Source organism: Bacillus testis (assembly GCF_001243895.1).
Lineage (GTDB): Bacteria > Bacillota > Bacilli > Bacillales > DSM-1321 > Bacillus_AD > Bacillus_AD testis.
In genome coordinates this window covers 1,811,852-1,927,194 of record NZ_LN851186.1, presented here as the reverse complement: position 1 = coordinate 1,927,194, position 115,343 = coordinate 1,811,852, and the positions used below count along the sequence as shown (strand labels likewise).

The window sequence follows — 115,343 nt, the reverse complement described above, 5'->3', positions numbered from 1 at the left end:
CGATATTTGGAATCTTATTATTTTTCATCATTCCTGCTTGACTAGTTAATGCAATTAATGCACCAGCTGTATCAAAGAAGGCAACAATTAAAAACGTGAAGATAACTGTCAGTATTTCCAGTGTGAAAATCTCATCTAAATGGGAAAATACAACGCCAAATGTCGGTTTAATGCTCGGTATATGTCCCACAATCGATGAAGGAACGTCTATTAATCCGAAAATCATTCCAACAATGGTTGTAATGATCATTCCGTAGAAAATCCCGCCGTTTATGCCACGTACTAACATAATAATTGTAATAACAAGGCCAATAATCGCCAACAGGGTCATAGGTGACGTTAAATCACCAATGGAAACAAATGTATCCGGATTGCCAACAATAATTCCACCATTTTTCAACCCAATAAATGTGATGAAAAATCCAATCCCAGCAGCGATTGCATGCTTTAAATCAACCGGAATGATATTAATGATCTTCTCCCGGATTTTCATTAAACTTAATAACATAAAAATGATTCCTGCAACGAAAACACCGGTTAAAGCGACTTGCCATTCGATTCCCATCCCAATACATACAGAAAAAGTGAAGAATGAATTCAGTCCCATACTAGGTGCAATTGCAATTGGGTAGTTAGCAAGTAAACCCATAAGTAGCGATCCGATAATCGCAGTAAGTGCAGTCGCAGTGAATACAGCCCCATTATCCATCCCGGATTGGCTTAGAATAAGCGGATTAACGACTAATATATATGCGATAGATAAAAAAGTCGTTATCCCTGCCAATGTTTCTTGCTTATAGGAAGTGTTCCGTTCTGCAAATTTAAAAAAGTCCTTCATGTTGTAGTCTCCTATTTGCCATATTAAAGATCGATAGGGAATGATTCTGAGATTAGTTTTACAACTAATTCCTTTTATTTTCTCATTAGATAATAAAAAAACTTTGACCATTATTTGGCCAAAGTTTTTCTACAAAATGGAATAAAAATATCATTTATTTCCCATTCCTTGTAGACAAGCTATTTATTGGTAGCTGGTAGAAACTTTCAAGCCGTATTCTTGAATTTATACAAGGTATATCTATTCTTTTTTTAAAACATTAGGAAGATTGTACCAAGCTCAATCTGAAATGTCAATGATATAAATTGGAAGAAGTGTTTGTTTATAAAAATATTTTAAAAAATGATAGTAAAACAACTCGGCGCAAAAGTCATAAAAATATATACGGTCCATCCTACCTTTTTTATTGCCACTTTCATTTTTCCCGTACCATAAACTTGACGGTTTGAATGAACAATCTCGACTATTTTAGATGAAAGTTCAGCTTCAAATGGTTTTATTTTCACCTGAGTGGCTAGGTCATGCACGTGTCGGCATCACGCTGGACATTTATTCGCATACCATTGAGGAAAAGAAAACGGCTGAACGTTTTGATGATCACTATAATGGACAAATTAGAAAATAAGATAACCGCAAACACTACGTCACCAAGTAGCTTGGCTACAAATTGATAAAAGCCTAATTCTGCACTTCGTTCTTCGTAACCGCCTTCAGTTGGACTATTTGCTATTTATATGTTTATAATCTGAGCGCCCCTTTGTTGGCTATATTTTTGTAATGGCACAACATGAAGCAAATAAAAAAGGAGCCAAAATCAGTGTTCCTCTGTTCGATGCGGATGATGTATTTGGTCGCTTAGATAATCGAAATGATATAATTCCAGAGAATTATGAAACGCGTATAAAAATACTTCCCACCTTATAGCTTTTAGACATACTCACACATCTTTTTAACAGAGGATGGCATAGATGTTAAAGAAATCCAAAAAATGTGCCATGCAGACATAAATACAACCATGAATATCCCGCATACATGACAAAAAAAAGAAAAGACCTCCCGCAAGTTCAATGAACTAACGAAAAATCTCCTTTAATTCCTAATTTCTAGGTCTTATTAAAATGAAAGTTAGAATTTCACCTTTCCCTTTCGAATCCTTATAAATCAAGGGTTCGTGGCGTTATTACATCTTAAAATGAGCCTCTTAAAAAATATAGAGGCTCATTTTTTCCACTGATAAAATTGTTTCAAATCGTTGAAATAGCTATATTTAATACGTTGCTCTTTTTGTAATCTACCTACAACAATCCCTGGAGCGATATTTATTTCCTCTGCGAATTTCATAACACTTGTTTTAGTAATCTGAGGTGAGGAAATGAATTTTTGATATCTTCTTTGGGGAATCATGATATTAGCGGAAAATGTATTAGCTTCATTTTCCTTTTCTATATAATTCTCTAAGGTTTCAATTCCTTCTATAAAAGTTTTGCGCTTTCCATGTAAAAGGATATGCCCCGCTTCATGAAAAAATGTAAACCATAGATGATCATTTGATTTATATCTTAGACTTAAAGCAATCATTGCTTTATTTGAATTTAACCATTTGGTCGCACCAGAAATTTTACATCCAGGAAGCTCTTGTAAAAAAACGACCACAACTCCTGCAGATGCACATAGTTCAATTAATTTAGGTACAAAAACATCTGGATTTTTTTCGTTTGTTAACTTCCTACATTCTTCAATTTTCTTTTTAAATTCACTTTCGTCGTATGGGTTACACTCAATATTCTGTGCTTCTATCTCAGCTTTTCGAATCCAAGCGGCTATTGCTCCTGGATTACTTTTGTCAGATTTTCTGAATGCTACATCGGGTTTAATTATGCCTTCCCAAACTTTTTCCCATGCATCTATAGTAGCTACACCAAAAAATTTCAACAACTCTCTAAGTTGTTCTACATCATCTTTGGCCTCTTGAATCCAGCCTCTCTTTTTTAATTCATTAATTGGAAAACCTTTAATCCAATTTTCATTTCCCTTAAGTTTCTCTCTTTCTTTTTCCCTGGCTAATGCTTCTCTATAATTACTTTCAAGATTATTCCAAAAACGTGCAGGTACACCTAATACTTTTTCAAACTGTAACGCAGTTTCAGGTGTAATCGCTATTGTCCCTTTTATAATACCATTTATTGTTTTCATAGGCCTACCAGTTCTTTGGGATAATTCCGCTTGAGTTATCCCTTTTGCCTCGATTGTTTCCAATAGAGTTTCACCCGGGGGGATAATATACTCATATTCAAAATCAAAATTTTGTTCAGTCATGATAATCAACCACCTCTATAATTAAAATGGTTTTAATGTGTTCCCAATCGTATCCTCCATCTTTTTTCAATGCAGGAGGATCATCAGAAGGTTCAAATATTAACCGGTAGGGCTCTTTTAAAGTCACGGCAAACTGGTTATCTCTATTTTGTCCTAATTGATGACATGCCGGTCCAGGCAAAGTTGCAATTTCAGCTAGATTTTCTGCTCCTTTAAATTCATTCATTCTTGTCTGCAGCTTCCTTGCTATTTGGGGACCCCATTTTTTGACCATTTCTCTTGGTTCAAATTGTTTTCTTAATTTATTGGTTTTAAATTTAATATCCATTAGTATTCTCCTGTTTCCAGGAAATCATTCACCCCAACGGTTAATAAAAATCTCTAATGCCTTTATTTTACAGTTAGATATAAGTTTTGTAAACAAATATGAATAACATATGTAAAAAAGTTCAAGGTGAATATTCCCATGTAATTGCTAAATTTAACCACCTATATTTTAACACAGTTCTGTATTATTTTAGCTAAAGAAGAATTTTCTTGCAATTTTAGCAAATATACAGGTTCCGTTCACACTCAGCTTTTATAATCTAAATTCCTTCAATATCTAAAGAATAAAAAAGTACTTGTAATATACTGCCCCCCAAAAGTTAGAGGTGAAAATCTAACTTTTGGCATCAAGTGCTGAACCAAGCATTTAAGCAGGCTGTTAAATGGAAGACGCTTTCCTTTAACCCAGTCGCAGAAGCAGATCCACCTTCTGTTAAAAAGGTGGAAATGATGATTTGAGCCCCAGAGGAAATTCATTCTTTTCTAGAAGCATGCAAAAAGGAACGTCATTATATCACCTTCCTTTAAGTTATCTACACTGGTATTCGGAAAGGAGAACTATTCGGATTGAAGTGGAATGATATAGATTTTAACAGAGAAGTCATTCATATAAAAAGAACACTGACACATATTAAGTAGCCGATATCTTCCATGTGACCATGGAGAAGAATAGCGTGAGCAAATGCCGATTCAATAGTGAAAGCATGAGGTAAATATATAAACAAAAAAAGCCTCAATACCTTGTCTACCAAAGGATTGAGGCTTATCATTTCGTATGCTGTGTAAGGGATTCAAACCTCCGACCCCATCCCCGTCAAAGAAAGAACAACCAAAAAGACAGGCCTAAGAAAATCAAACTCCCCCTCATGCCTGCACCTCATTTAACCTCCTAATCACTCATACTCTTTCTCAAATTCAATCGTGCTTCTAACCGTATCAATCGGTCTTACCAGCTTTTCGATTTGCTCGCGGTTCGGTTCCAGGAATGGCGGCAATGATAGTTTCTCTCCGACTGTTTCATACGATTCGTCGCCCATAAAGCCGGGGCCGTCTGTTGCGAATTCAAACAGGATTTGCGGAGCGACACGGGCATATAAGGATTCGAAGAAATGGCGGTTCACATAGCCGGAAGTATGGAAGCCGAAGCTCTCCATTCTTTCTGTCCATTCATCGAGCACTGCTCGGTCCGCTACACGGAATGCGGCATGATGAACCGTGCCGTAGCCTTGGCGTGCCGCAGGAAACACATCATTATGCTCGACGATGACCTGTGCTCCGTTGCCGCCCTCTCCCACTTCGAACAAATGGAACGAACCTTCGTTAGCTATTTCTTTAAGCAGCATGACTTGTTCAAGCATTTGCTTGAAGTACGGAAAATCGGCGATTCGGACAAAAATGGGACCGAGGCCTGTGATGGCGTATTCTAATGGAATCGGACCTTTTTGCCAAGGCGTACCGGATTTTACTCCTTGATTATGTTCATCCGAAATCAACTGATACTGCTGATCGTCAAAATCGACAAAGGAAAGGGTTTTCTTGCCGAATTGTTCTTTTATGCCTGTATGTGCCACTTCCAGGCGGTTAAAACGTTTCACCCAATAGTCTAGCGCTGCATCTGAAGGCACCCGGAACGATGTTTTGGCGATTTCATTCGTTCCGTGGACTCCTTTCGGGATATTTGGGAAATCAAAAAATGTCATATCTGTTCCAGCGCTGCCTTTATCATCGGCGAAGAACAGGTGGTACGTTTGGATATCATCCTGGTTCACTGTTTTCTTCACTAAGCGCATGCCTAATACGTAGGTAAAAAACGCATAGTTTTTTTCCGCTGAACTTGTAATCGCCGTCACATGGTGTATTCCTCTTAAATGATTCATATTCTTATTCCTCCCGCCAATTTTTTAAGAAGCATTTTATTCTTGGGTTATAAAACGATTTCTATTATCTCTAATTCGAGATATACAATTAAAAAAACATAAAATGAATTATTATTTCTATTTAAATTATCTTTACTTCGAAATAAATTTACCATACCATTCTTATCCATGTCAAAGAATTAACTTATGAGCTTTGCTTGTTTACTCCAAAATCATCCCCCCTAATGCACTTTCTGCCGATACCGATCCCTCTTGAATGATTGATTGGATTCTTAGTCCAGCCATACTATTGGAATCAATGAAAGAATAAGGTCATTTATTTGCTATTTAATAGAAAGGAATGATACGCTTTGCACTGCAATTCATACACAGAGGAGGAGTTTCGATGTCATTAAATATGCAAAAAGAAATTCATTTGGCCAATCGGCCGGAAGGAATGCCAACAAACAACGATTTTAGATTTGTGGAAAGTGAAGTGCCTTCGCCAAACGACAAGCAAGTTTTAGTGCGGACACTCTATTTATCTGTCGATCCATATATGCGCGGCAGAATGCAGGACGTTAAATCATATATCGCACCGTTCGAATTGGATAAAGTGATTGTCGGCGGCGTTGTTGCTGAGGTGGTGGAATCGAAATCAGAATCATTCAAACAGGGAGACGTCGTAGTCGGCACCTTAAATTGGGCTGAATATTCCGTTGCAGATGAAAACACCATCAGAAAAATCGATCCTAAGGTAGCGCCTGTTACCACCCATTTAGGCATTCTGGGGATGCCAGGTTTGACGGCCTATTTTGGACTCCTTGATATCGGCAAACCGCAAGAAGGAGAAACAGTTGTTGTTTCCGGTGCGGCAGGAGCAGTCGGCTCCGTTGTCGGCCAAATTGCCAAACTAAAAGGAGCAAGAGTCGTAGGGATTGCCGGTTCAGACAAGAAAATCGACTATTTAAAGAACGAACTGGGTTTTGACGCTGCTGTCAATTATAAGAAAGAAAGTTTCGCAGATGATTTAGCGGAGGCTCTGCCGAATGGTGTGGATGTTTATTATGACAACGTCGGCGGCGAAGTGACAGATGCTGTGTTCACTCACCTTAACAGAAACGCCCGAATTCCATTATGCGGTGCCATTTCTTCCTATAACGCAGCCGGAAAAGACGTCGGCCCTCGCATTCAATCAGCAATGATCAAAACCAGCGCTTTAATGAAAGGCTTTACCATCGGCGATTATTCATCGCGTTTCCCTGAAGCAGCAGTTGATTTGGGAAAATGGCTGCAGCAAGGAAAATTAAAGTATGAAGAAACAATTGTGGAAGGATTTGAACGCATACCTGAAGCTTTCCTAGGACTGTTCAAAGGAAAAAACCTTGGAAAACAATTGGTCAAAGTGGCAGATCCTAAGTACGCTGACATTAATCGATAAACAGCAAATAAGCCGCCGGAGTTCGTTCCGGCGGCTTATTTTTGTTTATCATTCGGTTGCGTCTATACGCACAATAATCTTGCCTATATTTTTATTGGCTTCCATATATTCATGGGCTTTTTGAATATCTTCCAATGAAAAGACCGTATCCACAATCGGTTTCACTTTACCTTGCAGGAATAATGGCATAGCTCTTTGCACAAATTCATCGGTTAAGTCCCTTTTATATTCATCGCTTCTAGGTGTTAGAAGAGTCCCTTTCAATTGCAGCCTTTTCAGCATGATTTGCATAATATCCACTTTTTCAACCACTGTGCCGCCAAGAACGCCAATCAACACCCATCGGCCGTCGATGTTGATGCTCTTCAGGTTTTTCTCCCAGTAGGAAGCGCCGATGAAGTCCAAAATGACATCCGCGCCTTTATTGCCGGTGGCACCCAACACTTCTTCTTCAAATGACTGCTCTTTATAATTGATGCAGACATCCGCTCCAAGTGATTGGCAAAAATCCAGTTTTCTTTGCGAACCGGCAGTTGTGATGATCTTCGCTTTGGTCAATTGCTTGGCTAGTTGGATGGCTGCGGTGCCTACTCCGCTCCCGCCCGCATGAATCAAAACAGTATTATCATCTGTCAATCCACCCAGCCAAAAGAGCGTTTGATAAGCTGTCAAAAATACTTCAGGGATTGCCGCTGCCTCTTCGTAAGACAGATTGTCCGGAATGATCATCGCCCGATCTGCCGGCATGACGGCATATTCAGCATATCCTCCTCCATTGACAAGGCCCATAACACGCGTTCCGATTTTAATATTTGTATCTTTAGCGGCTTCCACCACTTCTCCGGAAATTTCAATGCCAAGTACCGGATTCTTCATATAGCCGGTCTTCCCTTCCCTCGACATAAGATCCGTTCTATTAATGGCACAAGCTTTTACTTTTATTAACAATTCGCCGTCGCGAATTACAGGTTTTTCTATGTTTACAACCTGAAGCTGTTCTGCACCGCCTGGTAGTTTTACAGTGACTGCTTTCATTATCTCTTTTCATCCCCCTTACTATTAGTAACCAACTTACATGATCATACTATCCCTTCATATGCAGAGCAAATTATCCATCTTAAATCCTTACCCGCTCTGTCTTTAAATAATCATCATTTTATTAAGTGCACCGAATCCAAAAAGCCTGCAGAGGAAGTTCCCTGCAGACTAAACGTAAAATCTATTAAACAAAAGATACAGCGGGAACAGGCATTCCCTAATCATTCGCAGCTTCACTGCGCAGATGGCCAAAGTCCGAGTAACCGTAATCATGTAAACCGTAACCTGTACACCGTCATCCGTTTGCTAAATTGAATAGACAGAAGTCTCATTTAACTTGCTTGAACAAGTAATCCGATACGCCCGGATCAATGCGTCCGCCTACTTCGCCGCTGTACCCAATGAACCGGCTTTTACACCGGCTATCAAAATAGAAGAATTCTATTCTCATAGCCAGGTAAAAACCAAAATAGATTGTCGATCAAGAGATGCAGCATCCCATTTCTTGTTCGTATCTTAGCACCATTCCATGTTTAGAAATCCGTAATTAAGGTTACATTTTTAGAAGAACCACAGTTTTATAGGAGGGATTTTAGGATGAATATATACGAACAACAAAAGGATGGACAACCAGAGCAAACACAGCAACAACAGCCTGGGATTGAATCGGAGATGAAGCCACTTCCTATTCAGCCTAAAGACTATTCCGGCAGCGGCAAGCTTAAAGACCGGGTTGCCTTAATCACAGGCGGCGACAGCGGAATCGGACGCGCTGTTGCGATTGCTTATGCAAAAGAAGGAGCTCACGTCGCCGTGAACTATCTGAATGAAGACAGCGATGCGGAAGAAACCAAACAATTGATTGAAAAAGAAGGGGTCAAATGCCTTCTGCTTCCCGGCGATGTATCACAGGAAGCGGTATGCAAGGATTTAATCAAGAAAACAGTGGATGAATTCGGCAAGTTGGATATCCTCGTCAATAACGCAGCCGTACAATTTCCTACAGAGAACATTGAAGACATAACAGCTGAACAATGGGATCAAACATTCCGAACCAATATGTATTCCGTTTTTTATATGAGCAAGCATGCAGTGCCACATATGAAACAAGGCCATTCAATCATTAATACAACATCGGTTAATCCGTATGTAGGCAACCCAACCTTAATAGACTATACAGCGACAAAAGGCGCGATTGTCGGTTTTACGCGCAGCCTTGCCCAGAACCTTGCAAAAAAAGGAATCCGGGTGAATATGGTTGCTCCGGGCCCCATTTGGACTCCCCTCATTCCGGCTACTTTTGACGGACAAAGCGTCTCAAAATTCGGTACCGATACACCGCTTGGCCGCCCAGGACAACCGGCAGACCTTGCAGGCGCCTATGTCCTTCTCGCATCAGATGAAGGAGCTTATATTACTGGACAGTGCATCCATGTAAATGGTGGCATGGCAATGTCTTCATGATGCGGCTATTGCAAAGCAAGCCTTCTGCATGTGAATGCGGAAGGCTTTTTTCATGCTTTTCCTACTCCTCATACAATCAAAACTTCCTCGTACAGGCACCTCATTATTCAATGTCCTAGTAGAAATGCCAGGTTTTTATTTAGGCAAACAGCCTTATTTCCTCTTTAGAGATGAGGCGGTTGCGATTCCTTGCCATATCAATGGTGCAGGGTCCCCTTCAGCCATGGCCGCTGACCGACAGTGCCAATGGGGATTTGGATTAAGCTGGTCAGTCCTTGGCGGTCCATTTGATAGATGGAATCGCATACTTTGACATCGAACCCGAGAAGAGGATGTCCCTGCAAACCAATAGCCGACGCTGCCAACAGTACCCGCTGGACAAGCATTCCCGCTTCCATTTGCTGTATGCGGTAGCCTCTGTACCCGAGGGGCGACCCGAAAGAATCTTTGGCCCCTGCCACATGCAGACAAAGCGGCACCTGCAGCATATTCACATTATCGAGCGATAGGCTGTACTGCAGCTGAAGCCGATGGTCCCCCGGCCTGATCAGCTTAAGAGCATGGGCCACCCCGTCATATCGGTAGGCCCCAGATGGAATGCCTTCAACGCCATGTAAACAAATATAGATGGATACACGCGGCAAACCATTGCTATCGGAGTCATCCAAATCGTTCCTGTACAAAAAAGATGCAGAAGCTTCCTGCAATAATACTGCCAGTTGCTCCTGGCTGATCGTTTGCATCCTAAAATCCATCTCCGGGGAAAAACGCTGATGGCAAGCCTCTGCCAAATCATACGGCAGAGGCTCCACAAAAGGCAGCTTTATGTCAGCGCCTTCGCTATCCATTTGTTCGACTGTGCCTGCTTTCCGGGCGCATGGCAGCATTTCGATCATGGAAGCTTCATTCAGTTCAATCAGTTTAGGAAACTCTTTCACTCTTTGCGATCGGACATAATGGGCAAATTGTGTTTCAGAAAGTTCTCTGCACAGGCTTTCTGCCGAAATAGAACCTTCTATTCCCCTACCCGCAAAAGACCAGTTGAGCGGCTCAACCGTTAAGGGAATGACCGCATATACGCTCTCTTCCTTTTCATCTATACCAAGCAAATGGTTGATGGCCCTGTCAAGGAACTGGAAATACACCCCTGATGCAAAGCCGAACCGTTTTGACACCTCCATTAATTGCCCCATTAGCACACCGGCATCCAATCCTTGCAGACGATAGGCGAAATTATTGTATTTGAAAAAGTTCTTCCAAAACATCGTCGAGACAAAAACCGTCCCATAACAACTGGAAATATCGCAATTTTTCCCGATAGCCCGGGTTATATAATCATCGAAATTACCTTCCCTCAATAACACTAATCGATGATGGGCGACATCATAATGGTAGACTCCGGAAGGCAAATCAGCCAGCTTAAGATAAATATATAATTCATTTGGATACAGAGCACCCCCAGAAGCAGGAAAACGGCGGAAGGACTGAATGATTTCCGGCTCGCCGTCTTCAGTAGGAATCACCGATTGGCTTACTTGCGCCAAGCCATACACATACCAAAGAAAATGGCCGATCCTTTCAAGGTCAGGTTCCCTCGGCTCTGATTCTTCCAATTTCAGCGGGATATCCGCTGAAAGAGGTATGACTGGAAGATTACGGTAGAGTTTATAAGAGAGCGGTGCATCCTCCCAATCGATTTCCCAGCCGAGCGGCGTAATCTTTTCAGGGTCTGTATGAAGATGGTGCAGAAATTCCTCAAGTTGCATCCCCCAACCTCCTGTCACTATTTATGGAAATGGATGCGGATACGGATTAAGCTGGCCGTACGTCAATGCTGCTTCCTTATATCCGAGCATCTTAGGCACCTCAAGCACCCTTTCAAGCCCTTGTACACGGGTCAGGTGGTGGCCGAAAGTCATCGGAAGCATGCCAGGAATCAATACTTTTACGCAATGAAGCCCGTTTCGTTTGATCTCCGGTACTGTCTGGTCCACCACGATGACATCCAATTTCCTTTCATGCAGTTTTTGAAGGACGTCCACAAGATCATCTTTTAAGTCAGCACGAACCGGTCTGTCTGCAAACTCTTCACTAAAACTCCGCAATGGTCGATTATGATCCAGTAAAAACCCTAATCGGCCCTCGGTCTCAGGTAAGCCGAACAGCATTCCATGATCCTCCATTTGTTGGACAAGCATTGGATTGTGCAGCATCTTTTCGTAATTCGGCCGATTATTTACAAATTTTTCATCCAACGTCAGCATCATACCGCCCAGCTCATGCATGGCGCTTTTGGCCGCCCTCACAGGATCCAGGTGGGCGCCAGCGGCACAGATGATATTCAATCCTTCTTGCTTCCTGTTTTTCGCCATCGCCCAAACACTTGGAATGCCATGCTCCATCATAGCGTTATATAAAAAGGTATCATAGCCCGCGACTGCTTTCGCCCGCTCAATCATCAGCTGCAATTCCCGGTCATCTGCCGTGCGGGGATCCAGGCGAGGAAGTGGAAGCTGTCCGTACCAAGTCAGTAAAAACGAATCGCGTTCAACGACTTCCATGATGCCGTAAAAAATCGCTTCCTCCAAACTTCCGCCTAATGCGCAGCCATTCGATGTTTCAAAGACAAACCCTTCACCGCAACCCAGGCTGTAATACGCAAGCAATTCCGGAACGAGCAATGGACGATCTTCTAAAAAGGAATAGCCCCACACCCAATTCATCGGTGTGTCTGGATCAAATGGCCGGAAAGGGAAATCAGCCTGTTCGTAATGGTCCTTGGAATGCACGCCTACCTCAAGAGGATTCAGCGCCTCATCCTTCAGATTGCTGTAGCTGTCATAGATAACTGTCCTTTTGCCTTTAGGGTCCATGCCGCAATACCGTTCCAAGCCTTCCAAAATGGCCGTCAACTCGCTTGTGGCATATGAATTGGTTCGTCCCGCGGCACCTTCGTCTCCTATGAATAAAGGCAGGTTGACGCTCGCATCCGCAAATGGAGGAACAAGATCCAGCATTTTTTGATTTAAAAAACCTGTCTTGTGATCCAAGTAATCCTTGGCAAGGACTTTCCCAAGCTCAGCCATTGGACGAGTGCGGTAACTGTCCGGATTTGATTTGCGGCTGGGCTGCAGGGAAATGCGGGCGGAGGCTTTTGAATCATCCGGCAATCGGCCGCACTGCACACACAACGAATCAGGAAGGAAAGAATGCCAGGAAAGCCCAAGTGTTTTAAGATCAATGAAGGCTAAACGCCCTTCCGTTAAAGCTTGTTTCCCCTCCAATATCGTTTGTACCTCAGCTCCGATCAGGCTGGCCATCTGCATAAATCCCGGCCTTGAAGCAGCGGCATCCCGAGGTACTCCTCCCTGTTCCTGCAGCTTCCTTCTCAACGCCCACATCTCTTTGCGGTCGCGGCCTGCCATCAGTTGCCTTTGGTCGGCACACTGCGAACAACCGGGTTTTCCCGGAAGTACCAAGGGCCCGACTACGCCCTCCCCAAATGACACGAAACTTCTGAGCCAAGGGATTCCGGCTTCCTTGAATCGTTCTTCCGCTTCCAAATGGACTGAGGGATGCCAGGCATCATCCAATACAAGAGCCATTTCCGTTGCTGCCGGGATATCTGCGGGAAAGTCGGAATGGATAATCTGAATCTGCCTTCTGTTGCCCAATTCTTCTAGCACGCAATCTGCAAGGAGTCCGCTTCCGCTGACCCATACGGCTTTCTTCACGTTAATTCCCCCTTGCTAAGCAGCACTCCAATCACTTCGATCGGTTCTGCTTTCGTAAAAGGTTCTATCTCGACTTCGACAGCCATGAGCTGGAAGCCATTTTCAGCCATTACGGATCTAGCAGCCTGCACCATTTCTAGATGGCTTTCCGGTTTACTTGTTGGAATGTCCAACTTCTGTACTACCGTTGCTTTCTCCTGCATAAAAGGAGCCCTATTGGATGCCTTTTCTCCGGAAGATTGTTGAATTTCCATAATCGCCTCCACCACAGCATTTCGAAGGGCCGAAGTGGCATTCAGCCCGACTGCCCCGTACCAGCTGCCTTCTACGCCGACCCAAACAACAGGGAAACCATGCACTTCTTTTCCCAAGCCGATGACAGACTCTCCTCGCAGTGTCGTTAAGGACTGCAAATAAAAGCGGCAGCGTTCATCCTCTATTTCTCCTAATTCAACCGGTACAATGATGTCTTGTGCCTTCTGTTTCCGGAACTCGTCGTCCAAACACCTCTGTAAACCGCGGCAAACACATTCGGCAAACGTCTCTCCCGCCCCGATTCCAATAAATTGGTGTTCATCTGTGCCGGTTATGTCTTCCATAGACATGAATAGTGACCTGATCGGTTGATGGCAGGCTGCAGTAACATAGGCTTCCACTCCCATCAGCCCTGCTTCCTTTCTTGCCTCTTCATGCGTCAAACCTGCAGCTACACTTGCAGGCAATAGCTCTGCCGGCCCCTCGGATACGGGATCTGCAGCCTGTATGCGGCACAGTGACAATGGCAATTGATTAAGATTTCCTTCTTCCCAACAATGAAAAATCCCGGATTGTGGAGAAGTTAACTGACTAAAATAAAGAAACCATTTACCTTCTTTAACTGAACGGCGCCCTTGTTCAAGCCTTTGGTCGATATCGGTCACCTTGCAAGCCGATGCCCGGCCGGTTACCGCAGGATGAGGTGCAAAGGAATGCCACTGGCCTTCCAAGGTTTCTGCATTAAGAAAATAAAACTTTGGCCCTTGAAGATCCCTTTTTACATCAGTTATGTGTTTGAACAACTCAAAGGTGATCACATTGGCCAGCATAGCCCCGGTTGTCGATGAATACGCGGATTGCTCTCCTTTCTCTTCAAGCGCCGTTCGATGCAGCCGGCGCCAAGCGGATTCCCAACATCCCTCGGAATCCGGTTGAACAAGAGGACCGGCCAGCCCGCTCCCATTCAAGAAAATAGCGGGGATGAACACGATCTTTTCCTGTCTGCATACACGATGGATCGCCTGCAATTCCGCTATATTTCCTTCCTGTGATACATACAGGACAGCATCAAATGATTGCCTTTTTTCATGCCGTGATTTTATCATTTCAACTGGCGGGCATCCCACTGTTTCGCTAACCTTCACCTCGTGATCACTCGTTCGGGCCTCATCTACGATCTCCTTAATCCGTTCCCTGCTGGTCGGCACTTCCTCAGTAAGCGAAATCTGGAATGCTGGCAAACCTGTTTTAAGCAACGCTGAAACCAAAGAAATAAAAAAAGGGCCAGAACCGACCGCCAATACGTTCGATTGGCGATACTGCTGAAAACGATATGCACCAGAGCCTCCGAAATGGTCCAAAAATTCAATTTGAGAACCATGCTTCTTTAAGATATAATCCGGCAGGGTGCTGGGGAGGTCCTTGCTGACGTCCCGAACAAAACCATTGGCAAAAAGCGTTTCAGCAATTTCCATTACTCTGTTCCGGTAAGAACCCGGCAACCCATCCGTAAGCTCTTTTAACGTATACTCGCCGTTCAGCATGGGCAACAGCTTATCAAGCCACTGAACAATTGTCTCGCCTTCCATTCGAAAAGAACTAGCATTATTGCGAAAATACATCCCTTTGTCTGTATCCGGAATAAAAAACGTGTCCCTATTGACTTTCAAACGCATAGACGGAATTACATTTGTCATCCCGCTCCTCCCTTCCAAACACTAGCTGTTCTAAAACCTATAACAACCTTTTCATTCTCATCTTATGTAAGACATTTTGTCTCATATGCAAAAACTCTGCATGGAAAAGCCCCCGCAAATACTCTTGCAGGGACATTTTTTCGGTCGTTCCATATATATAGCAGGATCAGCGGCCGCATCGGCCACAACGGCCGCAGCCTCCACAACCTCCACATCTTCCACATCCTCCGCAGCCTCCGCATCTTCCGAAGCCTCCGCAGCCGAAACAAAAGAAACAGCCAAAACAGCCGAAGCCAAAACCGATCAGCCGTGAATCGTCGGTTGAATAGGCGGTCTGGTTCCAGGGAACTAGCTCACTTGTGTAATAATCGCCAAGATTCAATGTCTGAAGTTGACTTTGAAATTCATTCATCTTGTTACCTCCACATATTTTTTTATAATCTTTGAGCAGAGGAAAGAAAACGAAACGTTTGCCATCCTTCAAGTACTCTCCCCACAAAATATGTGTGAATGTCGGGGGTTGCTACTTTTATAGAAGCCTATTTATCAAATACAGTCCAAATCAGGCAAATACATACTAGGATAAGATACGGTGCTTAAGTCCTCTATAACATATCTTTTTAGTGCATATTGCTTGAATTATGTCAAAATAAAGAACATTATAGAAAGCGGAAACATACTTGGTGGTTATCATTTATGTATGCGATTACATATATCGCCACTAGGTTTCTAAATGGACAAATAAGGGAGAGATGCAACTATGATTTATGCAAATCCAAACACTAAAGGGGCAGTTGTTAACTTTAAAGAAAAATACGATAACTTTATCGGAGGAGAATGGGTTGCGCCGGTTAAAGGCCAATATTTCGACAACAAATCTCCGGTAACTGGCGAAGTATTCACTAAAATCGCCCGTTCTTCTGCAGAAGATATAGAATTGGCTTTGGATGCTGCCCATGCAGCTAAGGATGCTTGGGGAAAAACATCCGCAGCAGAACGAGCACTTATTTTACATAAAATTGCCGATCGCATAGAAGAAAACTTAGAAATGATTGCTGTTGCAGAAACTTGGGACAACGGGAAAGCAGTCCGTGAAACATTAAATGCGGATATTCCTTTGGCCATCGACCACTTCCGTTATTTCGCAAGCACGATCCGGGCACAGGAAGGCCGCACTACTCAATTGGATAACGACACAGTCGCTTACCACTTCCATGAGCCACTAGGGGTTGTGGGCCAAATTATTCCTTGGAACTTCCCAATCCTAATGGCCGTATGGAAAATCGCTCCTGCGCTTGCAGCTGGTAACTGTATTGTCATGAAACCAGCTGAACAAACTCCGGCATCCATCATGGTGCTTATAGAGTTGATCCAGGACTTGCTTCCAAAAGGCGTCCTTAATATTGTGAATGGGTTCGGAGTTGAAGTAGGCAAACCGCTTGCGACAAACAAACGCATTGCTAAAATCGCTTTCACCGGCTCTACTGCAGTCGGCCGTCAAATCATGCAATACGCTACAGAGAACATCATCCCTGTAACTCTTGAACTAGGCGGTAAATCACCGAACGTATTCTTCGAAGACGTCATGGATAAAGATGATGAATACCTGAACAAAGCAATTGAAGGTTTTGTCATGTTCGCATTGAATTCAGGCGAAATCTGCACATGTCCGTCACGTGCACTTATCCAGGAATCCATTTATGATCAATTTATGGAACGTGCTTTGGAAAGAGTAAAAGCAATCAAAATCGGCAACCCGCTTGATACAGAAGTAATGATGGGCGCCCAAGCTTCAAACGAACAAAAGGAAAAAATCCTTTCTTACATCAAGCTTGGTAAAGAAGAAGGTGCCGAACTCCTAATCGGCGGCGAAGAAAACCATCTTGAAGGCGGACTGGAAAACGGCAACTATATTAAACCGACCGTATTCAAGGGCAATAATAAAATGCGCATCTTCCAAGAAGAAATCTTCGGACCAGTTCTTGCGGTTACTACCTTCAAAGACTTCGACGAAGCGATGGAAATCGCAAACGATACATTATATGGACTTGGAGCTGGCGTATGGTCACGCAGCGGCGATACTGCCTACCGTGCAGGACGCGGCATCCAAGCTGGACGTGTTTGGACAAACACATATCACCAATATCCGGCAGGAGCAGCGTTCGGAGGATATAAAATGTCAGGTATCGGCCGTGAAAACCACGCCATGATGCTTGAACACTATCAACAAACAAAATGTTTATTAGTAAGCTATGATAAAAACGCCCAAGGATTCTTCTAAACCGAAAGGATGATGAATCGATGGTAGAACGTGTTGTGGCTACAGATGAAGCCTTGCAATTGATCGAATCTCTCCAAAACATGCATGGATCCATCATGTTTTATCAATCAGGGGGCTGTTGCGATGGATCCGCCCCGATGTGCTATAAAGAGGGAGATTTCCGGCTCGGCGATTCCGATAAACTGCTCGGCACCATTGGTGGAGTGCCTTTCTATATGCATAAAAGCCAATACGATTATTGGAAGCATACACAGCTGGTCATCGATGCGATTGAAGGCCGCGGTGCCTCCTTCTCGCTCGACAGCGTTGAAGACAAGCACTTCATCACCCAATCGCGCGTTTTCACGGATGAAGAATATAAAGAAGTGAAACAGATGCTGTAAGCAGAAAAGAGGTTCTTCCTCTTTTCTGTTTTTTTATTTAAATGCCTATTAGATTCCGGCAAAAATATTGCCATTTTTATATCTTCCACAGTCCATTTTCCATAATTTGAATCTTTTCTTGATTGAATACCCCATACACATTCATCGTACTGCTGCCAATCATGAGATCTTGGTGAATAGATGAAAAATTCATTCCAAGTTGGTTTAATTTTTCATCAGCCATCGAATTGCCTTGGAAAAGGTTATCAGAATAGGCTTGTCCTAATGCAATATGTGATGATGCGTTTTCATCAAGTAAAGTACTTTTGAATACGATCCCTGTTTTTTCAATACTGGAATGAACGGAGACAAGTGCCACCTCCCCTAACATAGAAGCGCCTTCATCCCTTAAAAGGTAGTTTTGAAGAAATGGATGATGAGGTTCTATTTTAACTACTTTGCCATTTTGAAAAAATAGTTTTACCTTATCAATCATTTCTCCTTCTAGAACAATTGGTTTCGTAATCGAAATGTATCCATTAACTCCATATTTATTTGGCATTGTCCATACTTCTTCTACTGGAATATTCGACATGAATCTTTCCCCAGCTTGAGTAGTCTCTGAACCGCCAAGCCAAATATGGTTTTTCACCAATGGAATCGTTACATCCGTTTCTTCACTTATAAAATGCAAAGCAGAAAACTGGTAGTCATTCAATTTTTTTGCGATTTTCTTCAATGTCTCATCTTGCTTCTTCCATGCCAATAAGGGATCACTTTCATTTGATTTCGTTGCCCTATAAATATAAGTCCATAAAAGTTCTACTGCTTTTTCAGGAGGAAGATCAGGAAACACGTTCGTCGCCCAATTTGTTGTAGGGGCATTCACAACAACCCATTTATTATGGTTCGCCATTCCAAATTTACGGACAGGGTACATCGCTAATGATTTAGCTTTATTTATTGCTGAAGTTTTGCTTGTTTCTATTTCATTTTTTGCTGAAAAATGAGGAGCTTGAATCGTGATTGTTGAGAAACCGGATACCGCATAATTATATTCATTTTCCACTATGCACTTGGGATACTCATTTACAAACTCTTCTGCTAAAAATTCAGAGCGGTTATTCTCCATTTCCGGATCTCTCATATCAAGTGAAACAAATTTGGCTCCGTTCTTATAGGCTTCTTTCACTATTTCCCGGACTAATGGCAAATGTTCCGGATGAAAATTGATTTTAACAAGATCCCCTTTTTTGACTGATATACCAATGCCGATAATTATTTTAGCGTAGTTGTTTATATACACAGTTTTCTCCTTCATCCTACATATTTAAATGCTAAAGCGACTAGATAAAGAGGAAGACCAACAATAACCATTCCCGCAATGAAGTAACAAAGACTTCTGATCATGCTTTTTAAAAAGCTGTACAATCCATCAGCTAAATCGTCAATCAACCTGAATATTATCATCACCCCCATTCTTCTTCATCTCTGCAAATGACAAAATTACCCTTTTATAATTGTAACATCATATAAACTCGGAGTGAGATTTTTTCATAAATCTTCCATGTTAGTTGAATTGAAAGAAAAAGTCTCATAGTGTTAATGGCTTTTTATGAATAGCGGCATCAAAATCACTTAATTTCCATGACAGGCATGACCTTTTACCTATTCCATATTCAAACAAATAACCCTTATAATGGTTATTAATTATATCCTATGTTTGGAAAGCTGACTATCAGGTCGCCCCCCATTATCTTTATGGTAGTGGAACTAGGGAAGAGACATCCAGGATGTATGAAATGAATGCGATTGGAGATGACAACCATGAATTATGCATATGCGATCTTTCTTTATGTATTGCTGCTCGTTTCCTTTTTTTGCGCCTATGCGGCGGTTAAAAAAGGACATAAAGCTTGGCGTTATGTAATCTTTTTGATCTATCTTGCTACTGGAATCCTATTTACACTTATGCTGATTGGCGAAATCAGAACCCCATCTGAAGATGCCAACATTGGATTGGGCTTTTCCATTATGCTGACGGAAATCGTGGGCATTGCGGGAATCATAGTGGCCGGTATAACCTATCTGCTGAGAAGAAAAAAATAAAAAATCCCCTTTTGAACCGCCCCATAAAAGTAAGATATCTACTTTTATGGGGCATCCTTTAAAAAACATATACATTTCGACTTTATGTAGATTTCAAGAAACAATAGACTAGTCAATGAATAGATTGACAATTTATATATTTAGCTTCCCATTCAAACTCAGATTGGCTTGATAGTGGTGTATACTCTGATATCTTACAATCATGATAGAGATCCTCAGCTATTTCAATAATGATGTCCTTTAATTCAAGTCTTTCTAAAAACTTATTTGGTATAGCCGTATATCCAAGAAAACTACCTATTATATTTCCAGTAATCGCACCAGTTGAATCACTGTCCCCGTCATGATTAACCGCTGCCACCACAGCAGCCGCAAAGTCATTTGAATGTTTTAAGCAACAATAAACGGCAATTGCTAATGCTTCTTCAGCGACCCAACCTTCACCCAACTGTTTGATCGCTTGATCCTCCTTTATATCCTGCTCAGATAAAGATACTGCCAATTCCATAATCCGTTCGAAATCTTCCACTTTAGAATATTGTTTAAAAACGCTAACTATAAACTTAGTACTTTCCCTAACTATTTCTTTTAAGTCAGCGCTTTCTCCGTAGACAATCTGGGAAATGATATCTGACAGGGCAGCCGCAGGAATGAATCCAAGTGGATGTCCATGGGTAATAGCAGCAACTTTTGCGCCTATCAACACTGTTTCTGTACGATCCCATCTACGCGGGCAATATAATCCCACCGGAGCTACCCGCATTACACCTCCGCAACCCTTACTATGATTAATTGGTTTCTCCAACGTTCCCATATCGCCGCTCTGCAGTGCACTTAAACACGTATTCCCTGGAGCACGTGTACTATGCAATTCTCGAACATGATACAACCAACTATAATTAAAATCTACATTTGTGCCATATTGAGTTGCTAACCAATCTTTGTAACATCCATATACATAATCTTCGATATCCCCCATTATCCCTCTCGTCATACCACGCGTGATACCAAGCAACAACCCATTTGCTGTAAAGAGCGTCATTTGCGTATCATCTGATATAAGCGCTTTGCCCTGACTAAGATTGTAGCGAGTGATTCCATTTTCACCATATGTGGATCGTATAGCATCTAATGACATAAATTCCACTGCATATCCAAGGGCGTCCCCAACAGCACCACCGACTAAGGAACCACGAAAAGCATTTAATAAATCCTTGTCAGCATCCTCTGCAAGTTCCTTAGATGATGTCTCGCATGCTTTTGTATTCATGCTATAGATTTCACTGTATGCGGGACAATAATGGATAAAATGCTTATAGGCGTCACCTATCAAACCTTCTGATACATACTTTAATCCTTCATGTTTTAAATGGTCAGGTATTCCGTAATACGCTTCCGCTATTCCCCCTGCAATAGCAGCGATCGTATCACTGTCCCCACCGATAGAAATTGCATTCCGGATTGCATCTTCAAAGTTAAGAGATTCTAAAAATGCTACGATCGCTTGCGGAACCGACCCTTGACAAGATACATCAAACTTGTAATGGGGGCGAATTTCATCAAGGGAAAAATCTAATTTATAGTAGTTACTCTCAATATAGGATTTAATTTTTTGCTTATTCTTCCCTTTGCGGGCTAAAAAAATGCATGAAACAACCGCTTGGGCTCCTTTAATTCCTTCAGGATGATTATGTGTCACTTCTGCAGATGCTTTTGCCAACTCTTCAGCTTCCTGTAAACAATCAGCCACATATGCAACCGGCGAAACACGCATAGCTGATCCGTTTCCATAACTCCCATACGGTTTTGGATGATTCTCTTGAAGCCACTTCTTAAATGCGCGTCCGTAGCCGGCATGTGGATAAGCATTCCCGAACTTGCGCATACTGTTCACCAATTCGACTTTAAATAGATTGATCTTTTTTGTCTGTTTATAAGAATATAGTGCTTCGGCTACCGCACATGACATTACCGTGTCATCCGTCACATGTGAATTGGATGAAAACAATAAAAAATCTTTCGTCTTAATATGATGGTGCCTCGGCTCATAAATGGAACCGACGACATCTCCGATAATGGTTCCTAGCATGTCTCAGTTGCCTTCCCTTCTTTAAAATGTCTAATGTTGCAATAAACGATTAAATCCTCACCTTACGTGATCGAAATGTCCCTCTCTTAATGGAGTGCATAGGCAATTTTATTTACCCAATTTACTAAATCACTAAGCACTTAAATTTTGGATAAATGTATGGGTTTATTTATTACACGATTGGTATATAACACGAATGGGCGATATTCATGATCGATAAAAAATCTCCTGTTTTTGAATGATCGAGATTCAACATCGATTGAATCAAGTTAAGAAACGAAGCAAAGGAAATACAGACGATTAAACGTACCTGAATTGAAATACTATTTAATGAAAGAAGGGATCACTATGGGAAGTTCTTTTATTTATAGTTGCTCCAATTGTGGTTATAGTTTTGATTTTATGCTAGGCATCGGTTTTGCCTATAGCCCAGATTCTTTTTATAGATTTAATTGGGATGAAGAAGAGAATATGTGGTGCTATGATAAGCAAAACATGTGGCTTTCCGTCATTAAAAGTAAAAAGATGCTACAAGAAATAAAAGATATAATGATGAGTAAAAATGGGCGTCTTATTGAAAATTATGGTTATGGATTATATTACTCTAAGTCTTGTAAAAAGATTTACAATAGGTTTTATTTTGAACTTTACTATAATGAGGATGGACAAATGAAAGTATTCATTCCAAAATACTTCGATGAGCACAAAAAAGAACTCATCAGAATTAATGCCGGAGATGTAAGTAAAGTGGCTATTGAATGTCCAAAATGTAAAGGCACTGAATTTATGGAAGGAATAGGTCCATGTTGGGATTAATCCGGGTATTTAGCATCTTTAGCGTCATACCTATCATAATGATAGGTATGTACGCATATATAAGCCAGCGAAAAAGGTTCGTTAAAACCCAACACCATCTGTTTTCATCCTATATAATTGTGTATTCATGAGTGCGCAATCGCAGCCTACATCGTTTCCTACCGTATTGAGCATGCTGGCAACCGTTCCTTAGTTAGGAAATTGCGTTTTTTCAACATTCAGATTTCCAGCAATAAAAAGGGATTAAAAAACATACTGGCTCTTGATTCCGTCAGCTAAATTTCCTCAATTTCCGAACCAAAAGAGTATAAGCAGGTTAGAAGACCCTAACATAAAAGCGTTATATGATGAACGCTTTTCAACCAAATATGTACATGAAAAGTTCGCTCTAGTTCGCACCTATATTACAGTGTGCCTAACCCTCACGCCACTCCAAATCGTTCCATCCATAAGCCGTCTCTTCCGCAGCCAAGCCATCGATATACTGAACGGCCACTTTCTCGCCTCCTAATGCCTCATAGAAAAAACGCGTCTTATTTTCAGATAGCACCCATACTAAAGCAGATGAGTAGCCCTCTTCCTTGATCTCCCGCATGGTCTGCAGGAAAAGCGCTTTGCCCCATCCTTTCCCATGGTAGGCAGCAAGCAAATACAGTGTATACAATTCACCTTCATACGGTAAATGCAAATGCCTGTTTCTCCCTCCTGATGCAAACCCGACAATGCCATTTTGCTCTTCACATAGAACATTCACTATTCCTTGTCTATCTATTGCTTGTTTCCATCCCTTTTCTCTTTCTTGGGCATCCATATGATCAAGAATCGAATCCTTGACGATTCCCCTGTATGTTTCTTTCCATGATTGGACTTGCACATACGCAATCCCTGCTTCATCTCCTGCTTTTGCTCTTCTTATGAACACTGTCATTCTTCCTTTCCAGCCGCCATTCATGCTCCAGAATAGAAAAACTGTAGGCATCATGGTTCCGTTCATTTTGGTATAAATAGGATCTCAAGATACCCTCTCTCTGAAATCCGGCTTTCAGCAATAATTGGTTGGAAGCCTGGTTTTGTACGAAGGTTACTGCCCCCAGTCTGACCAAACCCAGCCTTTCAAAGGCATAACGCATGATTTCCTGCAGGGCTTCCATGGTAAGGCCCTTTCGCCAATAATAGGGATGTATTTCATAGCCGACATTGGCTTTTTTACTTGATACCTGCAATGCATTCAACCCGATTGTTCCAATCAAATTGCCCGACTCTTTAAGGACCAGCCCCCAGCGGATCGCTCCTCTTTTTTTGAAAAGATCCGAAAAGGTTTGAAACATCATTTCCGCATCTTCCAATGTCTTCAAAGGATCCATGCCATAATAACGAGTCACTTCTTCGTTCGACATAATTTCATAATAGGACTGGATATAGGAATCTTTCAATTCAACCAACCGAAGCCGTTCCGTTTCAAGTTGTGGAAACACACTCATCGCCCTCCCTTGATTTTTACGTACTTATTCTGCAAAAAAGTGGAAAATCCTTTTCTGTTCATATTTAATATCCTTTTTGGTTATCGGAAGCTATATGTATGATAAGAGCAGCGTTTAATCATTATTTTTTTACAACCGTATTGCAATTCGTTTCTTTCCTTCCAGAATGCCGCATACTATAGAAAATGGGAGAAAAAATGTGCTCCACTCCACTCTAAAGCCTGACTTATGAAATGAAAAAAGATAAGATAGATGTATAAATAATATGAAAGGAATGAGGACATGAAGCATTATAACAGCCGCGAGGAAGTGGCTTTAAAGGAAAAATGGAATCTTGAAGATATCTACCCCTCAAAAGAGCAATGGGAAGAAGGGGTCAAGAAAGTAAGTGAACTGACCAACCAACTGAAGGCATATAACGGACAAATACATAATGCATCTGATCTTTATCAATACCTGTGCATAGACGAAGAAGTATCCAAAACCTTCACACTAGTATCCGCCTATGCACGTTTGGGAAATGACCTGGACACCAGGGATCCACAGTCCCAGGAATTGCTGAATAAAGCCGAAAGCCTCAGTTTTGCTTTGAGTGAAGCCGTATCTTTCTTCTTCCCTTACTTATTGAGCCTGCCGGAAGAAACACTCAAGAATTATTTGAAGGAAGAACCGAAACTAGCTTATTTTGAAAAAGATCTGATGGAAATGTACCGGTATAAAAAGCATGTACTTTCCAGCGAACAAGAGGAAATCATGTCGCAGATGGGACAAGCGATGTCGGCACCAAATCAGATTTTCCGCATGATCAACAATGCCGACATCAAATTTGGAACCATCACAAAAGAAGATGGAACCAAAGTGGAGCTGACACGGGGCATGTACACGCAAATTATGCGCAACGGCGAACGCGAACAGCGGAAAGAAGCCTACATCGCCCACTATGAGCCATACATCCAGCTGAAAAATTCGATAGCAGCTACCCTTTCATCAGCCATTAAAAATAATGTCACGGTCTCTAAAATCCGCCACTATCCTTCCGCCCTCGATAAAGCCTTGTTTGGCGATGACGTGCCTAGAAGTGTTTATGAGCAATTGATCAGCACGACTAAAAAGCATGTGGGCGGATTACATGAATATGCATATGTCAGAAAAGAAATCTTAGGAGTGGATGAGCTGCATATGTATGATGCGAGCGTGAAACTGGTCGAAGATGTTGAACAAGAGCGTTCCTTCGATGATGCATACGCAACCATGCTAAAAGCTTTGGCGCCGCTTGGCAAAGACTATATCGAGACACTCTCCTCCTTTAAGGACCAACGGTATATCGATGTCCGCGAAACTCCGGGCAAGATGTCCGGGGCATACAATATGGGTGTCTATGGCGTTCACCCGTTTGTGCTTTTGAACCATCAGGATGATATCAATAGCCTGTTCACACTTGCACACGAAATGGGCCATGCCATGCACAGCCATTTTTCATCGAACCATCAGCCGTTCCCGACAGCCAGATATAGCATATTCGTCGCAGAGGTTGCCTCAACCGTGAACGAAGTGCTGTTGATCCATCACCTGCTGAATGAAGCGGAAGATGTGAAAATGCGCAAATATCTACTAAACCATTTCATCGAACAATTCCGCGGAACGTTCTTTACACAAGTCATGTTTGCTGAATTTGAAAAAATCACCCATGAACGGGCTGAAAACAATGAACCGCTGAATGCTGACAATTTCAATGAAATCTACCAGCAACTCTTCAAAGAATACAACGGCGATGCATACACATTGGATGAGCAAGTGAAGTATAATTGGGCGCGCATCCCTCATTTTTACCGTCCGTTTTACGTTTATAAATATGCAACCGGCTTTGCTTCCGCCATCCATATCGCCACTGCTTTATTAACCGGCGACAAGCAAATTCAAAAGAATTACTTGGAGTTCCTAAAGAGCGGCAGCTCTGACTACCCGCTTGAACTGCTCAAGAAAACAGGCGTCGACCTTGCATCCGGCGAACCGATTGAAAATGCCTTGAATTACTTTGGCAATCTTGTAACCGAATTTAAGCAATTGGAATATTGACACAAACACCCTGAGCATGATCGCTCAGGGTGTTTTGGCTTTTCGGTTTAAAAGAAATCTTCTTCACTAAAAATCCTGCCACAATTGAAAAAAGCATCTTCCTATTCTTTGACTGCCCCGGCTGTAGAACCTTCTATCAACCTTTTTTGAAAAATCAGGTAGAATATCACCACTGGCAGGAATGAAAGAACAATTCCAGCATATAGAGCTCCCCAATCAGTCCTGTATTGTTGAACCATCATGATATTGGCCATTTTCACAGGCAAGGTCTTCAATACATCATCACTAATTAGAATTAAGGCTAGTACATATTCATTCCAAATACCAACAAAATTAAAGATTGCAGCAGAAATTAGGCCCGGTTTCGCTAAGGGAAGCATTACTTTCCAGAAAACACGGAATGGTCCGCAACCATCAATGACAGCGGCATCCTCTAATGTAGAAGGGATTTGATTAAAAAATGCAATTAACATAAAAATAGTGAAAGGTAAAGAATAGGCAACATAAACCAGAATTAAACCAAAAATTGAATTCACCAATTCCAATCCATTCATTAATAAGAAGAGCGGTGCCATAGCGAGAAAAGTAGGAAGCATCAAGCCCATTAGAAACGTATTTTGAATCATGTTACGAAAACGGAATACCTTCCTGCTAAGAGGATATGCCGCCATGGCACTTACCAGCACGATTAAGGATACGGTTACAAATGTCACAAAGATGCTATTCAAAAATCCTATCCCAAGTCCTGCATCATTCCAAGCTCTTGCATAATTATCAAAAGATAATTTGGAAGGAAGAGAAAGAGGCTTTAACAATATATCAGTTGATGTTTTCATTGAATTAATAAAAACCCATACAACCGGGATCAATATTAAAACAGAAACAACAATCAAAGCTGTATGTGTATATAGATTTGTCAACTTATTTTTCATGAACGATTCCCCCTTGTAATTTTCAATGTGAGTATGGAGGCAGCTAATGTAAGGATAAGGAAGAAAACTCCAATTGCAGAAGCATATCCGAAATTGAAATTTTTAAATGCCTGTTCATACATATATAATGACAGAGGTTGAGTGGAACGGTTTGGCCCGCCGCCTGTCAATAACTGAGGCATCTCAAATACTTTCAACGTATTAATAAGGATAAAAATAATGACAACCTGTAAGACATCCCTTAACAAAGGAATCGTTATGTATACACTTTTTTGTAACCTGTTTGCGCCGTCAATTTCAGCCGCTTCCGATAACTCTTCCGGAATATTAAGAATACCTGCAAGAATAAGAATTGTATAAAATCCGACCATACTCCAAACGTTTACAAATACCACTGTACCAAATGCTGTTTCAGTCCTGCCTAACCACTCTGTGGCCAACGATTCCATTCCTATCCAACCTAGAAAATTGTTTAATAAACCTCCCACAGGATTAAAAATTGTCGACCAAAGCATAGCTATTGCGACAGATGGCAAAATATATGGAAAAAACACAAGCGAGCGATAGAAATTAAGCCATTTAGTCTTTAATAGATGTGAAATCAAGATTGCAAGTAATACAGATAAAATCAGAACAATTGGCAATTGAAACAAAATATATTTTCCAGTCACTTTCAAAGAATTTAGAAATGCTTCGTCACCCATTAGTTTTTTATAATTCTCAAATCCGATCCATGTCTTTTCACCAATTCCTCTCCAGTTATAAAAACTCATTATGAGAGCGTTTACAGAGGGATATAAGACAAATAAGAGATACAAAAAGGATGCAGGAAACAAGAAAATAAATATAGATAACTTTTCAGACCGTTGTTTCATAAAATCACTTCCTTATACTAAGAATACCAAGCTACCATTATAGTAACGTTATAAATTAAACAAGATATTTCATTTGCGACAAAAGGCCAACGATAACTGCACATGTGAACAAACTAAACAATTCATATACCATTTTTACAAGGCATACTTCCATTCTTAGACTTTTAAAGACAATAAAGCAACGTTGAATTGAGTAAAAAAAGCAGAACAACACAAACTGTTACCCTGCTTTTTCCTCAAACTAATTCACCATTTGAACTCTACTTTTTCAAGATTATTATCCTTATTTGCCTGATCTGCGAATTTCTGGGCCTGATTGACAAATTCCTCTGGTTTTATTTCACCCAACATGAGACTTTGATATACATTGATGATATTATTGATTAACTCTGGGTAGGCATCATTCAATGCAGTAGGAGCGTAGGAACCTTTCGCGTCCTGCAATACCTTCAAAGCGCTTTTTAAAGCCTCCGATTCAATGGCTTCTTCTGTTCCTTTTACTACACTTGCAGCCCCCTTTGATTTGATCATTGCAGAAACTTGTTCCTTGCTTGACAAGTACTTCAAAAAATCCACTGTCTCCTTCTTATTTTTAGATGATTCAGAGATATACCATCCACCACCCCAGCCTGTTGACACTGGGGCCAAACTTTCCCCTTTGCCACCCACTATGGAAGGTTGATTCATTGCCCGCAATTTAAAATCGGCTGGTATAATATCAGCCATTTCCCCTTCTAGCCAAGTACCGGCAGTCGCAAATAATGCTTTTCTTTGGAAAAATAATGTCTGAGCTTCGGTATGCGATAAACCGAATGTTCCCTCCATAAACATGCCTTTATCAACCATTTTTTTTGATTCTTTAGCTGCATTAAGAAACGAATCAGATTTCCACGCATTTTCTTTTAAATTAAAAGCATCCAAGAGCGCGTTTTTTCCCCCATACCGTTCTACCAAAGGAATAAAAATTCCATAGAAATAATACCCTGGATATTTTCCTGGAACAGCGAATAGAGAAATGCCCTTTTCTTTTGCTTGTTTTCCTAACTTATATAAATCCTCCATCGTTTCTGGTTTTCCCCAACCATTATCATTAAATAATTTTTCGTCATACCACCAAAGATAACCTGCTGAAAAGACGGTTGGAATTCCGTATGTCTTATTATCCTTCTTCAAATTGAATTGTCCTGATTCAAATGTATCCAACCATTTTTCTTTACTACCGTAAGCTTCCTCTTGAAGAACATCATCCAGTTGCATTAATTTCCCTTCATTGAGGACGCCCATAATATCGAAATTTGGCCCAGGACTGATCAAGTCAGGCACATCATCAGATAAAAATCGTGTCTGAAGTTGTTGATGGATATCAGGACTTGCGGTTAATTTAATAGTGATGTTTTTATGCTCCTTCATATAATTCTTAACGGATTCCTTCACCCATTCTGAACCCAATCCACCTTCGAACATCATAACCTCCACAGTCACTTTTTTACCGTTTTCGGTCTTGCTACCTTTTTCGGTTTCTTTTGCCCAAGGCAATGCACATCCTGAGAGCAGTAAAAGAAGCACAATAAAAATTGATAAGCGTTTCATATTTCCCCCTCATCCCTTCGTTTTTAACTGAAAATTCAGTTAAATATAATAACGAGGTTTCAAATACGCATGGCCAATTAGGTTAGCCACACAACTATTGAAAACCAATCAAGTATTTCTATTATTATATTTTGAACTTTTAAATAAAATAACGATAAAAATAAAAACCAAATCGCATAGTGATTTGACAAAAAATAGATACCTAGTTTTAAATAACCTCCTCACAATAATCCAAGAATAGAAAAAGCCCTATAACTTTCTGGTGTGTTCCCATTAGTCTAGCTCATCTATTCTCCTCAATAACTTATTAAGAAAGTTCTAAAAACAAAAGATCAAGCTCCAACTATCCCTTTGATACATCCTCAAAAAAGAAAAGATATAAAGTGAAACTAATAATCCGGTTCTTACTGGCACTTGATCTCCCACTTACACTTCTTTGTCTTCACTCCCGCGTTGAAGTGAATTTTAGCGCCAGTTAGAATGGGATAAATTATTCCCCTTTCGGTAAAACCATTTTGCACAACCAGACCCCTCGCAAATGCGAGGGGCCTATTGATTTATTGCCATCTATTGCCACCATACAAAAAACTGTTATAATCGCTATAATTATAAGCTTTAGGGAATAGACCGATAATGCCGATGGAAGATTTTCATCGAACCTCTATTCTGATAAAGAAGAACGTAATTGTCGGGCCAATCCCCAAGGCACAAAAAACAAATTACACTAGTTCATACAACTAAGCGGATCGCTTCCGTTTTTTTATTTCCAATCAAAGTGAATCGACTTTGATTTTAACAGATAGAACCAGACGATAGTTGTCAGAGCGATGAAGCTAAGCATTGTGATCGCCAGTCCAACTGTATAGCTGCTCCATTGCAATGAGCCAACGACCATTCCGATGCTTCCTATAACTGTGAAGCCGAAATTCATTACTGATGAGGCTGCTCCGACATCTGTCTTCGTAGCCGATAATAGTAAATCTGAAATGAACGGCCGGAAGTATGTCGATACAATTGAGTAAATAATATAGGACAGGAAGAATACAATTGGTCCCTTGCTGCCTATTGTTAAAATGAACGTTGCTGAAATAAGTGCCACAACGATACCAGTATTGATGATTCTCTTCACAGAACCTGCGCCGAATCGCATATACATTACCGGACCTAAAATGGCGGCACCGGAGTTAATCGCAAAATAAATGCTGAATGTTGTTTCTGAAACGCCGAAGCCATCAATATAGACATAGGATGCAATCGCCAAATAAGCCATATAAGGAGCGACAATAAGCGCGCCGACTAATAATAAAGTGGTGAAGCTGCTGCTTTTCACAACTCTTCCCAATCCTAAGATGGATTGCAATGTACTCCCTTGGTTACGTTCTGAAGCAGGCAATGTTTCCTGCAATAAGCAAGCTCCGATTAATGAAAGAGCAATTAAACCGGCTAAAACGATAAATGTCATTTCCCAGTTAGCTACTTGTAAAATAAGCGCCCCCAAAAGCGGAGCCATCATCGGAGCAATCAATCCGAACGCTTGCGTGACTGACAATACTTTAGACATTTCTTTTCCTTCAAAGCTATCTTTAATTAACGCCGTAGCTATCGCTACCATCCCGCCAGCACCAAACGCTGAAGCAGCACGAGCAGCAATCAAAAAACCAATATTAGGAGAAAAAGCACAAACAGCGCTGAATATTAAAGAAATAGCAACACTCACAATTAATATCGGCTTTCTTCCATATTGATCACTGAACGGTCCTAAAACTAAAATACCGACAGCCATAAAAATAAAGAAGATTGTCATTGTGAAGCTCATCAATGTGGTGCTTGTGTTAAAGAAAGCCGTCATTTCAGGCAATGCCGGCATATAAAGATCTGTCGATAAAGGTGGAATCATCGACAGCATCGTAATTAATGCTATTAAGCCGGTTTTCTTCAAATATTTTTGTTCCATATTCGTAATCCTTTCTATTCATAGCTAGCTATATAAGTGTGCAGAAATCAATGCATTATACATGACGTAATGCATTCTTCGCCATTCGTGTTATTAATGGCTGCAAAGTTTGGATTTCTTCTTCTGAAAAACCGTCCAAAAGTATTTGCTCTGTTTGCTGGATACTTTGATAAATATCCCCAATTATCTCCAACGCTTTATCCGTTAAAGAAATAATCCTCGCTCTCGAATCATCCGAATCAACTCGGCGAACAATAAATCCTTTCTGTTCTAACCGATTCAATAGGCCGGTTACAGTAGGATTTGAATAATTTAAGGCACGCTCAATATCGCGCTGACGAAACACACGATTCGATTCATGTTCCAGCAAAATAATGACATCCGCTTGACTTTTAGTCAAATCAATTTGCTTCAAATGCTCATCACCAAACCGTTTGGCCAAATGCTCGATCATCTTCAGATGTGTTAGCACAATAGGCTTACTAATATAATTTTCCATACCCAAACCTCACTTATATATTTAACCCCTCTTATTATATAGCTAGCTATTTATTATAACCAATGTAAAATGTGGATTATTAACAAAAAATTAGACAACTTTTTTAGGTATGTATGTTTAAACAGAACACGACCGAAATAGCTTAATGAACACCTCGGCCTCCTAGCTTCATTGTTTCTTCTATTCCGAAATCGCTTCCCTTCGATATTTTGAACTGTTCCCTCATTGGAAATACCATCTTTCGTAAAGATAACTGGTTTATCTCCAATAAGGATAGTTGTAACTGAAGTACGTTTATCCGAAAAGGCCACTTTTATTTATAAATTCTGCATTCAATGAATACCTATCGAGTCAGCGCTATAAATGTTACATATGAATAAAAATAGAAAGTGAATGATCAGAATTAGATTACAGAGTTCGTAACGCAAAAGCAGGATTTGTATATGTAATTTCCAACTTAGGTGCCTGCGGGGAAAATGTTTTTAAAATTGATATGACAAGAAGACTTGAACCGCTTGAACGTATTAGGGTTCTTCAGTTCCATTTTCGTATGATGTTCGGTAAAAGCGTTTTTTAAAAGTGGGCTTTAACATAAAAAAATAAGGATAAATCCTAATTAGAGATTTATCCCTGCAACTATATATTTTACAACACTATCTATTAATACAATAAATACTACCTATAGATATCAAGAATACTATACTTATACCAAGCGCTTTTTCCTCGTGCTCAACTTTTGTTTCTTCTCCCTCTGCTTCTAATCAATTCAAGTATTAAAAAGTTTATCCAGGTAATGATCGGAATCGAAAATACAAGGACCAAAAGATTCGTTTGACCGATGCCAAATATTCTGGCTTCATCGTCCCTTATATATAAAATCCACGTTGCTATCCCTAAAAATAAAGTATTTAAACATAATGCAATGAACAACGCCAACCATTTGTTATTTTTCTTTCGCATTGTTAAAACAGATATAGCCGAAGATACGAATAAGGAAAACAAAATGATTATAAAATTCAAATCCACCCCGCCTTACTCTCTATTTATCCAAACTGCCTACAAGTTCGACTATCTAAAAGTTCTCTTGGTTTGTTAGAAATTTCCGATCGACTTTTCCGCTTTTGCATTGTTAATCTCTACTAAACATTACGTTCTAGTCTCGTTCTTATCAAACAAAAATAAAAGACCAATCTTCGATTATTTCTCCGCCAACCTGAACTGTTAAAAAAGTGATCTTTAAATCAAAAGAATTCATCCATCATGATATAAAAAGACAGCTTCTCTTCATCAACTGACCATTGCCCATAACAATCCAGAAAATAATAGGCGGCTTCCTTGCTGGCCCTTTTCGAAATGTCACGGAATGCTATGGCTAAATCCTGATAGCGGTCACCCACTCCGCTTCTGCCGCAGTCGATCATGCCTGCAACCACCCCGTTATACCCAATCACATTTTTCAGCGTATAATCGCCATGTACCACAACAAGGTCTTCGTCATCAGGCGTTTTATGTTGCCATAGCTCGAACAAAGCCTGGGGTTCCATGCCTGCAAATTCCTGCTCAAAATCGTTGCTGTCCACTAAGGCTGCCGCAAGCCTTTTTTGGATATGGCCCTTCTTCACATCAAGCGTTTCCTTAAATGGGCAGGCACTTACCGGTAATTGGTGGATGGCCCTAAGAAGTGCGGCGAATTGGTCAATCACAATCGCTGTATCTAATCTCCCTTCAGCAAGATTGTTGGGACCCAATCCAGTTGTAAGCAGATACTCCTTCCCAGAAAATTCATCATAACAAACAACCTCAGGCACAGTGATCTTTCCACGGAACCATTCCAATTTTTCTTTTTCCACCCTCAATGATTCTTCTTGTACAGCGGGCTTCACCAGTTCTTTTAAATACCAAATGGAATCATCCTTCTGATTGATGCATTTATACACTTCAGCTGGAGAACGGCCGATCTTCACTGCTTCCAATTGATGGTTTTTTAATATGCACTGAAGTTTATCAGGAAGCGATTTCTTTTTCTGTTTCATATTCTGATCCCCTTTTTAACCGTTACCATATTCGGATTATGTTCCATCCCATTGACCGACAGCCTTTTGTGGAAAATATTATATGATAAGTTATAGTTTTCAAAATGAACCCCTTGCATTTAGATGGATAAAAAGGTAAAGTCCTTTTATAGTTTATACATCCAAGAAGGAGTTTTATTATGACAAGAGTTTATTTGGCATCACCGTTCTTTAATGACCATGAAATAGAAACTGTGGCAAAGGTGGAAGAAATTCTCCGCGGAAAAGGGTTGAATGTATGGTCTCCGCGTGAGCATCAGTTAGATCGCCATGAAGTTGGGTCACAAGCATGGTCATTGGATATTTTCCATAATGATATCAAATTCATCCGGGCTGCAGATATAATGGTAACTGTATATCACGGAAACTATAGTGACTCAGGTACAGCTTTCGAATGCGGAGTTGCCTATGCATGCAATGTTCCGAATATCGTTGTACATGTAGGCGAGGATTCCAACCTAATGATCCACGAAGGCGCTCATGCCAACGTAACCCTGGAAGAATTAAAGGATTATGATTTCGAAGAGCTTGCATCCAACCGCTATTCCGGAAAAATGTTCTAAGATACATGAGTAAAGAGACAGAGGAAGCCCTCTGTCTTTTTTATGGACATACGTTGATAAGCCCTCTTCCTATAATCCCGATTACGGACCATTTCTTATAGCTTCAACAAACTTAATCCTAGTTTTACACTGAACTGCCCACGCATTTGTTAATCTATAATCGGTAGTTCCTTTTCTTCAGCCCAATCTAAAATAAACGGTTTTTGCCTTGGGTTTAGTTTACCGGAAGATGATCTTTGCTAGAAAAACGGTGCTCCCTGCTCTCAGTGTCCTGTTGTTTTAATATCCCTTTATACTGTTCTGCCATAAAAATAATTTGCACACTGAACACTTTATCTTTATTAGGATATTCCGCAAAACACTTCTCCTCCGAATAAATGCCAAATAATCGCAGACGATCAACCTATAATCCAGTTTCCTCAAGCGTTTCCCATCTACATAAGTATATACAGCTATGCTTTCGTCCTACCATGCGTCTCCAAAAAGGCAAAATGACGTATTCTTTCCATTCAAACACAGTAAAACTAAGGCTGCCCAGTAGGCAGCCTTTTCCCTGCTTCCCCTATTGCTATCACTTTCCTGCCAGTTTACTGCAAAATCAGCGAATCAATCATTTTCCCGATTTCAGGATTGGGAGCCACAAGCGATATCTGTCGATCTATCTTAAAATCAGCGATTGGAAACACCTTAATGACAGAGCGGTCAATCGTGTGTGTAAAGATTTCCGGAAGAATGGAAATCCCCAGATTGGCCGAGATAAAGCCGATGATACTTTGGGCAAAGTCAATTTCTGCTGAAATGGTTAAATGCTCACCGTGCATTTTATAGGCTTGCTCAACCAGCATGCGTACATCGCAGGAAGGCGGAAGGACGACAAGCGGTTCATCCTTGAATTGGCGGAAATGAATATGTTTGCCATCTTGTTTGGCAAGCGGATGGCGTTTGTTGACGAATAAGTAAAACGGTTCCCGATACACCGGCTTCGACCAATACGAATGTTTCATCAGACTGTCATCCAGCATCGCTGCATCTATCTTCCCGGTGGCAAGTTGGTTGAACAAATCATCCATGTCGTAAGCTATTTTGATGTTCACATCCTGCTTAGCTTCCCTAGCTTCAGCTATTTTATAAGGAAGATAATAACTCGCTATGCTCGGCCACGTTCCTATCGTCAACTCACTGTTCTTTTGCATGTTCAATAGTTTTTTACGAATGGAGCGGACTTCCTGTAATACCGGCTGGATATCCTCGTACAAGGCTTCTCCTGCTTTTGTCAATTGCACTCCCGTCGCAGTACGAATCAGTAAAGTTACACCCAGATCTTCTTCCAATTTCCTCATCTGCTTGCTGAGTGCCGGCTGTGTCATATGCAATTGTTCGCTGGCTTTCGTTAAGCTTTTTGTTGCAGCTGTTACAAGAAATGATTCCAGCCATTCTGTTCTCATCATCATCCCCCATAACTTTTGGTTATACCCCTAGTATATAGAGGAAGTACTTTCCATGCAAAAAACATGCTACGCTATATGAAGAAACGAATAGAATACGAACTTTAGGGGTGGAACTACTTATGTTGCAAAATAAACTATATATAAACGGAGAATGGTTGGATTACAATAAAGAAACCATCCAGGTTATTAACCCGGCTACGAAGGAAGCCATTGGCACCATCCCGAATGCCGGCGAAAACGAAGCCAAAATGGCAGTCGAAGCTGCCCAGGCCGCTTTAAAAAGCTGGTCCAAGAAAACGGCGGAAGAACGCAGCAGACTGTTGATGGCCTGGCATCGTCTAATCGCCGAGCACCGCGATGAATTGGCTGAAATCATGACAACTGAACAAGGAAAACCCTTTGCAGAAGCAAAAGGCGAAATTGATTATGCCAATAGTTATATCTCTTGGTTCGCCGAAGAAGGAAAACGAATATACGGTGAAACAATCCCTGCTTCTTCACCATCCAAGCGCCTCATTGTCAAAAGACAGCCTGTGGGTGTTGTTGCAGCAATCACGCCATGGAATTTTCCGGCTGCCATGATTACTAGAAAAGTAGCCCCTGCCCTAGCAGCCGGCTGCACAATTGTTTTAAAACCTTCCGAAGAGACACCCTTTACTGCCCTAAAACTAGTGGAACTATCTGAACAAGCAGGCATTCCGAAAGGAGTTATCAACGTGGTGACAGGGGCCGCCGAACCGATCGCGAATGCATGGCAAAAGGATGGCCGTGTCCGCAAACTCACATTTACCGGTTCGACGCGCGTCGGAAAAATATTAATGCGTGGAGCTGCCGATACCGTCAAGAAACTTTCACTTGAACTGGGCGGCCATGCTCCGCTCATCGTTACAGCACAGGCAAATATTGAAAAAGCCGTTAATGGCGCCATTGCTTCTAAATTCAGAAACGCCGGCCAAACATGTGTATGTACGAACCGGATCTATGTTGATGAAACAATTGCTGACGAATTCACTGACAAATTCACCGAAAAAGCGGCCAGCTTAAAAGTTGGCAATGGATTTGAAGAGGGAGTTAAAATAGGGCCTCTAATCAACGATGGAGCTATCGGGAAAGTTGCCGCACATATTGAAGATGCTGTCAAAAAAGGAGCAAAAGTGCTGGCCGGAGGAAAGCAGATTGATTCAGAAAAAGGATTCTTCATGGAACCGACAATACTGGCAAATGCCACTGATGACATGCTCTGCATGCACGAAGAAACTTTTGGCCCGCTTGCTCCGATCACCACCTTTAAAACCGTCGAAGAAGCGATTGAACGCGCCAATAATACGCCGTATGGATTGGCAGCCTATGTGTTCACCGAAAATATAAACGAAGCAATCTTGATTTCCGATGAGCTGGATTACGGCATTATCGGCTTGAATGATGGTTCTCCATCTGCTGCCCAGGCACCATTTGGCGGTTTCAAGGAAAGCGGACTGGGCCGTGAAGGAAGCCACTATGGAATTGAGGATTATCTAGAGGTGAAATATATCTCCCTTGAATTAAACTAATCCTTTATAGGAATATCGTTTAATTGGAGTTTTACCTATGGACATCAAAGACAAAAAACAGCTAAGAAAAAAAGGAAAGCGTTTAGGCCTTACCTTACAAACATTCAAAATATCATTGGCAGCTGGAATTGCTTGGGGATTGGCGACTCTTTTCACGCCGAACCTTTATCCATATATCGCGCCATTGACCGCCGTTTTAATTGTCAATACCACTCTGGCAAAATCAGCAACAAAGGCTCTGAATCGACTGTTAGGCGTATTAGGGGGCGTAGGGGCCAGCCTTATTGTCATGCATTGGTTCCAGCCCTCAAGCTTGGCTATATTCCTAAGTATTTTACTTGGGATGTCCTTCACGACTGCTTGCAGGCTTCACCAGGATGCCGTCTCGCAAGTCGGCGTCACTACAGTCATGGTCCTGGCATTTGCCCATTCCGACAACTATGAATGGGGCCGCATTATTGAAACGATTATCGGGGCTGGCGTAGCGATCGCCATTACTGTCTTCCCTTTTTCAGGGCTAGTTGCATTGCTAAAAAAGATGTTTGGCCCAAAAAAAATGGAATATGACGATTGTAACAAGGCCACATAGAAAATTTACAACCATCCAACTAAAAGCCTGTTTTGTCCAATAATGGCCGAAACAGGCTTTTTTGCATTAGAAATATACCTTTCAACATACATGTCGGAAAAATCTTAACTTTGATGAGCAATGCTCCAGGTGCTTCCTTATATTCTATATTGATATAATTTATTCACGATGTTAAATTAATATAAAAAACGAAAGTAACTTTAAAAACGATGAGGAAAAATTATTTTTTAGTATGTTGCCTAGCCTGTATAATCTCAGGAATAATCATTGGCGCCTTATGTACATTTGAATCTCGCAAACAATTTAATACAGAGTTATCCGCTTTGGCAGAGAAACCAATCTTCAAAAAATATATACATGGCCATCGATTTGAATATAGTAAAGATACCATCAAGGTTTATTTATCTTTAGACGAAGCATTTAACGACCTTTCTAAAATGGATAGATATATACAACTCAGCATGTTTCACAAAGGTTTACGGTACAATTTAAAAAATACCTATACACTTACACCCGCTAACAATCATTTATTCAAAAAGGATATACAGCTATGCGCAAAAATTGGAACCGTTGAATACCTATTCAGAAATGTAAAACAACATAAGGAAGCAACTTATGTTACGACAGGATTGCTAAAGATCAACAATGAACGATTAACCGAAATGGAAGTTATTCGCTCACCAGAAATAAAAAAATACTATTCACCCTTTATTCAAGATAAAACATCGAATGGACATCTAGAAAAAGACGTATTTGCCTATATGGTCCGCTTTTTTAATAAAATGACGTTAAACTTTTCAGCTATTAACGCAAAAACGGATTATAATTCTTTGCTTGAAGCAATCACTAACAAATTTGGTATTTGTGAAGAAGAGATTAAGGAAATATATATAAAATGGATGTTGATTCCAACCTAAAAGCTCCTTTCAACGGGAGTTTTTTTAGTTTCAATATACTTGTATCCCTTACCTTTTCCATTTGTCCCGGCTATTAGCCAAGACGAAACAAATACATTCATAATTTGCGTATGTCACACCCCGAATCCATTTGTCATTTAGGGAAATACCCATTGCCTACACAAGCATTTGTTTATCCCCATTCCCTTTGTTACAATTTACATATCTAATAGAAGAGGTGAGCTTATGTGCGGCCGGTTTACTTTATTCGCTGATTATGAAACGATTATTAATCGCTTTCAGATTGAAGCAGCATTTGATGAAGCTGACTATCGTTTCAGCTACAATATAGCTCCTTCACAGAGCGTTGTTTCTGTCATAAACGATGGGACCAAGAATCGCCTCGGCTTTTTAAGATGGGGATTGATCCCTGCATGGGCTAAAGATGAAAAGATTGGCTATAAAATGATTAACGCGCGTGCTGAAACGTTAGCTGAAAAGCCTAGTTTCCGGAATTCATTTAAACATAAACGCTGCTTGATTGTTGCTGATTCATTCTATGAGTGGAAACGCAGTGAAAAGCGTAAAACCCCGATGCGCATTAAAATGAAAACTGATGAACCATTTGGGATGGCAGGGCTGTGGGAAACCTGGAGGAATCCTGAAGGCAAACCAATCTATACTTGTTCGATCGTGACAACAACGGCCAATCAGTTCATGTCAGCCATCCATGATCGAATGCCAGTGATCCTTAGGCTCGAAGACGAACAACAATGGTTGAATCCTAACAACCATAATACCGATGAGTTAAGCAAGTTACTCAAACCATTTGATGATCACTTGCTAGAAGCATTTGAAGTATCATCCGAAGTGAATTCACCTAAAAACAATTCACCAAACCTGATTAAACAAATTTGCTGATATGAAAATAAAAGGCTTTGGATTCACGTCCTAAGCCTATTTCTATTTTTCTCTCCTTTCTTTTCTCTTCCTTCTCTACTTAATAATCACATTTCTAGTATGAACTTTCCAAAACTCTATTCATTGATTATTCATGCCATTTTCTTTCTATCCTTATCATCCAAAACTCCCATCTATTAACCCTTCCTTCCGTTATCTTGTATTTGAGCAGAAAAAACTATAAAATAATTATAATTATAATTTTTTTAAAATAGAACTGATGAGTAGAATCAGAACGGGGTGATCATTCTTTTTTTACTATAATTACATACGGAGAAGGTGGAAAATGTGTCATCACAGTTGGGAGAAGAAAAGAATTTAGAAAGAGGTTTACAGAATAGGCATATCCAATTGATTGCGATCGGCGGCGCCATTGGGACAGGTTTATTCCTCGGCGCAGGGAAGTCCATCCATTTGGCAGGCCCTTCAATTATACTTGTCTATTTATTGATTGGTATTTTTCTGTTTTTTGTTATGAGAGCGATGGGTGAACTATTAATCTATAAATCATCAACCGGTTCATTCATTGACTTTGCGGAGGAATTTATCGGTCCCTGGGCCGGTTTTATAACCGGATGGACCTATTGGTTTTGTTGGATTGCTACCGGGATTGCCGAAATAACAGCGGTCGGCCTGTACGTGAAATTTTGGATTCCTGAGGTTCCTCAATGGATTCCTGCCCTTGCATGCGTGCTGATTTTACTCCTGATTAATATGGCAACCGTGAAAGCATTCGGGGAAATCGAATTCTGGTTTGCTTTAATCAAAATAATCGCCATCATTTCTTTAATAGCTATTGGTTTAGTTCTGGTATTTATGGGCTTCAAAAGCAAAGAAACTACAGCTACCTTTAGCAATCTTTGGAGCTATGGTGGATTCTTCCCGAATGGGGTTTCGGGATTTTTATTGGCCTTCCAAATGGCTGTATTTTCTTTTGTAGGTATTGAGCTTGTCGGTGTAACAGCCGGAGAGACAGTTGATCCTAAAAAAACGATACCTAAAGCCATCAACAGTATTCCAATCCGTATATTGATCTTCTACATCGGGGCATTATTGATTATTATGTCCATCTATCCTTGGAGCGGCGTTGACCCGGCAGCTAGCCCGTTTGTAAAGGTCTTCTCATTGATCGGTATTCCGGCAGCAGCAGGGATCATCAATTTTGTTGTCCTAACATCAGCTGCCTCTTCCTGCAATAGCGGCATATTCAGTACAGGCAGAATGTTGTATACGCTGGCTAACGAAGGGAAAGCGCCTAAGCGATTGGGTAAGCTAAGCAAGCAAAACGTGCCTGCACCAGCCCTCATGTTTTCAAGCGCCATATTGCTTGTCGGCGTATTGCTGAATTATTTATTGCCCGATGAAGTATTTACATTAGTCACCAGTATTGCAACCATCTGTTTCCTTTGGGTATGGGGCGTTATTATCGTTGCACATATGCGCTACCGCAAGACGATGCCGGAGAATGCCCGTAATAATCCGTTTAAAATGCCATTGGCCCCTTTTTCGAATTGGGTGGTACTAGCATTCTTTGTATTTGTCCTAATCCTTTTAGGCTTTGCGGCCGACACACGGGTTGCCTTATTCGTTACACCTGTCTGGTTCCTATTGCTAATAATAGGTTATCTTTTCATGAAGCCTAAGAGACAGTCTCATTAATTTCAAAAACACCATAAAAGCCTCGTGGAGTGCTTTTATGGTGTTTTACTTATTTAGTAATGTTGTTGCTGATACCCTCTTCACTACGGTCGTTCCATAACAGTGTGATTTAAATACATCAGTGGGCAAGAAATGTATGGATATGGTTAACACAATGTTGCTTCCTTAGATGAGTCATTAAAACACCTATTAAAAGACTTATATTTTCTTTTCCTTTACCTAACCTATTTCTTACACCAATTGGCAAAATACGTTATATACTAAATTGTTCGTTTTTTAAATCCGTTATGAACATATGGCCAGGAGCATGTGTGATCATCAATGGAGGCTTCACTTTCATAGCCACAGCTTGTGGCGTTACGCCGCAAGCCCAAAAGACCGGTACCTCACCAGACTTGATTGTCACCCGATCACCAAAATCCGGGCTATTAATGTCCCGTATACCGATAGCTTGTGGATTGCCTATATGTACAGGTGCTCCATGGACAGATGGAAATCTACTTGTTATTTGTACAGCTCGAATCGCATCCTTTTCACTCATGGGACGCATGCTAACTACCATCGGCCCTTCAAAGATACCCGCTTTGATTGATTCAATATTAGTTTGATACATAGGCACGTTACAATTTTCTTCAATGTGGCGAATGGAAATACTATTATTTTGCAAGGCTTCCTCAAATGTAAAGCTACAACCAATCAAAAATCCGACCATGTTATCATCCCATATATCCGTTACGTCAAATACCTCTTCCATCAGCGTACCATCTCGATAAATCCTATACTTAGGAATATCCGTTTTAATATTGCCACTCGGTGCGGAATTGAACGGAATTCCTGAACCCGGCTTCGTCACATCGATAATTGGGCATGATTTTGGATTTCGTTGAGCAAATAGCAAAAAGTCAAAAGCCTGCTCTTTTGGTAATGCAGCCAGATTTGCTTGAATATATCCTTTAGCCAGTCCAGCTGTCGGCTTTACCCATCCGTTTTGACGAATCATTTCCCTTAATTTTTTTGGTGTGTTGGATTCAATACTTAACAATGTCTTCCCCTCCATTTATTATTCCTTATGCAAACAGTTTAGGGATGCCAGTGAACAATGAATAAAGCCCCATCCCCGACATAGCGATAACGATGATGACACCGACGATTGTTAACCATAGTGGTTGTTTGTAGTCACCCACTATGGTTTTCTTATATGCGGCCAAAAGCATCACACCTAGAGCAATAGGTAAGATCAAGCCATTCAATGAACCCACTAAAACTAATAATTTGACTGGTTGACCCACCAAGACAAATACAACTGTTGACACTGCGATAAAACCGATAATGAACCAGTTTTGGTTTTTATCAACAAAAGTGCTGAAAGTCTTAATAAATGATACAGAAGTATATGCAGCCCCAATTACCGAGGTAACAGCGGCTGCCCACATGATTACACCGAATATTTTATAACCCACATTTCCAGCCGCATGTTGGAATACAGAAGCTGCAGGATTTCCGGCATCTAAAGACATCCCTTGCGCTACAACGCCAAACACAGCCAAAAATAAAAAGATTCGCATAATAGAGGCAATCCCAATTGCACTTGCAGCACTTTTCGTAACTTGTGATAAATTTTCTTTACCTACTAAACCTGCATCAATTAATCGGTGCCCTCCGGCAAATGTGATATAGCCACCTACTGTACCTCCTACCAATGTCACAATCGACAAAATATCGATCGTTTCCGGAACAAACGTATGTACAACAACTTCCCCTACTGGAGGCTGAGCGGAAAACATGACATAAACGGTCAATATGATCATAATAAATCCCATGATTTGCGCAAATTTGTCCATCGCTTTACTGGCTTCACGGACGAGGAAAATACCAATCGCCACAAGTCCACTCATTAAAGCTCCCCATTTTGCCTCAACTCCGAGTAAAACATTCAGACCTAAGCCGGCACCAGCCACATTTCCAATATTAAAAGCAAGTCCCCCCATCACTATTAAGGCTGCTAGAAAATATCCTAGACCTGGAAGAACCGCATTTGCAATATCTTGTGCTCGTTTTTCAGAAACAGCGATAACCCTCCATACGTTGACCTGTGCACCAATATCAATAATAATAGAAATTAAAATGACAAATCCCATGCTTGCCATCAACGATTCTGTAAAAACCGTCGTTTGTGTCAAAAATCCAGGTCCAATGGCGGATGTTGCCATCAGGAAAGCAGCACCCATTAAAATACTAAAGTGTGATTGTTTCTTCAAAAGCTAGTACCTCCTCAAATTTATAAAAAGTCACTGATTTTCGCGACCTTTATCCCATTATTTTGTAATGTCGAAGAGATTTGCTGAGCAAATTCTAATGCTGTTACCCCATCTCCATGAATACACACTGTATGTGCTTGAATCGGAATATCGATTCCTTGAACAGTAGATACTTTCCGTTCTCTTACCATTCTTACGACCTGTTTAATCGCAACCATAGAATCCTTAATAAGAGCATTCTCTTCATTACGCGAAGTCAAAGAGCCATCCATTTGATAAGTCCGATCCGAGAATACTTCACTTGCGGTCCTTAAACCAATTTGTTCAGCTGCTTTAATAGATTCACTTCCTGCTAGTCCAAATAGAATAATATCGGGATCGACTTTATAAACAGCTTCCGCAATGGCTTCTGCCAATGAATAATTCTTCGCTGCCATGTTAAAGAGCGCACCATGGGGTTTTACATGCTGCAATCTTCCTCCCTCTGCTTTCACAAACGCAGAAAGGGCACCCATTTGATAAATGACAATTTCATACGCTTCTCTTGGAGAAATGTGCATTTCTCTCCGGCCAAAACCAATCAAATCCTGCAAGCCTGGATGTGCACCAATCCCGACATTTTTTTTGAGTGCTGAGTTGACTGTTTTTCGCATCGTTGCTGGATCTCCCGCATGAAAACCGCACGCAATGTTGGCAGATGTCACATAATCGAGAATTTCTTCATCCCTGCCTAACAAATAGTTACCGAAACTTTCCCCCATATCACAATTGATATCAATGATTTTCAATTTTATCTCTCCTCTTATCGATATTTCGATTGGATTCCTTTTCGTGCATAATGGAGCATCTCTTCTTGATCCCAATAAAGCCTTTGAGCTTCTTCATGACTAATTTCCTCGAAATATACCTTCTCTCCGGGTCTTTTTTGGGCGATAACCGAAAAATCAACGGATGCTATTTGCGCGATTTTAGGGTAACCCCCAATCGTTTGTCGATCAGCCAACAAGATAATCGGATTGCCATCGGACGGAACCTGGATAGAACCATAGCTAACGCCTTCGGATATCAACTCTTTATTTTCTTTTAAAGAAAGAATGGATCCATTTAAGCGATAGCCCATTCGATCAGACTGATTGGAAATGTTGAATGAATCCGTAAAGAAAGCATGCTGGCTTTCCTTTTGGAATAAATCGTATTGTCTTCCCTTCATGACTCTGATTCTATTTGTTGACTGGGCCTTTAAATCCGAAGAAACAGACCAATCGTCCGCAAAATTATTTTTATATTCTGAATTATTAATGTAGGGATAGTTTATCTGGTCTCCAGACTTTAACTTCCTACCATGAAAACCGCCAATTCCAGCTCTTAAATAGGTAGATGTACTATCTAGAACAGCAGGCGTATTCAAACCACCTTGAATGGCAAGATACATGCGACATCCCGTTTTCGCTTTGCCAAAGTCCAATATGTCTCCTGATTTTATATGTAATGGTGCCCATATTTTCACCGGTTCAGCGTTGATACTAGGAGACAAATCCCCTCCACTTAGTGCTATGATTGTCTCTTTTTCAAAACGAATGCGAGGACCTACAAGTGTGATTTCTATCGTAGATGCGTTTTCTTCATTTTGGACCAACAGATTCGCGATTCGATGAGCAAGAGGATCCATGGCACCACTGACAATAATCCCGTATTTTTGATAACCATATCTACCTAAATCTTGTATCGTTGTCATCAAACCCGGTTTAAGAATGGTGAGCATGTTCGACACCTCCTAGATTTAGATACTCTTCACTGCTTATCGGTTGGAAACAAACTTTATCACCTGCTTGAAGTAAAGTTGGAGGATTTATTTTCACATTGAAAAGCTGTAATGGTGTACGCCCGATCAATTGCCATCCTCCAGGCGTCTCAATTGGATAAATACCCGTCTGCCCTCCTGCAATCCCTACACTCCCTACAGGAATCTTAACGCGAGGGGATCTCTTCCTAGGTGTTGCAATTTCACCTGACATTCCCCCGACATAAGGAAATCCCGGAGCAAAACCTAACATATAAACTAGATAATCACCACTTGAATGAATATGTATTACTTCCTCTTCTGTTAAACCATGATAATCAGCCACAAAAGCAAGATCCGGCCCACATTCGCCGCCATAACAAACCGGAATCATCACTGTTCTTTTTTCGTTCATTTCTTGTGCTGACACCTCTGAAAGTAACTGATTTATTTCCTGACAAAGAAATCTATACGGAGAAGCCTTACTACGTTTCCATAATAGAAGAGGGTCATAAATTAGTGTGAGTGTTGTATAAGCAGGGATATACTCTATTAACCAATCAGGCTTGAGTGTATCCAATAGGCTACTTACTTGCTGTACGCATGTATAGTTATCCATATGGATTTTATCACCAAATTCTATTAATAACGCTTGATCCCCTAGAGGATATAACTGATAATCCACTTTCTCTCACTCCTTTACTAAAACAGTAAATATCCGACTGACAATCCATTTTTTACAATAACGTCAATAATATTCATTCATTATACTATAATAATCTCATTATTCAAATAATTCATATTATCATACTTATCTAATCCGTTAAGAAATGAGTGATGAAAAAATCTTAAACGTATAAATAGTGATTTTTTATGAGCATAGCACTACAAAACATTACAACCCAAATAGGAATTTAGAAATAAAAAAATAAATGAAGAACCAATAAGAGTGAGAAAAATACTAATATACGAAGAAACTGACTATATCTCAAAAGAAATGTCGAAACGTTTGTCCTTTATATCTTTTTCGTCGCAGTAAGCATTTTTACTTTGCGACTTTGCGTGGCGGATAGTCCATACGTTTTAAAAGTAATCAAAAAGAACAATTTCCAAATGAAGTTTGACTCAAAAAATGTCCTGTTTCTCAGTTTAAACCGTACAATCAACGTTTTAATACACACATAGGCATAGACCAGAAAACGAGCTGAGCTAGAGACCATGTTTAAGTCAAACGAAGAAACAGAAAAAACCCTTTATGCAAAATCATTCGCATAAAGGGTTTGCGATTGTTTACAATTATTTTTTCCACCATTGATCGAACACTGTAATTGCGCCATTACGCTTATGTTCTGTTTTTAGATACCAGTTTTCGATTATTGTAGCCTGCTCTTCCCCAATTTCTTTTCCTTCTAAATAATTATCGATGTCCTCATAAGTAACCCCAAGCGCTACTTCATCCGGGATTTGCGGCTTATCATCTTCCAGATCGGCAGTCGGTTTCTTCAGATAAAGATGCTCAGGACAACCTAAATATTTTAGGATGCTTCTGCCTTGTCGTTTATTTAGGCGGTATAGCGGAGCAAGGTCGCAAGCGCCATCGCCGTGCTTTGTATAGAAGCCGGTAACTGCTTCCGCTGCATGGTCCGTTCCTAAAACAACACCTTGATATAAACCAGCCAAATCATATTGCACCTTCATACGTTCACGCGCTTTGGCATTCCCGCGCAGGAAAGCGCTCATTGTTTTCCCGCTGGCCGATTCAACAGATGCCACGCTGGCATCGACTGCATCCTTAATATTAACAGCGAACGTAACGGAAGGCTTCATCCATGCCAATGCATCCTGGCAATCTTGTTCGTCCATTTGAACGCCATAAGGAAGGCGTACGGCAATGAACGAATACTCATCGCTGCCCGCTTCTTCGTTCAGTTCGTTCACCGCACATTGCGCCATATAACCGCATAAAGTACTGTCCTGCCCTCCTGATATGCCTAATACCATACTTTTCATGAACGGATACTTCTTCAGGTATTCTTTCATGAAATCAACGCTTCTTCTGAATTCCTCTTTAGGATCAATTTCTGGTTTGACACCTAGTTCTTTGATAATTTCTGCTTGTAAAGGTCTCATTTTTTCAGCCTACTTTCTTTAAACTACAGGTACTGTTTAGTATAACAATTTTCTAGTTATTCATCATGTAAAACTATACCCTGCCAAAATAATAAATAAAACTTTTTTTGAACTGCCCCGCACATTTTATCACATTCTAACAGGCGCTAAGGATTAAAACTTCAACACAAAAACGAAAATGAATTTCCATCGCCAAAAACAGGAGGCTTTCTGATTAACTTTCATTTATAATACACATATACATATATGATTCCTACTAGATGAATGTTGAATAAATAGTGGAGAGTGGGAGGATGATCGGATGAAGCATAAGCGATTTGCCAAAATCGTAAAAGTGGTCTTTCCCCTTCTGCTTGTCGCAGGTATGGCATACGTCGCGATGCTGCATTGGCACATCCATTCGGCCGGCAAAGATAAAGTGCCTGAGCATCTTGATTATGTCATTATTCTTGGCACAAAGGTGAACGGCGAGACGCCATCGTTAGCTTTGAGAGAACGGATCCAAACGGCTGCACATTATCTTAGGGATAACCCATCCACCATAGCCATCGCTTCCGGCGGGCAAGGACCGAATGAAGGGATTTCCGAAGCACAAGCCATCAAAACGGCTTTGATCGAAGAAGGCATCGAGGAAAATCGGATAAGAATGGAAAGCAAGTCTACAACCACGAAAGAAAACATTGCTTATAGTAAAAAATTGATACCGGATATCGAGCAGAAATCAGGAGCAATTGTTACCAATCAATTTCACCTTTACAGGGCTCTTCTGATCGCTAATGATCATCACTTGGACTCGTACGGCATAGCGGCAAAAACGCCTGCCGCTGTAAAAGTAAAGCTTTATATCCGGGAATATTTAGCAACTACGAAATATTATTTACTGAAGTTAGCTAGTTGATATTGCCATCAAAAGTACACGCAAAAAACAGGGCATTCATAAAAGAATAGCCCTGTTTTTATTTGTTCGGTTAAACTGGATTGACACCGTGTTTACGCTCAGTAAAGACCATGTTTTTGCTTTCATAAGCTGCCAGTCGCTGTATCAGTTCATCCCGCAGTTGTTGCGGCTCGACGATGGCATCGACAATCATTTCCGATGCTAGATGATAAATATTGATATCCTGGCGATATTCTTCCCGTTTTTCTTCGATAAAGGCTTGGCGTTCATGCGCAGGCAATTCTTGGATTTTCTTGGCATAAACCGCATTGACGGCGGCTTCCGGCCCCATGACCGCGATAGAAGCAGACGGAAGGGCGATGCAGCAGTCAGGTTCAAAAGCAGGCCCTGCCATTGCATAGAGGCCGGCTCCGTATGCTTTCCGGGCAATGACAGATATCTTTGGCACAGTAGCTTCGCTCATGGCAGAAATCATTTTCGCTCCATGGCGGATGATGCCGGCCTGTTCGACCTTCGTGCCGATCATAAAGCCTGGAATATCGGCAAGGAATAGAAGCGGAATATGAAAGGCATCGCATAATTGAATGAATTTGGCCGCTTTATCGGCGCTGTCATGGAATAGCACGCCGCCTTTGACACGAGGCTGGTTGGCCAGAATTCCGACTGCTTTGCCATCGATCCGGCACAATCCAGTGATTAATTCAGCGGCAAACAATTTCTTGATTTCCAAAAAGCTCCCTTCGTCGACCAGGGCATGAATAAAATCATGCATATTGAAAGCAGCATTTTGGTTTGCCGGGATGATCGATTCAATCGGCTTTCCTTCACGGGGCGGCTTAGCCGCAGCAACAGCCGGTTTTTCTTTGAAATTTTGTGGAAAATACTGCAAATAGTCCCTTGCGAACTGTAAAGCCTCCTCTTCACTTTTCACCAATACATCACCGCAGCCGGAAACCGAACAGTGCATTCTTGCTCCGCCCATTTCCTCTTCAGTGACTTTTTCCCCGATCACCATTTCCGCCATGCGAGGGGAACCGAGATACATGGACGCATTGCCCTCGACCATCACAACGGCGTCACAAAAAGCGGGAATATACGCTCCGCCTGCTGCTGAAGGGCCAAACAAAAGGCATAACTGCGGGACCCTTCCGGACAATTGAACTTGATTGTAGAAGATTCTTCCCGCTCCCCGCCTGCCGGGAAACATCTCTACCTGGTCGGTAATCCGCGCTCCTGCAGAATCCACGAGATAAAGGATAGGAATATTCAATTTAAGGGCTGTTTCCTGGATCCGAATGATTTTTTCTACAGTGCGCGCTCCCCATGACCCAGCTTTAATGGTCGAGTCATTAGCCATGACGCAGACTTTTCGCCCATGAATGCTGCCGATGCCGGTAACGACGCCGTCAGCCGGAAAATCATCACGGTCACAATTGGCGAAAAAGCTATCCTCTATTTCGACGCCTTCATCAAATAATTGCGCCAATCGTTCCCGGACAAAAAGTTTACCCTTTTCCTTGTTTTTCTGATGGTATTTCTCCGCTCCACCCTGCCTGATATGTGCTGCGCGCTCTTGATAGGAAGCTCCTTGTTTTTTTACTGCAGGTTCCATGCCATTCACTCTCCTTTGTATACAGGCTTTCTTTTTTCTGCGAATGCTTGCAGACCCTCTAATCGGTCCCTTGTCGGTATCGTGGATGCATAGCAAAGCTCTTCTATTTTCAAACCTGCCGGCAGGTCACCCTGAAGCCCGGCTTCGATTGCTCTTTTTGCCTGGCGGACAGCAATCGGTCCATTGGAAGCAATTGCTTCTGCAAGTGCCTGCGCTTCTTTATATACTGCTTCTGCTGATGCTACTTGATTAAACAAACCATACTCAAAAGCTTCCTGTGCTTCCAAGCGCTTGGCGGTAAAAATCAGCTCTTTTGCCCGGGCGGCGCCAATCAACCGCGGCAGGCGTTGTGTCCCTCCGGCTCCCGGTATGATGGCAAGAGACGTTTCTGTGAGACCATATGTACCGGATCGGGAAGCCACGCGCAAATCACAGGCAAGCGCCAATTCAAGACCACCTCCGAACGCGGAACCATTCAATGCAGCAATCACAGGAAAAGGCAGCTGTTCTATTTTTTTGAAGGTATTTCCGATCAGCGAAACGGTTCTCCGCACTGTCGGTTCATCCATTCCTTTTCTCTCTTTCAAATCCGCTCCCGCTGAAAAGATCCTGTCGCCGGCAGCAGTGATGATCATGCAGCGGACTGAGCGGTCGAACATATAATCTTCAGCAGCCTCAGACAATTCCGTTAACAATTCTCTGCTGAGTGCATTTGCTTGGCTTGGACGATTTAATGTGAGCGTCACAATTCCTAGTTCATTCTGTTCTCTTAATAGACAGACAGCCATTTCATCTCTCCTTTCTATTACAATACCTTTTTTACTTCACCGAATTGGAAATGGCCATTTGGTGGCTCCGCAAAGGTTTGCGGATGCGATTCTGGATAAATACAGCAGCGGCATGCAATTTGGCTTCATCAATGCCGGTTTTATAGCCCATTTGATGGAGCATATGAACGACATCATCGGTGGCTACATTGCCGGACGCTCCCGGCGCATACGGGCAGCCGCCAAGGCCTCCCAGAGAAGAATCGAACACAGTAATTCCCATATCGATTGATTTCAGGATATTGGCTAGAGCCATACCATGCGTGTCATGGAAATGCATGGCAATCTTGCTGGAATCGAATTCTTTCTGCACCAGTTCCAAAACGTCTTCTACTTGGCGTGGATTGGCGACGCCGATTGTGTCACCCAAAGAAATTTCATCTACGCCGTACGAAAAAAGCTCATGGCATATCGTAAGCACCTTATGTATATCCACTTTCCCTTCATACGGACAGCCGAATACAGTGGAAACATATCCCCGCAATGTTTTTCCGGCAGCTGTAGCTTCTGAACAAACACTTTTAAGGGCTGGCAGTGTTTGACTGATCGTTTTATTTATATTCTTCTGGTTATGCGTTTCACTGGCGGACATGAATACATTCACTTCATCAATATCAGCTTCCAGCGCATGCTCCAAACCTTTCAAATTTGGAACCAAAGCAGCATACCTAACTCCTTTTTTCCGTTTGATGCCTTTGGCAACAGAAAGGCTGTCGCTTAATTGCGGAATCCAATTCCGTGCTACAAATGAAGTGATCTCAATATACGACAGGCCGCTGTCCGATAGCTGATTGATCCATTGGATCTTCTGTTCAGTGGAAATGATTTCTTTTTCATTCTGCAGTCCATCGCGCGGCCCGACTTCTCTGATTGTCATCTTCTGTTCCATAACCCCCGGCTCCTTTCTTGTCCTTGGACCATTATTCGATTATTGAATCATCCAAGGATCAACAAAACATCGCCTTCATTCACAAAATCGTTCTCGGCTACCTTGATTGTGTCAATCTTGCCATCTTGCTCAGCTGCAATCGGTATTTCCATTTTCATCGATTCCAGAATGACCAGATCCTGCCCCTCTTTGACCTCTTCTCCTTCTTTTACGACAATTTTCCAAACGCTTCCGGCCATGCTTGCTTTCACTTCATTCATTGGACTGTGCCCCTCTCTTTTTTACTTTGTAATAAGTCAATAAAGCCTGTTGTTGTATTTCCTTTCTTGAATTCTTCATTGGAAAGGATTTCATTTATCAACGGAATATTCGTTTTAATGCCTGTTACTTCATAGTGCTGCAGCGCTGCTGCCATGCGCGAAATGCACTCGGTTCTGTTGCTTCCTTTTACAATCAGCTTGGCGATCATGCCATCATAGAAAGGCGTGACCGTATAACCACTCTTGGCGCCAGCATCATTTCGTACACCCTCGCCCTTAGGTAGCTTAAAATGAGTAATTGTTCCAGGAGCAGGGAAGAATGTAGCTGGATCTTCGGCATATATTCTTGCTTCTATTGCATGGCCATGCAGCTGTATGGCCTCTTGGGAAAAGGCTAAACGCTCCCCTGCTGCAATCCGGATCTGCTGTTCAACCAGATCGAGCCCTGAGATTTCCTCGGTGACCGGATGCTCCACCTGCAACCTTGTATTCATCTCCAAGAAATAATAACGATGCTGTTCGTCCATCATAAATTCGAAAGTGCCTGCATTTACATATCCTATTTTCTTAGCGGCTTTTAATGCCGCTTCACCCATTTCCCTACGAAGCGCCTCACTTACAAAGGATGATGGTGCCTCCTCTATCACTTTCTGGTTGCGCCGCTGGATCGAACATTCCCGCTCGCCAACGTACACGCCGTTCCCGTGGCTGTCCAAGAGCACCTGAATTTCGATATGGCGCGGATTTTCAACCATTTTTTCCATAAACATATCCCCGTCGTTAAAAAACATTTTCGCTCTCTTTTGCTGGCCTTCGAATGACTTGCGGATGTCTTCTTCGGAAAAAGCCGCCCCCATCCCGATGCCGCCGCCTCCGGCAGAAGCTTTCAGCATGACAGGATAACCGATGCCCTCGGCCATCCTGACAGCATCCTCGACATCGGCCAAGGCGTGGGATACACCCGGGACTACCGGCAATCCGGCAGCTTCCATCGCCATTCTGGATTCGATTTTCTTTCCCATTAAACGCATAACATCCGCGCTTGGGCCAATGAAAATAATGCCCTCTTCCTCGCACGCCTGCGCAAAATCCCCATTTTCACTTAAGAACCCATATCCCGGATGTATGGCATCACAAGCGGATGCTTTGGCGATTGAAATTATTTTTGCGGCATTATTATAGCTATCCTGAGGGCGAGGACCTCCAAGCAAGTAAGCTTCATCGCTTTCTTGGACAAAAGAGGCCTGTTCATCTGCTTCAGAATAGACGGCAACGGTTTGGATTCCCATCTTCCTGCATGTACGGATAATCCGGGAAGCAATTTCCCCGCGGTTGGCGATCAGTATTTTTTTTAACATATTCATTCAACTCCTCTCTCAAGACTGGATTACATTCAGTGCTTGTTCCCTTAGCTTAAATTTTTGGATTTTGCCGGAAGCCGTCATTGGATACCGATCCGTAAACTCGATATATCTAGGGATCTTGTGGCGGGATATCTTCCCATTGCAATAGTTGCGGATTTCCTCTTCCGTGAGTGTGGCCCCTTGTTTCGGTATGATCCAGGCCATAACCTCTTCGCCGTATTTGCTGTCAGGCACACCAACCACCTGGACATCAAGGATATTCGGATGGGTATAAAGAAACTCCTCGATTTCTCTAGGATAAATATTTTCGCCGCCCCGGATAACCATGTCTTTCAGCCGCCCGGTGATTTTGAGATAGCCGTTGTCGTCCATGACGGCTAAATCACCCGTATGCAGCCAACCTTCTTGGTCAATTGCCTGCCTGGTAGCCTCTTCATCTTTATAATAGCCGGCCATCACATGATAGCCCCTGGTGCAAAGCTCTCCCTGTTCGCCGACGGAACAAATCCGTCCAGTCGCCGGTTCAACGATCTTCACCTCTACATTTGGAAGGGCGCGCCCCACGGATGATACCCTAAGCTCAAGCGGATCATCCGTCCTTGTCTGGGTGATGACCGGTGAACTTTCAGTCTGTCCGTAGGCGATTGTAATCTCGCGTGCCCCCATCCTGTCGACAACGGCTTTCATCACTTCTATCGGGCAGTTGCTACCGGCCATGATTCCGGTACGCAAGGTAGATAGATCATATGTCTTGAAATCAGGCAGATTCAGCTCATTAATGAACATGGTCGGCACTCCATGAAGTGCCGTGCATTTCTCGGCTTCAACCGTTTCCAGAACAACCTCGGGGTTAAATTCCTGGACAGGCACCATGGTGGCTCCGACAGTGACGCATGCCATCACTCCCAACACGCAGCCGAAGCAATGGAAAAACGGGACAGGGATGCATAGGCGGTCTTGATTGGACAGTTTCATGCATTCGGCTATATTGCGTCCGTTATTGACGATATTCGAATGTGTCAGCATAACGCCTTTTGGGAAACCCGTAGTGCCCGATGTATACTGCATATTGATGACATCCAACGGATCAAGGGAGGCCGCTGCCTCTTCGAGTTCCTTCTCCTCTACTTCATCCCCCATCCGGAGTACATCCTCCCAGGAATACGTTCCAGGATAACGCTTATCGGATAACATGATGACGTTCTTTAAACATGGCAGTTTTTCAGAAACCAGTTTTCCAGGCTCGCAATCTTTCAATTCAGGGACAATTTCATAGAGCGTATCGATATAAGAATGCGTTTTGAAGGAATCTATCAGAATCAACGTGGAACTATCGCTCTGTTTCAGCAAGTACTCCAGTTCGCGCGCTTGATAGTTGGTATTCACTGTAACAAGGACGGCACCCATCTTTCCTGTCGAAAACTGAACGACCAGCCATTCGGGAACATTGGTTGCCCATATGGCCATATGGTCGCCTTTTTGCACTCCCATCTTTAGAAAGCCTTTGGCCGCCCGCTTACATTCCTCATTAAATTCATGGTACGTATAACGAAGGCCGCGATCATGATAGACTACCGCTTCTACGTCAGGCTGCCTGTCTGCGACATCTTGAAGTAATTGACCGATTGTAACATTCATGATTTTTGACATGGTATGCCACCTAACCCTTCAATTATTGATAAAGTGAACTTTGGATCAGTGAGGGTTTTAATGATTCCCGCCGACCATTCGTGGAACCAAATAGATCCTTGCTGGCGCTTGATCTCCCCATTTACGCTTCTTTATCTTCTAACCTCCTATACTATCTGCTACTATCTGCAGCCCAATTGCCGGGAGATAACCAACCGCTGAATTTCGGATGTCCCTTCTCCGATTTCCAGTAACTTGGCATCGCGCAGGAATCGTTCTACTTCATACTCGCGCATATATCCGTAGCCTCCATGGATTTGGATCGCCTGATTACATGTGCGGAATGCCATCTCTGTCGCAAATAGCTTGGCGTAAGCACTTTCTTTCGTGAATGGCAGCCCTTGGTCTTTCAGCCAGGCAGCCTTATAGACCATATTCCGTGCAAGCTCGATTTCCATCGCCATATCCGCTAGCTTAAACTGGATTGCTTGGAAAGAAGAAATCGGGCTGCCAAACTGTTTGCGCTCCTTGCTGTATTGCAGCGCTTTTTCAAAGGCTCCCTGAGCGAGTCCGACAGCAAGGGCTGCAATGGAAATCCTACCGCCATCCAGGGTGTAAAGGAACTGTTTGAATCCCTTCTGGCTGTCGCCAAGTATGTTTTCCTTAGGCACGCGCACATCTTCAAGCACGATTTGGGTAGTTTCCGATGCGCGGACACCCATTTTGTCGTAAGGGGAGGTAATCGTCATCCCCGGAGTATCTTTTGGTACAATTAAGGCGGAAATTATATTTTTTCCCCTTTCATCTTTTCCCGTGACGGCTGTCACAGTGACCGTCAACGCATGAGTGCCATTCGTTATCCAACATTTTTCGCCATTGATTACGTACTCATCGCCCTGTAGGACAGCCGTGGTTTTAGTCCCCCCTGCATCCGAACCGGCATTTGGCTCAGTAAGGCCGAATGCGGCAATGCCTTCCCCGCTTGCAAGCGGAACCAGAAATTTTTGCTTCTGTTCTTCCGTCCCGAAATAATAAATCGGACTTGCACCAAGCGATACAGCAGCTGCGTAGCTCAGCCCCGTCCCCCCGCAAACTTTTCCGATTTCCTCTACCGCTATCGCGTATGAAACGGTATCGGCTCCTGAGCCGCCGTATTTTTCAGGGAACGGAATGCCCAACAGGCCTAGTTTGCCGATCTTTTCAAATAATTCTTGGGAAAATCGCGCTTCCCGGTCCAGCTCGATCGCTACTGGCTTAATCTCCTTCTGGGCAAAATCCCGGACCATTTCTTGAATCATCTTCTGTTCTTTACTTAATGAAAATTCCATATTTGTCCCCCTTCTATTGAACAGACCGACTAATCGGTCTGTTTTAGCCATGCGTCATTCGATATGCCTAATAGGCGGGATGTTCCCAGCCGGTATTGCTGGTAAACGGGATTCTGTTTGGCATTTTGCGTCCAAAGCGCCTGGAAGATGATGTCGCTGTATATGGCGGCAATCTCGTCGATTGAGTGGACACCGTCGCTTTTATACCATTTATATGTCCAATTGATCATGCCGAGAACTGCCATTCCCGTGATGCCTACAGGCAATTCATCCCTGAATTCGCCCGCTTCCATGCCCTCTTGGATAACGTTATCGATAATGGCACGGTAATCGTTTCTCTTTTTTTTGATTTGTTGTTCATAAGGTGGTTTTAAGTACATGCTTTCTTGATAGAATACTGAAATATGAGGTTTATAGAGGTCAAAAACTTTAACAAATGACTGAATAATCTGAAGTAATTTTTCGGTGGGTGTTATTCTCTTGCTGGTTGCTTCCCTTGCTTTTTGCAGCACATAAGAAATGAAATAATCATGTATGACATACAGCAATTCATCTTTTGAGTGGAAATGATGATAGAATCCGCCTTTGCTTGTTCCGCTCTCCTGAACAATTTGATGGACGGAAACACCATGGAAACCGTGCTGTTCGAATAGCTTCAGCGAAGTTTCGATAATTCGATCTTTGAGCTGAACTATAATGGCACCTCTTTTCTTTGCCATGATTTTACTGGCGGAAGGCACATATCAAACTGGTTTCCCAATACGGTATTGCCGATTGCCAGTAATGACTGCCGTGATTTACTAAATGGCGAAAACTATTTATGTAAGCACTTACATTTCCATATTTAAAATTGTAGCAAACTCGTTTTCTTCTTGTCAATCAGGAAAGCAAATAGCCGGGATATTTGCCCCAGCTGCTTGCTTTCCTGTTCTAGCTGGCATTAAGACTACATGAACAATTCCACTTTCTATAGCAGGCTGAACCTTTCAACTAACGCTCACCCTTTGATTCCTTCATCCGAAAAAAGGATATTTTTCACGGTCCAGCCATCCTTGCTGTAGACCCAATAAGTTGTCAGTTCCCCCAATACTTCTTCTCTGCGGAATCCACTGATTAACTGCTTGGATACCAACCCCTTGTCCGAATTTATGTATTGCGGTTTCAGGCTTTTAAACTCGCTCACAATTAATTCAATGGGTTCATTCAATTTTCCTTTGCTGTACATGCCCAATTTTTCGTACGTATCTTTTCTTGTTTTCAGATCTATTTCAAATTTTTTGCGCCCTGCATTCACTTCTGCAGAATAGTGGTCTTTAAAAAACGCCTCTATAGGAATGGCTTCCGGAAGCTTTAGCTGATGGCCTTTTCCATTTGTGAAGGTGATGACTGTCCCCGTCACACTTCCTCTTTCAGTCAGTGATTTCATGGTGACCAGGACATCCTTGATGCCATCATTGGTTACATCTTCAATCGTCAAAACAGGGTGCCTTCCTTCGCCAAGCGCCCATACTCTTTTTTTGCCGCCAAATTTCACCTGTAGGCTTATTTTTTTATAGGAATCATCCAACTTTTTAATCGGCGTGGCACGAAGTATGACTTGATCCTTGACGCCATTGCCGGTAACATCTCCGTACTTGCTGTATTCTTCTGCGCCAATGCTTGCGGCAAATGTTTGCTGTAACGGCCAAGTAAATAAAACGGATATCAATACAGCCGATTTCCATACTTTAAACATATCTGCAACATCCCTTCCGGACTTAATGGTCACACTCTTCATCGATTAGTAGGATGTCCAATTTGGGGATAAATTATGAAAATAACTAAAAAATAACCGTTCAAAAAAGCCTGTTCATTTGCAATGAACAGGCCTTCCGCTTTGATTATATAAGATGTAATTGATGTCTGACAGAATAAGCAAATCCATCTTCATCATTTGTTTTTGTAATCAAGTCCGCTTTTTCCTGGATGCTGATAGGTGCATTAGCCATGGCAACCGACTTTGTGGCCACTTCGAATTGGGCAAGATCATTTCCGCCATCGCCAAATGCATAGATTTCTTCGAATTGGAGATTCATCATATCCTGGTAACGCAGAATGGCTTTTCCCTTATGCGCTTCGCTTGAGGTAATTTCCACATTATTCGGGAATGAAGAGGCCATGGATATGGCAGTGTTTTCGGACAATGCCTTTTTCACCTCATCGATCAGTTCCACTTGTTCATTTCGGACAAGAGCAATCAATTTATAGATTGTAAGATTCTCTTGCTCCAGAATTTCATCATAATTATAGGCTTTGAAGAATCGATCCAGCTCCCCTTCATCCATATCATGGAGAGGCGGAAGCGTTGAAGGGAACCCGCCGTGGTTGGTGTAGACTAGTATTCTGACATCGAAACCTTTAAGAGTAGCAAATAATTTCTTATATTCATCGATCGACAAAGATGCTTCATACATAATTTCTCCTGCTGCATTATAAAGCACCGAACCATTGATACAAAAAATAGGAACGTTCAGCTGTTTGACAGCATCATATTTAATGACATCCTTATAGGCCCTGCCTGTATTGAGGATTAAATAATATCCTTTTTCTTTTAATTCCTTTATCGCTTCCAAATTCCCAGCAGACAATTCATGCTTGGAATTCAACAACGTACCGTCAAGATCAATTGAAAGACATTTCATGTTTATACGATTCCTTTCCCTTACAACATAGGAGTGGGGCAGTGCGCCATTCCCGCTGTATATTCTGCTGTATATACTTCTAGCTCGCTAAATCAGCTGCATATCTAAATTATATCAGAATAAGGCACCATTAAAACCATTCATGTCTTTTTATCTTATCATCCACTAAAGCATCCTTGACATGGTCTCTTCCCCTGTAAAAACGAAATATATACGTGAATTTCTCCTACAGATCTGGAAAGCGCCCCTTCTTTCGCATATAAAGTGGCATTGCGAACCACCCCGAGTTCTTACAGGCGCTAAGATTATCACTTCTTCCTCTTTATGCTCTTTGTGTAGTGAAAGTCTTAGTGCCAGTTAGAATGGGATATAAGCGCTTATCCTTCTGCATACCATTTATTTTCGCTGGCCATCCTATCCGTCTGGCGATTATTTCGAATGTATATAAAAGCTTATGCGATTCCAGATAAAAAAACAGCCTGCATATTTCATGCAAGCTGTTTTTTATCTATTTTAAGCACTTTTCTTCTCTCTTTTTTCTGTTTCTTCGTGCCAATAATCCACGCCGGATGGATCATCCAGAATATCGCGGTGAAAGACTGGATCTTTCCCCATTTTTCGTTGTTCGCGGTAATCCTGCAGAGCCTTAATAGCCACTTTATATAGCAGAGCAATTACTGCTAGGTTGATGAGAGCCATAACCCCCATAAATACATCCGCCAGCGTCCATACAATGTCCAAGCTGGCGATACTGCCCCATAATACCATACCAAGAACAGCCACACGATATACATTCAAGGCCAGCTTATGATCCTTGATGAATTCGATATTTGTTTCCCCATAATAATAGTTTCCAATAATAGAACTGAAACCGAAAAGGAAAATAGCAACAGCTATGAAAATGGATGCCCAAGGGCCGACATGCTCAGTCAATGCCATTTGCGTAAGATTTATGCCTTGTGCCCCGCTGGTATAAGCACCTGAAAGCAGGATAATGAATGCAGTGGCACTGCAGATCAAGATTGTATCCGTAAATACACCCAATGTTTGGATCAGCCCCTGCTTCACCGGGTGCGTAACGGATGCTGTAGCTGCGGCGTTTGGCGCACTCCCCATACCTGCTTCGTTTGAAAATAGGCCACGCTTCACTCCGTAAAGGATAGCAGCACCGAAACCGCCTCCGATTGCCTGTTCTAGGCCAAATGCATTTTCGAAAATCATTTTGAATACCGTTGGAATTTGTGTCACATTAGTTACTACCACAAAAACGGCAAGCACTAAATAAAGCAAGGCCATAACAGGAACAATGACCTGTACAACATGGGCAATCCGCTTGATGCCCCCGAACACTACCAGGCCAGTCAATACAGCAAGCCCGATGCCGACCATAGTTGGGCTGATTCCGAATGAACCGTTCACTGCCATGGAGATCGTATTACTTTGTACAGAGTTAAAGACCAAACCGAAACAAAAAGTAATAATGACTGCAAAGACAACACCAAGTTTGCGGTTTTTAAGCCCTTTTTCCATATAATAGGCCGGTCCGCCTCTGTAGCCGTCTCGGTCTTTCACCTTATAGATTTGTGCCAATGTACTTTCAATAAAACTGGATGCTCCTCCTAAAAAGGCAATAAGCCACATCCAAAAAACAGCGCCGGGACCACCTAACGTAATGGCCGTCGCTACTCCTGCGAGATTTCCTGTACCCACTCTGGAAGCAGTAGAAATACAGAATGCTTGGAAAGAAGAAATTCCCCGTTTGCCTTCAGCCGAAACGGTTGCTTTGTCAGTCATTAATCGAAACATTTCTCCAATAAAGCGAAATTGCACGAAGTTTGTCTTAAGCGTAAAAAACAAACCAAGCACCAATAACACTGCTATTAAAATATACGTCCATATGATGTCATTCAATTCTGTCAAAAATCCTAACAAATTGTGTCCTCCTTTTTAAAAACGAATGTCGATTACTATTTAAAGATAACAATATACCTACTATAATAATCTATCATTAAATGTACATATCTTTCAAGTTTAAATATTAAAACCATATCCAGCCTTTTTTTACTAATTTGGATATTCACTGTTTTTCTGATAATTTTTTCAATATAATATTAAGGCATAATAAAAAAAGCCATTCCATCCGATACCGGATGGAATGGCTTGCTGGTCCTATTTTTCTTCTACTTCCTCTTCATGCTTTTGCTTCCACAAGTGGTTAACTTCCCCGTTTTCGGCAGTATCAATAAGGAAAGAACCATTCGAATATCTGTCAGAAGCTTTCAACACTGCGATCTCCACCTCTTCCAGCAATCCTTTTTCGGTTTGAAGGAGGACTTTATCCTGATCAGTCGCTACCGCTGCGCCTGCCACCCGATGCGGATTATTCTTCAACTCACGGAGCATGACAACTCCCCGTTTGGCACGCGATGTTTTTTCAAATTCCTTTAGTTTCATTTTCTTTATGGCCCCTCGTTGTGTGGCCAGAACGATCAAATCACTGCTTGGATCCGTTATGACACCACCGTTGACAACGAAATCATCCTCTTTCAGGTTGATTCCCTTGACGCCGGCAGCACGTATACCGAGAACATTTACCTCTTCTTCATTAAACCACAGACCAAAGCCTAACCGGGTCGCGATAAACAAATCCTTAGAACCATCGGTCATTTCAACCATGGCCAGTTCATCGTCGCCTTTCAGGTTGATTGCCACCAGCGGTTTGGAATATCTCTGCGCTTGGAACATGGACAATTCAGTCCGCTTTACCATCCCGTTTTTCGTTAGGAAAAGGAGATAAGCCGGGATAGTGAAGTCTTTAACCGCCAGAACCTTGATGACACATTCGTCGCGGTCGGTCGGTACAATGCTCGCTATGTGCTGGCCAAGATCTTTCCAGCGGATATCAGGCAAAAGATGCACCGGACAATAAATATAGTTCCCTTTATTGGTAAAGAGAAGCAGATTGTCGGTTGTATTCACTTCCTCTTGGTAAAGCAGAAGGTCGCTCTCTTTCATGCCGAAATCCTGTCCTCCGGAAGCTGCAAACGAACGTGGTGACGTACGTTTAACATAGCCTTCTTTCGTGACAGTCACAATAACATCTTCGCTGGCGATCAGCACTTCCAAATTAATTTTGATTTCCTCTATCTTATCCTCGATTTTCGTCAAACGGACATCATTGTATTGTCTTTTGACAAGCTTCAATTCTTTTTTTATAACACTGATCAGCTTTTTCTCGCTATTCAGAATAGCTGTCAACTCTTCAATCTTGGCAGAAAGCTCTTCTGCTTCTGCTTGTAGGGCAGTAATATCGGTATTGGTCAACCGGTATAGCTGTAATGACACAATGGCTTCAGCTTGGGCTTCCGAGAATCCGAATTTAGCGGAGAGGTTTTGTTTGGCATCACGCTTATCCTGTGATGAACGGATAACTGCAATCACTTCATCGAGGATAGATAATGCTTTAATCAACCCTTCGACAATGTGTTCCCGTTCCCTCGCCTTTTTCAATTCGAATTCCGAACGCTTCGTAATCACTTCTTTCCGATGGTCCAGATAGGCATCAAGCATGCCTTGAATGCCCATCAGCATTGGTCTTTTGCGGGAAATTGCGACCATATTGAAATTATAAGGCACCTGTAGATCGGTGTTTTTATACAGATAGTGTAAAACGCCTTCTGCATCGCTTTCCTTTTTCAGTTCAACCACAATCCGTAACCCTGAACGGTCGCTTTCATCTCTCACTTCAGAAATGCCTTCGACTTTGCGGTCGATCCGCAGTTCGTCCATTTTCTTGACCAGATTTGCCTTGTTTACTTCATAAGGAATTTCAGTAATGACGATTTGCTGTTTGCCGCCGCGCACCGTTTCAATCTCTGCTTTCCCGCGGATAATAATTTTCCCTTTGCCTGTTTCATAAGCTTTTTTGATTCCTTCCACACCTTGAATGATGCCTCCGGTAGGAAAATCAGGCCCTTTTATGACCGTCATCAACTCATCGACCGTGCAAGAAGGATTTTCGAGCCTCATTAATGCTGCGTCGATGACTTCCCCAAATTGATGCGGCGGAATCTCAGTAGCATAACCAGCGGAAATCCCCGTCGAACCATTCACTAGAAGGGCAGGGAACGTCGCCGGAAGAACAACCGGTTCCTCCGCTGTGTCATCAAAGTTTGGAATGAAATCGACTGTTTTCTTATCGATATCACGTAGTAATTCACTGGCGATCGCAGAGAGGCGGGCCTCGGTATAACGCATGGCAGCAGGAGGGTCACCGTCCATACTGCCGTTATTGCCGTGCATTTCTATCAGTATTTTACGGAGCTTCCAATCCTGGCTCATCCGTACCATTGCTTCATATACAGAGGAGTCGCCATGGGGATGGTAATTACCGATTACATTCCCCACCGTTTTGGCGGATTTTCTGAAATTTTTGTCGTTCGTGTTGCCGTCCATATGCATAGCGTAAAGTATTCTGCGCTGTACTGGCTTCAAGCCGTCTCTTGCATCTGGAAGCGCACGGTCTTGGATAATGTATTTACTGTATCGTCCGAACCGGTCTCCTATCACTTCTTCTAAAGGCAGGTCGCGAAAAGATTCTACTGTAGACACACTTTACACCCCTTCCTCAGAAATGATCATGTTTTCATTATCTAGTATATTATCTTCATCTTCGAGCCCAAATGCTACATGGGTTTCAATCCACTTTCTCCGGGGTTCTACTTTATCGCCCATGAGTGTGGTTACCCTGCGTTCGGCTCTTGCTGCATCATCAATGCGCACGCGGATCAGTGTCCGTGTCTCTGGATTCATGGTCGTATCCCATAATTGGTCGGCGTTCATTTCTCCAAGTCCTTTATACCGTTGGAGGATGGAACCTTTTCCGACTTTTTTCTGGACAGCCGCCAGTTCATCGTCATTCCAGGCATATTCGACAACCGCTTTCTTGCCAAGGCCTTTGCTTACCTTATAAAGCGGAGGCAAGGCGATGAAGATCTTTCCATTTTCAATCAAAGGCTTCATATACCGATAAAAGAAGGTAAGCAGCAGCACCTGAATATGCGCTCCATCCGTATCCGCATCGGTCATAATAACGACTTTGTCATAATTTATATCATCAATATTGAATTCCGGGCCCACTCCGCCGCCGACTGCATGAATGATCGTATTGATTTCTTCGTTCTTAAAGATGTCGGCCAGTTTTGCTTTTTCCGTATTGATTACTTTACCGCGCAACGGAAGAATTGCCTGAAAACGGCGGTCTCTTCCTTGTTTCGCTGAACCACCGGCAGAATCACCTTCCACCAAGTACAGTTCATTTTTCTTCGGATTACGTGACTGTGCAGGCGTTAGTTTTCCGGAAAGTGTTGTTTCGCCCTTTTTACGTTTTTTGCCGGTACGAGCTTCTTCACGGGCTTTTCTGGCCGCTTCGCGCGCTTGGAACGCTTTGACTGCCTTTTTTATCAATAGGTTTGCTGTATCCGGATTTTCATGGAGAAAATAAGCCAGATGCTCGGATATGACTCCATCAACGGCAGAACGGGCTGCACTTGTACCCAGCTTGCTTTTTGTCTGTCCCTCGAATTGAAGCAATTCTTCAGGGATCCGGACCGAAATAATGGCTGCTAGCCCTTCGCGAATATCGCTTCCTTCCAGGTTCTTGTCCTTTTCTTTCAGCAGGCCGTTTTTGCGTGCATATTCATTAAACACCCTTGTCATGGCCGTTTTAGCTCCCACTTCATGCGTACCGCCATCTTTAGTGCGGACGTTATTGACGAAGCTGAGTATATTCTCTGAATACGCATCATTGAATTGAAAGGCAAACTCGATTTCAATGCCGTTCTGTTCTCCTTCAATGCTGACGACATCATGCATGGAATCCCGCTCTTCATTCAAATATTGGACAAATGCCTTCAGTCCGTCTTCATAGTGGAATAGTTCCTTATTATGATTGCGCTCATCAATTAATTCTATCTTCATGCCTTTCATAAGGAAGGCAGATTCTCTTAATCGTTCGGATAAGGTTTCAAAATTAAAGATTAGCGTGGAGAATATAGCAGGATCAGGCTTAAAGTGGATAGTTGTTCCAGTGCCATTCGTAGTGCCTTTTTTCTCAAGGGTTGTTTGGGGCTTGCCTCCATTGGCAAAACGTTGTTCATAGATCGAACCGTCTCTTTTAATGGTAACAGTCAGCCATTCAGACAGAGCATTAACGACCGACGCACCAACACCATGCAAGCCTCCGCTCGTTTTATAGCCTCCCTGTCCGAATTTTCCTCCAGCATGAAGGATGGTCAGGATGACCTCCGGCGTCGGTTTGCCCATCTTATGCATACCGGTTGGCATTCCCCGGCCTTTATCGCTTACACTCACAGAATTATCCTTATGCAATTTCACAATTATATGATCTCCATAGCCGGCCAAAGCCTCATCTACGGAATTATCCACGATTTCATATACGAGGTGATGAAGCCCTCTTGTATCCGTACTGCCGATATACATACCCGGTCTTTTACGGACAGCCTCTAGGCCTTCCAGCACCTGTATGGCATCATCGTTGTATTCGATTTTCTTCGTTTGATTTATTGCCACTCTTATTCTCCTTCCACAAGCAAACACTCCATGCACTCTATTCTATGCTCGCTTGAAAGTAAAACTAATATGTAATAAAACCTATTATACCATAAATAGAACAAGCGTTCGAGGTGTAGTTTGCCATCAGCGCTTTATCCCCTTCTAACTGGCGCAATGACGCAAGACGCCGGTTAGAATCCGATTGGTTAAAACAAATGACCGGGGGAGATCGATGCCCCCGCCAATCAAAGTTTCACTTTATCGTTTATTGTACAGGTAAAAAATAATTTCGCAAATATTGTTTTCTATTATTCACAGAGTATTACCTATTGCCAAAATAGAACTTCACAATTAAGGTTCTCTTTGACCATGCCTCTTTCCTGCCGTGACAGATAAGAAAAAGGAGCTTAAAGCGCTCCTTTTTCTACTACTTTGTCAAAGCATGTTCAACCTTGATACAACGATCCATTATGACAGTATAGCCCTTCTCCTTCAAAAATATATATGCTTCCTCGTCCACGACTTCCAATTGGGTCCAAAAAACATCAGCATCGATTTCATCAAATTCTTTAGCCAATTCAGGCAGTGCGGCCGGTCTTCTGAATACATTGACAATATCTACATGCCCTTCAATTGCGGACAGCGACGGCACCGCTTTGACTCCCAATGCTTCCTTGATCGTCGGATTGACAGGTATGATTTCATACCCGCAATTCATCATGGCCTTGGATACCATATTTGACGTTCGGTCCGGATTATCGGATAAACCTACCACTGCGATTCTCTTAGAATGTTTCAGAATCTCTCCGATTTCCTGTCTGCTTGGATTCTCAATCACCATTTCTCCTATCCCCTTTTCCCCTTATTTGCCTTTATATGTAAGCGTTCAGGCATTTTCAGCCGCCAAAGCCAACTCCGGCGTCTTGTCCGGGATCCCATTTGGCGATAGCGGCTCTTTACTTGTTACCCGCACTTCTGCTGAATGTTTTCAGCAATTGTTCCCCTGCAATACAAATCACGGTTCCAAGGATCAGCCCATTTGAAAGCAGCGATGTAAGCACGGGATGCAGTTCTTCAAATGCCGCCGTCGGAATGAACATAACCCCTGTTCCACCTAACAACGATACACCAATTACCGTCCGGGTTGCATCTGTAATATGTTGAAACTCACTGAGGGCGACACTCAACATGCCGGCAAAAATGACAAAGCTGACAGAATAACCGACTGCTGGAGGCATCGCTGCGAAAAAAGTCATAACCGGCGGAAAAAAGCTAATGGCAATCACTGCGATCGAAGCCAGTATGAATGGGCGCTTCGATGAAATGCCAGTTGCCTGAATAAACCCGCCTGCACCCGATAAGGGCACCGGTCCCATTGTACTGAAGGCCCCGCCGAGAATCTGAGCAATACCGCCCACGGCTCCTGACTTATTAATGCTGTAGGGATCCACTTTCACACCGATGTTTTTCAATATACTTTCAGTGATCCTTATACTAGCAATCATATTCGCAAGCAACAAAAATGTCACGAAAAGTGCAGTCATGACCATTCCCGAGTTGAAAGTCGGCTTGCCAAATACGAACAGCTCTGGCAGTGAAAATATCTGCCCTCCCTTAAAATCAAGTTTCGGGGCCAAGTTGGCCACAGCAAAAATAATCCAGCCCAAAGCCAGTGACAGCAGAATGGCATATTGCTTGATTACATGGATTTTATTGCGCGTAAACCAGAAAGTAATCGCTATGACGATCACACTCAAAAGCGCAGATTTCATATTGATCAGCGGATGATCCGTTGTAATGCCAAGCATTCCGTTTAAGAATGATTTGCTGAGTTGCAGAACAAGCAACAACAAATAAACACCGGTAACTGTAGGCGTGAATAAAGCACTTAATTTTTGGATAATGCCGAATGCACTCAAAACAATAAATAAGAGGCCGCTAGCGAGCAACGCTCCCTGAAGAGCCTGCAATGTTTCGTTGTGAGATGCAAAAATGGTAGTCGAAAGGCCTGCATATAAAGCAAAGACTCCCCACCATAATCCTGCCGGGCCCTCATTAATCGGCAGTTTGTGGCCAAACAGGATTTGCAGAAGGCCCGCTATTCCCATCACAAAAACAGCACGTTGAATAAATCCTGCCGTTTCCCCTGCATCAAGTTCAAACAGCCCTGCAACAGCGATTGGCGCGATAATCGAGCTAGAGAACATGAAGGCCAGCCATTGAATAGTCGAAAATACTTGTTTCATAAATGATTCCTCTCCTTTGGGCCAACTGAAAAAATCTGACAAAAGCCCATGATAATTATTAACATATATTTTTTTATCATTCAATTGTTGTTTAGAGAGAAATGCTATTTATTCATGGAAATTCTGAGCGGACATGGTAAAATAATAACATGATTTTGTAATCAAGAAAGGGTATTATACAATGACCATATTTTTCATTATTATTCTAGCTTATTTATTAGGGAGCATTCCTTCCGGGCTGTGGATCGGAAAACTATTCTACGGCAAAGACATCCGCCAGCATGGCAGCGGGAATCTAGGCGGGACAAATACATTTAGAACCTTAGGCAAAACAGCAGGTTTCACTGTGACGATTATGGATATCCTGAAAGGGACTTTGGCAGCTTTATTGCCTTATTTATTACATATCGACCTGCATCCCTTGATCCCAGGAATTGCGGCTGTTTTCGGGCATATGTATCCGATTTTCGCCGGCTTCCGCGGTGGCAAGGCAGTCGCCACATCCGCCGGTGTCGTTCTAGGATACGCACCCGTTATTTTTCTAATCTTATTCGTGACTTTTTTCCTTGCATTGTATCTATCAAAGTATGTATCTTTATCAAGCATGATCTCTGCTGTCGCAGGCTTAATCTGCTCACTGGTCGTGTGGGATATTCCTTTGATTATCATCATGGTCATCCTAACGGTCTTTATCATTTACAAACACCGTGCTAATATCCAGAGAATCAAGGATGGAACCGAACCTAAAATTACTTTTATGTAGCCATTTTCAGGGCTTTCCTGCTGCATTTGTAGGCCTTGAAACACCATATTTAAACAAAAGCCTGGCATCTATGTATGCCAGGCTCTTGTTGTTTATAGGGACGTTGCCGTACTATTCAATGTTTCCGCCTGTCCGGCAACCGTCATCATTGATTGCTCCACTTCATCTATGAGGGAAATAACATTTATGATTTGCTGTTGAATCGTATGGTTTCCTTCGAGGCTATCATCCATGGAAGCGATAATATTGTTAAAGGACATTTGGGTTTGGGCTGACTCTTTCTCTCCGGCTTGTATGACATCTTGCACCTTACTAATCGAAGAAATGACTTCATTCATATAATTTGTCGATGTCTGTACGATACTGTAAATTTCAGAAATCGATTTCTTCGTTTGGTCGGCAAGCTTCCGGACTTCATCGGCCACAACTGCGAAGCCTCTACCATGCTCGCCAGCCCGCGCAGCTTCGATCGCTGAATTAAGAGAAAGTAAATTGGTCTGGTCGGCGATATCCTGCACTGTGCCAACAAACCCTCCGATTTGTTCCAATGACATATTCAACGATTCAATGGCCTGTTCCACATCATTGGTATGCGCAGAAAGCGCCAGGATTTTTTCCGTCAATTCTTTTAACCTGCTTTGTCCTTCAGTGGCAAGATCTCTCGAATGATGTGATTGCTTAGTGGTCTTATTGACAAGGTCCATAAAACTTTTTGATTTTGTGGCCATCGTTTTCATCGCTTCATTCGTCCGATTGCTGTGCATAGCGAGCTCACTGGCAATCAAAATAATCTGCCCTTTCACTTCTTCCCTGATGAGTCTGAATGCCGCCTCACTGGATTTTGTCCTTTCATTTTCATAAGACTCCAAGACCAACTGCTGCTCAAAACTCAATATTTTACTGATTGCTGCAATCAAAGCCTGTTGGTCTTCCGGGTTAGCGGCATTCTTAAAAACAATCTTGCTCAATTCATTATGCATATTCTGGAAAGAGGAAATATACCATTTCGGTTTTAGCCCCACATTGATATGGATCCTTGCCACTTTATGCCTTACCTCCAGGAACTCCTGATTTATTGTGCCATTAAACATTTCTATAATATGCTTGCTGAAGGTAGCCCTGATTTTTTCAATCGTACTGTGTTTTTCGATAATTTCCCGAAGTTCGGGTACGGTAAGAATGGTTGAATAAAAACGGTCTACCACCGCTATGATATTTTCTCTTACCACCGGCTGAAAAGCGCTTAACAGTTTTAAGTCATCTTCTTCCAAGCCGATCATATTCAATTGCAAAGTTGCTTGGGAATCATCGATTGCCAACTCATAATGTGCTTCTTCCGCTTTAACAAGCCATTTTATGCTCTCTGTTTTCGTTTTTGTGAATAACCCCATGAATACAATTCTCCCTTTACCCCGATTATAGATAGTTAATTGTTGCCTAATCTGTACTTAGCATTACGAGAAGACAAATTAGCACAAGGATATAGATCATCATCTTTATCTTTACTATCGGAAAATCGGCCATAAAATGAATGCTGGCAGAAAAAAATAAAAAGTTTGTATGCAATCGAACGAAACAAGTCAGTAGTTATTCTGTATCACCTGTTTTCAGGCACTGTATCAAAAAATCCATGATAAGCAGTATGCAGCAAAAAGGATATAACTTTCCTTTTTATCGTATTTTCTACTATAATATAAGAACAACCATAGGATAATGAAAGGGGACAGTTTTCATGAATATTTATATAACAGATCAAGCGGCAACATGGTATCAGGATGAATTAGGCCTCAAAAATGGAGACAGTGTGAGATTCTTTGCCCGTTATGGAGGGGAAAGCACCATTCAAGCTGGTTTTTCACTGGGGATCCAATTGGAAAAGCCAATCAATGCCGCCGCAGAGGTTAAAAAAAATAATATTCTCTATTTTATTGATGAAAGCGACCTATGGTATTTTGACAACAAAGATTTATATGTCGATTATAACGCTAAAAAAGATGAGCCTGTATTTACTGTTAAGTAATCAAAAAAAAGAAGATTCCAAAAAGGAAGTCTTCTTTTTTTGATTACTATTGCTTCTTGTTCTCTTCATACACTTTGTGCCATTCTGGATATTCTCTTTTGAGGGAAATCGGCCGGAAGGTATCTTTTCTTACGCAGGCATGTGTACTTGTGGCTGTCACCACCAGGTCATTTTGTTCGTTATAGATTTCATAACCGTATACGGTCTTCACACCATTATACTTTTCAATCCATGTATGTACTGTCGCTGTCTCACCATATGTCATTGGTTTTTTATATGAAATTTGGACATCCATCACAGGCGAAACAATTCCGTCTTTCTCCATATCTGCGTAACGGAAGCCTAAATCCTCTACAATCTGGGTTCTGCCTAATTCCAACCATATAATATAGTTTGCATGATACACAACGCCCATTTGGTCTGTTTCCGCATAGCGGACTTGCACTTCTTTTTTAGAGATGAACATATCCTCTCTCCCTTCTGTACACTGTCTTAGCTATTTTATCATAGACCGCATCCCGGCGTTACATACTGAATCCTTTGATAAAGGAAAAGTTTGTTCTTCTTGCCGCAAATGAAGTGGAAGTCTTAGCGCCAATACAACGAACAAAGATAAAGCCATCCTTCCATGCTGAAAGATGGCTTTATCTCATCAAATACTTATTCTCCCTTAGTCTGGATCACTTGCGGCTGTCTCCCTGTAGGGTCCTGCATTTTTTTGCCCTTATTGCCGCCTGCCGCCCGGTTCTGTGTACCGATATGGTTAGGCACGAAATCTTGAGGATGCTTTTTGGGGTTTCCCATGTGACATCACCTTCCTTCCCTGTTTATTGTTCACGAAAGGAAGGGAAACATGCGAACCTTATTCTGCTTTTTGAAGATGCTTCTTCTCCAGCTTTGTCTCAATGCGTTCGATCGCCTGCCGATCCTTTAACAATTCTATTTTATTTTCTAATACCAAGTCCTCAAACGATATTTTTCTCTTACGTTTCATTCCTTCATCCCTCGTTTCCTGTGTTGTAGTATTTATTATTGTCAAAAGTCAAATTTTTATATAACTTATATATTTTTTTATTTTGATTTATTTTCACGGTTCAGTCATCAACCGTTTAAGCAAATGAAAAAACAAGCATATAGCAGGTATTCAGATGTGCCTGCTTAGCTAGACAAAAAAGGCTTCCATCACGGAAGCCTTAAGGGAATAAAGGTATTTCACTCTACATTTCTTTATAGCGTTTTACCAGCTCGGAATACGAAATCTGGCCGATATGCTTATATGTAATCAAACCTTTTTCATCGATAAAATAGGTGGAAGGGAACGCTGCTACCTGATATGTTTCCGTTACCTGTGTGCGGTCTTCCAAAACAATAGGAAAAGTAAGGCCATATTGTTTCGCAAAACCTGCTACATCGTTATACGGGTCATTATTGATTGCAATGATTTCTACATCTTCGTTAAATTTTTGATAAAACTTCTGCAGATCCGGCATCTCATCTTTACAAGGAGGACACCATGTTGCCCAAAAATTCAAGATGACTTTTTTCCCGCGGTAGGATTCAAGGGCTATCTCTTTTTTATTCAGGTTTTTCAGCGTGAACGCCGGTGCAACAACCCCTTTTGCCAATCCTGGCAAGCTTTCTTGCTGAGCTGCTTCTTTATGGTCCAGCGCCTGTATAATGGCCAAAGCAATCAAAAAGACCAGAATAGCCCCTCCTAGAATTTTCTTCGCCAACCCTATTCCCCCTTTCCCCTTACTACTCCATATTTTATCTCACACAGCCACAACGGACAAACATTTATTTCCATACTATGTGCCAGAATGGGGAATAGACATGATAAAGTGAATCTTTGATCGGAGGGGGGTTACCAATCTTAATTCTAATTAACGCTTGGCCTCCCACTTTTCCCGTTCAAGTAAGAGGCCATTGCGCCCCGTGAAACTGGATGAATTGAATGCCTGCCATGCGGCTTGCACTCTGTATACTGGTTTAAGGCTTAAGAACTAACGTTTCGCCCCGCTTTTCATTTAAGTAGGTGGTATGGTAGTTACCCTTCACCCAATCCTCCATCTGATCGTGATACCATTTGCTTTTTACATGTCCCGATTGGCCGGGCCCGACCAGTTGGTAGGACTTTGACAAATCATTCAAATCTGCCACAAAGCGCCATGAAGCGCCATGGTCCACAGTCCCTTCTGGTTCAAATCCGGCTGCCTGGACGGTCACACCGCTTCCATTGGCCGGGATCCCTCCTTGGGAATTGAATATAAAATTCAAAGGTGAAACAGCGGATAATGGATGGTTAAAGTAAATCTTATGGAAATCTCCCCAGCTCCAATCGCCCATCTTTTTTCCTTGTTCCTTTTGGATGTCATGCAAGGTGGCTTTGAGCGATTTTTCCAAAACAAGCTTAATACCTCCCTGCTCATTTATCCACGGTCCGGGGTTGCCTTCAAGCGCTCTTCTCAACAGCTGATCAACAGCTTGCTTTCGGCCGTTGAAGAGTTTGAATGTATCCTCCGGAATCTGTTTTTCAAATAATATCGCCTGGATTTGGTTAATCCATAGATTGAAGATGAGCGGTGCAGCCTGGTCTTTTTTGTCCTGATAATCCCATTTCCCCAAGATTTTCAGCGCATTGCTTACTTCTTTATCCTTTGATCCTTCGAGCGTTTTTAGGAATAAGGGAACAAATTCTTTAGCCTGGAGATTTTTCACATCGCTTTGTAATTCTTTCATATGTTTGGCTTCCAACGAAGGATTCTTCTTCAGGACTTCCTGTATTCTCATTTGCCGGTATGGCTGCGCCCAGTTATGGCTGATATGGTAAGGATAGTCATCGGAAATCACCTTATTATTAGCAGTGGAAATAAACCCTTCTGTTGGGTTTACAAGCCGTGGCAATTCGTCGAATGGGATAAAACCTTTCCATTCGTATTCATCATTCCATCCAGGTACCGGCAACATGGAATCGCCCTTTTTCCTGATTGGAATATTGCCATTCGCTTTGTAAGCGATCGTACCGTCTTTAGAAGCGAATACAAAATTCTGGGCAGGAGTGCGGAACTTTTCCAACGCTTTTTCAAAGGCGTTCCAGCTATCTGCCTTATTCATATTGATAATAGCTTCTAACTCAGCGGAAGGGTCCAAAGCCGTCCAGCGCAAAGCAAGCGCTTGGCCGCTGCCGCTTTTCCCCGCAAACTCCGAAATGACCGGCCCATGCCGGGTAACCGTAACATCGTAATCAATCGTTTTCGCTTTTTTAATTTTAATGGGTTCAGAGATGATTTCTGCTTTTTCCCATTTATGGTTGTAAAGAAATTCTGTCGGATTCGTATCGCTTCTTTTTTCAATATAGAGGTCCTGAACGTCCGGCCCGGTATTCGTTACACCCCAGGCAATTTGTTCATTATGCCCGAGAATAATGCCGGGTATGCCGGCGAAAATAACTCCACTGACATGAACAGATGGCGATTTCAGCTCCATCTGATACCAAATCGCCGGTGTTGCGAGAGCAAGATGAGGGTCATCAGCCAATAAGGGTTTGCCGCTTTTCGTTTTTTTCCCACTGACAACCCAGTTATTGCTGCCATTCAATTCAGGAGGAATGATTGCGCCGGCAAAGCTTTTTCCGATATCCAAATCACTTTTGCTGATGATATACGGAGCATCTTTCGGATAAGAAGGAAACAAATCATATGCTTTTTCTTTAGGGAAATTTTGAAGCAAGTATTGCCGGAACGCCTGGTCTTCCCAATTGCCCCCAAGATCAAAGGCCATATATTTCCCGATGGTAAGCGAATCGACTGGCGACCAGGGCTCAGGTTTATAGCCCAATATAGAAAACTCAACTGGAAGTTTCCCTTTACTTTCTGCTTCCTTCATATATAGATTGACGCCTTCAGCGAACCAACCCAATATGTCCTTGCCTTCCTGTGTGTATGCATCATATGAAGCGGCTGCAGCCCTTCTAAGACCGATTGTCCGAAAAAATTTATCCTTGTCGACCATCGCTTTTCCGATTACTTCACTCAGCCTGCCAGATGCCTGCCTTCTGCTGAGGTCCATTTGAAAAAGGCGGTCTTGGGCTTGGATATACCCTTGAGCCATATATAAATCATGGTCGCTCTTTGCATATACATGCGGTATGCCGGATGCATCCCTGGTTACGGATACTTGTGTTTGCAGGCCGCTTAACGTTAGGCTTCCTTCTGTTTTTGGCAGCCCTTTGGATAAGAATAGATTGCCGGCAATAACGGCCGCAACAATCAGTACAAGCAACGCAGCGGCACTCCAAATCATTATTTTCTTCCCTTTTCGTTTCGTCTTTTGCCTATTTAGCACTGTTTCCATCTCACTTCCCCTTTCTGCCTTTGCTAGAACGGCTACTCATATCAATTCGCCTTCTTGGAATAATATTCCTACCGGCTTTTCGGTTCCCATCGTTTTTCTGCAAAAAAGCTGTCTTTCCGTTAAGGTCTTTTCTTTGTGGAAGGATAAAAAGGGCGATATAATAGTGAATAGTGAAAACGTTAAAACGATTATGCAAAAAACTTTGATCGGTGGGCGCTTTTAGTCATCCCTCACCTGACACTATTGGCGCTTGATCTCCCACTTCCTCGTCGCTTGTTGTGCAAGTGGGAATCTTGGCACCCGTTATTAAAAGAATGCAAAGGGAGATTCACATGACAACCACAGTACTAGAACACGAGCAATTGCTTCATGACATTGCCTTATTGAAAGCGGATCTCGATCGTGTCCATAATCAAATCACCAAGCAATTGATCAATAATGAAATAGCACGGCTCGAAAAACGAATTCATGTAGCTTTGAATTGGAAATTCTTATATATTGATATTTACTTCACGAACGGAAAAAAAATTAAAAGAGCAAGCATTCGAAAACACAAAGGCGATAATAGAATTATGGATGGCACTGAGGCAAAATCACTCATAAGAGAAGCACAGGAAGTTTATATCATGGCCGACGCCACATCGAACACCCATTTTGCACAATACGTGAAGACGGATGCTATAGATCATTATATGGTCTATTACGGCTTGCCGGAAAAGAATGAAATATCATTATAACCCCTTTGAGAGCATATAATATGTTCTTTTTTTAAAGCTATTGATAATTTGGAACATCTTTAATTTTGAACTAATATTATGAACATCTACGTATCTTCTGCAAGATATCATAAAAAGTGAAACAATAAGCCACAGATTTTTCAACCATCTCCTATTTAGCGCCAGATAGAACGGCCTAAATGTATAAATTCCTGAAAAATTTCCTATCTTGTATGATTGAGCATACTTAAACACCCCCATTTTTTCAAAGGGGGTGTATATCTATGCCGTTTTTTGGCCTATTTTTTCCGCATATATGAAAAGCCTGCAGATTTTTTGCCTGCAGGCTTTTCTTCTATATTAAGCTTCTTGTTTATCGTGTGTTTGCAGTTTGTCGCGCAATACCATTGGAAGGATGCCTCCGTGGCGGTAATAGTCGATTTCAACTTCACTGTCAAAACGAACAAGCGCTTCGAATTCTGTTACTTTTCCTTCTTCTGAAGTTGCCGTAACTTTGACGTAATCGCGGGGTTTAACAGACTCGTCAACTGCCACTTCGAATGTTTCCTTGCCAGTCAAACCTAGTGTTTCTGCGCTGTCGCCTTGTTTAAATTGCAAAGGAAGCACACCCATCAACACTAAGTTTGAACGGTGGATCCGCTCAAAGCTTTCAGCGATTACTGTCTTGATGCCCAGTAGGTTCGTACCTTTCGCAGCCCAGTCACGAGATGATCCCATGCCATAGTCTTTGCCTGCGATTACCATCAAACCTGTACCGTCTTGCTTATATTTCATACAAGCATCATATATGCTCATCACATCGCCTGTTGGCCAGTAAGTTGTGTAGCCGCCTTCTGTTCCTGGAGCAATGCCATTACGGATGCGGATATTGGCAAATGTGCCTCTCATCATGACTTCATGGTTTCCGCGGCGGGATCCATATGAGTTAAAGTCCCGAGGCTCAACACCATTGTCGCGCAAGTAAATGCCTGCCGGAGTGTTTTTGCCGATGGCGCCAGCCGGAGAAATATGGTCAGTTGTGACTGAGTCACCAAACTTGCCGACAACGCGCAATGCATGCAACGGTTCTACAGTACCGGCATTTGGCTGCAAGCCTTCAAAGAATGGTGGATTTGCAATATAGGTAGATTGTTCGTCCCAGCCATACAAAGGTTCATTGCCTGTTTGGATTTCATTCCACCGTTCGTTGTCGCTGAATACTGTTTCATATTCTTTTTTGAACAATTCAGGTGTAACTGTTTTAGAAACCACTTCTTTAATCTCTTCAGCAGAAGGCCAAATGTCTTTCAGCATGACATCATTGCCGGCAGTATCTTTGCCAATCGGTTCATTATTAAAGTCTATATTCACAGTTCCTGCCAATGCATAAGCGACCACTAATGGAGGTGAAGCTAAATAGTTCGCCTTTACAAGCGGATGGATACGGCCTTCAAAGTTTCTGTTACCGGAAAGGACAGATGTAACCAGCAAATCAGATTCAGCTACAGCCTTTTCGATTTCAGGCGCTAATGGACCGGAGTTGCCGATACATGTTGTACAGCCGTAACCGACCGTATTGAATCCCAGTGTTTCCAAGTATGGAGTCAATCCTGAGTTATTCAGGTAGCCTGTTACTACTTTAGATCCCGGCGCAAGTGATGTTTTTACATAGGCAGGCACATGAAGTCCAGCTTCTACTGCTTTTTTAGCCAGTAAACCTGCACCTACAAGCACATACGGATTGGATGTATTTGTACAGCTTGTAATCGCAGCAATCGCCACAGCACCTGTTTTCATTTTCACTTCTTCTGTTTCAGAGAAAGGAACAGTGATTTCTTTATCGAGATCGGCTGCGTCCATTCCGAAACCGTGGTTGCCCATTGGAGTGCTCAACGCTTCCTCGAACGATTGTTTCATCATGCTCAAAGGAATCAAATCTTGAGGGCGTTTAGGGCCTGAAAGATTGGCTTCAATTGATGAAAGATCAATTTCCACAACATCTGTATACGTTGGATCAACGCTTTGGCTTGATAGGAATAAACCATTTGCTTTGCAATATTCCTCAACCACTTTAATATGCTCTTCGTCTCTTCCGGTTAGACGCATATAGTCAAGCGCTTCTTGGTCAACCGGGAAGAACCCGCAAGTTGCGCCGTATTCAGGCGCCATATTGGCGATTGTCGCCCGGTCCGCAAGCGGCAACGACATTACACCTGGCCCGAAGAATTCGACAAATTTATTAACTACCCCTTTTTGGCGAAGGACCTGAGTCACTTTCAAAGCCAAATCCGTAGCTGTGGCGCCGCTTGGAAGCTTGCCTACCAACTTCACACCGATGACTTCAGGAACAGGGAAATAAGATGGCTGGCCTAACATGCCTGCTTCTGCTTCGATGCCGCCTACTCCCCAGCCAAGAACGCCAATCCCGTTGATCATAGTCGTATGTGAATCTGTACCAACCAATGAATCAGGGAAGGTTTCAAATTCGCCTTCAGCGTTTTCCACCGCATGGACAACCGCCGCCAAATACTCAAGGTTAACCTGATGGACGATACCTGTAGCAGGCGGAACAGCACGATAATTATCAAATGATTTTTGGGCCCAGCTCAAAAATTGGTAACGCTCATTATTACGTTGGAATTCAAAATCCATATTTACTTTAAGTGAATCAGGAGTTCCCGCTTTATCAACTTGTACAGAGTGGTCAATGACCAGATCAACCGGAATTTCCGGATTGATTTTGTCCGGGTCTCCGCCTAGGTCAGCCATCGCTTTGCGCATGGAAGCCAAATCCACGACAGCCGGCACACCTGTAAAGTCTTGGAGAATAACACGTGATGGCTTGAATGGCACATCCACTTCTTTTTGCTCGTTTGTTCCCCATTTTGCCAAGTTTTCCACATGCTCTTTGGTGATGACTCTGCCGTCTACTTGTCTAAGAACAGATTCAAGCAGCACTTTCACTGAGTATGGCAGTTTTGATACTGCACCGACACCCGCTTCTTCCAAAGCGCTTAAGCGGTAATAATTATAGCGCTTTCCATTCACTTCAAAAGAAGAGCGCGCTTTAAATACATCATGTTTCCCCATACCTCGTTCCCCCTCTAATCTTCCGAATTATAATAAGTCATAAAAAAGACGCACAGCGACATATATCGCCAGGCTATAACCCAATTATAAAGGAAAAAAATCCAAAATGTCGAAAAGTTCGGTCATTTCTCCCATCCTACTTTTCTTCCAATTAAAGTGTACAAAAGTTTTGACTATAAGTAAATAACAAGAAAGTTATTGTGCTTGATAAGTTTTTCTTATCACAATTCGAATATACTTCCATAAAACGGGAACATAAAGGGTTTTATTGTCCTTTTTTCTGATATTTTTTACGTTTATTTCCTGGCGAAACTATTTTTAAAAAGCATTCAACTAAAATAACGGTCCTTGGCAGATCCATTTGTTATCATTAAAAAAGACAGAACCTTCCTTGGCTCTGTCTTTTCCATTCATCTATAATCGACAATATCCGATAAAGGCAATCGAGTCGTTTCGAATCCAGGCTGTTCCGCTTTGCCGATTGGCAACAACAGGATGGGTTCATAACGCGTTGCGTCCAAATCAAGCGCTTCAGTCACCTGTTCATGGTCAAAGCCCCCGATTGGCACTGTGTCCAATCCCCTTGCTTTAGCCCCGAGCATAATTTGCATGCTGACCAATCCGCAATCAAAAGTGGCGATATTGAGACGGGTTGCAAATGAAGTATGGGGCACCAATTGCTCGATTCCATCTATTTGACGCTGCATGGTTACTTCATCCATCAGTCCTTGATCAAACTTGCTTCTATAGATTTTCAATGCATTATGGTACATCTCACAGTCAGCGATGATGGCAATCACGGCGGATGCTGTTTCTAACGGCTCTTGGTTATAGGCGCAGGAGCGGATTTTTTTCTTTAATTCCTGATCTTGGATGACGATGAATCTCCATGGCTGCAAATTTCGGGACGATGGTGCCAGAGTAGCTTCTTCCAATATTTCGTCCAACAAAGCTCTGTCCAATTTATAGGATGAGTCATATTTTCGCACTGAACGCCTTTCATGCACAACGGTTGAATAATCTTTTGCTGTCATAGGCTGTGTTCCTCCACTGCTTTATTTTTTCATTACTCATCCAAATTACCCATATAAAAAGCAACTGTCAAGTCTCTCTTGGCTGACAGAAAAACGCTTATTGTTCATTTGCCATTTTCCAAACAAATTGGGTACAAATGCTTCACATGCAAGCCGGCAAAAAAGCAAAAGATAAACATAAAAGGAGGCATCATATGAGCAATCAAAATGAAAAAAACAACAATAAGAAACAGCATCAATCCGGCCAGCAGGAACCGATGAGCGGATCGCATAAAGTCAAAAACCGCAATCATAGCCGCCAAAAGCACCATTCCCATCACGATATGTAAAAACGCCAAGCAGGGTTTCAATCCCCTGCTTGATTGCTTTATTTGCATAAGAGCAAAGCTTCTGCGATGATTTGCAAATCTGAATCATCCAAGGTCCTTACATCGAAAATGAGTGTATTATGCTGGACGCGGGCCACAACAGGCGGAGTGTGCGTTCTTAATAGTTCCTCGGCTTCGCTTACCTGCATCGTTTTGAAAGAAACGGCTACTGCGGGGCTTTCCCTAACGACACCCGGCATGGTTCCGCCTCCAATCGCACTATCGACCTTGATGATGTCCGCCTCGGCTGTAGGAAGGCTTTGTCGAATCAATAGCTGCAAATCTTTAGCGCGAGGCAGCAGGTCGCTGTATTCAGCCCGGATGGATTGTACGGTTGGAATAGCGGTTTCGTCCCTAGATGATTTCAAGTAATCCAGCAGCGTTGCTTCTAGAGCGGCAAGTGTGATTTTATCTACACGGAGGACTCTTGCAAGCTGGCTTTTTTTCAGTTTGTCAATCCATGCTTTTTTTCCCGCAATAATTCCTGCCTGCGGCCCCCCCAACAGTTTATCGCCACTGAATGAAACCAGGTCGCACCCCTGCTCCAATACTTGTCGTACCACTGGCTCTTCACCGATGTTTTGATCACTAAAATCAGTAAGGACCCCGCTCCCCAAATCTTCATAGAACACCAAGCCGTTTTGGCGGCTGATGCGGGCAAGCTCCTCCCGGCCCACTTCTTCCGTAAATCCAATCATCTTAAAATTGGACGAATGGACCTTCATGATCATGCCGGTTTGGCCGGAAATGGCGTTTTCATAATCATAAGGATGTGTCTTATTGGTTGTACCTACTTCCACAAGGATGGCGCCGCTTTCTTCCATAATAGAAGAGACACGGAATGAACCGCCGATTTCAATCAATTGCCCTCTTGAAACAATCACTTCTTGTTCCTTGGCCAAGGCATTCAATATAAGATATACTGCTGCGGCGTTATTATTAACTACCATGGATGCTTCCGCTCCCGTCAATTCATTGATCCAATCCTCGACTAGGTCATGGCGCGAACCGCGGCTGCCTTTCGGTATAGAATATTCAAGATTGCTGTAGTGGCGGGCAACGTCGGCCATATGCTCGATAGCCGCCTCACTCAGCCTCGCCCGGCCCAAATTTGTATGCAGGATTGTACCGGTTGCGTTGACCACTCTTCGCAAACGGTATGCATAATGGGTATTTACATAAGCCTGGCACATATTGAAAATTTCATCCGTAAACGAGGAATTTCCGGGTGCAGGGCCAGTCCAGCGATCTGTCAAAATCAGCTCTCTGGCTTCCGCTACCATCTTCCCTACAATCTCTGTCGCTTTTTTTTCATGCAACTTATTCAAGGAAATAAAATCATGGAAACGTTTCTCTTTTTGCAGTTTATGGATAGCCGGTATCTGCTTTATGTATGGTTTCAAACTGTATCCTCCGTTCAAGTGTACTCTACTAATAGTATACCATCCTCACCGAATCACAAGCTTCGCATAATATGGGCAAAAGGAGGAATCCCCATGAACAGCGAACTGTATTCGTTCCCCCATTTCGAAGAATGGCTGCAAGCATATAAAGAGGACCCCTTCGCCTCTTATCTAGATACATGCACGTTTCCAGTCTTTTTATATGAGTTCCCTGATAGGTATGAAATCGATGCAGAGCAACCCGGCCGTCAAAACAAGGTCGGTATCCTATGCGAAAACTCTTCTTTATTGATTCAGTTCTCCAAAGAAGCAGGACCCTTACTCGAACGCCGGCTGGAATTGCCGATGCTGCTTTCCGAGGAAAATATCTCTTACCAGATAGAACCTCCATTTGTATGCATAACCATTATAAAGACGAAAAAGGAATAAAACGAAACGTGGATCGATGGAGGTTATCATTCATTCGCCACCGATCATTGAATTTCCACTTCAAAAGAAGCGTAAATAAGAAGAGATTATAATGGGATTTGTTGTATCAAATCATACAAAGACATTGCCTCGTCTTTTTGTTGTATAATAGGAGAGTATTTAATTAGTTACATAACAATCCACAGGAGGTGCCACCTATGAACGAGGAATGCGTACGCTTGACTTCTTTGTCGACAAAAGCTGGCTGAGGATGCAAAATTGGTCCTCAGGACTTGTCGCAAGTTTTGCGCAATTTACCCAAACAACCGCAGCATCCTCAGCTATTAGTAGGAAACGAAACGGCTGATGATGCTGGAGTATTTAAACTTACTGAAGAGATCGCCCTTATTCAAACGGTCGACTTCTTTACGCCTGTTGTGGACGATCCTTATATGTTCGGCCAAATAGCTGCTGCCAATGCATTAAGCGATGTCTATGCTATGGGCGGCATTCCGCGGACTGCGATGAATATCGTCGCCTATCCGATCAAAACGCTCGGTCCGGATATCCTCTCTGAAATCATGCGCGGGGCATCCGATAAAGTAGTGGAAGCGGAAGCGGTGACGGTTGGCGGCCACAGCATCGACGATAAAGAGCCGAAATTCGGGCTTTCGGTGACTGGAACAGTCCATCCGGATCACATCTGGAAAAATACTGGCGCTAAGCCGGGAGATGTGCTTGTTCTGACAAAACCGCTGGGAGTGGGCATTTTAACGACCGGCATAAAAAGAAATGCTGTGACCCGAGAGCAAGAACAGGCTGTCACAGAGACAATGGCCGCATTGAACAAAATCAGCGCCGATTGCCTGCGCTCTTACCATCCGCATGCCGTTACGGATATTACCGGTTTCGGCCTGCTCGGGCATGCCAGTGAAATGGCAGAAGGAAGCGGTGTGAGCATGGTCATTTCCTTTGATGATATCCCGTTTCTTGAAGGGACCATCAAGTTGGCTGAAGAAGGCGTCGTTCCTGGGGGCAGCAAGGCAAACCATGAATGGCTCTCCGGGAAGGCTGTATATGACGGACAGCTTTCTTTGCCGCAGCAATTGGCCATTTGCGACAGCGTTACATCTGGCGGCTTGCTGATCTCGATGCCGCGGATGGAAGCTGAATCTTACTGCAAAGAGATGCATGCCAAGAAGCAGATGGCAAGCATTATTGGATATGTGGAAGAGAAAAAACAGCCTATGCTGAGAGTAAAGTCAGGAAGATAAAAAATGTGATTGGTGGGGATCTTCATTCAACTCCCCCCGATCAGCAATTGAAGCAATCGATTCTTATTGGCGCAAAGACTCCCACTTAAAAGCTGAAGATTTAGCGCCCATTAAAATGGAATAAAGTGAAAAGGGCCCCTCCATAATGGAAGGGCCCTTTTCGTCCTATGTTCCCATTCATGATACCATAATCACCCAACCTTTAAAAGGTAAAATTATGGTTCCTCCATCCCTTTTTAACATAGCTTTAAAGCCATGTCCGGAAGTCCCCTTCCCGGCAAGCGATTTGCTTTTCATCAAGCTTCTCAAGGAAAGGAATCATGTACTTTCTGGAAAGGCCGAGAATGTCCTTTGCCTCAGTGACCGTAAACTTAATCGCGGTGCCTTTGCGCAATTTTTCTAAAGCCTCTGTAAAAGAAGAACGATGGATATAATAATCGCCTGCCAGGTGTTCTAGAAGACCCTGCTCCTGCCAAAAAGCCTTCAGTTCACTGGCAATAGAGTCCGGAATATGCTGCCTTTTTGCATACACACCAAAATAAGTGACAGCCACACCATCCCTCCTGATTTCTCCAAGCATATTTTCCGCTTTTTTGGCCCAGGAATCCGGAACGGAAGGCAAAAATCCTTGTTGTGCTACATGCTGTTCTGTGATTGTCCATTTATCATCTTTACCATTTTTCAGCAAAAAGTCAGACACTACAGGATGAAATTGGCTCTCCAACTTTTGGAGCAGTTCTGCTTTCGGCATACCCGGTTTCATCGGGTGCTTGCGATGGTAGCCTTCAAGAAGCACAACAATGTCCGCTGTTCCTTCTTCGATTGCTTGGCTATGCATGAATAACTCGGGATTGACTGCACATATCGACTCCGATTCTTCAATGATTTGGTTGATCTCATCGATCGGGACGGATGTATAGAGTGACAATTCTTCTGCGGTCAGTGCCCGCTGCTTGCGCAAAACGAGAGAAACCCGCTCCGAGTTATTGCTCTCTCGCTTTTTCGCCAGTGCCGCGATGGTTTCTTCCCCATATTTGTACTTTTCCCCATACGGATCGATTACCCAACCTCCGCCTATGGTTTCCTGCGGAGAAGGGCGCCTGATGATGACCCGATCCCCCCTTTTGGCAACGACCGGTTGCTCAAGCCTTAATTGGCAAAGGATATCCTCCCTTTTGTCCCCCAGTTCATTGCGGTCGAAAAAAACAATTCTTCCCAGTACTTCCGAGGTTCCGATATAGCAAGCAATCGGCATTCGCTGCTTCACTGCATGGCTTAGCTCCGAAGCAAAAGATAGCGACACATCCAGACAGTCGGTGGTTGCCATATGCTTAGAGCCAACCAACACATCCCCCCGTTTCACTTCATGCCTGTCCACTCCCGCCAAATTGACGGCTCCTCTTTGTCCGGCCAAAAGCTCAGGTACGGAGGAATGGTGGACCTGCAGCTGCCGGGCTTTCGTCTTTTTGCCCGAAGGCAAGATATACAAGTCTTCTCCCTCTCTTAAATGCCCTTCATTGACCGTTCCGCGTACAATCGTCCCCTGCCCTTTCACGGTGAAAACTTGATCGATTGGGAGGCGGAACTCTCCGCCTGCCCCCTTGGGAACCGCATTATCAGCATAACGTTCGATGGCCTCCTTCAATTCAGGGATTCCTCTTTTGGAAAGACTGTCCACCTCATACAACGGCACGCCTTCAAAAATGGTTCCTTCCAATTCCAGCCGTATTTCTTCCTTAACGATTTCAAGAAACTCCTTGTCAACCCGATCGCACTTCGTGATTGCCACCATGCCTGCGGGAATTCCTAAATACTGCAAAATAGCCAAATGTTCTTTCGTTTGCGGCATAACCCCTTCATCGGCTGCAACCGTCAAAATAACACAATCTATCCCTGAAACGCCGGCAATCATCTTTTTGATGAATTTTTCGTGGCCGGGTACATCGATTATGGAGATGGACTGGGTTTCTGTCTGCTTGTATGGCGCAAACCCCAATTCAATGGATATGGCTCTTTGTTTTTCTTCCTTTAAGGTATCTGTATCCACATTCGTCAACGCTTTAGTCAAAGAGGTCTTACCGTGGTCGATATGCCCGGCCAACCCGATTGTTATATGTTTTTTCACGCTCATGCACCTCTGATTAGTTCAAAACAAATTTAGTTGTGCTGCCTGTTTGGGTTCCCCTGACTTCCAATCTGGCATCGATTCGTTCCTTCAGCTCAGGCACATGCGAAATAATGCCGACGAGACGGCCGCTGCTTTGAATTTCCAGCAAGGATTCCACGGCCTGATCCAATGATTCCGGATCGAGTGTTCCAAATCCTTCGTCGATAAACATCGTTTCGAGTGAGATGCCTCCTGCATTTTGCTGTACAACCGCAGCTAAGCCAAGCGCCAGTGAAAGGGATGCTTTGAAGCTCTCTCCGCCGGATAAGGTTTTGACATGGCGCTCCATACCCGTATACTGGTCGAATACAGATAATTCAAGGCCGCTCTGAATATTTTTCCGAGTTGGATCAACTTTGCGGATCAAACTGTACCGGCCACTCGTCATTTTTGTCAGGCGTTCATTCGCCTCTAACAAAATATCATCCAAAAAGCTCGTCAATACGAATCTTTCAAAGGTAATGCGGAATGGATTTTGCCCTTTGGAGATTTCATATAAATGGCCGATTTGTCTATATTGGTTCTGCAGCTCGTCCTGTTTAAGAATGCCGGAAGACAGCTTTCCATTAATCCGCAGATTATTCGCAAGCAGAATGGCAAGATCATTTACTTTTCTCCGATAATCCGCATTCAAGTCTTGAGCAGCTTGTAACTGCGCTTTAATTTCCTCGATATCCGGCATGGCAACGTTCGAAAGCTTCTTCTCCATCTCAGCCAGCAATGATGCGATGCGCTGCATCTCCCGGTTATAGGCGTCTATTGCAGCCTGCATGCCATTTAGCTCCTCTTCCGTCCGCTTGGCTGAATCATACATGGCATATGTTTGGAATCCTTGCTTTTCCATCTCTGTTTTGAACAACGCCCGCTGTTCATTAAGCTCGGTTTCCATCATCCCTATATTCCGCTCCTCTGCTTCAAGCGTACTTTTCACCTTGGCTTCTTCCTGAAGCAGTTTTTGCCATTCTCCTTGAGCCTGTTCAAGCTGTTGTTGCAATTTGTTTTTCAGCTCTTCTGCTTTACGGAGGGCCTGCTCATAAGAGGCATATGAGCGAAGATATTCCGGCACTCTTTCCTTCATTGACTGCAATCTGGTTTCTAGTTGAATATGTTTTTCTTTTTGTTTTGATTCCTTTTCTTGCAGTTCTTCGACTGTTTTCTGCAGCTGTCTATCTATCTCGAATTTTTTTTCAAATGCTTCCTTCAATGCAGGCAATTGTTCAATCTGCTGTTCAAGCTGTTTCAATTTATCTGTTGAAGCGGCCAGCCCGTCCTCCAACTGCTGTTTAACCTCATCCCCCTCAAGATGAAGTTTGCGGACGATGGCTTGCAGTTTCTCTTCGTCTTTATGGCAATTACCCCTTAATGTTTGCAATTCGAGCGCCATGCGGTCATATTCTCTAAGCGCCTTCTGCAGCAGCTCCGTTTGCTCGTCTTTCTTCCTTTTGAATCGATCATACATTTCCTGGGTTACGTCACCGCCATGATGGCGGGCAGGATTCGGATGATCCTTTGAACCGCATACGGCACAGCTCTCTCCAGCGCGGAGATGGGATGCAAGCAAGACTGCATGGGAAGCGAATAATTGTTCCTGCAAATGGTCAAGTTGTTGAGCGCTCTCTTGCTCCTTGTTTTTTTGAACAGTTATTAGCTCTTCTTTTTCTTTCAATTGTTCCTGCAAGATCTTAATATTGTCGATTTGCTGTTCGATTTGCTTCGACAATTCTGCGCCTTCCTCTAGTTGTTCCGCCATATGTTTTTCCTGTGCGTAAAGCATATCCGCCTTTTCACAGCCGGCTATTTGTGCTTTAAGCCTTTCAAGCTCCTCATGCAAGTCTTTCAACTTTTGCTGCTGGATCGATAATGCTTGGGCGTTTTTTTTCCATTCCTCGCTTTGCATGCGGGTTTCCTCTTCCAATTGAGTAAAGGCCAATACATCCTTTTTCATTTCCTGAAGGTTTACCCATTCATTCGCTGCTCGTTCACGGTCTTCTTTTTTTGATTCCTCCGCTTTGTACCGTTCATGGGCAGACACAACGGCCAACTTTGCGTGCTCCGCCCGTGCCTTTAGGGCTTCAATTTGTTTTTTTGATTCATTCACTCTTTTGCCAATGCGAATATAAGATTGTTCTTGTTTTTCCAGAGTGGATGCCTTCTGCGCCCATTTGATGCTTTCCTGATCCTTATTCATTTGTTCCTGCTGGTTCGCCAACTGCTCTTTGGCCTCGGACAGCTGCTCTTTTTCTTTGAACATGGAAACAATCTGGTTCGCTTTAAACAGCTGTTCATTGATCGCTTTTTCTTTGTTTTCCGCTTCTTTTTGGCGGATTTTCAGATCGTCCAGCCGGCTTTCCGTCCGTTCAATGTCTTTTTTCAGCCTTGACAGGGTCTCCTTGGAAGTGCCGGCCGGATTTTCCTCCTGTTCGCTTGCCTGCTCGAACCACCGTATATCCTCTATACAAGAAGACAGTTCAAGCTGAATTTTCTCCTCTTCTTTTTTCAGAAAAGAACTTTTTTCTTTTAATTTTTCTTCCATTCTTTTATACATTTGGGTATGGAAAAGTTTCTGGAGTATGCTTTCTTTTTCCTTGCTTTCCGAGGTTAACAATTTTTTGAATTCGCCTTGGGGAATCATCAAAATTTGCTTGAACTGGACAGCATCCAATCCGATTATGTCCTTGATTTTTTCATCGACATCCCGCACATTTGCTGCTAAAAGTTCCTTTACACCGTCTTTCACTTCAAACAATTCAGCCCTTGCATTGATTGTCGTGAAGCCTTCGCCCGATTTTTTTTGTTTTTCCTGCATAGGGCTTCTCCAAATATGATAGGTGCGTTCCCGCAACTGAAAAGTTAAAGAAACCTCCGTCATAATAGAACTGTCGGCAAAATGGCTGCGCATATCAGGTGCGCTGCGGTCATCGCCGCTTGCTTTTCCAAATATGGCAAACGAGATGCCATCAAAAATGGTCGTTTTCCCAGCTCCAGTCTTTCCCGAAATAACAAACATATTGCGGTTTTCCAATTGGGTGAAATCAATGATTTCTTTGCCTGCATAGGGTCCGAAAGCCTGAAGGACAAGTTTTTGCGGTCTCATTTAATAATCGCCCTCTCTTTTTACTTCTTCTATAACCGATGCAACCAATTTTCTTTTCTCTTCATCGAATTCCCTGTCGGTCATCTGTTCATAAAAATTTTCAAAAAGCTGCAGCTCGGACATATTTCTATCTTTTTTTACAGTAAAGCTTTTTTTATTCTTTTGATCGGAGAGATCCCATTTCCGTTCCAAATGCATGACACGGGGATAAACTTGCCGCAGTTTATGGATCGGATCGATAATCGACCCGTGATCAAGCAACGTCACTTTCAGGTAATCTTCACGCTTTTGGGAAGAGTAAAAGGCTGGATCCAGCAACTCATCAAAATATCCTTTCAGCTCTCGCATATCGTATTGAGGCACCAATGGCACTTTCTTGACGTTCATGGTATGGTCCTCTTCAATCGTCACGATATTCACTGACTTCTGTTGGGCAGATTCAGAAAATGAGTATTTAAGGATCGATCCTGCATAATAGATAGAAGGATCGTTAATTGCGTCAGGACTGTGCAGATGGCCCAATGCCGTATACGTAAACGGCTTGAATAGCTCTCTGGAAACAGTGCCTGTTCCTCCTACTGACAATGTACGTTCTGAGTCGGAGACTTCTCCGCCCGCGACAAATGCATGGCCAACAAAAACATTTGGTTGGCTGGGATCCAGATTCTTCATAATGCCCTCTATAATGGCTTCCATTGCCGTATGATGGGAAACAATATGTTCATTTCCCGTAATCTGCTTGACCACGCCTGGCTCCGCAAAAGGCACGCAATAGAAATTCACGCCCTTAATATGGATAGGTTTGATCTCTTCTTCCATTTTTCCACTAATAAATAGCTGACTGTGTTTATACCAGGAAGTACCGAAAGATAAACGCTCGGCACTATCATGGTTTCCTGAAATCGCCACAATAGGGATACCCATTTCAATATTCATTTTAAAAAGAATTTCATCAAGTAGATTGACCGCTTCTGTCGGCGGGACAGAACGATCATATAAATCGCCTGCAATCACAATTGCGTCCGGCTTTTCTTCTTCTACAATCCGCAGGAATTGATTGAGTATATAACGCTGGTCCTCCGTCATGTAGATGCCATGGACTATTTTCCCCAAATGCCAATCGGCCGTATGGATGAACTTCATCTATTTGCCCCCCTCGATCATTCATAATTCTATCCTTCATTATAGCAGAAGATGATAGATTACAGAATGTACGTTCCTAATTGCCAGTTAAAAATCAGGGCCTTTAGAGATGGAAACATAAAAAAAGCTGCCTGATTTCGCCCATCCGAAGGCGAAAAAAGACAGCCATTGCATTAAAATAAATGTTCATATATACCGATATCGATACGGTTCTGCTTCAGTTTTTTCCGCAGAAACTTATGGTCACGCTTTGGCGTAGCCAAAATATAACCTCTGATGATATGGTCTTCCTCTATGCTGGCGGCTTTTTCTTCCAATGCCAGCTCACCGATTTTCCCAGCGATTTTTTGCCGGGCAACATCACGAAACAGCTCCGGTACAGGGCTGACAAGATCGTTGAGCAGCTCCCGCGCGTCCTGTGTCCACAAATCCCGGGTTTCCTTCACATAGTATTCTTCCCAGTCCATATCTGATAAACCATCATTTTTCGGCAATCTCTTTAGGAACTTTCGGAACATAAAAAAACCGCCGATTCCCATCATGCCGGCAAGGACCACCACCCATAGCAGGATAAACCATAAAAACCACCCATCCAGCATTCTTACACCCCCGGTCGTCATCTATGTATCTCTTATTTTACTATATCCCGATTGATAGGTATACTTAATTTGCCAAAAAAGGCAATAAAGAGAAAGAAGCTTCTGTTACAGGACCAAGTTGAAAACTATTGTCACTGCGCGTAATTATTTGTATAATTAAAAGCGTTGTTGCTTGGGGTTGGAAGAGTAGCTGGTGCGCTCCATGATCTTCAAAATCACCTGAGAGGCGCGTGTCGTCTTTGGTGGGTTCGATTCCCACACAGCCCCGCCAATACCTTTGCATACAGTAACATTGTTATCGCTGCGAATTTTCAACCCCTATCCATCACTAGTTGAGCCACATCGATTCTAACTAGCATTTGATCTTCTGCATATGCTTTCAATTCTCGCTCATCTTGACAAGTGGAAATCATAACGCCCGTTAAAATGGAATAAAACTCTGGCCTTTCTTAAAAAGGCTTTTTGTGTTGGAACAAATATAAAAAAGCACCCGTTTAAGGTGCTTTGATTGGTTCTGATTGTGACAGGAACTGTACTTCCCTGTGCATTTTTTTGTATTGAACGTACATGGCAACCCTCCAAGGCACAATCATGCCAAAAGCGAGAATCCAGAACATTCCACTCAATTGCCCTACGTCTATCGATTTGCTCAGCATCAATTTTGCCACTAAGCGAATTAATACTAAACCTATTAATATGAAAACAAACGCTTTTGATCTCTTCATGAAGATTTCATTATTAACAATCTCAAATTTAGATGTTTTAATCAAAAACAACGAGAAGAGCATACCAACCAGCAATGCCTCCAGGATTTCCGGACCTGTTACCCGAAAAAACGGAAATATGAACATAAGCGCTCCAGTACTCATAAAAATCGGGGGCAAGATGATCTTTTTACTGCTCACCGGTTTCTTGGATGCTTTCATGCGCACCACCATCACTGAAACAGCCATTAAAATAGCGACCACTGTCGATATATATATCAAAATGATCCACACTCCTATCATCGCCAAACAAAATATACGCTTATAATCCCCATCCGATTACTTTTTCCCACCAGTTGGAGATTTATATAATACCCTTACATCTTACCACATTTTTCTGAAAAAACCAAAAAACCTGACACGGTTGCCAGGTCCTTCTACAATTACAATAAGATCCGATTAATCGCTTCAGATACCCTTACTTCGTCAAATGGTTTCACAATGAAATCCTTCGCCCCTGCCTCAATTGCTTCGACAACCATCTTCTGTTGCCCCATGGCAGAACACATAATAATTTTGGCGTGGGGGAACTCCCGCTTAATTTCTTTAACAGCTTCCAAACCGCTCATTTCCGGCATGGTAATATCCATCGTCACTAAATCAGGAAGGCATTCCCGATATAGTTCAACCGCTTGTTTGCCATTCTCCGCTTCACCGACAATTTCATGCTGTGCCTTCATTAATATATTCGATAATGTCATCCTCATAAATTTCGCGTCATCAACTATGAGTATCCTAGCCACTTTTAATCCTCCCTGCTAAAAAACAATAAAGTGAAACTGTGACCTATGGGGTTCATTCATCCCCCACTGATCATTCATTGAACCAATCAGATTCATACTGGCACTTGCCCTACCACTTCACGTACCTTTTATTTAGGCAACAGTTGAATGAAAAGTCTTAACGCCAGTTTTAGAATGAAGTATATACAAGAAAAATCCTACTTTTCTACTATCATCTCTTAATAATATACGACATTGTTTACAAAAGCTAGGATAAAATACCAATTTTTCGAATTCTGAAGATATTCAAACACATGGACGCAGTCAATTAAAAACCTTTCCAGCCATTAAAAATTTTATTCACAAAAAAAGAAGAGATATAGTTCATCATATCGAAGTATAGAAAAATACCCATGATAATCATGATGTAGCCGCCGATTTTAACAATCTTGACATTATGCTTTTTAATCCATTTCATACGTCCAATAAAGAAAGAAAGAATGAAAAACGGAATGGCAAAACCTAAAACATAAGCTACCATATAAATGATGGCATCTTCACTGTTATCCACCGCCATCGCTAGGACGGACGTCAAGATTGGACCAGTACAGGGCGTCCATCCAAGTGAAAAGGCCAATCCAATCAGCACCGTTCCAAAATAGCCGCTTGGCCTATTTTTGAAAGATAGCTTATGCTCCTTCATCATAAATTTCGGTTGAAAGACACCAATGATCACCAAACCGAAAAAGACAATCAGAATTCCACCAATCTGGCGGATGACATTTTCATAACTGCGTAAAAAATGGCCAATGAATGAAGTACCGAAGCCAAGCAAAATAAATACAAATGAAAAGCCCACTAAAAAAAACAAGGTATGTAGAATACTTCTTCTCTTGAGCATGGCATTATCGGATTTTAATTCAGCGACACTCATCCCAGTAATATAGGAAAGAAACGCAGGATAGATAGGCAATGAACACGGAGATACGAAACTTAGAAATCCAGCTCCGAAAGCCCAAAACAAATTTAAGCCAGCCAATTTTCCCCCTCCTTTTTAAACAACTTACTCCTATATTAACAAATTAAGGGTTTTTAGGATAATCATTCATTTATGTATATTCTATGACAATAGTAATGTTTAATCTTATAATAAACTTTTTATTTGAATTAATTACCATAAAAAGATATACTAGGGTAAATTACATAATTTGTTAGTTAAAAAGGCCCACTATTGAACCTTTTTCAAGAAAGGAACTATTCCTGTGTCAAAAAACGAACTTCTGCAACTTATTGAAACAAAGCGCAAAGAACTTGTGAACATCGCTTCCAAGTATGGGTTGACAGCTTCTGCAACCTTGCAGCATAGCCAAGAGCTGGATTGTTTGTTAAACCAATACGAACAGTTTTTCTTGAGCAAAAGTATTTAAATCTTTATAGCCCTTCTAAATTCATAGACAAAACAAACCGTTCAGGATTTCTTTTGCCATTCAAAAATTCTCCTGCTATCCTTTGATGATGAAGTCCGCTTTATGAAAAGGCTTTATTTGATTCAGATAGTAATCTTCTCCCTTCCAATACCTTCTGCGAAACTTCTCAACTTTAACCTGCACTTCTTCTTTTTCTCTTAAAAACCGTTCCGTTCGAGGACAATCCACATAAAACATATAATCAAAACAGTCACTCCATTCCGTCCTTTGCAAAAAAATGCCTTCAATCAAGACGATACACTTTTTTGGCAATTCATGGTTTACCATTTCGATTTCATCTAATTCAGCTCGGTAATGCGGGAGAACCAAATTTGTTTCTGTCTTAAGCGATTGGAACAAATGCTTCCGCAACCAATCCGCATTCCATTGCAATTGGTAATATTCATACCATTCCTCGTAACCTGTATGGTAACGCTCCTTTTTAACTGTAATGAAGTCGTCGATATGGAACAGATAAACTTGCTTGTTTGATTGCGCTAGAAGGCTTGCCACTTCAGAAGCGATTGTTGTTTTACCTGAACGGCTCAACCCATCCAACCCAACAATAAATCTACTTTCCTTTTCAAAAGACATGATCGTTTTATATACCATTTCACCATTACGGCTCGTTGTCTTCTCCTCCCTTAAACGCGTTATAATGAAAGAACCCGCCTATTATGGTGGCAGGTTCTTGATGTATCTGTTATTTTCCTGATGCCGTTCCTGTCTCTTCAATTGGAATTTGAACCAATTGGCCGGAGCCTGTGGCTTTAGGCATCTTTCCATCCCATTTTTCAATCCATTTATTTTGGATTACTTCTTTAGAGATTGATTTTTTTATGATTTCATTGTAATCGGCGATCCCTTTAGCTTCGATGGTTTTCTTTTCAGCCTCAGCTTTGGCGATTTTCAATTCAATTTGTTTTCTTTCGAGTTCCTGCGCAGCTTCCACACGTTTATTGATGGCAGCCTGTGTAGATTCATCCGGTTTCGGTACGCCAAGCGTCATATTATCGACTTGGAAGCCCAACTTTCCGATATCATCCATAAAAACATTTTTTACATCGACGGCTGCATCGGAAGATTTTTCACCATACGTATCAATGACAGAATATTTGGAAATTGCTTTTCTTCCTGCATCCCATAATCTTGTTCTGAGATAAGATTCTTCGATAGACTCAACTTCGACAGGGCCAAATTTATTAAACACATCCACCACCTTATCAGGCTGGATGCTATAAGAAAAAGCAAAATCGATCGTAACATTCTTTCCGTCTGAAGTCGCAACTTGGATATCTTTATAATTTACTGTCTGCATCCTGATCGGATAAATAGTCACTTTATCAAATAAGCCAACCAAATGCCAACCTTGGCTTAGAGTATCGTTCTGTACACCGCCGTTTGGACTATAGACTACACCAACGTATCCATTAGGAATTTTCTGGATAAACAATGAAGTGATTCCAATTGCTGCCACTAGAGCGACTGCTATGATGACAGCGCCCACAATTCTTCGATTATTATTTTTTTTCATGGGTGTTACGTTCTCCATCTTCTTCCTCCTCTGCTTTCCCTTTTAATTTCTCGGCAGTCTCCCCTATTTTTGTAAATGAGGGGGACAACATTACCCAAACCCCTGCAGCGATTAAAAGGATGACGATCACGGAACCGATCCACACCTTCATATCAATTCCTCCTTTCAAGCTGAAAACTACGCAATTCCATCTTTGTAAATGTATGGAATCTATACTACATATACGTTCAACCGTGAAAAAAGTTTCAAAATTATTGTTTTTTGATTTTTCCAAGGGCCAATTTCATAAAGACGTGTAAAAAAGCCATGAAATTAATCCATTTCATTGGCTTATCATGTGTTTTTTATTCAAAAAATTCTGTAAGCACCTTTTCAATCAGTTGATCCTGATTTTCAGGTAATGTGGCGGCACAATAATCCTTTAATATTTTTTGGGCATTTCTTTTCGTCAGCATTCGCTGATTCTCACAATAATGGGCAATCATCACAGCATTCGGCATCCCATTATACGAATAATCATCTTTGCTGCGTTTGAGAGAATGAACTTTTTCGAGAACAGCCAATAACCGGTCTCCCTGTAGACCCGAGTAATAAGCTCCTTCAATGGCCGCTCTCATTTTCCGCAATAGCTCCATCGCTTTCATTTCATCGAAAAACATAACAAAAGCATCTGTAAGTGCGGCCTTTCTATATCCTTCATATTTTAAGTGAACAAAAGATTTTGCTGCAATAAATCTGACAACATCAGGCAGTTCATCATATAAGTTGACCCATTTATCAGAAATGGAAATGCAATTAGGGGCTATTTTTTCTTTCCACGCCCCGTGTTTATGTATCCGCACTATACAGTGCTCCATCCCCATTTTACTTTTCAATTGATCCATATCCTTATGCAAAGGATGATGAAATCTAGCTGTTAAAACTGCCATAACAATCCCCTTCCACATTTGTTCAAATAGTGTATCACAAATGGTATTACTGGCAGGTTTCAATAAGGTTACAATTGAAAGATAAGGCTGAGGATGCATACGTCCTTACAGTTGTTCTAGTCTAATATTTCTTCAGGCTTATTTATCTTATGTTGACCAAAGGGGAGCAGAATTTTCGCCCCAAAAACTACCAAGACACAAATCATGTCTTTTCAAATTTATCATCCTTTTGATTTACTATATTTTAGTAACTTAAACAACATTTATTTATGCACTCTCTTTATTTACCTAGGATAGAGACTATTTTTTGGTACAAAAAAAGACAGCTACCTTTTGTAGCCATCTCGCATGTTTTATTTTTTTATTTTTTGAACAATCACTTTTACTTCATTTAATTTATTTCCTTTTACCAATGATGCTAAATCTGTAAAAGATTGCTTTTCCTCATTATTTACAAGCTTGTCTGCTTGCAGTTGAATTACACCAGAATGTTCTTCTAAGCGATCAGCAGGCAGTTCTCCATTCTTTTCTGTTAACTCAATGTAGCGTTCTGCTTCAGAAATAGCTATTTCACGAAACGATTGCTGCCACTTTTCACTTGATTGATCGTTTACATCAATTGTTTTATAATCTTGTTGTTGCTTTTCTACTTCAACTTTATATGAGTTAGCTTTATCTAAGCCAGTTTGAGCTACACCTTTTTGAGTATATGCAATAAATGAATGTGCTTTTAACGTTCCATAGTCCTCTCCCTCTGGAGCATGGATATATAAATGAATGGAATCTAATTTCTTATCTTTATATTTATCCATAACTTCTTCAGTTATAGCATTAAAATCCTTCTTATTTGCCTTAGTAGTAACACGAATTTCCCTTTGCTCAGTTTTTGTAAACTTTGTATCTTTAACTATTTCATACTTTACTTGTTTTGATGCAGGCTTAGAATCTTCTCCACCACAAGCTGATAAAACTAAGATAGTACCTAAAAATAATCCAATTAACAATTTTTTCATTTCAAAGCTTTCCTCCCAAATATATAAATAGTCCAATCATTAACGATACCATATAAATACGATAAATAGTATTTTATACCATCCTTTCATCGAAAAATTCTGCCTTACTACATAATTTTACGTTATTCTATTTGCGCTACTCTAACCATAAAACATTCCCTTTTTGATACCTATTTAATTCAAACGTAGTTACGCTCTCTGGGTTCGTTAGTCCACTTTTATTGATTAAAAATTCTAATGTTTACTTTGGTTTTTGGCCTTTTATTCTTCATAGTTTTAGGTGTAAACCCCTTAGCTTCACCATAATAAAGATATTCTCCTTTTAACAACATAAAAAGACCGCCCCTTACTGAAGTTTTCTCAGAAAAAGACGGTCTGATCATAGATTAACCATTTTGACTTAAATATCACAAGAAAGATAAACCAAACTAAAAATTAATCTATATTAGAAGGTAATAACACCTTTAGAAACCTTGATTTAACAACAATTATTTCCCTTGTTGTTTATTCATCGCGCTCATCATTTGATTAATTTTCTTTTGGGATGGTTTCATTCCCATTTGCATCATCATCATGCGTAACATTTGCTCATTAATTGGCGGGTTCTTTTTCAGATAGTTCATCATATACTTACGAGCAATGAAGAACCCAAGTGCTGTACCAGCTAATAATGCGATCACAGCTGTGAGTACAATTTGCCACATAAAAAATTTCCTCCTTCAAGTTGTCTACTATTAAGTGTACTAGACCATCCGTTATTATACAATATTGTTTATCTTTTTTGTAAGTGGTTTATATTAAATTTCTTGCTTTCATCGGCTTTAGCCAACCATAACGGTTTTGCGACAATTCAAATGCCATATAAGAAGGAGCAGATTTGCGGATACACTCGAAAAAAATCGTCTCCGCATCAAAGGTTCCTTCCGCATATATATGGATGACACGATTGTGTATTTCCACTCGTGCCGTGCTTGTTAAACCGTTCGCCGACCTGCAATCTATTTGATAATCGATACTGTTTTCCATTTTTTGTTTTCCAGTCTCTTCCCCGACTGACTCAATCATCCGTTCAATTGTCTGTATGGGTATTCTCTTTGTTACGTATACAATCTGCCTGCCGATTATTCTTGTCTGTTCGCCTTGGGAATGATGATAATCATGAAAAAGAGTAAATAGTAGTTGCTCTCTGCCGATATATGATCCAGCTAAACGCTCTTTGATTAAATAGATTTGATAATGCCTTTTCATAACCATTTCTATCATTCCTTTTTAGATTAAGTATATAAAGGAATAAATAAAGAACATGCTGTTTTTTGCGGCATATTACTTCTAGTTTTGTCGAAAAAGACAAGTTTATACTATAAATAGAAGGATCCTTGTCCTAATTGACAAGGATCCCCTCTTATTTATAAATAAGAGCTTTTACTTTAGATACAACATTTTCTGCTGTAAATCCATATTCAGCCATCACTTTTTCCCCAGGAGCAGAAGCACCCCATTGGTCGATCGCCAATATATCTCCTTGAGGGCCAACATACTTATGCCAGCCAAAGGAAGCAGCCATTTCAATTCCTAAACGTTTAGTAACGGCCGGAGGCAAGACAGAATCTTTGTATTCCTGCGATTGCTTTTCAAACCGTTCCCAAGCAGGCATACTGATAACAGAAACATGGATTCCTTCATTCGCTAATAACTGTTGAGCCTCAATCGCCAATCCAACTTCCGAACCTGTAGCCAAAAGCAGAACATCCGCTTGTTCCTTTCCAGAGGGAGAAACGACATAAGCCCCTTTGGATACGCCTTCGTATGCTTTTTCATTTGACTGAGGCAAGGTAGGCAGATTTTGTCTGGTGAGCACGAGTGCCGTTGGCATATCAGTTGACTCAATGGCTAACTTCCAAGCAGCAGCAGTTTCGGTTGCATCAGCTGGGCGGATAACAGATAATCCATGCATCGCTCTCAATGAGGCCAACTGTTCTATAGGCTCATGGGTTGGGCCGTCTTCGCCGACTGCAATGCTGTCATGAGTAAAGACATAGGTGACAGGCAGTTTCATCAGCGCGGCAAGTCGGATCGCAGGCCGTAAATAATCAGAGAAGACAAAGAAGGTCCCGCCATACACTTTCAAGCCTCCATGCAATGCCATACCATTTAGGGCAGCTCCCATGGCAAACTCTCTGACTCCGAACCATATATTCCTTCCGCTGTATTGGCCTGGAAGAAAATCTTGCGCTCCTTTAATCATTGTCTTGTTTGAGCCCGCTAAATCTGCAGAACCGCCAAAGAAAGATGGAAGTTTTTGAGCAATTGCGTTTAAAATTTCTCCGCTTGACGCCCGAGTAGCTAGACTGGAACCCTCTTCATATTGTGGAACGGTTGAGTCCCAGCCCTCCGGCAATTCATTCCGGATAGCTGCCTCCAACTGTCCTGCCAGTTCAGGATAATTTGCTTTATAATCAGCAAACAAAGATGCCCAATTTTTTTCATATTGTTGCCCTGCTTGGACACATTCCGATTCGAAATGGGCATACACTTCATCAGGAACATAAAAGTCTTCTTCAAACGTCCATTTATAGGCTTCTTTCGTTAACTTTGATTCCTCTGCTCCCAGGGGCATGCCGTGAGCTTCGGATTTTCCTCCTCTATTAGGAGAACCGTAACCAATGATCGTCTTAACTTCAATCAATGTTGGCTGCTTAAGGTTTTTCCGGGCTTTTTCAATCGCCGCTGAAAGTTCATCAATATCGTTGCCGTCACTGACTTTAATATAATCCCACCCATAAGCTTTATACCGGTTTTCAACACTCTCGCTGAAAGCTTGGTTTAATTCACCGTCAAGGGAAATGTCATTGGAATCATACAATACAATCAGTCTTCCTAACTGAAGATGCGCAGCTAAAGAAGAGGCTTCAGCCGAAACGCCTTCCATCAGGTCGCCGTCCCCACAGATGCTGTATGTATAATGATCTATAATGTTGAAGCTTTCCTTATTATATGTCTCCGCTAAGTGCCTTTCAGCCATTGCCATTCCAACAGCCATTGCAATCCCTTGTCCAAGAGGCCCTGTTGTCGCTTCTACTCCCTCTGTATGACCGTATTCCGGATGTCCAGGCGTTTTGCTTCCCCACTGGCGGAATTCTTTTAGATCTTGCAGGCTTAGATTGTATTGAGAAAGATGCAGTAAGCTATAAAGAAGCATGGACCCATGACCGGCAGACAAGACAAACCGGTCTCTATTGAACCAATTTGGATTTTTAGGATTATGGCGCATATATTTAGTCCATAATGTATAGGCCATAGGGGCAGCCCCCATTGGCATTCCTGGATGGCCGGAATTTGCTTTCTCAATTGCATCTATTGAGAGAGTACGAATACTATTAATGGATAGTTCATCAATTGTTTTCATGAATGAAATTTCCCTTCCATATATATTTAGTCACTTCTATAGTATAGTTGTTAAACATCATATACAACCGAATTATTCAGATTATTATAAATCGAGGAATAATACACAAAGGACATAAAATGAAATGTACTTTTAAAGCAAATTCATGAGGACTGGATGATTAAGGGGATTAATGTAATTTATTTTTTAGTTCTTTAATTTTCTTAACTTTATCAGGGGTTACATCGTTTCCTTCAGGATCCAATACAGTCATATTTTCAATCGTTTGGACCATGGACTTTCTGAAGGTTTGAAGGTATTCGCTTCTTAATTGGGTTTGTTCCTTAGCCTCATGAGACGTTAAACCGATTGTTTTTGACTTCTTGGACAATTCGTTGATTCTTGCAATTTTTTCTTTAGATAGCATATATACACTCCTTCATTTTTAGGTATAACCTTATCATTGACATGTTATAAGAAAAAAATGAATGTAGCAAGTGAAACTACTTCTCTTCCGGTGGGACGTTTTCCCGATATTCAAGATACCTTCTGTTCACGGTTGCCTTCGAAACAGGGTAGCCGAAACCCCTTAATGTTGCTGCAATATCTGCGAAGGTCAAACCGCTTTCTCTCAGCCTGATGATTTCTTCAATAGGTACATTCTTCTTCTCCGGGCCGGTAGAAAGATTATTATGTTTAATATTCTTTTGTGGCTTATAGCCTTTTTCGACCGCTTTTTTCATTCCGCGGCTTATTTTGATATTGTGGAGCTTGCGCTGGTATTCTTCGACTATGCCGACAATTTGCAATACCATTGAATCTGCTTCTGATAGTTCTAATTCACCTTTTTGTGAAAAAGCTATAATCTTCACATTTTCTTTCAAAATGCAATGCAGAAGGGCGATTTTTGCATTGCCTCGCCCTAACCTTGTTTCATCCTGAATAAAAACAGCATCGGCTTTTTGTCCCTTCAAGGCATCAAGCAATTCAAACACACCGTCCCGGTCAAGTTGAAAACCGCTCGCTTTTTCTTTGATGATCCGAATGACCTCATACGATAATTCATCTGCCATAGATGTAAGCTCCTGCTCCTGCCTTTCGAGGGAACTCGCTTGCGTTTCTTTATCTGTGCTGACTCTGCAATAGATGATTGCCTTCTTCATTTTCTAACCTTCTCCGCTTTGGCTTTTTTTATTCCATAGTAAACTGTGTCATTTGCTCTTTCTTTACTGGAATCTTTAAGACTTCCCCCGCTTTAAGGGGCTCCCCAGATAACTGGTTTGTCTGTTCGATATACGCAATAAAATCCTGTGTCCCCATCTTTTCATGATTATATTTCTCCGCTATGCCCCAAAGAGTGTCTCCCTGGGAAACTTCCACCTCTATGTATGATTGTTGGTTGCCGTTCGTATTTAATAATATAAAATAGATAGCTGAAAACAATAATATTACAGCAAAAAATAATAAAGAAAAAGAATGCTTACGTATAAAATAGTTCAATTTATAATTCCCTCCTACTTTAACACGAATATGTGTTCGCTGTTTAAAGAGATTATAATACGAACATTTGTGCTGTGTCAACAAAATTCAAACATATGTTTGTATCCTTAAAAATACCATGATATAATCAATTTAAATAGAATTGAGGTGGGGTGTATCCATGAATAAATTGTCTAAGCGCCAGCAGGACATCCTAGACTTCATCAAACAAGAAGTCCAGAAAAAAGGCTATCCGCCTTCAGTCCGAGAAATTGGCGAAGCAGTCGGCCTCGCATCCAGTTCCACCGTGCACGGCCACTTAGCACGGCTGGAAAGCAAGGGTTTGATCCGGCGCGATCCTACAAAGCCTCGGGCAATCGAAATACTAGATTTAGAGGAAGAAACGTTTATTCCGAAAAGAAAAGTGATCAATGTTCCCCTTGTCGGAAAAGTAACTGCAGGTGTGCCAATCACAGCTATCGAGAATATCGAGGAATATTTCCCTCTTCCTGAACAATTGGCAGGTTATGAGGATAATGTGTTTATGCTTGAGATCTCTGGAGACAGCATGATCGAGGCTGGCATCCATAACGGTGACTATGTGATCGTACGCCAGCAATCCACCGCGCTGAACGGTGATATTGTTGTAGCGATGACAGAGGATAATGAGGCCACAGTGAAAAGATTCTTCAAGGAAGAAAATTATTTCCGCCTACAGCCGGAAAACTCTTCTCTAGCGCCTATCATTTTGGATCAGGTTTCTATATTAGGGAAAGTGGTTGGTTTATACAGAGAAATCCATTAATCGAAAAGAACCGAAAACAGGATCTTCCTAATACTTTCGGTTTTTTGATGTTAATGTAACAAATAAAAAAGATATTCTCTAATTATCCATACTAGAAAACCATAGTATGCTATAATTAGTATATGTCATACTATAGGAATGATAATTATGGGTATAAGTGTATTCCTTGATGATTATCGGACATGCCCGAATGATTTTGTGTTAATGGATAATATTGATGACTGCCTCACAATCCTTAAGCATTATGACGTTGACAAACTTTCTCTAGACCATGATTTAGTGAGCAAGACCCGTAACGGGCTGATGCTGGTTAAAAAAATGGTCCAATTACAGCTTTTTGCAAAGCATATAACCATTCATTCTGCGAATTCCGTGGGTGGAAAAGCGATGTATGACTACTTCAAAGAGGCGCAAAGAAACTGCCTCATGCCTAAAACAATTACGGTTCTGCTTAAGCCAATGCCGTTATATTAAAATAATGAATGCTGCTTCTAAAAAGCAGCATTCTTTTTTATTGGCGATCTACTCGCATCAAAATGGACCACAGCATCCACAAATTCAGTTAACCAATCTTCTATTGCCTGGGGTTTCGAGGAAACAATAAATACTTTTTTTGCAGTCCTGCAAATTGCATCGGACACTATCGTCTTCTTTGCTTCCTCTTTTTCTATGGATTCTAGTGGATATAAAATACAGTAATCTACCGATGAAGGCGTTTCTTTCCATAAAAAGGAGCTATTTGTATCAATATAAACAGATAATGACTTATTGTATGTATACGCATGCCCACTCTCAGCACGCGATTTCATCTGCAGGAAATCCTCCGCATTTCGCAAGGTATTCGTTCTGAATAGCAAAGTTCCCCGCTTTTCAAAGATTCCAATCATATACAAAGCCAGCAGGTGCTTTTTGAATTGTTCAGTTCCATTCAGCAATAAAACCTTCTGCCGATCATTCTCTAAAAACTCTATTATTCCTGCCTTCGCGCTTTCCAGTAGGTTCACTTCAATCCCCTCCTTTACGATATTCGGCATTACACTCTTATTTTCTATTAACTATTCAAACTATTCCTTAATTTATGACACATTTTTAAATTAGAATGAAAGAAAAGGGAAAGAAAGGAGCATGTATGTGGAACCACACAAAAAATGGACTCTTACTTCACAAAAGAGAAAAGAACTTAACCAGTTAAAATTAAAAATTTGTTTAAAAGCATCTCCCTTTTTGCAGGAGAAACATTTATCCCAATTGCTGCCCACCCCCTTGTGGGATGACATATTGTCTGAGGCTAAATCACCACCAAACTCATGCTCAATATGTGGTTCAATGGGCAATCAATTATACGCCTATACCGATTGGAGTTTCCATCGAGGCACTTCTGCGGTTCACCTAAGTAGGTTGCATACTCTCTGTTACTCGTGCTTTTGCCTGCGTGATTATGAGACCTCGCTGCACTTCTTAAACAAAAGGCAACAGGAAGCTTTAATTGCTCATTTTAAAGAGGTTAACCAATGCAGTGATGAGCTGTATCTCTTGCACATCCGTGATTTAAAGATACAGCAGCATTCCGATTTTCCCGGTTTAATCAAACATGCAAAAAAAGTTGGCGAAGGGAATGTCGGGCATTTATCATCTCTGATTCATTCTTTAATGAATTCCCATACAGGGCAAACAAAACCAATGCAATATCTAACTTTTATTGTTTCAAAACAATTCCCTTGCCATAAAGAAGTATCCAACATTTTAAACAATCAGATCGACGACCTCCAAAAGCTCCCATTCTAACAATGGCGAGCTTTTTTGGGCGATCTCATCACCTTCAGCTCAGAAGCTAACATTTTTGGATTCCAACGATTATTCATCCATTGCTCCAAATGCCCATTTTTTAGACGCGTATCTGCTTAAATTCCTTATTTGGCGCTCTTTTCGTATGTATTTCATTTCCAATATAGGTAGACAACTAGTTCCGATTACTCTCCATTTTCATACCATACTAATGAGTTAAAACCACTAACAGAATGGAGGATTCATATGTTTGGAAACAATCGCCACTGGGGCAAACAATCTATGAGCGACTGCGGGTGCGACGGCACCGGAGTTTTAGGCCATCACCACCAAATGGGGCCCATGGTATCACCGTCGCAAATGGGGACCTGGGGGGCACCATCACAAATGGGATCTTGGGGGTCAATGGGGCCGTACGCACCTCAACATACACAAGTGTACCCGACACAAGTAGCCCCTTCCCAAGTATCACCCACCCAGCAATCAGTGAACAAAAATATCTTTAAAACAGTAGTGCCAAAAATTCACCCTTCCCATACTACAACAGTCAACAAACACATCATCCAAAATCAGCACCATTTTCCGCACACTGAATCATGTATCAATGAATGTTGCGTAGAAAACGTCATTTGCCCGCCGTCCCCTTGCGGGTATTCCGGCATGTATCCAAGACCGTTCCACTATTGACAAAAAGCCCTTTAAGGGCTTTTTATTTTTCTGCCTCCACCCAAAGCTATACCGAACATTCATAAAACCAATCGGATTTTTGCCCGCGCCTGATCTGCCACTTACACTTTCCAAACCTTCGTGCCCATAGGTGAAAAGAATGTGCCTTAACGCCATTTAGAATGGGATAATCCTCACCTTTTCTTGTGATTCGGCCAAAAGTAAGAAATCTCTGTTAAACACAAATGTACATATACCAACATATCAACCTAAGCATTGAAAACAAAAAAAGATTGCTCTAAAATCATAGCCAAACAACTAATTTTCATGAAAGAGGCAGAGAACATATGTGGTCGGTCGCAACTATCATTTTATCTATTTTTCTATTTTACTGGTTGTTGGGAGTCATCTGGAACAGTGATTAAGGAAATCTTTTCCTTTATAGCACTGCCTTTATTTTCATATATCAAAAAAGAATGAGCATAAGAATTCTCCTTATCTGCAGGATATGTTTTTTCACTGACACACACCCAACCCAGCGGGAGTTTGGGAAAGAAAGATTTTGCCGCATCTAGCCTTACATCGACTACCGTCAAGTAGATTCTATGGACATAAGGAAGGATTTGCCTGAAAATCACCCCTCCTCCAATAACAAAAACTTCATTATCATCGTTGTTGTCTTCCAAAAATTCTTCGATTGAATGTTTCACGATCACCTCTTTTGGGAAAGTTTGATTTTTATTATGAGTTAGAACAATATTGGTACGATTATGTATGGGCCTGCCGATTACCTCATACGTTTTTCTTCCCATTAATACTGGATGTCCATCCGTCAGTTCTTTAAAGAATAATAAATCTCTCCTTATACTTCCCGGAATTAAATCATGGACTCCAAGTTCATTTCCAGAGCCAACACAGGCAATCAGATTTATCATTTACCCAATCACTTCCCCTTTAAGCATGTATGAAAAAGACCACTTTGGCTGCCCGTAAATTCCCTTCTGCCACATCCAAATCCTAGTTCCTATTCTACTACTTTCCAAGCATTTTCGCTAAACTAAAATGTACAGCTTTGGTCTCATTATTCCTTAAGTACATGCGAGGATTTCTTTTTATGTGCCCACAGTCAACCATTTTTTATTTTTATTTTCAAAAAATGAAACTTTTCAGTTAGTTAATCCGTCTATATATACATACAATTAGAACGGAGGAATTCGAATAGTATGCACAATTCATTTTTATACACATTGTTATTAATTAGCTTATCGGTACTTGTATCCATGCTGTCTGTTCCTTTAGGAACTTGTTTCCTTATTTTATCCATCTTAACTGTAAGCGCTAAAAAAGCAATCGACCGGAAATATGGCTATCTTTTGAAAAAGAAAGAATATGCCTCTAAGTAATGTTTTGTAAATGCAAAGAGCCATCCTTTCATTCAGAAAGGATGGCCTTTGTTTGTTTTATATCAAGACAATTTTTTATATTCTAAATCACATTCTTTTAGAGGGACAATTTTGGTTTTGCACTTCCATTTATATCCCAGCCAACAGCCCAGAAATATAGGCAAAGAAATATAGGAGACCAGCAGTCCATGCCAGTCAATCGAATCGCCTGAAAAAGCAGTATAATTTTGCCCTAGTATAATCACAATACAAAGAATCAATGCAAACAAAGGTCCAAACGGATACCATTTTGCCTTATATACTAAATCATCTAAATCTTTCCCCTGCGCATGGTACGCTTTTCTGAACCGATAATGGCTAATGGCAATCCCAGCCCAAGCGATGAATCCAGTTAACCCTGAAGCATTCAATAACCATACATAAACGACTCCATCTCCAAAGAGAGACGATAAGAAAGCAAGGCAACCCACTAACGAAGTTATGATCAACGCATTCATCGGTACGCCTCTTTTATTGATTTTACCGAGGAATTTAGGGGCTTTTTTCTCTTTTGCCAGATTCCACAGCATCCGGGCAGCGGCATACATTCCTGAATTTCCCGCTGATAATATGGATGTTAATATAATAGCGTTCATCACTGAAGTAGCAAACGCAAATCCTGCTTTTTGGAAAACAAGTGTAAATGGACTGATTGTTACATCATCCGTAGCAGCCAGGTTTGGATTTGTATAAGGAATAATTAAGCCGATCACAAGGATGGTCAAGATATAAAATAATAAGATTCTCCAAAAAACCGACTTAACAGCAGAAGGAATGGTTTTGCGGGGATTTTGGCTTTCACCTGCGGCTACTCCCAACAGTTCTGTTCCCTGAAAGGAAAAGCCTGCAGCCATAAAGATACCAAAGACTGTCAGGAACCCGCCATTAAAAGGTGCATCTTGAATGGTGAAATTTTTGACTCCGATTGCTTCACCGCCGAGTATTCCAGCAATCATTAAAATGCCTGTTATGACAAAAATGATGACTGCCACTACTTTGATAATAGCAAACCAATACTCTGATTCTCCAAAACTTTTGACAGACAAAACATTCAGTAAAAAAAGAATCGCTAAACATGCAACACTCCACACTAAGGAATTCACATGCGGATACCAAAATTTCATAACTAATGAAACAGCGGACAATTCAGCAGCAATAGTGACCGCCCATGAAAACCAATAATTCCACCCCAATGCGAAGCCGAGCGCAGGATCGACAAATTTTGTTGCATAGGTGCTGAAAGACCCTGATACCGGCATATGCGTTGCCATTTCAGCTAAACTCGTCATGAGGAAGAAGACCATAATCCCCACCAATCCATAGGCAAGGAGCGCTCCCCCCGGGCCTGCGATATGGATTGCATTCCCGCTGGCTAAAAATAATCCTGTCCCAATCGTCCCTCCTAAAGAGATCATCATGAGATGCCTTGATTGCAAATTCCTTTTGAGGCCTGTTTTTTCTTTTGCTGCAACTATTTTTCCTTGCTTACCGATACCCGTTCCAGCGGTAACAGATGAACTTTGATTGCTAATAGCTGGATCTGCAACGATATTTGATTTCTGTATTGTATTCATTTACTTTACCCTCTTTTGTTTTTCCTTTTTTCATTATGAGGTAATAATTCCTCTTTTTGCACATTGTTAAACTTATTAAGAGAAATGATGAACTGCATAAGAATAAAACAGAAAAGGATATTTGCACATTAAGCAAAGGTTTTCTCCATTGTTGCCGCTGCCCCCTATATCTTTATTGCATGCATAAAAAAGATACCGGGCATAAATGATAAAAGAGGAATAACAATAGAAAGGAGAAATAAATAATGAAATTAGCATCCCATGAATTATATGATCTAAACGAACTGACAATGAGCTGTGTAAATTCAATTACACAAATGGGCTATATGGTCCAGCATATCCAAGACCCCGTTTTCAAGGAGATTGTGATAAGACATTTTCCTATGCATATTCGTGATTACAATATGAAAGTGGAATTTCTCAATAAAACACAGGGCGCTACAAAAGAATTGCCTTTATTAAAAGAAAAACAAATAATGAATGACCCTTTTGGAATAACTCCAGCACCTCCCGTTCAACCACGGACAGTTGTTGACCAAATGAATGACAGGGAAATGGCCACATCCTATTTATTAACTTTAAAAAGAGCCGGCAGAGAATATGCCTGGGCAGCCATGGAAATGGTCAATCCGGAAATACGTTCCTTTTGCCAAACAGCCTTCATGATGAGCTGTTCCCATGCCTATGACATGTACCAATATATGGTCAGCAAAGGCTATTATCCGGTAGAATTTGCTTCAGAAGCTCAAGTGGCCGCCATCGCCCGAAATTATTTAATTGTGCCGGAAACAGAACAGAACCAACAACCAATGAACCAAAATCCGATTGCCGGCCAAAGTAACCAACTATATGAAAAATAGCTAAATAACGGTTTCATTCAAAAAAATAGCACATAACCCTTAATTCCCTTTAATGGACGGTATACGTTAGCGTTACACTCTTTTAAAAGGGAATATTTCTGTACCGTAAATGTATGGTATATGCATTAGAGCAAAAATAGCAAATAGCTTATGGAAGATTGACTTCATTAGAGATGTTTTCGTTTCGCGGGAAGCGTCTTAGCGAATCCCTTTTTAGTGCTGAAAGAGGAATTAAGTCATGCGGAAACCGTTATTAATACAGACATCCCTCCTTTTGAATAAGGTCTATTTTTCTTTTACATAACTACACTTTCGTTTCCATATTTTTTTATTTATATTTATATTAGTTTTAATATATAATTTTTTGGTAATCAATATTCAAAAGGTGAAAACATCGTGAAAAAAAAGATAACCCTAGCTATAATGGGCGTAGCGGTAATTATCTTCATTATTTGGCGCTATTGGCATTTTTTGCAGATCAATGAAGAAGTAAACAACATGAAAAACCATATCATTCAATTAACTAACTCTAGCTTTTTTAAGAATCATATTGAGAGAGCTCAAGCTCAATACGACAACAAAACAGATACAATTTCCTTAAATCTCAAACTTAAAGATACATATGATGAACTTACCATTGTACAACAGTTTATACTCTTAGAATATTACCAAAAACAACTTAAATACTATTTGCGCAATAATGGATCCACTTCCCAGATCATCCATTCTCGGGTTCAATTATTCGCCAACACAACTACTGATAACTACCTATTAATCAATGAAATCCCAGAAGGAAATTTATTTAGAAGTGAGAGTGTCTTCTACCATAACGATAAAAAAAGGTATACAACCAATAGGTTCAAACAATTCAGGGACAAACACCTGGCCAACTTACCTGAAGAAACATTTGAAAAAAAAGTACTTGTGTATGCTACTAGTTTTTTTAGAACACTCACCCAATCAGGGAGAACCTACCGTCCTGAAATCGATTCTCAAATTATTTTGGATACCGTATGTAAGAAATTTAATATCACCCAAGAAGAATATAGTAAAATATATCAAAAATACTTACTAGGCATGCTGGATGCTTGATTCATTTTACAAGCATCCTTTTTTAATGTATTTGTTTATAAATCACCCTCGTTTTCTACACTTCTCTTATTCCCACTAACGTTTTAATACGTTCTTGCTCCTCGCTCTTATCCAAGTATTCAAAAAATCCAAGTTGATTTCCCCAAGGATCTGTGAACGTTCCCCATTTCACAGAAACCTCTGGCCTTAAAAGGATGTCAAAGCGATCCATTTTTAGTTCTTCTACAAGTCTATCCCGTTCAGCTTCAATATCAGTAACTCCTAAACGTAATGGTCCGTTTCCATCAATAAGAATTCCTTCTGCGACCTGCAACCAACAACCTGGAATGAGTTCCCATTCTGCAAATCCCTCGTGTGGAATAAAATCTGGCTTCTTATTGAGCAATGCTTCATACCACTTCTGCCCTTCCTTAATGTTGGAAACCCGAACCTGAGTAGTCATTTCAAAAATCATTGGAATCCCTCCTAATATGTTTAGTGTGATATATTGTACCGTAATTTGGAACCCCCCCACTTAGATCATCGAGAAATTCCCTTACCAGTTTTGTAATTATGTAATCTAATTAAATCTTGGAAAACAAACAATAGCAAGCGAAGCGATAGCAAAATAAATCTCCTACATTATAAAATTGAATCTTACTACCTTTTACATCATTCTCTATAATTCTTTTTACAAATTTGTTTTAATTTGACATAAAAGTATAATAACATTATCCTAAAAATATCTATTGATTTTGAAGACAAGGAGGTTTTGTACGATTTATTATGAAATCTTCAATAGGTTTTATTGTTCTTCTTATAAATTTATTCATCTACTTACTTCCCGTTATATTAAATCATCACTTTTTTCATTCCTATTCCTATGTTGGCGCCCTTATTATTGGTCCAATAATTGGAATACCTACAGCATGTTGTCCCCTAAAATTGCATTAAAAATCTTAGGGGTTGCTGGAAATCTCCTTATTTTTATCATTTCCATTGTCTATCCACAAATAATGGTTTATTTAATTTAGACTCTGTAGGAAGGATTATTTTAAAGAAAAGGAACAACTTCTTTAAAAAAGAAAAGCTTCCAATAACACGAGAAAGATGTTACCAATATGGATCATCAGTTATTAATATTCTAGTTCTACATATGGATTAGATGGTCGTGCTTGGGAAACTATACTCAGTAGCCACCGCAACTATGAATATACCGCACTAATAGCATCTTCACTATGGTGTACTGTTAACCATAGTGGCAGTACTTTTACACTAAACATAGACTGATTAATTAAAAAGGGGGAAACCTTATGTTAAGTAGTATCGGAATCCCAGGAGCTATTCTGACTCTCTTAGTCTTGGCAGGATTCATATACTTATTTAGAAAATATATTTTAAAAAAATAATCGTAAGAACATGAAAATAAGAAATAGATGGTCGGCACATTTCCTACTAAGCTAAAGCCTTTTCCCGTAAATAAAGGAAAAGGCTTTTAAAATGCTTCTATTTAGATATTGGCAGATCTATGATAACCATGATACATTTTGAACAGTCATTATGGATTTTAAAATAACATTTTCCTTGTAACTATCTAACATCTAATATGTCCGCATCATTTTTTCATCTATTTTAAAACATGATATTTGGCTTTGTATTATTATACCCTGCTAAACCTCCATATGTTTTTGATATCTATCCCTAGATTCGGAGGAAAACCTAATGAAGCCTTTACAGCTATATTAAGCTCCAATACATTAAGTGGAAAGGACTTAGTCTTATTTTTACAAAGCATAATTTTACCTTGTGCGGAACCGATATATTAGTGAGAACATAAGTAGTAAATATCAATTCCATCTACTATTTTTATAACCCATGCCTCAGCTAAGCAAATGAGTCCGATATCTTTCAATAATCAACTTTTTGGTGTAAGTAAATTTACATACGCTCGATAACCAACGATTGCTGCTATCAAAGAGCCAACTAAGAACAGAACCGACCCGCCTAATGTAAACAGTCTCCCTATATAGATGTTTTTTGCTTCTTCAAGTTGTTCATTATTGTTCATTTGTCGTACCACTCCCTTAGGTATATTACCTATGTTATGCAGCCACGAATAATCCGTTCATTTTTTGAACACCCTTTGAGAATTTAACCATATGCAAACACTTCAACAATTCATATAAAAGATACTATTTATAAAGTGAGAATAAAGTTATTTAGCCTTATCATCTCAAAAAAAATAACCCCGTCCTCATTAGAGGGCGGGATTAAAAAATAGTGGCTCCATTTAAGTTGAAAGAAGCTTCACTTTGCTTAAAAACCTAAATTGTTTTGCTATTTTTATTGTTACCAGATTAAATTTTTCTTTTTAACTTGTGGTACTACTGGGTTTTGAGCAAGAATACCACCATCTGCATTGATTATTTGTCCAGTAATGAAATCAGATTCTTCACTTGCTAGGAATAAAGCTAAGTTTGCGATATCACGAGGATTACCAATTCGATTTACTAATTTTGTTTCAGTATATACATCAATAAGTTGCTTTAACCCTTCTGGAGCATTTTCAACAGCAGCTTCGGTTAATACCATACCGGGTGCAATTGCATTACAACGAATGCCTTGTTTTCCAAATTGCACGGCTGTTGATTTCGTCAAAGCAATAACGCCAGCTTTGGCTGCTGCGTATGCTGATTTTGTTAATTCTCCTACTTGTCCGCCCATTGATGTTGTATTAATGATTGTTCCGCCACCGTTTTCTAGCATAACTGGAATCGCATATTTTGTTCCCAGCAAAACAGATCTTAAATTGAATCTCATTGTTTCATCCCATTCGAAAACATCTAAATCCTTGACATTTAAGTCATTTTTAAAATTTAATCTTGCTGCGTTATTATGCAAAATATCTAAATGACCGTATGTGTCAACAGCTGCTTGAATCATTTCCTTAATTTTTTCCTCATCACCGATATCAACGAATTGAGCTGTCGCTTCTCCATTTGCATCTTTAATTTCCTTTACTACACGCTCTAAACCTTCCATATTAATATCTGCTGCAACTACTTTTGCACCCTCAGACGCAAATAGTTTTGCAGTTGCCTCTCCCATACCTGAAGCAGCACCTGTGATAATAGCCACTTTGTTTTCTAATCTACCCATGAATAGACATCCCCTTTTGAATAATTCTAAAATGTGCGAAACAACACAATTATATTTACAATTTTACATTTTGTAAACAAAAATGACCTAGGAGATCATTTTGAGCGTCATATCTGGTTAAGTCAATTGTAAGCCCTTTTATTCCAGTTAATGACTCGCTCTCTGTTTTAACCGTTTGCGAGTTTTCTTTATTGTTTTCAATGCAACTTCCCCCCTTTTCTGAAGAGAAAGAGAAAAGTAGGATATTTTAGCCCCGTCCAGTACAAAGAAACACATCTTAAAAAAGTGTCTAGTTTAGTGTTGCCATTCCAGTATTTATCCAGGCAAATCAATTGACCAAAATAAAAACAATAAAAAAACCCTCAATACCAGTAATATCAAGGGTTCCCTTCATCAATACATCATCATGTATGGTTCTCTTGTGCAAAGCCTTTTATGAATAACCTCACTTTTCCCTTTGTACTAAATGGAATTTAAAATATTTTATCTGAAAAGAACTTAAAATTTGTAAACTAGGAAAATAGTAATATATAATCAGACAAGAATCTGATTCAAAAAGGGGATATCAAATGTCTATTAATAATTATTCTGTCATTGCCATGAATGGCAAACAAGTAAATCTTGAGGATTATTTAGATCAGGTCATTCTAATCGTGAATACAGCTAGTAAATGTGGGTTTACTCCCCAATATGAAGACTTGCAAAGATTATATGAAAAATACAAAGACAAAAATTTCACTATACTTGGGTTTCCTTGTAATCAATTCGGTGAGCAAGAACCCGAAAACAATGATAAAGTTCAATCTTTTTGTACTTTAAATTATGGAGTGACATTTCCATTGTTTCAAAAAGTGAACGTGAGGGGATCAGAAGCTCACCCATTATTTAAACACCTTACTCAATCACTACCTTATAAAGGGATGGATAACAACGATCCATCAAGTAAAATACTATTATGGATGTTAAATGAAAAATATCCTGAATATTTAATGGATGATTCTATAAAATGGAACTTCACAAAATTCCTTATAAATAAAAAGGGAAATCCTATAAAACGCTACGAACCAACCCATTCATTTGATGATTTAGAAACGGATATAAAACTATTAATAAAATTCTAAATATACATAAGGTTTTATCTTTCGCTAAATGAAAAATATTTCAAAGACCAAAAATAGCTACAACTTTGCATGGAGAGGTGAGCATACCAGTTTCACTTCTCCGTCATTAAATACCCCAAGAATTCCCCTCTTCTCTCTATAAAATCAAACTGGATAGGCAACACTTAACTGGACAAAAAAATGAAGGTATGGCGGGCAAAATCCTCGTTATAGCTTCCCTATAAGATGAAAAAAGCTGTACTATTCACTTTATATGGAGGTTCTGGCATGGTAGGCTGAAGTGGCTTGCCAGTTTGATAAACTGGCAGTCTGGTTTTTCAACCATGCCAGTAGAGGCTCCATGTCAAGTATGGTGACCTATTACCAAACTATACATTATTTAATGCTTTTAACAGAATCAACAGAAACGCAGGCATAGAAAAACTCCCTATCCATTCTCTAAGACATACACATGCAGTCTTATTATTGGAATCAGGAGCTAGTATGAAATGTGCACAAGAAAGACTTGGACACAAAAGTATTTCAATCACCTCAGATATTTACTCTCACATCTTTGACAAGTTAGAGTAAGCATCTGTAAATGAGTATGATAAATATACAATAATTTTTTTGGAGTTTTTGGTGGTCAAACAGAGAAACTGTTAATACTACTCTCCCTTTGACCACTAACAAAACTCTTTAAAACGTTGCTATATCAAGGGTTCCCTCCATCAATACATGGTCATGTATTGTTCTCTCTCCCAAGGGTGGACCTGCGTGCGGAACATGTTTCTACCTGTCATTTCCATTCTGATAGTTTCCATTAAGTCATTGGTGTTGATAAAACAAGGTTTCTTTTGGCGGGTTTTTTAAATCACTTTATACTATATTAATCATTTGTGGGTTTTATGTGGG

The 115,343-nt window shown here is 41.4% G+C and carries 103 protein-coding genes, 1 tRNA gene, 2 pseudogenes and 1 riboswitch (1 of these 107 cut by a window edge); of the genes and pseudogenes, 32 read left to right on the top strand and 74 right to left on the bottom strand.

What is annotated here, in order from left to right; all coding sequences use genetic code 11:
• The 3 genes from BN1765_RS09840 to BN1765_RS09830 all read right to left on the bottom strand — a co-directional run.
• Positions 1-838, bottom strand: partial view of an NCS2 family permease gene (locus BN1765_RS09840; protein ID WP_050614958.1) — the 5' portion only. It extends 458 nt beyond the left edge of the window; only the first 838 of its 1,296 coding nucleotides appear in the window; its start codon is at positions 836-838; its stop codon lies beyond the left edge, outside the window.
• A 151-nt stretch (positions 839-989) separates the two neighbouring features.
• Positions 990-1,091: riboswitch (purine riboswitch) on the bottom strand.
• Positions 1,092-2,056: 965 nt separating this feature from the next.
• On the bottom strand, positions 2,057-3,154 hold the full coding sequence (locus BN1765_RS09835) for an ImmA/IrrE family metallo-endopeptidase (RefSeq protein WP_050614957.1): 1,098 nt from the start codon (positions 3,152-3,154) through the stop codon (positions 2,057-2,059).
• Positions 3,147-3,482, bottom strand: a complete 336-nt coding sequence (locus BN1765_RS09830) for a type II toxin-antitoxin system RelE/ParE family toxin (RefSeq protein ID WP_050614956.1) — start codon at positions 3,480-3,482, stop codon at positions 3,147-3,149. Before BN1765_RS09830 ends, BN1765_RS09835 begins: the two co-directional genes overlap by 8 nt.
• Positions 3,483-4,012: 530 nt before the next feature.
• Between BN1765_RS09830 and BN1765_RS20750 the strand changes: the two genes are divergently transcribed.
• Positions 4,013-4,120 (top strand): tyrosine-type recombinase/integrase, encoded by a 108-nt coding sequence (locus BN1765_RS20750; protein WP_147554253.1) that lies wholly within the window; start codon positions 4,013-4,015, stop codon positions 4,118-4,120.
• A 254-nt stretch (positions 4,121-4,374) separates the two neighbouring features.
• On the opposite strand, the gene BN1765_RS09825 is transcribed toward BN1765_RS20750, so the two are convergent.
• Complete coding sequence (locus BN1765_RS09825; RefSeq protein WP_050614955.1) at positions 4,375-5,358, bottom strand: ring-cleaving dioxygenase; 984 nt, start codon at positions 5,356-5,358, stop codon at positions 4,375-4,377.
• A 385-nt stretch (positions 5,359-5,743) separates the two neighbouring features.
• Here BN1765_RS09825 and BN1765_RS09820 point away from each other — a divergent pair, with 385 nt between their 5' ends.
• On the top strand, positions 5,744-6,778 hold the full coding sequence (locus tag BN1765_RS09820) for an NADP-dependent oxidoreductase (RefSeq protein ID WP_230199513.1): 1,035 nt from the start codon (positions 5,744-5,746) through the stop codon (positions 6,776-6,778).
• Between the two features lie 48 nt (positions 6,779-6,826).
• Here BN1765_RS09820 and BN1765_RS09815 read toward each other — a convergent pair whose 3' ends face one another.
• A complete protein-coding gene (locus BN1765_RS09815; protein ID WP_050614954.1) occupies positions 6,827-7,813 on the bottom strand; it encodes an NAD(P)H-quinone oxidoreductase in 987 nt (328 codons plus the stop codon).
• A gap of 600 nt (positions 7,814-8,413) precedes the next feature.
• On the opposite strand from BN1765_RS09815, the gene BN1765_RS09810 reads away from it, so the two are divergent.
• Positions 8,414-9,280: an SDR family oxidoreductase gene (locus tag BN1765_RS09810; protein WP_050614953.1), complete on the top strand. Its 867-nt coding sequence runs from the start codon at positions 8,414-8,416 to the stop codon at positions 9,278-9,280.
• A gap of 197 nt (positions 9,281-9,477) precedes the next feature.
• Here the strand turns inward: BN1765_RS09810 and BN1765_RS09805 are convergent, their stop codons facing one another.
• The 4 genes from BN1765_RS09805 to BN1765_RS19540 all read right to left on the bottom strand — a co-directional run bounded on the left by BN1765_RS09805 (position 9,478) and on the right by BN1765_RS19540 (position 15,378).
• Positions 9,478-11,046, bottom strand: a complete 1,569-nt coding sequence (locus BN1765_RS09805; RefSeq protein ID WP_050614952.1) for a SagB family peptide dehydrogenase — start codon at positions 11,044-11,046, stop codon at positions 9,478-9,480.
• Between the two features lie 21 nt (positions 11,047-11,067).
• The gene (locus BN1765_RS09800; protein WP_050614951.1) at positions 11,068-13,014 is read right to left on the bottom strand and encodes a TOMM precursor leader peptide-binding protein; all 1,947 of its coding nucleotides are present in this window, start codon (positions 13,012-13,014) and stop codon (positions 11,068-11,070) included.
• Entirely contained in the window at positions 13,011-14,966 is a 1,956-nt protein-coding gene (locus tag BN1765_RS09795) for a putative thiazole-containing bacteriocin maturation protein (RefSeq protein WP_050614950.1), read from the bottom strand. Before BN1765_RS09795 ends, BN1765_RS09800 begins: the two co-directional genes overlap by 4 nt.
• Before the next feature lie 166 nt (positions 14,967-15,132).
• A complete protein-coding gene (locus BN1765_RS19540) occupies positions 15,133-15,378 on the bottom strand; it encodes a hypothetical protein (RefSeq protein WP_075050798.1) in 246 nt (81 codons plus the stop codon).
• 348 nt (positions 15,379-15,726) lie between these two features.
• Between BN1765_RS19540 and exaC the strand changes: the two genes are divergently transcribed.
• Both exaC and BN1765_RS09780 read left to right on the top strand, forming a co-directional pair.
• Positions 15,727-17,247, top strand: coding sequence for an acetaldehyde dehydrogenase ExaC (gene exaC / locus BN1765_RS09785; protein ID WP_050614948.1), 1,521 nt, complete (start codon positions 15,727-15,729; stop codon positions 17,245-17,247).
• Positions 17,248-17,267: 20 nt separating this feature from the next.
• Complete coding sequence (locus BN1765_RS09780) at positions 17,268-17,630, top strand: DUF779 domain-containing protein (protein WP_050614947.1); 363 nt, start codon at positions 17,268-17,270, stop codon at positions 17,628-17,630.
• A gap of 76 nt (positions 17,631-17,706) precedes the next feature.
• Here BN1765_RS09780 and BN1765_RS09775 read toward each other — a convergent pair whose 3' ends face one another.
• Positions 17,707-18,915, bottom strand: coding sequence for an aminopeptidase (locus BN1765_RS09775; protein WP_050614946.1), 1,209 nt, complete (start codon positions 18,913-18,915; stop codon positions 17,707-17,709).
• Between the two features lie 521 nt (positions 18,916-19,436).
• On the opposite strand from BN1765_RS09775, the gene BN1765_RS09770 reads away from it, so the two are divergent.
• On the top strand, positions 19,437-19,718 hold the full coding sequence (locus tag BN1765_RS09770) for a hypothetical protein (protein WP_050614945.1): 282 nt from the start codon (positions 19,437-19,439) through the stop codon (positions 19,716-19,718).
• Between the two features lie 112 nt (positions 19,719-19,830).
• On the opposite strand, the gene BN1765_RS20420 is transcribed toward BN1765_RS09770, so the two are convergent.
• On the bottom strand, positions 19,831-21,807 hold the full coding sequence (locus BN1765_RS20420) for an ADP-ribosylglycohydrolase family protein (protein WP_222705396.1): 1,977 nt from the start codon (positions 21,805-21,807) through the stop codon (positions 19,831-19,833).
• Positions 21,808-22,155: 348 nt separating this feature from the next.
• On the opposite strand from BN1765_RS20420, the gene BN1765_RS09760 reads away from it, so the two are divergent.
• Positions 22,156-22,623, top strand: a complete 468-nt coding sequence (locus tag BN1765_RS09760; protein ID WP_050614944.1) for a hypothetical protein — start codon at positions 22,156-22,158, stop codon at positions 22,621-22,623.
• A 415-nt stretch (positions 22,624-23,038) separates the two neighbouring features.
• Here BN1765_RS09760 and BN1765_RS09755 read toward each other — a convergent pair whose 3' ends face one another.
• Together BN1765_RS09755 and BN1765_RS09750 are read right to left on the bottom strand one after the other, a co-directional pair.
• Positions 23,039-23,545: a GNAT family N-acetyltransferase gene (locus BN1765_RS09755; RefSeq protein ID WP_050614943.1), complete on the bottom strand. Its 507-nt coding sequence runs from the start codon at positions 23,543-23,545 to the stop codon at positions 23,039-23,041.
• Positions 23,514-24,098 (bottom strand): GNAT family N-acetyltransferase, encoded by a 585-nt coding sequence (locus tag BN1765_RS09750; RefSeq protein WP_390621175.1) that lies wholly within the window; start codon positions 24,096-24,098, stop codon positions 23,514-23,516. The genes BN1765_RS09755 and BN1765_RS09750 overlap by 32 nt, the downstream gene beginning before the upstream one ends.
• Before the next feature lie 288 nt (positions 24,099-24,386).
• Here BN1765_RS09750 and pepF point away from each other — a divergent pair, with 288 nt between their 5' ends.
• Positions 24,387-26,180: an oligoendopeptidase F gene (pepF, locus tag BN1765_RS09745; RefSeq protein WP_050614941.1), complete on the top strand. Its 1,794-nt coding sequence runs from the start codon at positions 24,387-24,389 to the stop codon at positions 26,178-26,180.
• Between the two features lie 101 nt (positions 26,181-26,281).
• On the opposite strand, the gene BN1765_RS09740 is transcribed toward pepF, so the two are convergent.
• From BN1765_RS09740 to BN1765_RS09710, 6 genes are all read right to left on the bottom strand, one after another.
• Complete coding sequence (locus tag BN1765_RS09740; protein ID WP_050614940.1) at positions 26,282-27,112, bottom strand: carbohydrate ABC transporter permease; 831 nt, start codon at positions 27,110-27,112, stop codon at positions 26,282-26,284.
• Complete coding sequence (locus tag BN1765_RS09735; protein ID WP_050614939.1) at positions 27,109-27,987, bottom strand: carbohydrate ABC transporter permease; 879 nt, start codon at positions 27,985-27,987, stop codon at positions 27,109-27,111. Before BN1765_RS09735 ends, BN1765_RS09740 begins: the two co-directional genes overlap by 4 nt.
• Before the next feature lie 246 nt (positions 27,988-28,233).
• On the bottom strand, positions 28,234-29,451 hold the full coding sequence (locus tag BN1765_RS09730) for an extracellular solute-binding protein (RefSeq protein WP_261797571.1): 1,218 nt from the start codon (positions 29,449-29,451) through the stop codon (positions 28,234-28,236).
• 886 nt (positions 29,452-30,337) lie between these two features.
• Entirely contained in the window at positions 30,338-31,531 is a 1,194-nt protein-coding gene (locus BN1765_RS09725) for an MFS transporter (protein WP_050614937.1), read from the bottom strand.
• 55 nt (positions 31,532-31,586) lie between these two features.
• Positions 31,587-32,030, bottom strand: a complete 444-nt coding sequence (locus BN1765_RS09720; RefSeq protein WP_050614936.1) for a MarR family winged helix-turn-helix transcriptional regulator — start codon at positions 32,028-32,030, stop codon at positions 31,587-31,589.
• A 1,241-nt stretch (positions 32,031-33,271) separates the two neighbouring features.
• Complete coding sequence (locus BN1765_RS09710) at positions 33,272-34,063, bottom strand: APH(3') family aminoglycoside O-phosphotransferase (protein WP_050614934.1); 792 nt, start codon at positions 34,061-34,063, stop codon at positions 33,272-33,274.
• Positions 34,064-34,242: 179 nt separating this feature from the next.
• Here BN1765_RS09710 and BN1765_RS09705 point away from each other — a divergent pair, with 179 nt between their 5' ends.
• The gene (locus tag BN1765_RS09705; protein WP_050614933.1) at positions 34,243-34,665 is read left to right on the top strand and encodes a nucleoside 2-deoxyribosyltransferase; all 423 of its coding nucleotides are present in this window, start codon (positions 34,243-34,245) and stop codon (positions 34,663-34,665) included.
• 587 nt (positions 34,666-35,252) lie between these two features.
• On the opposite strand, the gene BN1765_RS09700 is transcribed toward BN1765_RS09705, so the two are convergent.
• Entirely contained in the window at positions 35,253-36,110 is an 858-nt protein-coding gene (locus BN1765_RS09700) for a LysR family transcriptional regulator (RefSeq protein ID WP_050614932.1), read from the bottom strand.
• Positions 36,111-36,232: 122 nt separating this feature from the next.
• On the opposite strand from BN1765_RS09700, the gene BN1765_RS09695 reads away from it, so the two are divergent.
• The 5 genes from BN1765_RS09695 to BN1765_RS09675 all read left to right on the top strand — a co-directional run bounded on the left by BN1765_RS09695 (position 36,233) and on the right by BN1765_RS09675 (position 41,767).
• The gene (locus BN1765_RS09695) at positions 36,233-37,663 is read left to right on the top strand and encodes an NAD-dependent succinate-semialdehyde dehydrogenase (RefSeq protein WP_050614931.1); all 1,431 of its coding nucleotides are present in this window, start codon (positions 36,233-36,235) and stop codon (positions 37,661-37,663) included.
• Between the two features lie 37 nt (positions 37,664-37,700).
• Positions 37,701-38,252 carry an FUSC family protein gene (locus BN1765_RS09690; RefSeq protein ID WP_069203009.1) on the top strand — a complete coding sequence of 184 codons (552 nt, stop codon included), beginning with the start codon at positions 37,701-37,703 and terminating at the stop codon, positions 38,250-38,252.
• 323 nt (positions 38,253-38,575) lie between these two features.
• Positions 38,576-39,169, top strand: coding sequence for a hypothetical protein (locus tag BN1765_RS09685; protein WP_050614930.1), 594 nt, complete (start codon positions 38,576-38,578; stop codon positions 39,167-39,169).
• Positions 39,170-39,394: 225 nt separating this feature from the next.
• A complete protein-coding gene (locus BN1765_RS09680; protein ID WP_050614929.1) occupies positions 39,395-40,069 on the top strand; it encodes an SOS response-associated peptidase in 675 nt (224 codons plus the stop codon).
• A 339-nt stretch (positions 40,070-40,408) separates the two neighbouring features.
• The gene (locus BN1765_RS09675) at positions 40,409-41,767 is read left to right on the top strand and encodes an amino acid permease (protein WP_050616735.1); all 1,359 of its coding nucleotides are present in this window, start codon (positions 40,409-40,411) and stop codon (positions 41,765-41,767) included.
• A gap of 253 nt (positions 41,768-42,020) precedes the next feature.
• Here BN1765_RS09675 and BN1765_RS09670 read toward each other — a convergent pair whose 3' ends face one another.
• From BN1765_RS09670 to nadE, 6 genes are all read right to left on the bottom strand, one after another.
• Positions 42,021-42,809, bottom strand: a complete 789-nt coding sequence (locus tag BN1765_RS09670) for a putative hydro-lyase (protein WP_261797559.1) — start codon at positions 42,807-42,809, stop codon at positions 42,021-42,023.
• A gap of 25 nt (positions 42,810-42,834) precedes the next feature.
• Positions 42,835-43,977, bottom strand: a complete 1,143-nt coding sequence (locus BN1765_RS09665; RefSeq protein WP_082195558.1) for an NRAMP family divalent metal transporter — start codon at positions 43,975-43,977, stop codon at positions 42,835-42,837.
• Between the two features lie 68 nt (positions 43,978-44,045).
• A complete protein-coding gene (locus BN1765_RS09660) occupies positions 44,046-44,813 on the bottom strand; it encodes a LamB/YcsF family protein (protein ID WP_050614927.1) in 768 nt (255 codons plus the stop codon).
• Between the two features lie 14 nt (positions 44,814-44,827).
• A complete protein-coding gene (locus tag BN1765_RS09655; protein WP_050614926.1) occupies positions 44,828-45,787 on the bottom strand; it encodes a 5-oxoprolinase subunit C family protein in 960 nt (319 codons plus the stop codon).
• The gene (pxpB, locus tag BN1765_RS09650) at positions 45,771-46,490 is read right to left on the bottom strand and encodes a 5-oxoprolinase subunit PxpB (RefSeq protein WP_050614925.1); all 720 of its coding nucleotides are present in this window, start codon (positions 46,488-46,490) and stop codon (positions 45,771-45,773) included. The genes BN1765_RS09655 and pxpB overlap by 17 nt, the downstream gene beginning before the upstream one ends.
• 611 nt (positions 46,491-47,101) lie before the next feature.
• Entirely contained in the window at positions 47,102-47,935 is an 834-nt protein-coding gene (gene nadE, locus BN1765_RS09645; protein ID WP_050614924.1) for an ammonia-dependent NAD(+) synthetase, read from the bottom strand.
• 301 nt (positions 47,936-48,236) lie between these two features.
• Between nadE and BN1765_RS09640 the strand changes: the two genes are divergently transcribed.
• Entirely contained in the window at positions 48,237-48,833 is a 597-nt protein-coding gene (locus BN1765_RS09640) for a YdcF family protein (RefSeq protein WP_050614923.1), read from the top strand.
• A gap of 70 nt (positions 48,834-48,903) precedes the next feature.
• On the opposite strand, the gene BN1765_RS09635 is transcribed toward BN1765_RS09640, so the two are convergent.
• From BN1765_RS09635 to BN1765_RS09565, 15 genes are all read right to left on the bottom strand, one after another.
• Positions 48,904-50,445: an acyl-CoA carboxylase subunit beta gene (locus tag BN1765_RS09635; RefSeq protein ID WP_050614922.1), complete on the bottom strand. Its 1,542-nt coding sequence runs from the start codon at positions 50,443-50,445 to the stop codon at positions 48,904-48,906.
• Between the two features lie 5 nt (positions 50,446-50,450).
• On the bottom strand, positions 50,451-51,233 hold the full coding sequence (locus BN1765_RS09630) for an enoyl-CoA hydratase (RefSeq protein WP_050614921.1): 783 nt from the start codon (positions 51,231-51,233) through the stop codon (positions 50,451-50,453).
• 31 nt (positions 51,234-51,264) lie between these two features.
• The gene (locus tag BN1765_RS09625) at positions 51,265-52,161 is read right to left on the bottom strand and encodes a hydroxymethylglutaryl-CoA lyase (RefSeq protein ID WP_050614920.1); all 897 of its coding nucleotides are present in this window, start codon (positions 52,159-52,161) and stop codon (positions 51,265-51,267) included.
• 47 nt (positions 52,162-52,208) lie between these two features.
• On the bottom strand, positions 52,209-52,421 hold the full coding sequence (locus BN1765_RS09620) for an acetyl-CoA carboxylase biotin carboxyl carrier protein subunit (protein ID WP_050614919.1): 213 nt from the start codon (positions 52,419-52,421) through the stop codon (positions 52,209-52,211).
• Positions 52,418-53,779: an acetyl-CoA carboxylase biotin carboxylase subunit gene (locus BN1765_RS09615; RefSeq protein WP_050614918.1), complete on the bottom strand. Its 1,362-nt coding sequence runs from the start codon at positions 53,777-53,779 to the stop codon at positions 52,418-52,420. Before BN1765_RS09615 ends, BN1765_RS09620 begins: the two co-directional genes overlap by 4 nt.
• Positions 53,780-53,797: 18 nt before the next feature.
• Complete coding sequence (locus BN1765_RS09610; RefSeq protein WP_050614917.1) at positions 53,798-55,435, bottom strand: AMP-binding protein; 1,638 nt, start codon at positions 55,433-55,435, stop codon at positions 53,798-53,800.
• Between the two features lie 161 nt (positions 55,436-55,596).
• Entirely contained in the window at positions 55,597-56,742 is a 1,146-nt protein-coding gene (locus BN1765_RS09605; protein WP_050614916.1) for an acyl-CoA dehydrogenase, read from the bottom strand.
• A 29-nt stretch (positions 56,743-56,771) separates the two neighbouring features.
• Positions 56,772-57,461, bottom strand: coding sequence for a TetR/AcrR family transcriptional regulator (locus BN1765_RS09600; protein WP_050616733.1), 690 nt, complete (start codon positions 57,459-57,461; stop codon positions 56,772-56,774).
• A gap of 278 nt (positions 57,462-57,739) precedes the next feature.
• Positions 57,740-58,477 (bottom strand): hypothetical protein, encoded by a 738-nt coding sequence (locus BN1765_RS09595; RefSeq protein ID WP_050614915.1) that lies wholly within the window; start codon positions 58,475-58,477, stop codon positions 57,740-57,742.
• 145 nt (positions 58,478-58,622) lie between these two features.
• On the bottom strand, positions 58,623-59,423 hold the full coding sequence (locus tag BN1765_RS09590) for a Cof-type HAD-IIB family hydrolase (RefSeq protein WP_050614914.1): 801 nt from the start codon (positions 59,421-59,423) through the stop codon (positions 58,623-58,625).
• A gap of 513 nt (positions 59,424-59,936) precedes the next feature.
• A complete protein-coding gene (locus tag BN1765_RS09585) occupies positions 59,937-61,355 on the bottom strand; it encodes an alanine/glycine:cation symporter family protein (RefSeq protein WP_050614913.1) in 1,419 nt (472 codons plus the stop codon).
• A 237-nt stretch (positions 61,356-61,592) separates the two neighbouring features.
• The gene (gene parC / locus BN1765_RS09580) at positions 61,593-64,034 is read right to left on the bottom strand and encodes a DNA topoisomerase IV subunit A (protein WP_050614912.1); all 2,442 of its coding nucleotides are present in this window, start codon (positions 64,032-64,034) and stop codon (positions 61,593-61,595) included.
• A 3-nt stretch (positions 64,035-64,037) separates the two neighbouring features.
• Positions 64,038-66,008 (bottom strand): DNA topoisomerase IV subunit B, encoded by a 1,971-nt coding sequence (gene parE, locus BN1765_RS09575; RefSeq protein ID WP_187119482.1) that lies wholly within the window; start codon positions 66,006-66,008, stop codon positions 64,038-64,040.
• Between the two features lie 415 nt (positions 66,009-66,423).
• Entirely contained in the window at positions 66,424-66,837 is a 414-nt protein-coding gene (locus BN1765_RS09570) for a CoA-binding protein (protein WP_050614910.1), read from the bottom strand.
• Positions 66,838-66,952: 115 nt separating this feature from the next.
• Positions 66,953-68,242, bottom strand: a complete 1,290-nt coding sequence (locus tag BN1765_RS09565) for a purine/pyrimidine permease (protein ID WP_050614909.1) — start codon at positions 68,240-68,242, stop codon at positions 66,953-66,955.
• A gap of 181 nt (positions 68,243-68,423) precedes the next feature.
• Here BN1765_RS09565 and plsY point away from each other — a divergent pair, with 181 nt between their 5' ends.
• Complete coding sequence (gene plsY, locus BN1765_RS09560) at positions 68,424-69,005, top strand: glycerol-3-phosphate 1-O-acyltransferase PlsY (protein ID WP_050614908.1); 582 nt, start codon at positions 68,424-68,426, stop codon at positions 69,003-69,005.
• 92 nt (positions 69,006-69,097) lie between these two features.
• Here plsY and BN1765_RS20745 read toward each other — a convergent pair whose 3' ends face one another.
• Positions 69,098-69,709, bottom strand: coding sequence for a methyl-accepting chemotaxis protein (locus BN1765_RS20745; RefSeq protein ID WP_230199579.1), 612 nt, complete (start codon positions 69,707-69,709; stop codon positions 69,098-69,100).
• A gap of 153 nt (positions 69,710-69,862) precedes the next feature.
• A pseudogene (locus BN1765_RS20740) lies at positions 69,863-70,396 on the bottom strand (protoglobin domain-containing protein); the annotation flags it as partial.
• Positions 70,397-70,737: 341 nt separating this feature from the next.
• Here BN1765_RS20740 and BN1765_RS09550 point away from each other — a divergent pair.
• Positions 70,738-71,025 carry a HesB/YadR/YfhF family protein gene (locus BN1765_RS09550; RefSeq protein WP_050614906.1) on the top strand — a complete coding sequence of 96 codons (288 nt, stop codon included), beginning with the start codon at positions 70,738-70,740 and terminating at the stop codon, positions 71,023-71,025.
• Positions 71,026-71,071: 46 nt separating this feature from the next.
• Here the strand turns inward: BN1765_RS09550 and BN1765_RS09545 are convergent, their stop codons facing one another.
• The 5 genes from BN1765_RS09545 to BN1765_RS09535 form a co-directional block, all read right to left on the bottom strand.
• A complete protein-coding gene (locus tag BN1765_RS09545) occupies positions 71,072-71,491 on the bottom strand; it encodes an acyl-CoA thioesterase (protein ID WP_050614905.1) in 420 nt (139 codons plus the stop codon).
• Positions 71,492-71,685: 194 nt separating this feature from the next.
• On the bottom strand, positions 71,686-71,829 hold the full coding sequence (locus tag BN1765_RS19290) for an acid-soluble spore protein N (protein WP_069203007.1): 144 nt from the start codon (positions 71,827-71,829) through the stop codon (positions 71,686-71,688).
• Positions 71,830-71,887: 58 nt separating this feature from the next.
• Positions 71,888-72,019: an FbpB family small basic protein gene (locus BN1765_RS19530; RefSeq protein ID WP_075050797.1), complete on the bottom strand. Its 132-nt coding sequence runs from the start codon at positions 72,017-72,019 to the stop codon at positions 71,888-71,890.
• Positions 72,020-72,242: 223 nt separating this feature from the next.
• Positions 72,243-72,758 carry a peroxiredoxin family protein gene (locus BN1765_RS09540; protein WP_050614904.1) on the bottom strand — a complete coding sequence of 172 codons (516 nt, stop codon included), beginning with the start codon at positions 72,756-72,758 and terminating at the stop codon, positions 72,243-72,245.
• Between the two features lie 256 nt (positions 72,759-73,014).
• Complete coding sequence (locus tag BN1765_RS09535) at positions 73,015-75,378, bottom strand: penicillin acylase family protein (RefSeq protein WP_050614903.1); 2,364 nt, start codon at positions 75,376-75,378, stop codon at positions 73,015-73,017.
• Positions 75,379-75,710: 332 nt separating this feature from the next.
• Between BN1765_RS09535 and BN1765_RS09530 the strand changes: the two genes are divergently transcribed.
• Positions 75,711-76,115 carry a hypothetical protein gene (locus tag BN1765_RS09530; protein WP_050614902.1) on the top strand — a complete coding sequence of 135 codons (405 nt, stop codon included), beginning with the start codon at positions 75,711-75,713 and terminating at the stop codon, positions 76,113-76,115.
• Positions 76,116-76,454: 339 nt separating this feature from the next.
• Here the strand turns inward: BN1765_RS09530 and acnA are convergent, their stop codons facing one another.
• Positions 76,455-79,184: an aconitate hydratase AcnA gene (acnA, locus tag BN1765_RS09525; protein WP_050614901.1), complete on the bottom strand. Its 2,730-nt coding sequence runs from the start codon at positions 79,182-79,184 to the stop codon at positions 76,455-76,457.
• A 410-nt stretch (positions 79,185-79,594) separates the two neighbouring features.
• On the bottom strand, positions 79,595-80,218 hold the full coding sequence (locus tag BN1765_RS09520) for a nitroreductase family protein (RefSeq protein ID WP_050614900.1): 624 nt from the start codon (positions 80,216-80,218) through the stop codon (positions 79,595-79,597).
• Between the two features lie 194 nt (positions 80,219-80,412).
• On the opposite strand from BN1765_RS09520, the gene BN1765_RS19525 reads away from it, so the two are divergent.
• The gene (locus BN1765_RS19525) at positions 80,413-80,547 is read left to right on the top strand and encodes a small acid-soluble spore protein P (protein WP_075050796.1); all 135 of its coding nucleotides are present in this window, start codon (positions 80,413-80,415) and stop codon (positions 80,545-80,547) included.
• 38 nt (positions 80,548-80,585) lie between these two features.
• On the opposite strand, the gene selA is transcribed toward BN1765_RS19525, so the two are convergent.
• The gene (gene selA, locus BN1765_RS09510) at positions 80,586-81,989 is read right to left on the bottom strand and encodes an L-seryl-tRNA(Sec) selenium transferase (protein WP_050614898.1); all 1,404 of its coding nucleotides are present in this window, start codon (positions 81,987-81,989) and stop codon (positions 80,586-80,588) included.
• Between the two features lie 93 nt (positions 81,990-82,082).
• Here selA and BN1765_RS09505 point away from each other — a divergent pair, with 93 nt between their 5' ends.
• Complete coding sequence (locus BN1765_RS09505) at positions 82,083-82,418, top strand: hypothetical protein (RefSeq protein WP_050614897.1); 336 nt, start codon at positions 82,083-82,085, stop codon at positions 82,416-82,418.
• A 197-nt stretch (positions 82,419-82,615) separates the two neighbouring features.
• On the top strand, positions 82,616-83,671 hold the full coding sequence (gene selD, locus BN1765_RS09500) for a selenide, water dikinase SelD (protein WP_082195447.1): 1,056 nt from the start codon (positions 82,616-82,618) through the stop codon (positions 83,669-83,671).
• A gap of 247 nt (positions 83,672-83,918) precedes the next feature.
• Here selD and selB read toward each other — a convergent pair whose 3' ends face one another.
• From selB to BN1765_RS09480, 4 genes are all read right to left on the bottom strand, one after another.
• Positions 83,919-85,802, bottom strand: a complete 1,884-nt coding sequence (gene selB, locus BN1765_RS09495; protein ID WP_050614896.1) for a selenocysteine-specific translation elongation factor — start codon at positions 85,800-85,802, stop codon at positions 83,919-83,921.
• Between the two features lie 10 nt (positions 85,803-85,812).
• A complete protein-coding gene (locus BN1765_RS09490; protein WP_050614895.1) occupies positions 85,813-88,932 on the bottom strand; it encodes an AAA family ATPase in 3,120 nt (1,039 codons plus the stop codon).
• Complete coding sequence (locus tag BN1765_RS09485; RefSeq protein ID WP_050614894.1) at positions 88,933-90,075, bottom strand: exonuclease SbcCD subunit D; 1,143 nt, start codon at positions 90,073-90,075, stop codon at positions 88,933-88,935.
• A gap of 173 nt (positions 90,076-90,248) precedes the next feature.
• Positions 90,249-90,674 (bottom strand): DUF2621 domain-containing protein, encoded by a 426-nt coding sequence (locus tag BN1765_RS09480; protein ID WP_050616731.1) that lies wholly within the window; start codon positions 90,672-90,674, stop codon positions 90,249-90,251.
• 174 nt (positions 90,675-90,848) lie between these two features.
• On the opposite strand from BN1765_RS09480, the gene BN1765_RS09475 reads away from it, so the two are divergent.
• Positions 90,849-90,945: transfer RNA gene (locus BN1765_RS09475), tRNA-Sec, on the top strand.
• Between the two features lie 223 nt (positions 90,946-91,168).
• Here the strand turns inward: BN1765_RS09475 and BN1765_RS09470 are convergent.
• The 3 genes from BN1765_RS09470 to BN1765_RS09460 all read right to left on the bottom strand — a co-directional run bounded on the left by BN1765_RS09470 (position 91,169) and on the right by BN1765_RS09460 (position 93,199).
• Positions 91,169-91,681, bottom strand: coding sequence for a CcdC family protein (locus BN1765_RS09470; protein WP_147554252.1), 513 nt, complete (start codon positions 91,679-91,681; stop codon positions 91,169-91,171).
• A gap of 140 nt (positions 91,682-91,821) precedes the next feature.
• A complete protein-coding gene (locus BN1765_RS09465; protein WP_050614893.1) occupies positions 91,822-92,181 on the bottom strand; it encodes a response regulator in 360 nt (119 codons plus the stop codon).
• Positions 92,182-92,488: 307 nt separating this feature from the next.
• Positions 92,489-93,199, bottom strand: a complete 711-nt coding sequence (locus BN1765_RS09460) for a cytochrome c biogenesis CcdA family protein (protein WP_050614892.1) — start codon at positions 93,197-93,199, stop codon at positions 92,489-92,491.
• Between the two features lie 223 nt (positions 93,200-93,422).
• On the opposite strand from BN1765_RS09460, the gene BN1765_RS19520 reads away from it, so the two are divergent.
• Positions 93,423-93,587 carry an aspartyl-phosphate phosphatase Spo0E family protein gene (locus BN1765_RS19520; RefSeq protein WP_075050794.1) on the top strand — a complete coding sequence of 55 codons (165 nt, stop codon included), beginning with the start codon at positions 93,423-93,425 and terminating at the stop codon, positions 93,585-93,587.
• A gap of 75 nt (positions 93,588-93,662) precedes the next feature.
• On the opposite strand, the gene BN1765_RS09455 is transcribed toward BN1765_RS19520, so the two are convergent.
• From BN1765_RS09455 to yneA, 11 genes are all read right to left on the bottom strand, one after another.
• Positions 93,663-94,238 (bottom strand): kinase, encoded by a 576-nt coding sequence (locus BN1765_RS09455; RefSeq protein ID WP_050614891.1) that lies wholly within the window; start codon positions 94,236-94,238, stop codon positions 93,663-93,665.
• A gap of 91 nt (positions 94,239-94,329) precedes the next feature.
• Positions 94,330-95,178 carry a prohibitin family protein gene (locus BN1765_RS09450; RefSeq protein ID WP_050614890.1) on the bottom strand — a complete coding sequence of 283 codons (849 nt, stop codon included), beginning with the start codon at positions 95,176-95,178 and terminating at the stop codon, positions 94,330-94,332.
• Positions 95,147-95,311 carry a hypothetical protein gene (locus tag BN1765_RS20250; protein WP_187119435.1) on the bottom strand — a complete coding sequence of 55 codons (165 nt, stop codon included), beginning with the start codon at positions 95,309-95,311 and terminating at the stop codon, positions 95,147-95,149. The genes BN1765_RS09450 and BN1765_RS20250 overlap by 32 nt, the downstream gene beginning before the upstream one ends.
• 193 nt (positions 95,312-95,504) lie before the next feature.
• Positions 95,505-96,089, bottom strand: coding sequence for a hypothetical protein (locus BN1765_RS09445; RefSeq protein ID WP_050614889.1), 585 nt, complete (start codon positions 96,087-96,089; stop codon positions 95,505-95,507).
• A 353-nt stretch (positions 96,090-96,442) separates the two neighbouring features.
• Positions 96,443-97,102 carry a hypothetical protein gene (locus tag BN1765_RS09440; RefSeq protein WP_050614888.1) on the bottom strand — a complete coding sequence of 220 codons (660 nt, stop codon included), beginning with the start codon at positions 97,100-97,102 and terminating at the stop codon, positions 96,443-96,445.
• Between the two features lie 488 nt (positions 97,103-97,590).
• Positions 97,591-97,806, bottom strand: coding sequence for a YneF family protein (locus tag BN1765_RS09435; protein ID WP_050614887.1), 216 nt, complete (start codon positions 97,804-97,806; stop codon positions 97,591-97,593).
• Positions 97,807-97,894: 88 nt separating this feature from the next.
• Positions 97,895-98,356 carry a sporulation inhibitor of replication protein SirA gene (gene sirA / locus BN1765_RS09430; protein ID WP_050614886.1) on the bottom strand — a complete coding sequence of 154 codons (462 nt, stop codon included), beginning with the start codon at positions 98,354-98,356 and terminating at the stop codon, positions 97,895-97,897.
• A gap of 148 nt (positions 98,357-98,504) precedes the next feature.
• Positions 98,505-100,508, bottom strand: a complete 2,004-nt coding sequence (tkt, locus tag BN1765_RS09425) for a transketolase (protein ID WP_050614885.1) — start codon at positions 100,506-100,508, stop codon at positions 98,505-98,507.
• Positions 100,509-100,677: 169 nt separating this feature from the next.
• Positions 100,678-100,914 carry a DUF896 domain-containing protein gene (locus BN1765_RS09420; protein WP_050614884.1) on the bottom strand — a complete coding sequence of 79 codons (237 nt, stop codon included), beginning with the start codon at positions 100,912-100,914 and terminating at the stop codon, positions 100,678-100,680.
• A 76-nt stretch (positions 100,915-100,990) separates the two neighbouring features.
• Positions 100,991-101,650: a YneB family resolvase-like protein gene (locus BN1765_RS09415; protein ID WP_050614883.1), complete on the bottom strand. Its 660-nt coding sequence runs from the start codon at positions 101,648-101,650 to the stop codon at positions 100,991-100,993.
• A gap of 28 nt (positions 101,651-101,678) precedes the next feature.
• The gene (yneA, locus tag BN1765_RS09410; protein ID WP_050614882.1) at positions 101,679-101,987 is read right to left on the bottom strand and encodes a cell division suppressor protein YneA; all 309 of its coding nucleotides are present in this window, start codon (positions 101,985-101,987) and stop codon (positions 101,679-101,681) included.
• 160 nt (positions 101,988-102,147) lie between these two features.
• Between yneA and lexA the strand changes: the two genes are divergently transcribed.
• Together lexA and BN1765_RS09400 are read left to right on the top strand one after the other, a co-directional pair.
• Positions 102,148-102,771: a transcriptional repressor LexA gene (lexA, locus tag BN1765_RS09405; RefSeq protein WP_050614881.1), complete on the top strand. Its 624-nt coding sequence runs from the start codon at positions 102,148-102,150 to the stop codon at positions 102,769-102,771.
• A gap of 147 nt (positions 102,772-102,918) precedes the next feature.
• The gene (locus tag BN1765_RS09400; protein WP_050614880.1) at positions 102,919-103,245 is read left to right on the top strand and encodes a cyclic-phosphate processing receiver domain-containing protein; all 327 of its coding nucleotides are present in this window, start codon (positions 102,919-102,921) and stop codon (positions 103,243-103,245) included.
• A 17-nt stretch (positions 103,246-103,262) separates the two neighbouring features.
• Here the strand turns inward: BN1765_RS09400 and BN1765_RS09395 are convergent, their stop codons facing one another.
• Positions 103,263-103,775 (bottom strand): hypothetical protein, encoded by a 513-nt coding sequence (locus tag BN1765_RS09395; RefSeq protein WP_050614879.1) that lies wholly within the window; start codon positions 103,773-103,775, stop codon positions 103,263-103,265.
• Between the two features lie 127 nt (positions 103,776-103,902).
• Between BN1765_RS09395 and BN1765_RS20020 the strand changes: the two genes are divergently transcribed.
• Both BN1765_RS20020 and BN1765_RS20405 read left to right on the top strand, forming a co-directional pair.
• Entirely contained in the window at positions 103,903-104,556 is a 654-nt protein-coding gene (locus tag BN1765_RS20020) for a hypothetical protein (RefSeq protein WP_147554170.1), read from the top strand.
• Positions 104,557-104,802: 246 nt separating this feature from the next.
• Positions 104,803-105,243, top strand: a complete 441-nt coding sequence (locus BN1765_RS20405) for a CotD family spore coat protein (RefSeq protein WP_230199511.1) — start codon at positions 104,803-104,805, stop codon at positions 105,241-105,243.
• A 362-nt stretch (positions 105,244-105,605) separates the two neighbouring features.
• On the opposite strand, the gene BN1765_RS09380 is transcribed toward BN1765_RS20405, so the two are convergent.
• Positions 105,606-106,157 (bottom strand): dihydrofolate reductase, encoded by a 552-nt coding sequence (locus BN1765_RS09380; RefSeq protein WP_050614876.1) that lies wholly within the window; start codon positions 106,155-106,157, stop codon positions 105,606-105,608.
• Positions 106,158-106,445: 288 nt separating this feature from the next.
• Here BN1765_RS09380 and BN1765_RS09375 point away from each other — a divergent pair, with 288 nt between their 5' ends.
• On the top strand, positions 106,446-106,625 hold the full coding sequence (locus BN1765_RS09375; protein WP_050614875.1) for a hypothetical protein: 180 nt from the start codon (positions 106,446-106,448) through the stop codon (positions 106,623-106,625).
• A 62-nt stretch (positions 106,626-106,687) separates the two neighbouring features.
• On the opposite strand, the gene BN1765_RS09370 is transcribed toward BN1765_RS09375, so the two are convergent.
• Positions 106,688-108,238 carry an amino acid permease gene (locus BN1765_RS09370; protein WP_050614874.1) on the bottom strand — a complete coding sequence of 517 codons (1,551 nt, stop codon included), beginning with the start codon at positions 108,236-108,238 and terminating at the stop codon, positions 106,688-106,690.
• 245 nt (positions 108,239-108,483) lie between these two features.
• Here BN1765_RS09370 and BN1765_RS09365 point away from each other — a divergent pair, with 245 nt between their 5' ends.
• Positions 108,484-109,098, top strand: coding sequence for a spore coat protein (locus BN1765_RS09365; protein ID WP_050614873.1), 615 nt, complete (start codon positions 108,484-108,486; stop codon positions 109,096-109,098).
• A gap of 396 nt (positions 109,099-109,494) precedes the next feature.
• Positions 109,495-110,190: a hypothetical protein gene (locus BN1765_RS09360; protein ID WP_050614872.1), complete on the top strand. Its 696-nt coding sequence runs from the start codon at positions 109,495-109,497 to the stop codon at positions 110,188-110,190.
• Positions 110,191-110,245: 55 nt separating this feature from the next.
• Here BN1765_RS09360 and BN1765_RS09355 read toward each other — a convergent pair whose 3' ends face one another.
• Together BN1765_RS09355 and BN1765_RS09350 are read right to left on the bottom strand one after the other, a co-directional pair.
• Positions 110,246-110,644 (bottom strand): VOC family protein, encoded by a 399-nt coding sequence (locus tag BN1765_RS09355; protein ID WP_050614871.1) that lies wholly within the window; start codon positions 110,642-110,644, stop codon positions 110,246-110,248.
• A 1,874-nt stretch (positions 110,645-112,518) separates the two neighbouring features.
• The gene (locus tag BN1765_RS09350; protein WP_050614870.1) at positions 112,519-113,328 is read right to left on the bottom strand and encodes an SDR family NAD(P)-dependent oxidoreductase; all 810 of its coding nucleotides are present in this window, start codon (positions 113,326-113,328) and stop codon (positions 112,519-112,521) included.
• A 569-nt stretch (positions 113,329-113,897) separates the two neighbouring features.
• Here BN1765_RS09350 and BN1765_RS09345 point away from each other — a divergent pair.
• Both BN1765_RS09345 and BN1765_RS19510 read left to right on the top strand, forming a co-directional pair.
• A complete protein-coding gene (locus BN1765_RS09345; RefSeq protein ID WP_050614869.1) occupies positions 113,898-114,449 on the top strand; it encodes a glutathione peroxidase in 552 nt (183 codons plus the stop codon).
• A gap of 351 nt (positions 114,450-114,800) precedes the next feature.
• Positions 114,801-115,019, top strand: a pseudogene (locus tag BN1765_RS19510) (tyrosine-type recombinase/integrase); the annotation flags it as partial.
• Between the last annotated feature and the right edge of the window lie 324 nt (positions 115,020-115,343).

What these genes read in the sequence shown, in the direction of transcription:
- BN1765_RS09835 (WP_050614957.1), bottom strand. Translation starts at nt 3,154, where the DNA reads ATGACTGAACAAAATTTTGATTTTGAATATGAGTATATTATCCCCCCG.
- BN1765_RS09830 (WP_050614956.1), bottom strand. Translation starts at nt 3,482, where the DNA reads ATGGATATTAAATTTAAAACCAATAAATTAAGAAAACAATTTGAACCA.
- BN1765_RS09825 (WP_050614955.1), bottom strand. Translation starts at nt 5,358, where the DNA reads ATGAATCATTTAAGAGGAATACACCATGTGACGGCGATTACAAGTTCA.
- BN1765_RS09820 (WP_230199513.1), top strand. Translation starts at nt 5,744, where the DNA reads ATGTCATTAAATATGCAAAAAGAAATTCATTTGGCCAATCGGCCGGAA.
- BN1765_RS09815 (WP_050614954.1), bottom strand. Translation starts at nt 7,813, where the DNA reads ATGAAAGCAGTCACTGTAAAACTACCAGGCGGTGCAGAACAGCTTCAG.
- BN1765_RS09810 (WP_050614953.1), top strand. Translation starts at nt 8,414, where the DNA reads ATGAATATATACGAACAACAAAAGGATGGACAACCAGAGCAAACACAG.
- BN1765_RS09805 (WP_050614952.1), bottom strand. Translation starts at nt 11,046, where the DNA reads ATGCAACTTGAGGAATTTCTGCACCATCTTCATACAGACCCTGAAAAG.
- BN1765_RS09795 (WP_050614950.1), bottom strand. Translation starts at nt 14,966, where the DNA reads ATGACAAATGTAATTCCGTCTATGCGTTTGAAAGTCAATAGGGACACG.
- BN1765_RS19540 (WP_075050798.1), bottom strand. Translation starts at nt 15,378, where the DNA reads ATGAATGAATTTCAAAGTCAACTTCAGACATTGAATCTTGGCGATTAT.
- exaC (WP_050614948.1), top strand. Translation starts at nt 15,727, where the DNA reads ATGATTTATGCAAATCCAAACACTAAAGGGGCAGTTGTTAACTTTAAA.
- BN1765_RS09780 (WP_050614947.1), top strand. Translation starts at nt 17,268, where the DNA reads ATGGTAGAACGTGTTGTGGCTACAGATGAAGCCTTGCAATTGATCGAA.
- BN1765_RS09770 (WP_050614945.1), top strand. Translation starts at nt 19,437, where the DNA reads ATGAATTATGCATATGCGATCTTTCTTTATGTATTGCTGCTCGTTTCC.
- BN1765_RS20420 (WP_222705396.1), bottom strand. Translation starts at nt 21,807, where the DNA reads ATGCTAGGAACCATTATCGGAGATGTCGTCGGTTCCATTTATGAGCCG.
- BN1765_RS09760 (WP_050614944.1), top strand. Translation starts at nt 22,156, where the DNA reads ATGGGAAGTTCTTTTATTTATAGTTGCTCCAATTGTGGTTATAGTTTT.
- pepF (WP_050614941.1), top strand. Translation starts at nt 24,387, where the DNA reads ATGAAGCATTATAACAGCCGCGAGGAAGTGGCTTTAAAGGAAAAATGG.
- BN1765_RS09740 (WP_050614940.1), bottom strand. Translation starts at nt 27,112, where the DNA reads ATGAAAAATAAGTTGACAAATCTATATACACATACAGCTTTGATTGTT.
- BN1765_RS09735 (WP_050614939.1), bottom strand. Translation starts at nt 27,987, where the DNA reads ATGAAACAACGGTCTGAAAAGTTATCTATATTTATTTTCTTGTTTCCT.
- BN1765_RS09730 (WP_261797571.1), bottom strand. Translation starts at nt 29,451, where the DNA reads ATGTTCGAAGGTGGATTGGGTTCAGAATGGGTGAAGGAATCCGTTAAG.
- BN1765_RS09725 (WP_050614937.1), bottom strand. Translation starts at nt 31,531, where the DNA reads ATGGAACAAAAATATTTGAAGAAAACCGGCTTAATAGCATTAATTACG.
- BN1765_RS09720 (WP_050614936.1), bottom strand. Translation starts at nt 32,030, where the DNA reads ATGGAAAATTATATTAGTAAGCCTATTGTGCTAACACATCTGAAGATG.
- BN1765_RS09710 (WP_050614934.1), bottom strand. Translation starts at nt 34,063, where the DNA reads ATGAAACAGAAAAAGAAATCGCTTCCTGATAAACTTCAGTGCATATTA.
- BN1765_RS09705 (WP_050614933.1), top strand. Translation starts at nt 34,243, where the DNA reads ATGACAAGAGTTTATTTGGCATCACCGTTCTTTAATGACCATGAAATA.
- BN1765_RS09700 (WP_050614932.1), bottom strand. Translation starts at nt 36,110, where the DNA reads ATGAGAACAGAATGGCTGGAATCATTTCTTGTAACAGCTGCAACAAAA.
- BN1765_RS09695 (WP_050614931.1), top strand. Translation starts at nt 36,233, where the DNA reads ATGTTGCAAAATAAACTATATATAAACGGAGAATGGTTGGATTACAAT.
- BN1765_RS09690 (WP_069203009.1), top strand. Translation starts at nt 37,701, where the DNA reads ATGGACATCAAAGACAAAAAACAGCTAAGAAAAAAAGGAAAGCGTTTA.
- BN1765_RS09680 (WP_050614929.1), top strand. Translation starts at nt 39,395, where the DNA reads ATGTGCGGCCGGTTTACTTTATTCGCTGATTATGAAACGATTATTAAT.
- BN1765_RS09665 (WP_082195558.1), bottom strand. Translation starts at nt 43,977, where the DNA reads ATGGCAACATCCGCCATTGGACCTGGATTTTTGACACAAACGACGGTT.
- BN1765_RS09655 (WP_050614926.1), bottom strand. Translation starts at nt 45,787, where the DNA reads ATGCTCACCATTCTTAAACCGGGTTTGATGACAACGATACAAGATTTA.
- nadE (WP_050614924.1), bottom strand. Translation starts at nt 47,935, where the DNA reads ATGAGACCTTTACAAGCAGAAATTATCAAAGAACTAGGTGTCAAACCA.
- BN1765_RS09640 (WP_050614923.1), top strand. Translation starts at nt 48,237, where the DNA reads ATGAAGCATAAGCGATTTGCCAAAATCGTAAAAGTGGTCTTTCCCCTT.
- BN1765_RS09635 (WP_050614922.1), bottom strand. Translation starts at nt 50,445, where the DNA reads ATGGAACCTGCAGTAAAAAAACAAGGAGCTTCCTATCAAGAGCGCGCA.
- BN1765_RS09630 (WP_050614921.1), bottom strand. Translation starts at nt 51,233, where the DNA reads ATGGCTGTCTGTCTATTAAGAGAACAGAATGAACTAGGAATTGTGACG.
- BN1765_RS09625 (WP_050614920.1), bottom strand. Translation starts at nt 52,161, where the DNA reads ATGGAACAGAAGATGACAATCAGAGAAGTCGGGCCGCGCGATGGACTG.
- BN1765_RS09620 (WP_050614919.1), bottom strand. Translation starts at nt 52,421, where the DNA reads ATGAATGAAGTGAAAGCAAGCATGGCCGGAAGCGTTTGGAAAATTGTC.
- BN1765_RS09615 (WP_050614918.1), bottom strand. Translation starts at nt 53,779, where the DNA reads ATGTTAAAAAAAATACTGATCGCCAACCGCGGGGAAATTGCTTCCCGG.
- BN1765_RS09610 (WP_050614917.1), bottom strand. Translation starts at nt 55,435, where the DNA reads ATGTCAAAAATCATGAATGTTACAATCGGTCAATTACTTCAAGATGTC.
- BN1765_RS09605 (WP_050614916.1), bottom strand. Translation starts at nt 56,742, where the DNA reads ATGGAATTTTCATTAAGTAAAGAACAGAAGATGATTCAAGAAATGGTC.
- BN1765_RS09600 (WP_050616733.1), bottom strand. Translation starts at nt 57,461, where the DNA reads ATGGCAAAGAAAAGAGGTGCCATTATAGTTCAGCTCAAAGATCGAATT.
- BN1765_RS09595 (WP_050614915.1), bottom strand. Translation starts at nt 58,477, where the DNA reads ATGTTTAAAGTATGGAAATCGGCTGTATTGATATCCGTTTTATTTACT.
- BN1765_RS09590 (WP_050614914.1), bottom strand. Translation starts at nt 59,423, where the DNA reads ATGAAATGTCTTTCAATTGATCTTGACGGTACGTTGTTGAATTCCAAG.
- BN1765_RS09570 (WP_050614910.1), bottom strand. Translation starts at nt 66,837, where the DNA reads ATGGTGATTGAGAATCCAAGCAGACAGGAAATCGGAGAGATTCTGAAA.
- BN1765_RS09565 (WP_050614909.1), bottom strand. Translation starts at nt 68,242, where the DNA reads ATGAAACAAGTATTTTCGACTATTCAATGGCTGGCCTTCATGTTCTCT.
- plsY (WP_050614908.1), top strand. Translation starts at nt 68,424, where the DNA reads ATGACCATATTTTTCATTATTATTCTAGCTTATTTATTAGGGAGCATT.
- BN1765_RS20745 (WP_230199579.1), bottom strand. Translation starts at nt 69,709, where the DNA reads ATGGACCTTGTCAATAAGACCACTAAGCAATCACATCATTCGAGAGAT.
- BN1765_RS09550 (WP_050614906.1), top strand. Translation starts at nt 70,738, where the DNA reads ATGAATATTTATATAACAGATCAAGCGGCAACATGGTATCAGGATGAA.
- BN1765_RS09545 (WP_050614905.1), bottom strand. Translation starts at nt 71,491, where the DNA reads ATGTTCATCTCTAAAAAAGAAGTGCAAGTCCGCTATGCGGAAACAGAC.
- BN1765_RS19290 (WP_069203007.1), bottom strand. Translation starts at nt 71,829, where the DNA reads ATGGGAAACCCCAAAAAGCATCCTCAAGATTTCGTGCCTAACCATATC.
- BN1765_RS19530 (WP_075050797.1), bottom strand. Translation starts at nt 72,019, where the DNA reads ATGAAACGTAAGAGAAAAATATCGTTTGAGGACTTGGTATTAGAAAAT.
- BN1765_RS09535 (WP_050614903.1), bottom strand. Translation starts at nt 75,378, where the DNA reads ATGGAAACAGTGCTAAATAGGCAAAAGACGAAACGAAAAGGGAAGAAA.
- BN1765_RS09530 (WP_050614902.1), top strand. Translation starts at nt 75,711, where the DNA reads ATGACAACCACAGTACTAGAACACGAGCAATTGCTTCATGACATTGCC.
- acnA (WP_050614901.1), bottom strand. Translation starts at nt 79,184, where the DNA reads ATGGGGAAACATGATGTATTTAAAGCGCGCTCTTCTTTTGAAGTGAAT.
- BN1765_RS09520 (WP_050614900.1), bottom strand. Translation starts at nt 80,218, where the DNA reads ATGACAGCAAAAGATTATTCAACCGTTGTGCATGAAAGGCGTTCAGTG.
- BN1765_RS19525 (WP_075050796.1), top strand. Translation starts at nt 80,413, where the DNA reads ATGAGCAATCAAAATGAAAAAAACAACAATAAGAAACAGCATCAATCC.
- BN1765_RS09505 (WP_050614897.1), top strand. Translation starts at nt 82,083, where the DNA reads ATGAACAGCGAACTGTATTCGTTCCCCCATTTCGAAGAATGGCTGCAA.
- selB (WP_050614896.1), bottom strand. Translation starts at nt 85,802, where the DNA reads ATGAGCGTGAAAAAACATATAACAATCGGGTTGGCCGGGCATATCGAC.
- BN1765_RS09490 (WP_050614895.1), bottom strand. Translation starts at nt 88,932, where the DNA reads ATGAGACCGCAAAAACTTGTCCTTCAGGCTTTCGGACCCTATGCAGGC.
- BN1765_RS09485 (WP_050614894.1), bottom strand. Translation starts at nt 90,075, where the DNA reads ATGAAGTTCATCCATACGGCCGATTGGCATTTGGGGAAAATAGTCCAT.
- BN1765_RS09480 (WP_050616731.1), bottom strand. Translation starts at nt 90,674, where the DNA reads ATGCTGGATGGGTGGTTTTTATGGTTTATCCTGCTATGGGTGGTGGTC.
- BN1765_RS09470 (WP_147554252.1), bottom strand. Translation starts at nt 91,681, where the DNA reads ATGATAGGAGTGTGGATCATTTTGATATATATATCGACAGTGGTCGCT.
- BN1765_RS09455 (WP_050614891.1), bottom strand. Translation starts at nt 94,238, where the DNA reads ATGGTATATAAAACGATCATGTCTTTTGAAAAGGAAAGTAGATTTATT.
- BN1765_RS09450 (WP_050614890.1), bottom strand. Translation starts at nt 95,178, where the DNA reads ATGGAGAACGTAACACCCATGAAAAAAAATAATAATCGAAGAATTGTG.
- BN1765_RS20250 (WP_187119435.1), bottom strand. Translation starts at nt 95,311, where the DNA reads ATGAAGGTGTGGATCGGTTCCGTGATCGTCATCCTTTTAATCGCTGCA.
- BN1765_RS09445 (WP_050614889.1), bottom strand. Translation starts at nt 96,089, where the DNA reads ATGGCAGTTTTAACAGCTAGATTTCATCATCCTTTGCATAAGGATATG.
- BN1765_RS09440 (WP_050614888.1), bottom strand. Translation starts at nt 97,102, where the DNA reads ATGAAAAAATTGTTAATTGGATTATTTTTAGGTACTATCTTAGTTTTA.
- BN1765_RS09435 (WP_050614887.1), bottom strand. Translation starts at nt 97,806, where the DNA reads ATGTGGCAAATTGTACTCACAGCTGTGATCGCATTATTAGCTGGTACA.
- sirA (WP_050614886.1), bottom strand. Translation starts at nt 98,356, where the DNA reads ATGGTTATGAAAAGGCATTATCAAATCTATTTAATCAAAGAGCGTTTA.
- tkt (WP_050614885.1), bottom strand. Translation starts at nt 100,508, where the DNA reads ATGAAAACAATTGATGAACTATCCATTAATAGTATTCGTACTCTCTCA.
- BN1765_RS09420 (WP_050614884.1), bottom strand. Translation starts at nt 100,914, where the DNA reads ATGCTATCTAAAGAAAAAATTGCAAGAATCAACGAATTGTCCAAGAAG.
- BN1765_RS09415 (WP_050614883.1), bottom strand. Translation starts at nt 101,650, where the DNA reads ATGAAGAAGGCAATCATCTATTGCAGAGTCAGCACAGATAAAGAAACG.
- lexA (WP_050614881.1), top strand. Translation starts at nt 102,148, where the DNA reads ATGAATAAATTGTCTAAGCGCCAGCAGGACATCCTAGACTTCATCAAA.
- BN1765_RS09400 (WP_050614880.1), top strand. Translation starts at nt 102,919, where the DNA reads ATGGGTATAAGTGTATTCCTTGATGATTATCGGACATGCCCGAATGAT.
- BN1765_RS20405 (WP_230199511.1), top strand. Translation starts at nt 104,803, where the DNA reads ATGTTTGGAAACAATCGCCACTGGGGCAAACAATCTATGAGCGACTGC.
- BN1765_RS09380 (WP_050614876.1), bottom strand. Translation starts at nt 106,157, where the DNA reads ATGATAAATCTGATTGCCTGTGTTGGCTCTGGAAATGAACTTGGAGTC.
- BN1765_RS09375 (WP_050614875.1), top strand. Translation starts at nt 106,446, where the DNA reads ATGCACAATTCATTTTTATACACATTGTTATTAATTAGCTTATCGGTA.
- BN1765_RS09370 (WP_050614874.1), bottom strand. Translation starts at nt 108,238, where the DNA reads ATGAATACAATACAGAAATCAAATATCGTTGCAGATCCAGCTATTAGC.
- BN1765_RS09365 (WP_050614873.1), top strand. Translation starts at nt 108,484, where the DNA reads ATGAAATTAGCATCCCATGAATTATATGATCTAAACGAACTGACAATG.
- BN1765_RS09355 (WP_050614871.1), bottom strand. Translation starts at nt 110,644, where the DNA reads ATGATTTTTGAAATGACTACTCAGGTTCGGGTTTCCAACATTAAGGAA.
- BN1765_RS09350 (WP_050614870.1), bottom strand. Translation starts at nt 113,328, where the DNA reads ATGGGTAGATTAGAAAACAAAGTGGCTATTATCACAGGTGCTGCTTCA.
- BN1765_RS09345 (WP_050614869.1), top strand. Translation starts at nt 113,898, where the DNA reads ATGTCTATTAATAATTATTCTGTCATTGCCATGAATGGCAAACAAGTA.